This window comes from Thalassospira sp. ABD4_177 (assembly GCF_056160125.1).
Window position 1 is genome coordinate 1 of record NZ_JBSWWO010000005.1, and the last position, 82,050, is coordinate 82,050.

Sequence of the window (82,050 nt, forward strand, 5' to 3'; positions counted from 1 at the left end):
TTATTGGAATGGTGTTATCGGCAGCACCGGAAAAGTTCTGGCCATCCGATCTGTGGGCTAGGCTTTCTTCCTTGCGGGGGCGGGTTTTTTGGCCTTGGGTTCGGCGACCTTTTCATAGGCGACCATTTCGGTGCGCGGATGAAGCAGGGCATAAAGCGCAGCCCTCCAGCCATGCAGCTTGACCTTGTGTTCGCGGGTCTTGCCGGCCCAATTGTCGCGGAAGCGTTCCATGTCTTCGCGGCGATTGAAATAGATCACCATATCAACAATGGGGGCGGCCGCGCCGCGCGGGATTTCGATATTGCGAATGCCCATCGTCCAGTTCTTGCTCATGACATTGACGTCGAGCCAGTCCAGCACCCCTTGTGCGGAATGCTTTTCATGTATGACGACGCGATATGGAAAATTCCGAAGATCTTTCGTCATCCGTTGTGTTCCTGACGGTTCCCGTTTCGGTTGATGATACATGAAATCGTTACAAAGATGATTAATTCCTAGCGTCGCCGAAAAAATCAGACAAATGCATAGGGGCGGGCACCCCTTTTGGAGTGTCTTGCGTTCAAGTTGGCCGGAGACAGAGATTTGCTTCCAATAGGAGCGGATCGTTGCATTTGCGCGAAGGGCTTTGCGCATTGGTTTTGCGGATGCAAATGCAGGCAGGCGCGACGTGTCAATTTTATAAAGCAAGGGTTGAATAGTTGTGGGCGGGATAATATTCCATCCAATAATAATTCCAGTTTCGGCTATTAGCTATTGAGAAAGAGGCGTATAAAAAGCTAATGTTTTCTCTTCTAACTAGAATTTTTACATGATAATTGAGTAATTCAGCCTGCCTGCAGATCTGAATTTCTAGCGTGTCTATAAGAACAAGAAACGGGGTCTTGAGGTGAGTGCAAAGCCTTCTGACATTCAGCCTTCAGGGCGGGAACGTCATTTCAAACCGGAAGAACTGATCGTCAGCAAGACCGATCTCAAGGGCCATATTACTTACGCCAATGAGGTGTTTTTGCGCCTTTCCGACTACGCGGAAGGTGAAGTTCTTGGTCAGCCGCATGCGATGATCCGTCATCCGGATATGCCGCGCTGCATTTTCAAGCTTTTGTGGGACCGGATTTCTTCAGGCCACGAAATCTTTGCCTATGTCGTGAATATGGCGAGCAATGGTGACCATTACTGGGTCTATGCCCATGTGACGCCGACTTTTGATGCCAATCACAATGTGGTTGGATACCATTCCAACCGCCGGGTGCCGGACCCGAAAGTTCTGAGCGAAACGATCATTCCTCTGTATGCGGAGCTTCGCAAAATCGAGGAAAGCGTGCCCAATCGGAAGGACGGCATGCATGCGGCGTCCAAGGCATTGATGCAAAAGCTGTCTGATATGGGTATGTCGTACGACAAGTTTATACAAAGTCTCTAGAAATTGGGTGTCTCCCCACCCCCGAAATCGAAGGTTCGAGGTTCTAATGTCGCTATTTGGTGGTTCAAAATCAGGTATCAAAAAAGCACTGGATGTGGTCTTGGCCGCAGCCGATGGTGATTACGAAGCCCGCATCACCAATGTCGACAGTCATGCCGACATGCGCGAACTGTTCATTGCGATCAACCGCCTGATCGACCGCAATGACGCGTTCCTGCGCGAAAGCGCCGCATCGATGGGGGCTGTTTCGGAAAACCGTTATTACCGCCGCATCGTCGAGACCGGGTTGGTTGGGGAATATCTGTCTTCGGCCAAGCGCATCAATGCCGCGAGTGCCTCGATCGAGCAGAAGCTTTCAGGCTTTGCAGATATTCTCGATGAATTCAAAAGCGGCTCCTTTGCCGCGGTTGATGATATTGCCAGCGCGGCAATCGCCCTTGCCGAGGCATCAGGTGATGCGAATTCCATCGCCCATGAGACCAGCTCGCGATCAACCAATGTTGCCGCCGCTGCCCGCCAGACGGCAAGCAATGTCAGCGAGCTTTCAAGCGCATCCGAAGAACTTAATGAATCGATCCGCAATGTGTCCGATCAGGCCCGTGAGTCGGTCGAGATTGCGCACCGTGCCAATGGCCTGGCGCAGGAAACCGATGGTCGTATCGGGCAGCTAGAAGCCGCAGCGGGCGAGATCGTTGAAGTGGTCAGCTTTATCCGTGACATTGCCGCCCAGACCAACCTTCTGGCGCTGAATGCGACCATTGAGGCCGCCCGTGCCGGTGAAGCCGGCAAAGGCTTTGCCGTTGTCGCCAACGAGGTCAAAGGACTTGCCAACCAGACCAGCAAGGCGACCGAAAGCATCGAGGAAAAGGTTCAGGACATCCAGACCGCGATTGAACAATCGGTCGGCTCGATCCGCGAGATCGCAGGCGTAATTGATGATCTGGCGGCACGCTCTGACACCATTTCGGGCAATGTTGAAACCCAGGCCAGCCTTTCAACCAACATTACGCGCAATGTCGAACAGGCATCGGGCGGCGCGCAGGAAGTTACCGACAACATCACTGTTGTTTCGGGTATGGCAGGGCGCACCGGCGAGGCCGCCGACACCACGCGCGACATGGCCGATCGCCTTGCCGATCAGTCGGAAAACCTGCGCAATCAGTTGGGTGTGTTCCTCGATACCATCGAAAAACTGCTTTATACCGCCAAGAAATAGCCGCTTTCTGCGTGCAACAGGTAGCTTCGGGCGTCATGATGGTGCCTGATCGTTTTTAGTCAGGAGAGCGGTGCCATGCGGGTTTTCTTCAATTCGCGTCACGATGCCCATGATGGGGCTGGCGAAATGCATCATGGGCGCATGGTGCCGTGTTTTGAAAACGCGCGACGTATTCCGATCATTCGCGATGCGGTGGCGCACGCGATCAAGGCGCAGCTTTTCGATCCCAAGGATTTCGGCATTGATCCGATCCGGGCGATCCATGATGCGGACTATATCGATTTTCTTGAAACCGCGTGGGATAGCTGGACCAGGGCCGGCAACAAAGGCGATGCGTTTCCCTATGTCTGGCCGACCGGTGGTTTTTCCGGCGGCAAGCCCGAACATATCAGCGCGCGTCTGGGCCAATATGCCATTTCATCGGACACGCCGATTACGCAAGGCACCTGGAAGGCCGCCTATTGGGGCGCACAAACGACCATTTCAGCCGCCGAGGCCGCCTGGAGCGATAATGAGTCCTCCTTTGCGCTGACTCGGCCGCCGGGACATCATGCCCATGCCAACCGTTATGGTGGATATTGTTTCTTGAATAATGCCGCCATCGCCGCCCAGCACATGATTTCCAGGGGGGCGAAAAAGGTTGCGATCCTTGATATCGATTACCATCACGGCAACGGCGCGCAGGATATTTTCTATGAGCGCGGGGATGTTCTGACGATCTCGATCCATGCCAACCCGACCCATCAGTTCCCCTTCTTCATGGGCTATGCCAATGAAACCGGCCGCAATGACGGGCAGGGGGCGAACCTTAATGTGCCGCTGCCGGGCGGCAGTGATTTTGGCGCCTGGGGGGCTGGCTTTGCGAAGGCGATGCAGAAACTTCTGACCTGGCAGGCCGATGCACTGGTGGTGGCGCTTGGCGTTGACGCCCACGAGGCGGAGCCGATCTGTGACTTCAAACTGCAGACCGATGATTTCAATCGCATCGGTCAGATGATCGGACGGCTGGGGCTTAAAACCGTCTTCACCATGGAAGGCGGCTATGCCCATGACGTGATCGGGCACAATGTCGCAGCGGTGCTGAGCGGCTATCTTGAACTCGCCAAAAACTAGGCCAGCCTAATCGAATGCAAAAACGCCCCGACTTCCGTTCGGGGCGTTTTTTGTTTCGCGTTCTGGTCGCTCAGCGTTCCCAGGGCGGCGTGCCGCCAAATTCCGCAACCAGAAAATCGACAAAGGCGCGGACACGGGTCGGCAGATAGCGGTTTTCCGGATAAAGCGTATAGACCGCATGGGATGGTGGTTGATAATCCGGCAGAACGCGTTTGAGGCGCCCGTCGCGCAGATATTCATCGACTTCCCAGTTCGATTTCAGCGCAATGCCATGCCCATCAAGGCACCAGCGGGTCAGGACTTCGCTGCTGTCTGAATCCATCGAACCTGCGACGGCCAATGTCACCGGCGGCTCATCACCGGGGCCTTGTAATGTCCATTGATATTGCTGCGATCCCGGGAAGCGCAGCAGCAGGCAATTGTGATTGAGAAGGTCTGCGGGAACCTTGGGTGTGCCGTTCTTTTCCAGATAGTCCGGACTTGCGACCAGCATACGTTTGTTGGAGGCCAGCTTGCGGACGATCAGCGAGCTTTCCTTGAGCTCGGCAATGCGAATGGCGAGATCGACCTTGTCTTGCAGCAAATCCAGCAACCGGTCCGACAGATGCAGGCGGATCTGCACATCCGGATTCTGTTCGACGAATTTCGGAATGATCGGGGCAACGTATTTGTTGCCGAACGCCACCGGGCAGGTCAGCGTGACCGGTCCGCGGGTGGTGTTTTTCTGATTGGCAATCGCGTTTTCGGCTTCCTGCATTTCGGTCAGAATGCGCAGGCAGTGCCGGTAATAGACATCGCCTTCGGTCGTCAGATTGACCCGGCGTGTGGTACGGTTCAGCAGGCGCACACCCAGACGTTCTTCCAGGCGGGCGATCCGGTTTGACACCACAGCGGCCGAATGGCGCAATTCGCGCCCGGCAGCAGAAAGGTTGCCAAGTTCGGCAACGCGGACAAAAATCTGGATGTCCTCAAAGTCGGACATGGCGCGGGAAGCTCCTGATGTCTGGGGCGGTTTCTTGTTGTTGGTTGGCGCTTTTATGCATTTATCGGCGGAGCCACTCTGCCATTTTAAAGATTATTTTGAAAGTCATTTCGATTATGCTCACCCCCTAAATAATAGAGGCGGTCGGGGGACTGTGATAGGACAGGAAACAGATCGACAAACAGATCGACTGGACGCAACCCGGGCAAAATAGCGCCATCAGAGCCGCATCAAAGGCCCGGGGTATCATCAAGGCAGGGCTGCCAGCGCGCCGGAAACCGCGCATGGGCGAGACGGAGGTTTCAAGCACCGTGGATATTCTGTTTCAGGACTGGATCAATTTGATCCTGCGCTGGGCGCATTTGATTACGGGCATCGCCTGGATCGGGTCTTCGTTCTATTTCGTGTGGCTGGATCTGTCCCTGCGCAAGCGTCCGGGCATGGATGAAGGCGTTTATGGCGAAGCCTGGATGGTGCATGGCGGCGGGTTTTACCATGTGAACAAATGGATGGTCGCCCCCAGTTCCATGCCGCCCGAACTGCACTGGTTCAAATACGAGGCCTACTTCACCTGGATTACCGGTTTTGCGCTTCTGGTGACGATGTATTACTGGAGTGCGGAAAGCTATCTGATTGACCCAAGCGTTCTGGCGCTGACCAAGATGGATGCGATCCTGATTGGTCTTGGCAGCCTGTTTGCCGGTTGGGTGATCTATGACATCATCTGCAAAAGCCCAATTGGCAAAAGCACCGGCAAGCTTGCGGTCGCGCTGTTTATCCTGATCATGGCTGCGAGCTATCTGTTTACCCATGTGTTTAGCGGGCGCGGCGCGTTTATCCATGTCGGTGCGATGATTGGCACGATCATGGCCGCCAACGTGTTTCGCATCATTATCCCCAATCAGAAAAAGGTCGTCGCCAGTCTGATGGCCGGTGAAAAGCCTGACCCGGCATTGGGGCTGCAGGCCAAGCAACGTTCGACCCATAACAACTATCTGACCCTGCCGGTCTTGCTGATGATGATCAGCAATCACTATTCGATGCTGTTTTCCCATGATCAGTCGTGGCTGATTGTCGGGCTGATCCTGATCATTGGCGGGTTGGTGCGTCATTTCTTTAACACGCGCAATGCCGGCGGCACCGGCAAGGCGATTGCCTGGCAGCTTCCGGCTGCAGCCATCGGCATGGCGGTGCTGGCAATGTTTGCCAGTTATGATCCCAATGCGGTCAAGCTGGCCGAGGAAGACGTCATTACCGCCGATCACGCGCAGGCGATCGTCCAGACGCGTTGCACCACATGCCATTCGGCCAATCCAACGGATGAAGGGTTCGACGAGGCGCCGGCCGGTGTGATGTTTGATGATCTCGCCCAGATCGAAGCCAACGCCCAGCGCGTGCTGGCCCAGGCCGTGATCGGACGCGCCATGCCACTGGGCAACCTGACGGAAATGACCGAGGAAGAGCGTGCCAAGCTTGGTCAATGGATCCGCGCGGGCATGCCGGAATAAAGTGTTCCGGAACTAGGTATACTGCAAAGGGCGGCTGCAAAATGGGGCCGCCCTTTTTGTTGGCGCAAAACCGGAAAATTGGCGGGCAGGATCACGCGTAAAATAAAACGCCCCGCCGGTCTCCCGACGGGGCGGGAAGCAGGCCGGCACAGGGCGGATTGTGGTGCAATAAGCTCAGCACAGGCGAAACTTCCGCACCCCACATAAGTCCTGAAAACGGCGCCGTCAATCTGATCAAAAAATAATCAAATTGTCATCAATGACCGAAAAATAATCAGAGATAGAATAGGGTGCGCAAATATTTTCCCCAAACAAGTTGTAAAATAGTTGCTTATTGCGTGGGAATCCCCCGATTCGCGATTTTATTCAATTTGGTCCCTGAGTCTGGCACGGTTTTAGCAGGTGCAACGGCGGTGCAATAAAAACTCAGTGGAGGCTATAAATGAATAAGAAGCTTCAGGCGCTTATCGGCGCCGGGGCCATGGCAGTGTCTGCGATGGCAATGTCAGCCGCACAGGCAGCAGAGACCATCAAGGTTGGCGTGCTGCACTCTCTTTCCGGGACAATGGCGATTTCCGAAACCACGCTGAAGGACACCGTCCTGATGCTGGTCGATGACCTGAACAAGAACGGTGGTTTGCTTGGCAAGGAAGTCGAAGCAGTGGTCGTTGATCCGGCCTCCGACTGGCCGCTTTTTGCTGAAAAAGCCCGCGAGCTGATCGAACAGGAACAGGTTGATGTTGTGTTCGGTTGCTGGACGTCGGTTTCGCGTAAATCGGTTCTGCCGGTCTTCGAGGAACTCAACAGCATGCTGTTCTATCCGGTTCAGTACGAAGGTGAGGAAAGCTCGCGCAACGTGTTCTACACCGGTGCAGCTCCGAACCAGCAGGCGATCCCGGCTGTTGATTATCTTCTGAGCGAAGATGGTGGCGGGGCAGAGCGTATCGTTCTTCTGGGTACCGACTATGTTTACCCGCGTACGACCAACAAAATCCTGCGTTCCTATCTGAACGGCAAGGGTATCTCTGATGAAGACATCATGGAGAACTACACCCCGTTCGGTCATTCCGACTGGCAGTCGATTGTTGCTGACGTGAAAGCATTTGCATCGGCTGGCAAAAACACCGCCGTTGTATCGACCATTAACGGTGACGCGAACGTTCCGTTCTACAAGGAACTGGCAAACCAGGGCATCAAGGCCGAAGACATTCCGGTTGTTGCCTTCTCGGTTGGTGAAGAAGAGCTGGCCGGTATCGACACCGCGCCGCTGGTTGGTCACCTTGCTGCCTGGAACTACTTCCAGTCGGTTGAGTCTGACGCAAACTCTGCCTTCATCGAAAAATGGCATGCCTTCATCGGTGATGAGTCGCGTGTGACCAACGACCCGATGGAAGCAACCTATATCGGCTTTAACATGTGGAAACAGGCTGTCGAGCAGGCTGGCACCACCGATGTTGATGCCGTTCGCCAGGCAATGTATGGCCAGGAAGTTGCAAACCTGACCGGCGGTACCGCTGTCATGAACACCAACCACCACCTGTCCAAGCCGGTTCTGATCGGCGAAGTTCAGGATGATGGTCAGTTCGACATCGTTTGGGAAACCGATGGCACCGTCGTTGGCGATGCATGGTCGGACTTCCTGCCGGAAAGCGCAAAGCTGACCGCCGACTGGACCTATCCGTGGGTCTGCGGCAACTGTGAAAAACCGATGTACTAATTGGTTTCGGATGGGCCGGTCGCGTGTATGCGGCCGGCCCGTTCACTTTGAGGTGGCCTTTCTGTGGGGCCATGCCCGAGATTTCTTTATTTCCTTTTCCGTTATGTATTCAAAGGTTTGGTGATCATGCGCAATGACATGCTTTCGATGCTGCGCCGTTCCCCGTTCTGCCTTCCACAGGTCCGCAAAGCCATCCAGGGTTTCGCGATGGTTCTGGCTTGTCTTTTGATTGTCGCCACAGCCCTGCCCAAGGGGGCGCTGGCCTATAGCGACGAAGAACTTCGCAATGTGACCGAGCGGCTTAATGTCAAAAGCTCGACCAAGAAGATCGGCGTGATCGAGGAAATGGCCGCAGACGGGGATCCCCGTGTTGCGCCGATCCTGCGTGCGATGCTTGAAGGCGACCTTTATGTCCGCGACAGTGACGAACACGTTGTGATCACCCGCAAACAGGGCAAGGTCTATACCCATATCGACATTGTCAGCGGCGAAGAGATCGGCGAAAGCGGCTCCAAGGAAATTTCCAAGATCAAGGTCAATAACCGTCTGCGCGGGGTTTTGCGCGATGCGTTGGCGACATTGAACTTGTTCAGCCCGGATTTGACGGTGCGCAGTGGTGCGGTCGAACAGATCATGGATGCCCGCGATCCGGCGATGATGCCGCTTTTGCTGCGTGCGATTGACCGCGAAGAAGACGAAACGCTTCTGGCCCGTATGGAGCTTGCGCGTGCGACCATGGCGCTGGCGGCCGGTGAAACCACCGAAGAACGCCTGGCTGCGATTGAGGTTCTTTCTAGCGAAACCACCCCGCAAATCCGTGCGGTGCTTTATCAGTTCGTAGCCAGTGCCGAGGCCGAAGGCTTTGAGCCCGAAGTCATTGCCGCGGCCAATGACGCGCTTGAATCCGTCGAAGGGCGTCTGTCGACCTGGCAGACGGTGGGCGATGTCTATCGCGGGATCAGCCTGGGCTCGGTGCTGTTGCTGGCCGCGGTTGGTCTTGCCATTACCTTTGGGGTGATGGGGGTGATCAACATGGCCCATGGCGAGATGATCATGATCGGCGCCTATACCACCTTTATGGTGCAGCAGGCGCTGGGATCGTTCCTGCCATCCGGGTCGGCCTGGTCATTGGTGATTTCCGTGCCCGCGGCCTTTTTGGTTGCCGGTGCAGTCGGGGTTGTGATCGAACGATCCGTGATCCGCTTCCTGTATGGTCGGCCGCTTGAAACCCTGCTTGCGACCTGGGGGGTGAGCCTTGTTTTGCAGCAAGCCATCCGTACGATCTTTGGCGCGACCAACCAGCAGGTCACGGCACCTGATTTCATGAGTGGCGCGATTGAATTTTCGACCGGTCTGGTTCTGACCTATAACCGGCTGTGGATCATTCTGTTTAGTGTGATTGTTGTTGCCGGAATTGCGGCCGTGTTGCGCTATACCGCGTTTGGTTTGCAGATGCGCGCGGTGACGCAAAACCGCCGCATGGCTGGGTCGGTTGGTATTCGCACCGGTTATGTTGATGCGCTGACCTTTGGCTTGGGGTCGGGGATTGCCGGCATCGCCGGTGTGGCGCTCAGTCAGATTTCCAATGTCAGCCCGAACCTTGGTCAGACTTACATTATCGACAGTTTCATGGTGGTTGTGTTTGGCGGGGTCGGGAACCTTTGGGGGACGGTGCTGGGGGCGTTTAGCCTTGGCATTGTGAACAAGTTCCTTGAGCCGATGGCAGGTGCGGTTCTGGCCAAGATCTTTGTCCTGATTGCGCTGATCCTGTTTATCCAGAAACGACCCAAGGGGCTGTTTGCCCTTAAAGGTCGCGCGGTGGAGGCCTGATCCATGACCGATTACCGTCAAAAATATCAAATGACGCCGGTGATTGGCTGGCTGCTGAATGACCGCGGCGGGATGATCCTTCTGGGTATTCTGATTGCGGCTGCCATTCTGGTGCCGATGAGCAACCTGTTGCTGCCGGAAAGCTCGGCCTTTCATGTCCCGACCTGGATGGTCAGTTTGCTGGGCAAGTATCTGTGCTACGCACTTCTCGCCTTGAGTGTTGATCTGATCTGGGGGTTCTGCGGGATTTTGTCGCTGGGCCACGGGGCGTTCTTTGCGCTCGGCGGTTATGCCATGGGCATGTATCTGATGCGTCAGATCGGTGATCGCGGCGTTTATGGTGACCCGGTCCTGCCGGACTTCATGGTCTTCCTGAACTGGCAGGAATTGCCATGGTACTGGTATGGCTTTGACATGTTCTGGTTTGCCATCGTCATGGCGATGTTCGTGCCGGGGCTTCTGGCCTTTGTGTTTGGCTTCCTTGCCTTCCGCTCGCGGGTGACGGGCGTTTACCTGTCGATCATTACGCAGGCCATGACCTATGCGCTGTTGCTGGCGTTCTTCCGCAACGATATGGGCTTTGGCGGCAATAACGGCCTGACCGATTTCAAGGATCTGCTGGGCTATTCATTGCAATCGGATGGCACGCGTGCCGGGTTGTTTGTTGCATCCTGTGTGTTCCTTGGCATTTGCTATGTGCTGGCGCGCGGTATTACCCAGTCGCGGTTGGGCAAGGTTCTGATTGCGATCCGTGATGCGGAAAGCCGGGTGCGGTTCACGGGCTATCGCGTTGAATATTACAAGCTTTTCGTCTTTACCGTTTCAGCCGTGATGGCCGGTATTGCCGGTGCGCTGTATGTGCCGCAGGTCGGCATCATCAATCCGGGCGAATTTGCCCCGGCCCTTTCGATTGAAATCGTCATCTGGGTCGCGGTTGGCGGGCGTGGCACGCTTTATGGGGCGGTGCTGGGGGCGTTTATCGTCAACTACGCCAAGACCTTCTTTACCGGGGCGATGCCGGACTTCTGGTTGTTCTTCCTGGGCGGGTTGTTCATTGCTGTCACCCTGTTCCTGCCAAAAGGCGTGATCGGTGCCATTCCGGCCTTCGGGTCGCCCGACAGGCAATCCGTCATCACAGCCTGGCGCAAGCGCCGCGCAAATGAAGGAGGCAAGGCATGAGCGAAGCAGCCATTCAAATGAATGCCTCGATTGATCCGCAGGTCAAATCCGCCAAGTCGGAAACCATCCTGTATGTCGACGGCGTATCGGTGATCTTTGACGGGTTCCGCGCGCTTAATAACCTGTCCTTTTATGTCGAGCCGGGCGAACTGCGCGCCATCATTGGCCCGAACGGGGCGGGCAAGACAACAATGATGGATATCATCACCGGCAAAACCCGTCCTGATACCGGCGACGTGCTTTTTAAAAGCGAGATCGATCTGACCAAGATGGACGAGGCCGAGATCGCCAATCTGGGCATCGGGCGCAAATTCCAGAAACCGACCGTGTTTGAAAGCCATACGGTTTTTGACAATCTGCTTCTGGCATGTTCGGGCGGGCGTGGGGTGTTTCAGGCGCTGTTCCATCGCCTTTCTGACGCGGAAAAGATCAAGATCGAAAAGACGCTCGTTACCATCATGCTCGAAGACAAGCGTGATGAAATGGCGGCCAATCTTTCGCACGGACAGAAGCAGTGGCTGGAAATCGGCATGCTGTTGATGCAGGAACCCGAACTTCTTCTGGTTGATGAGCCAGTTGCCGGGATGACCGATTCCGAGACCGAGGAAACGGCGAAGCTTTTACGATCCATCGCCAAGGAATACTCGGTCGTCGTGGTCGAGCATGACATGGAGTTCGTCCGTGACCTTGATTGCAAGGTGACCGTTTTGCACGAAGGATCGGTTCTGGCCGAAGGCCGCCTGGATCATGTGCAGAAAGACCCGCGGGTCATTGAAGTTTATCTGGGGCGTTAGGGTCAAAATTCATTCACATGACCGACCCGGCAACCGATATGAGAGAAAAATCTAGGAAAAACCCGCAGAGCGGGGTGATCCCCGGTCAAGGGATTTGACGAAGCTGCTTTCTCTCATATCGGTTGTCCTTCGGATCACCCGGATTTGCACGGGCTATTTTGTCGCAAAATCTTGAAAGATATAGATCTTCCTGTGATTTCGCTCCGCATATCCGCACAAATCCGGGCGACCGGGACGATTATGTGAATGAGTTTGGACCCTAAGGGGAATTAATCATGCTTGATGTCAGCAATATTGATCTGTTTTACGGCGCGTCCCATGCGTTGCGCAAGGTGTCGTTGAATGCCGAAACCGGCAAGGTTACCGCGGTTCTGGGGCGCAACGGGGTTGGCAAAACATCCCTGATGCGGGCCGTGGTGGGCCAGCACCCGATTGCCGATGGTAATATCAAATGGGAAGGTAAGGATATCTCACGCGATCCGTCTTATCGGCGCTCGGCCAATGGCATTGCGATTGTCCCGCAGGGGCGCGAGATTTTCCCGCTTCTGACCGTGAAGGAGAACCTTGAAACCGGCTTTGCCGCACTCCCGCGTGCGATGCGCCATATCCCTGATGAGATTTTCGAGCTGTTCCCGGTGCTGCGTGACATGCTGGGCCGTCGTGGCGGGGACCTTTCAGGCGGGCAGCAACAGCAGTTGGCCATCGGGCGTGCGCTTGTCACCCGTCCGCGATTGTTGGTGCTTGATGAACCGACCGAAGGTATTCAGCCATCAATCATCAAGGACATTCAGCGCGTCATCAAACAGCTGGCTGATCGCGGTGATATGGCGATCCTGCTGGTTGAGCAGTACTTTGAATTCGCTCACGAACTGGCCGACGAGATTGTCGTGCTGGAGCGTGGCGAGGTCGTTTTGTCGGGTGCCAAGGAAACCCTCGACCGTGAAAAAGTCCGCGCCTATCTGACTGTTTGATCAGCATTTGCCAAAAATTTGCGCAGATACTGCGCCACCCATCGGGCCAAACACCACCAAATCCCCTGTATCAGCAGGGTGTTGACGGTTGGCCCGCATCTTGCTGTGAAGCCCCTTGGTATTAAGGTCCCGTAAGTGGTCCGCTTTAGTCAGGTGTCTTTGTGCAGCTTCGCAAACTTGAACCGACAACATCCGCAAATCCGAATGCGGAGATGGAAACGCCAGCAACGCCTGCCCGCATCATTACCGATGGCCGGGCCGAGGTGACGTTTCGTCAGGGCACAGGTGCGGCGCATCAAGGCGGGCATGCAGCCCTTGATCATCTTTATTACCGTGACCCGATGAAAATCCTGTTCCCGCGCCCAACCGCGGGGGATCTGACGACAGCTGTTCTGGTCACGACATCGGGCGGCATGGTCGGTGGTGATAGGCTTGCCTTTGCCGGCAAGGTCGAAGCAGGCGCATCGGCGCTGTTTACTGCCCAGGCGGCAGAAAAGATTTACCGGTCGGTCGGACCGGATTGCGAAATGTCGGTTGATCTGGATGTGGCGGATGGTGGCTGGCTTGAATGGTTGCCCCACGAAAGCATCCTGTTTGATCAGGCCCGGCTCAAACGCAAAACGACCGTGAACGCATCGGGTACGGGCATGGTCATGGCCGGTGAGATGATGGTGTTTGGTCGCCTTGCGCGCGGCGAGGTTTTCACGACCGGGCTTGCGCGCGATGCGTGGGATGTCTCGATTGACGGGCGCCCGATCTGGCGCGATGCGCTGCATCTCGAAGGGGATGTGTTGCGCATGCTTGATCACGAGGCGGCCTTTGATGGCGCACGGGCCAATGCGACTGCCATTCTGGTCGGGCAGGGTGCTGAAGATAAGCTTGAAGCCGCGCGCGACTGTTTGGCGCAGGCGACTGACGGGCTTGAGGCGCGCGATGTGTTGTGTGCCGCGACCGCAATGAAGGGGATTGTGATTGCACGCTTCATGGCGCGCGATCCGATGAAATTGCGCCGGGTTTACGGTGTGTGGTGGAAATCATTCCGCCATCAAACACGGGGGCTTCCCGCACGCTTGCCGCGTTTGTGGGAGATTTAATCGATGAAGCCAAGGAGTAGGCAGGCATGAATCTGACGCCACGCGAAAAGGACAAACTGCTGGTTTCGGTTGCCGCCATGGTTGCGCGCAATCGCCTTGAGAGAGGGGTGAAGCTGAACCATCCCGAAGCGATCGCGATCATCACCGACTATGTCGTTGAAGGCGCGCGTGATGGCAAATCTGTTGCCGATCTGATGCGCGACGGGGCGACCGTGATCACGCGCGATCAGGTTATGGATGGCATTGCCGAAATGATCCACGAAATTCAGGTCGAAGCGACCTTCCCGGACGGGACGAAGCTTGTGACCGTTCATGAACCGATCCGTTAAGGAAAGAGGAGCGCGTTATGATTCCAGGTGAAATCATTACCAAGGAAGGCAGCCTCATCCTGAACGAGGGGCGTGAAACCAAAACCATCACCGTTGCCAATACCGGGGATCGTCCGGTGCAGGTGGGGTCGCACTATCATTTCTATGAAACCAATCCGGGCCTTGATTTTGACCGTGAAGCCGCACGCGGCTTCCGCCTTGATATCCCGGCCGGTACCGCAGTTCGTTTCGAGCCGGGCCAGTCGCGCGACGTCAATCTGGTGAAATATGCCGGGACCGGCACGGTCTATGGCTTTAACGCCAAAATCAACGGCAAGCTTTAAGCGGGGGGATGGAATAAATGGCTTACGAAATTGATCGTCCGTCCTATGCGGCCATGTTTGGCCCGACCGTCGGCGACAAGGTCCGCCTGGCGGACACCGATCTGATCATCGAGGTCGAAAAAGACTTCACCACCCTTGGCGAGGAAGTCAAATTCGGTGGCGGCAAGGTGATCCGTGATGGCATGGGCCAATCACAGGCAACGCGTGCCAATGGTGCGGTTGATACCGTGATCACCAATGCCCTGATCCTTGATTACACCGGCATCATCAAGGCCGATATCGGTATTCGTGATGGCCGCATTGCCGGGATCGGCAAGGCGGGCAACCCCGATGTGCAGCCCGGTGTGGATATCATCATCGGTCCGGGCACCGAAGTCATCGCCGGCGAAGGCAACATCATCACCGCAGGTGGTATCGATGCCCACATTCACTGGATCTGCCCGCAGCAGGTTGAAGACGCGCTTTATTCCGGCGTGACCAGCATGCTGGGCGGGGGTACTGGCCCGGCGGCGGGCACGAACGCCACCACCTGTACGCCAGGCCCCTGGCATATTGCCCGCATGCTGCAGGCAGCAGACGGCATTCCGATGAATATCGGCTTCTTTGGGAAGGGCAATGCGACTCTGCCCGGATCGCTTGAAGAGCAGGTCAAGGCAGGTGCTTGTGGTCTGAAGCTTCATGAAGACTGGGGCACGACCCCGGCGGCGATTGATACCTGCCTGTCCGTCGCCGATGATCTTGATGTGCAGGTCATGATCCATACCGATACATTGAATGAAAGCGGCTTTGTCGAACACACCCGTGCATCGTTCAAGAACCGCACCATTCATACCTTCCACACCGAGGGCGCAGGTGGTGGGCACGCACCGGACATCATCAAGCTGTGCGGCGAAGCCAACGTCCTGCCAAGCTCGACCAATCCGACCCGTCCGTTCACGGTCAATACGATTGACGAGCATCTCGACATGCTGATGGTTTGCCATCACCTTGATCCGAAGATCCCCGAAGACGTCGCTTTTGCCGAAAGCCGCATCCGCCGTGAAACCATCGCGGCCGAGGATATCCTGCATGATCTTGGCGCGTTTTCGATCATCTCGTCAGACAGTCAGGCCATGGGCCGCGTGGGTGAGGTCATCACGCGTACCTGGCAGACCGCCGACAAGATGAAAAAGCAGCGCGGTGCGTTGCCCGAGGATTCTGGCAGCGGCAACGATAACTTCCGTGCCAAGCGCTATGTCGCGAAATACACCATCAACCCGGCGATTGCGCAGGGTATTGGTGCGCATGTCGGCTCCATCGAAGTGGGCAAGATCGCCGACCTTGTTGTCTGGAAACCGATGTTCTTTGGTACCAAGCCTGACATGGTGATCAAGGCCGGCATGATTGCTGCGGCCGCCATGGGCGATCCGAACGCATCGATCCCGACCCCGCAGCCGGTCCATTACCGTCCGATGTTTGGTTCGTACGGCAATGCACTTGCGAAATCGAGCTTCTCGTTCGTATCCCAGGCGGGCATTGATGCGGGTATTGCCGCCGAGTTTGGTCTGTCGAAGGAACTTCTCGCCGTGTCGAACACGCGTAATATTGGCAAGAAGGACATGAAGCTGAATGATGCGCTTCCGGCGATGGAAGTGGATCCGGAAACCTATCAGGTGACAGCAGATGGTGAACTTCTGACCTGTCAGCCGGTGGATGTTGTGCCGATGGCACAGCGTTACTTCCTGTTCTGATCTGTGACAGACAAGACCATGCGTCATGCCATTGAACATATCCCGGTTGATCGTGCCGACACGGCCGAGGTGCGCGGCACGGTGACCTTGGCCTTTTCCGACCGGCATCGCCGCCGCATTCGCCTGCATGATGATAGGGGGGAGCCGTTCCTGCTCGATCTGCCGCATGCGGTGCGATTGGCAGATGGGGATCGGTTGCGGCTTGTTGATGGCGGGGTGATTGTCGTGCGCGCGGCGGACGAACCGGTTCTGACCATCACGGCGGCGGGGCCGATTGCAACCGCCAAGCTGGCTTGGCATATCGGCAACCGCCACACCCCGGTTCAGGTTCTGGATGACGGGCGTTTGCGCATCATCGATGACCATGTCATGCGTGACATGATCACCGGTCTTGGCGGTGTGGTGGAAAACGAAATTGCACCGTTTGATCCGCTGAATGGTGCCTATCACGGGCTGAGTGGGGCGCATGGCCACAGCCATGGCCATGATCATTTCGACCATGATGATCAGGGCCATTCATCGCATTCCGACCACTCTCACGATCATCACCACGGGCATTCCCATGACCACGGATGACCTGACCCTTAACCCGGCTGGCCTGATGCGGCTGATGACGTGGCTGAGCCCGTCATTCCCGGTCGGTGCCTATACCTATTCGCATGGCGTTGAATATGCCGTCGAAGACGGGCGGGTGACATCGGCCGATAGCCTGATCAACTGGGTTGAAGGCGTTCTGGAATTCGGGGCCGGGCGGATTGATGCCGTACTGTTTTGTGCCGCATGGCGGGCTGCGCGTGCGGGTGATGAGACTGCGCTATTTGACATCGGGGTCGAGGCCGATTGTTGGCGCGGCACATCCGAGATGGCGTTGGAAGCAACCGCACAGGGACGTGCCTTTGTCTCGACGATGCAAAAGGTCTGGGGTGATGGAATGATCACCCGTTGGGCCAATGCCATGCGCGAAGATGATCGTTTGCCATCCTATCCGGTGGCGGTGGGCATTGCCGCGGCCCAGTCCGATGTACCGTTGCGTGATGCGCTGACGGCGTATTTGCATGCGATGGCGGCAAACCTTGTGTCCAGTGCGGTGCGTCTGGTGCCGCTGGGCCAGACCGATGGCGTGCGATCGCTGACATCGCTTGATGGCGCGGTCACCATTGCGGTCGATCATGCCATGCAAACTGAACTTGCTGATCTTGGTGCGGCGGCACCGATGGTCGACTGGACATCGATGAAACACGAAACCCAATATACGAGGCTATTTAGATCATGAGCTCTCCCCTTCGTATCGGAATTGGTGGCCCGGTCGGGTCCGGTAAAACCGCCCTTTTGGAACGCCTGTGCAAGGCGATGCGCGATGATTTCAACATCGCTGCAATCACCAATGACATCTATACCCGCGAAGACGCCGAATTCATGACCCGTTCGGGCGCACTGGCGGCAGATCGCATTGCCGGCGTTGAAACCGGCGGCTGCCCGCATACGGCCATTCGCGAAGATGCCTCGATCAATCTGGCTGCGGTCGAAGACATGGCTGCCAAGCATGCTGGTCTTGAGGCGATCTTTATTGAATCGGGTGGCGATAACCTGTCGGCCACCTTCTCACCAGAACTCGCCGACATCACGATTTACGTCATCGACGTTTCGGCCGGTGACAAAATCCCGCGCAAGGGCGGCCCGGGTATCACCCGTTCGGACCTTTTGGTGATCAACAAGACCGATCTGGCGCCGCTTGTCGGGGCGGATCTGGGTGTGATGGATCGCGATGCCAAGAAGATGCGCGGCGATCGTCCGTTCCTGTTCACCAATCTCAAGGCGATGGATGGCCTTGAGGACGTGAAAAACTTCATCATCGAGACAGGGGGGCTCCGCCAATCCGCAGCATCCTGATATGGGGATATAAGGATAGCTGCACGGGCTTTGCCGGTTACATGAACGCGGCATTGACCCAAGGATGACGGGAGCAAAGAGCGGGCCTGCAAAGCAGGCCCGCTCTAAAATTATCATACTCGTAGGTTTGATCGTTTTATATCAGGCTTGTTACCAAATATTAGCATTCCAGGCTGGTAATGGTACTCGGGAGTAAGGAAAACGTCCTCATACTCATCGTTTTCATAGTAAACACGTTCACCAGTTATACCGCGACCTTGGTAGCTGCCTTTTACCATCCCACATCTGTGTGTTAACCACTTGTAAGTGTTTGATTTTTTTCTGAAGTATTCTGAAATTCTTTGGACGTTTCTCCGGTTCTTTGCATCAAACCGAGACTTGGTGATCTTTTCTGAAAGGCTGTAGAAGACGCAGCAGAAATATATCGTCTCGTAACGAAAAGCCCCGCTAATATCGTACGCTTCAACAATTTTAAATAATTTGTCTATGTCTGATTTTATTAACGAAACATTCGAAAGTGATTTCTTTGCTTCTATTATCAGAATCTTGTCTTTTGAAGTGCGGTCAGTGATCGATACGTCAAATCGTTGAGAATCTCTTGGGCCAAATTTAATTTTGTTGATGGAAGGTGCTGCCGTTTTTCTTCTTCTTGGAAGGGATTCTTTTTTAGTCCTCCTGTTGTGTATGTCACAAAGAGCATAGATTCGTGGTGTTTTTTTGAAATCTCTTGCTAAAGGTTCTAGTTCAACGATCCGTTCTGCACTGTTAGAATTTTTTGAAAATTCGTGAGCAAGATTTACTGAGATTAAGTACTCAGGTTTTATCGTGGGGTTGTCTTCGATAGAATTTGCGAGTCCTTGAAACTTAATGCTGTCACTAAGTGATTTGTCCACAGCAACTCTGATCGTATTAATAATTTCGTGTATGTGCATCTCGATTTGCCTCGTGGCTGAGTTACGCAACTACTGCCGGTAGAATGCGTTAAACGATCTCTTTTTGGTAGAATTTATTAGGCAGCTTTTTGGTTGCATAATGAAATCTCTTCTGGCAGTTTAAGTGCAACCAGGAGGTTGCGTTATGTCAAATACCATTGAGAAGTCGATTGAAATCAAGGCATCCCGGTCGCGCGTGTGGCGGGCCCTGACAGACCATCAGGAGTTCGGCACATGGTTCGGGATTGATATCAAGGCGCCGTTTGTCGTGGGCGAGGTGTCCAGGGGCATGATGACCATCGAAGGATTCACCCATGTGCCGTGGAACTCGACGATCAAGGCGATGGAGGAACCGGCCTATTTTGCCTATACATGGCATCCCTATGCGGTTGATCCCGATATCGATTACAGTGGCGAACCTGAAACCCTTGTTGAATTCTGGCTGGAAGAAACAGCGGGTATTACATCGGTGAAGGTGCGCGAAACCGGATTTGATAAGCTGCCACCCCATCGCATTGCTGATGCGCTGCGGGCCAATACAAATGGCTGGGGGTTCCAGTTGGAAAATATCAAGAAACATGCAGAACGCTGAAAAAAATACAGATAATGGCAAACATGGTAGTGATTTTTCCGTCCTGTTTGCTGCTTTGGGCGATCCGACACGGTTGGCGATCTTTGATCGTTTGGCCGATGGCAGGCCGCGCTCGATCTCGGCCCTGTCTGATGATGCCGACATGACCCGTCAGGCGGTGACAAAGCATCTGCGTGTGTTGGAGGCGGCCGGCCTTGTGCAAAACCATCGGGTCGGGCGTGAAAGCCAGTATGCCTTTTGCCCCGATCAACTGGCCGACGCACGCGCCTATCTTGATCAGGTCGCGGGACGTTGGGAATCTGCCCTGATGCGGCTTAAAACCTTTGTCGAAGATGGCGAGGCCTAAGGTTTTGAAATCCATCGCATATTAGCAGTGCGCGGGTCTCAAGGTGGCCAATCATGCGTCATTTTGCTTGGCGATGATGATATTTGCGGTTATCCCATAGCGCGTTGAGCCGGTCGGGCGGACCGGTTAACGAGAGGTTTTCCTGCTCAAGGGGTTGATTGCGGGAAAATCTTTAACGGGAATGGGAAACCGTTACATGAAGACCAAAGATATCGTCTATGTCGCCCTGTTCGCGGCCCTGACCGCCGTTCTTGGGCTGTTTCCGCCAATTACCCTTCCGGTGACCGGTGTTCCGGTGACTGCACAATCGCTTGGTCCGATGCTGGCCGGGGCCATTCTGGGTGCCCGTCGTGGCGGGCTTTCGATTGTTTTGTTCCTTGTTCTGGTTGCTGTTGGCTTGCCGCTCTTGTCCGGTGGGCGCGGTGGCTTTGGCGTGATGATCGGGGTGACCGGCGGGTTCATGTTTGGCTGGGCCATATCGGCCTTTGTCATTGGACTTCTGATCGAGAAGTTCTGGAGCCGCCTGAATGTGGTCAATGCCGGCCTGTCCATCGCCTTTGGCGGGATTGTCGTTCTCTATGCCATTGGCAATGCCTGGGTCGCGGTCGTGGCCGAGATCAGCTATTGGCAGGCAACCGTGGGGGCGGCACCGTTCCTGATCGGGGATGCCATCAAGGTAGTGATTGCAACCGCTGCATGCCTTGCAGTGCGGCGCGCCTATCCCTTGATTTCCAAGGCGGGCTAACGTCTTATGGGCGCAAGTGATGTACTTGCGCCCGTTTTGAACCTGTTTTGAGCCCGTACCAATTTCCCTGACAACTCCGGACAGACCCCATGATCCGAATTGAAAATGTCTCTGTGCAGTTTGAACAGCGACGTGCGCTTGCTGATGTTGACCTGACGCTAACGGAAAAGCGGATCGGGATTGTTGGCGCGAACGGGTCGGGAAAAAGCACCTTTGTCAGGTTGCTCAATGGCTTGCAAACCGCAAGCACGGGGCGGGTCATTGTTGATGATCTGGACGCGGCAAAGGATGGTCGCAAGCTCAGACGTCATGTCGGTTTTGTCTTTCAAAACCCTGACAATCAGATCGTCTATCCGGTGGTCGAGGAAGACATTGCCTTTGGCTTGAAACCGCTCAAGCTTTCCAAGGACGAGGTCAATCGCCGCGTTGATGACGTGCTGGCCCGTTATGACCTTCAGGATTTCAAAACCCATCCCAGTCACCTGCTCAGTGGTGGGCAAAAGCAGCTCCTTGCCATCTCCGGCGTGCTGGTGATGGATCCGCGCTATATCGTGTTTGATGAGCCGACCACGCTTTTGGACCTGCGCAATCGCAACCGGGTGCAGCGCGCCATTGCCGAACTCGATCAGACGGTGATTACGGTGTCGCATGATTTGGACCTGATTGCTGATTACGGCCGGGTGCTGGCGTTTGAGGGTGGTCGTGTGGTGCTTGATGGTGCGCCATCCGAAGTTCTTCCGAAATATCGGGAGATGATGGCGTGATCGCGGGCCTTTATATCGACGGGAACTCTGCCCTGCACCGGGCCACGGCGGGGGCCAAGATTCTTGCCATGATTGCCCTTGGTACGGGCGTGTTCCTGATCCCCGATTGGCCGGTGGTGGCGGTTGTTCTGGCGACCATCTTGCTGCTCTATCCCGTCTCCGGCTTCGGCCTGCGCGTTCTGTGGGCGCAGATCAAACCGGTCCTGTGGCTGCTTCTGGTCTTTTTTGCCGCTCAGCTTTGGCTGGCTGACTGGCAGGCGGGGTTGCTGGTCGTCACCCGGATCGCTGCGATTGTGCTGTTTGCATCGCTTGTGACCCTGACCACCAAAACATCTGATCTTCTGGCGTCGCTTGAACGCGCCATGCAGTCCTTGCGCCCGATTGGCGTCAATCCGGAAAAGGTCAGTCTGGCGATTTCGATGGTGCTGCGCTTCATCCCGGTGATCGCACAGGTGGCAGGCGAAATTCGCGATGCCCAGCGTGCCCGCGGGCTTGATCGGTCCATCGTTGCAATGGTCGTACCGCTGATCATCCGCACGCTTAAAATGGCCGATGATGTCGCCGATGCGATTGATGCGCGGAGTTTTGATTAAGGAAAAAAGATACAAAGGATTTCATGTGCCTGTTCGACATATGCGCATTCTTTGAAGTAATGAGGAAAGTATGGCATCGCCAAAAACGCTGAATATCAAAAACCTGAAAGCTTTGGGTGTCGAAAGGCTGGCTGAACTGCTGATGGATGTGACGGCAGATGATGCTGATGCACGCAGATATCTGCGCATGGAACTGAGTGCTGCGCAAAATCCCCAGTCGCTTGAAAAAGAAATCAGAAAGCGTCTTTCCACAATTGCAAAATCGGGCTCGTTTCTCGATTACGGCAAAATCAAAAAACTTTCCAAGGATCTGGAAAATCTGCGTCGGATGATTACCGAAAGGGTTGCGGTCAATAGTCGGGAAAATGCGCTTGGCCTGTTATGGCAACTTATGGATCTTGCGGATGATACGCTCGAGAGGTGTTCAGAAAATCCCGAATTGCTGATGCGGGTATTTCAAAATGTTTGTCAAGATGCAGCAATCGTAGCTCAAAAAACGGAACAAAAGCCCGAATATCTGGCAGAATGCATTGGCAATTATATTTTGCACAATGGTTATGGCCAGTTCGATGATCTGCTTTTCCTGATGAAGGATGCGCTGGGGCAGACCGGGATTTTGTTTCTCAAGAAAAAGTTTGAAAGAATGTTAGGGGAGAAGGAAAAAAAGCCGTCCCCTAAAGAAAGAAAAATTGTCGGATATGGTTTGTCAGGGCCTTTGTATGAGGAGGAGTTCAGGGGGCAGCATAGGAAACATGTCCTTGAATACACGCTCAAGGATATCGCTGACCTTATGGGCGATGTGGATGGATATATCGGTCAATATACCGAAGATCAAAAAACATTTCCGGTCATCGCAACAGGGATCGCTGGGCGTTTGCTTGAGGCCGGACGTAACGAAGAAGCATTGACGTTTCTTGATAACGCAAAACACAGGGCCGGTGGCTATGAGCCTTATCTGGACAGGTTTGCGTGGGCGAATGTGCGTATCAGGGCGCTTGAAGTGACCGGTCAGGAAGAAAAGGCGCAGGAATTCCGTTGGTGGTGTTTCGATCAGTTCATGTCGGTGGAGCATTTGAGAGGATATCTCGGCAAGCTCCCTGATTTCGAAGATATCGAGGTTGAAGAGCGGGCGCTTGACCGGGTTATGGGTGACCCTGACCCTCATCGGGCATTGGACTTTTTCCTGCTATGGCCGGATCTGGAGCGCGCCGCGCGCCTGATTTTTTCGAAAACTACATTGCTGGATGGAAATGAGTACGAACTTTTGACTGCTGTGGCGCAAATGCTTGATGAAAACTATCCGTTGGCAGCCACACTCGTTCTGCGCAGCATGATTGATCACATTCTGGTCAAGGCAAAGTCAAAGCGATACTACTATGCTGCGAAGCATCTTGGCGAATGTGAGAGTCTTGCAAAACGTATAGACGATTATTGCGGCCATATGCCGCATCAGGATTATGTGCGGCATTTGCAAAAAACACATCCGAGGAAGACGGCTTTCTGGGAGAAGATCATATAAAATGAACGTACCGGCCATTCACACCGTTGAGCGACCGGTATCTGTTCAGTTAAAGCCCGAGATGCTTGGCGTGGAAGCGGATATGATCTTCGATAAAGGTCGAGATGAAATAGTAGCTGTGGTCATAACCATCCTGAATGCGGATGGAGACGGGATAGCCTGATGTCTTGGCCGCGGCTTCAAGCACTTCTGGTTTAAGCTGCTCGGCCAGGAAGCCATCGGCACCGCCTTGATCGACAAGGGCCGGGGTCTGCACATCGGGCGCACTTGCCGCCTTCATCAATTCCGAGCTGTCCCAGTCTTTCCAGGCCGATTTGTCATCACCGAGATAATTGCCAAGCGCCTTCTGGCCCCACGGGCAATTGATCGGGTTGGAAATCGGTGCAAAGGCGGTGACGGACTTGAAAGTGCCCGGATTGCGCAGCGCAATCATCAGTGCGCCGTGACCGCCCATGGAATGACCGGAAATGGCCGCATCATCATTGACCGGGAAGTGGTCCTTGATGAGTGCGGGCAGTTCCTTGGTCACGTAATCATACATGCGATAATTGCGCGCCCACGGCTCCTGGGTGGCGTTGACGTAAAAGCCTGCGCCCTTGCCAAAGTCATACGCCTCGTTCTCATCGTCGGGGACATGATCGCCGCGCGGGCTGGTGTCCGGGGCGACGATGGCGATGCCCAGTTCGCTCGCAATGCGGAATGCACCGGCCTTCTGCATGAAGTTTTCATCCGTGCAGGTCAGGCCCGACAGCCAGTACATGACCGGGACCTTGGTGCCGTTGCTGGCCTGCGGCGGCAGAAAGATCGCAAAGCGCATGTCGCAGCCAAGCGTGTTTGACGGGTGGGTATATTGCTTTTGCCAGCCGCCAAAGACCTTGTTGCTTGAAGAATTCTCGATACCCATTTGGGCCTCCTTCTGATCGGCCACTGCCGGAAAATTTCCGACAGTGGCGCAATTATTCAAACGTTTATATATCGATCAGTAATGGATAACCGAACGGATGCTTTCGCCTTCATGCATCAGGTCGAACGCTTCGTTGATTTCTTCGAGCTTCATGGTGTGGGTGATGAAGTCCGACAGCTTGAACTCGCCATTGAGGTAACGTTCAACGTATTCCGGCAGCTGCGAGCGGCCTTTGACGCCACCAAACGCCGTGCCGCGCCAGACGCGACCAGTGACCAGCTGGAACGGACGGGTGGAGATTTCCTGACCGGCACCGGCAACACCGATGATGACCGATTCACCCCAACCCTTGTGGCAGCACTCAAGTGCGGACCGCATGACATTGACATTGCCGATGCACTCGAACGACCAGTCAACACCACCGTCGGTCAGATCGACAATGACTTCCTGGATCGGCTTGTCATAGTCTTTCGGGTTGATGCAATCAGTCGCGCCCAGTTTCTTGGCGAGATCGAATTTCTTTTCGTTCAGATCAATGGCAACGATGCGACCGGCACCGGCCATCTGCGCGCCGATGATGGCCGAAAGACCGATACCGCCCAAGCCAAAGACGGCCACGGAGTCACCCTTCTGTACCTTGGCCGCGTTGACCGTGGCCCCCATGCCGGTGGTGACCCCGCAACCAAGCAGGCAAACTTCTTCAAGCGGGGCTTCCTTGTTGATCTTCGCAAGCGAGATTTCCGGAAGCACGGTGTATTCCGAGAAGGTCGAGCAGCCCATGTAATGATAGATCGGCTTGCCATTCTGCGAGAAGCGCGAGGTGCCGTCCGGCATCAAGCCCTTGCCCTGGGTCGCGCGGATTTTGCCACACAGGTTGGTTTTGCCCGACTTGCAGAATTTGCACTCGCCGCATTCCGGGGTGTAAAGCGGGATCACGTGATCGCCAACCGAAACGCTGGTGACACCTTCGCCGATGGACTCAACAACACCGCCGCCTTCATGGCCGAGGATGGCCGGGAAGATGCCCTCGGGATCTTCGCCCGACAGGGTGAATGCATCGGTGTGGCAAACGCCGGTCGCGACGATCTTGACGCGCACTTCGCCGGCTTTCGGCGGGGCGACCTGAACTTCTTCGATCGACAGCGGTTTGCCTGCTTCCCAGGCGATGGCGGCTTTACAGGTAATGGGCTCAAGGCTCATGACGCTACTCCGATGTTTGGATGTGTAATGCTAACAGTCTATTTGTTTCCATCGATGTGATAATCCGCTATTTTGGTAATTCACTTTTACGCATGTGTAATAATCTGGATGAGGTCGGGCGATGAATGCCTGGGACGGGATCAGCGAGTTTATCGCCGTGGCCGAGCGACAGAACTTTACGGCCGCCGCCAAACAGCTCGGCATTTCGGTCGCCCAGGTCAGCCGACAGGTCACCGCACTCGAGGAAAAGCTGGGCGTGCAGCTTTTTTACCGCACAACGCGCAAGGTCAGCGTGACCGAGGCCGGGCAGATTTATTATCAGCATTGCCGACAATTGCTCGATGGGTTGGACGAGGCAGAACGTGCGATTGGCAACCTGACGGAACTGCCGCGCGGCAAGCTCAAACTCACCGCGCCGACCACCTATGGCGAAACGGTGATTGCCCCGCTGGTCAATGATTTCGTCACCCGCTATCCGGATCTTGAAGTGCAATGCCGCTTTACCAACCAGAAGCTTGATCTGGTGCTTGAAGGCTATGATATGGCGATCCGTCTGGGTCGGTTGGAGGGCACAACCGGAAGTCTGATGACCCAGCAGCTTTCAACACGCCGTCTTTATGCCTGTGCCGCACCCAGCTATATCGCCAAACGTGGCGAACCCTATTCGCTATCGGAGCTGCACCATCATAATTGTCTGGTCGGCACACTCGATTACTGGCGCTTTGAAGAAGATGGCCGCGAACGCACGGTCCGCATTCATGGCTCCATCCACGCCAACAGCGGCCAGGCGCTTCTCGATGCGGCGCGCAAGGGCATCGGCATCGTGCAGTTGCCCGACTATTACGTCGATCCGTGGATTGCGAGTGGCGACCTCGTCCCGGTCCTCACCAAATACCAACCTTCCGATGAAGGCATCTGGGCGATCTACCCAACCAACCGGCACCTCAGCCCGAAGATCAGGATGCTGGTGGAGCATCTTGGGCGGTATTTGGGGTGAATTTCTTATCCGTTCTAGTTCGTGGTAGATTTGCCTAATATTTAACGGTAGGGGGTTCATTAGAAATGAAGGCAAAAATTCGCTCTCTAGCAGGCGATTTACTTGATTGGGCAGGTGAAAAGCCCTTCTGGTTTGTAGGGCTAATTATGGTGCTAGGGGTGTGTTTTTCTGTCGTTGTTTATTTGATGTTTCCGCGATTTAGCGAGGGCTATTTCGAGGGTGTCTTTGTTGAGTTTTCGGGGATGCTCTTTGATATTGCTGTTTTTGGTCTTTTGATCGCGTTTGTTGCGAGGAGGCAGATCGACAGAGATGAAATTAAACGACAGCAGGAGATAATTGATGACTTCAAATCTTGGGGTAGTGATGAAGCGCAATATCGTATCGCTGGAGCTATAAGGAGAATTGCTAAGCTCGGCAGCACACGAATTGACTTCCGTGGCATTAAGCTCAAGGACTTTGCCTTTTCAAATCATGGTATAAACGACCTAAGTGGATCAAAGTTTGCCGATGGATACTACCTCGACGAATTGCATCGAGTTGGTGCAGATCTGGAGAACGTGAGCTTCATGTTTCTAAATGCGCGTGATTGCGTTTTCTCAAAGACGGACAGCACTGTTTTTCCCGGGAACTTGAGAGGCAAGAATCTCACGTTTTCGCACTCTGATTTGGAAGGCGCGAGCTTCAAGGGTGCAATTCTGAAATGGGACAAAATTGTTCATGACGAGAACGATTGGCACGAGGAAGTCGGAGAGGATGAAGACGGAACGCCATATTTTTATCAAGTCTATCATCCACCATTTGAGCACGCGAACCTAAGAAATGTAAGTTTCCGTGGTGCCCGGTTGGAGAATGCTGACTTTCGTGGAGCGAAGAATGTAGCAGAAGCGGACTTCGTCGATGTAAAAGGCCTAGATAGTTGCCGTTTTGATGAGGAAGCTCTCGAGCAGGTTCAGAAACAGTTGAAGCGCGTGATTAAAGATCGACATCCGCCTCCACTTTTCTAAAACACAAAATACTGTCATTGCCCTGCACGGGAAGGTGGCGTTCACTTAGATAACGGTTTTGAGATCGTTATCTTGGGAAGTCGCTAATCTAACGATCACAGAGACGATGCTGAGGCGTCAGGGACCCGTATAGTTTTTCGCAGATATACGGAGAAGGCAAATGTCGAATTGTAAAGATTCTCTTGGCGATCTTTGGGAGGTCTACGAGGCAAAGGATGGTTGGCGTTGGCGACGTACGGCGAGTAATGGCGAGATTGTTGGTGCTTCCACGCAGGGCTACTCGAAAAAGTCCGATTGTATCGCCAATGCCAAGCGCCCAGCATGTGATTGCGATCTGAGCTAGGTGCCGTGTAATCGGTGCAAAGAAAAAGCCCCGCAGCATGTGCTGGCGGGGCTTTGGTGTTTTGGGATGTTTCTGCGTTACTGCGCGGTCCAGCCACCATCAACCGACAGGTGCGTGCCGGTCATTTGCGATGCGGCGTCCGAGCAGAGGTAGAGTGCGGTCTGGCCGATCTGTTCCGGGGAAACGAACTGTTTGGACGGGTGTTTGTCCGAGACAAGACGGGTTGCGGATTCTTCAACCGAGATATTGTTTTCCTTGGCGCGCGCTTCGATCTGGCGTTCGACCAGTTCGGTGCGCACCCAGCCCGGGCAGATGGCGTTTGCCGTGATGCCGGTTTCGGCGGTTTCAAGCGCTGTCACCTTGGTGAGGCCAATCACGCCATGCTTGGCGGCGACATAGGCGGCCTTCTGGACGGAGGCGACCAAACCGTGGGCGGATGCGGTGTTGATGATGCGGCCCCAGTTTTTTTGGCGCATATAGGGCACGGCAAGGCGGGTGGTGTGGAAGACAGATGACAGGTTGATCGCAATCACCGCGTCCCACTTTTCGGGCGGGAAATCTTCGACATTGGCGGTGTATTGGATGCCGGCATTATTGATCAGGATGTCGACGCCGCCAAATTTGGCCTCGGCGTCCTTCATCATCGCTTCGATCTCGTCCGGTTTGGACAGGTCGGCGCCATTATAATGCGCGGTGACGCCATAATCGGTTTCAAGGCCCTTGCGGGTTGCCTCGATCTCATCTGCATCGCCAAAGCCATTGAGCATTACATCCGCACCAGCGCCTGCAAGTGCCTTGGCCATGGCAAGGCCGATCCCGCTGGTGGAGCCGGTGACGAGTGCGCGTTTACCTGTCAGCATTTTGTCTTCTCCCTGTATGTGAGGAGTTTGATCCTCTTGTTAAGTTAGGTGGATCATGCCGCAGTGCAATGTAAGTGGCAAGAAATGCTGTTGTGGGGCAGATGGGTTTTTAGATGCCAATGCCATATTTGCGCAGTTTGTTAGCGATCGAGGTATGTGAAACGCCAAGCCGATCAGCCAGCTTGCGTGAACTTGGGTAGTCCGGATAGAGCCGCACCAGCATTTCGCGTTCAAGCAAATCCATGCCGCTGTTGAAATCGCTTTGCGCCAAGGCGGTGGCGATAAGGTCTGTTTGTGGCGTCGGGCTGTCGGGCGTGTCCTGGTCTGTTTCGGCCGGAATGTGGGTTTGGGGTGCGGGCGCGCTCGCTGTGCCGCTCGCAGCATCGGCGAGGTCGCGGGCGCCAAGCGTGTTGCCGTCCAGAAGGGCGACGGCGCGAAACAGGGTGTTTTCAAGCTCGCGCACATTGCCCGGCCAGTCATGGGCGCAGAGCCAATCAAGCCCGTCACGGGCCAGACGTGGTGTGCTGCGTTCGGTTTGCTGCGCGGTGCGGTCGATGAAGAAGGTCGCAAGATCGGCAATGTCTTCGACCCGCTCACGCAGCGGCGGCAGGGTAATGCCCAGAACGTTGAGGCGGAAATAGAGATCCTCGCGAAAGGTGCCGTCATGGGACATGGCTTCAAGGTCGCGGTTGGTGGCACTGATGATGCGGACATCAACGGTGATTTCATCCGTGCCGCCCACACGCCGGAAGCTGCCATCCTGCAGCACGCGCAAAAGCTTGGCCTGAAGGTACGGGGTCAGCTCCCCGATTTCATCGAGGAACAGCGTGCCGCCATCGGCCAGCTCGAGAAGCCCCGGCTTGCCGCCGCGCCGTGCGCTGGTAAAGGCGCCGGCGGCATAACCAAACAGTTCGCTTTCAGCCAGACCTTCGGGCATGGCGGCACAGTTAAGGGCCAGAAACGGTTGATCCGAGCGCGAGCTTGCGCGGTGACAGGCGCTGGCAAACAGCTCCTTGCCGGTGCCGGTTTCGCCCAGGATCAGGATCGGCGCATCAATGGCCGCCAGGCGCTCGGCTTGTGATTTGACGCGCAGCATGGAGCGGCTGGTGCCGATAATGTCGTCAAAACCGGTATGGTTGCGATCCTGAAGGGCGGTGATCACGCGGCCCAACCGGGCCGGGCGGTGAAAGACCATTACTCCGCCCCAGGGGGCGTCGTCAGCACTGTCTGATCCGTCATCGACATGACCAATCGGTTCGACCTGCAAAAGATAGGTTTGACCGCCCAGTGTGACCTCACGTTCTGGTAGGCGAAAACCACTTTGGCGCAAATCTTCAATGGATGGTTCATTCAGGATAATGGCAATATCCTGATCACGAAGAGGTTTGTCAGGGGATGCTGAAATCGCCTGTGCGGCCGGGTTGGCCTGTGCGATTTGACCGTTGGCATCAACGGCAATCACCGGATCGCCAAGGGCGGCTAGCGTCGCATGCAGTTGTGCACGCCTGCGTTCGGTCGGCAGGCGGTCGATTTCGGTAATATCGAAAATGCCGGGAATTTGTTTGAGCGCGTGGGACAGAAGCAGAAAGCGTTCCGGGCGCACGGCGGGGATGTCGGCATAGATATGATGGGTGGTGACTTCAAATGCCCGGATATCCAGACCGTGATCGGTAAGGACATTAATCACGTCGCGCGTAATGCCGAGCCTGTTTTCACCGCGAATTTCGAACCGCATAACTGTACCGATAAATTTACACTGTAATGAAAAATGTACATCTCTAAGGGTCTGAAATCCAGTATATTTGTGCTTTCCGGTGCCAGTCTGTGCTGGTGTGTAAATAAATATTTACGCATGCAGAGGATGCGAATTCGGTAACCCTTTGAAAACAAGTGATTTTCAAATCTGGCACGGTGCTTGCGGTGATGCGGGCAGAATAACTGCATTTCAAGGAGCCTTCCGATGTCTGCCCATGACAACCACACTCGCGCTAAAACCGGCTTTGCCACCCGTGCGATCCATCACGGTTACGATCCGCAAAGCCACAATGGTGCGCTGAATCCGCCGGTTTACATGTCTTCGACCTTTGCGTTCGAAACAGCCGAGCAGGGCGGGCGTTTCTTTGCCGGCGACGAGCAGGGCTTTATCTATTCACGCATTGCCAACCCGACGCTTGATCTTCTCGAAAAGCGCCTGGCTGTACTTGAAGGCGGTGAGGCCGCAGTTGCGACTGCATCAGGCATGGGCGCGATTACATCCGTCTTCTGGTCGTTTATCGAACCGGGGGATGAGATCATTGTCGATCGCACGTTGTATGGCTGCACATTTGCCTATTTCCGTCATGGCCTGGAAAAGTTCGGCATCAAGCACACCCATGTTGATCTGACCGACCCGGCAGAGCTGGAAAAGGCGATCTCCGATCAGACCAAGATTGTCTATTTCGAAACACCGGCCAACCCGAACATGCGTCTGGTTGATATCGAAGCCATTTCCGCCATCGCGCACAAGCACGGTGCCAAGGTGGTTGTCGATAATACCTATTGCACGCCCTATCTGCAGCGCCCGATTGAGCTGGGTGCGGATATCGTTGTGCATTCCGCAACCAAATATCTCGGTGGCCATGGCGATCTGATGGCGGGTGCGGTGATCGGGAGCCTTGAGGACATGACGCAGGTGCGTCTGGTCGGTCTTAAGGACATGACCGGTGCGGTGCTGTCCGCTCAGGACGCCAACCTTGTGATGCGTGGTCTTAAAACGCTTGAGCTTCGCATGGAACGCCATTGCGACAATGCCGAAAAGATCGCCGATTTTCTCGCCAAGCATCCGAAGGTCGAGAAGGTCTTTTATCCGGGCCTTGAAAGCGATCCGAACCACAAACTGGCCAAAAAACAGATGGACCGGTTCGGCGGCATGATCGCGTTCGAGCTTAAGGGCGGGATCGAGGAAGGCCGCAAACTGATGAACGGGCTTAACATGATCACCCGTGCGGTCAGCCTGGGGGATGCCGAAACCCTGATCCAGCATCCGGCGTCCATGACCCATTCAACCTATACTGCCGAAGAACGCGTGGAATATCAGATCACCGATGGCCTGATCCGGCTTTCGGCTGGGCTTGAAAGCATCGATGATATTCTGGCTGATCTTTCGAGCGCACTCGATGGCGATAAAATGGTGATTGCCGCTGAATAGGGGTTATCGCGGTTCAGTCAAGCAGGCCGTAATCCCGCAATGCCGCGTGGGATCTGTCAGACAGAAGGCTGTTTGGTACCCGCAAAATCCGAAGGTCAGGTAGGGAAATCTGCTTAAAGGACGGTGCCGTTTCGAAATGGTATTTGATCAGATCAAACATCATTCCGTTTGAATAGGCCCGTCTGAGGCCGGTTTCCAAAATGTCATGCAGTTCGGGATATTTCGGGCTGACAAAGAAATAGATCGGTTGCGGGTAATAAAGGGCAATGCCGGGGTGAATTGTGATCCCCGGGGCCTGTTCACGCATCCAGGTCCATTCCCAGACAATCTGCCAGTAGGCCCGTGGATAAAGGTCAAAACGCTCGGCTGAGAGCATGCGATGCAGCGTCTTGTACCGGCCCAAAATCACGTTAAAGCCATTGTTGATCAGAACTTCGGTGTCTGGCCAGCCAAGGCCCTGACCCATGGAAAACTTGCGGAGGTCCTCAAGCGTTTCAACCTTGCTGAATTCATCATGGATCCCGGGGCGCAGCATGAAAAGCCGCAAGCCGGTGGTGCCGAGATAGATCGGGATATAGACGGGCAACAGCTTCTCTTCGCGGACGTCATCGGTGCCAAAAAAGACTGTGTTGATTTCACTGCCGGACTGAAGCATCGAGATGCGCCGTGCTTCGGTCGGGTAGTCCATGCAAACCGGGGTGATCTTGGCATCCGTGCTGCTCAGCCTTATTGCAAGGCGCAATAGTTCGACATGATATTCCGAGTGTTCCGCCCAGCTTGCGATCCCGCGGCAGAAGTCAGAGCCGGTGTCCATCGGAATGCGAATATCGGGCGGGGCGCTGGAGGTGACTTCGGTTTTCAGGTTCTGGCGCAACCGACTGTCCGGCCAGATTTTTGACTCTGAATCTGACTGGGCGTGCGCCGTGATGCTGGTCAGAAGGTAGGTGATAACAAGCGGGACAAGCAGTCGCATGCGGCCGGTCCGCTCGGCAAACGAGCAACCCGCTGCATGAAATGCGGCTGAAAGTGTTGCGACTGCGCCTGTCATCGGGGCAGGGCAACTTTCGCACAGATCGCGGGATGGGAAGCAACGGAGTTTGACAATTTCGGAGTCACCAGAAACGGACTTTAGGATGGGAACGACTATATCTCAGTATAAGCTATTGGCAAATAAAGAATTTAACGCACGGTTGGGTTGCGGGAAAATGCACTTTTCTGCGGAGATGACTTTTCTGGCGCAGTCGAGCGGTTTTGATCGAATCGCATAAATGCCGGGATATCGCCGCGATTTGCCGGATTTTTCAGCGGACCGGAAATTCGAGGGTTTTGTGCTGATCGTCGCAGCAGATTCCAACAATTCGGGCAGTTGATCGAATCTTGTGTGAATTGCAGCGCCGTCATCTTGATTTCCGCGCAGTACCCTTAAAAATCGGCATCATAATACCGGTTTGTCGTCCTGCCGGGGCGACGCCCCACAAACCCCGTCACAACGGATAAAAAAGAAGGCCATCAGGAAATGTCAGCACAAGAAACCGCACCGGAAATCGGTGAAATCATCGAAGCAAGCAGCACAGCCAACATCAATGCCAAGGATCTTGAGATGCTTGGTCTGCTTGAAAAGAAAGTACGCTGGCTTTCAAGCTGGACCATCCATAACGCCAACCATCTGCGCGCCAAACGCGATGGCATCAAGGTTGGTGGCCATCAGGCCAGCTGTGCATCGATGACGACCCTGATGACAGCGCTTTATTTCAATGTTCTGCGCCCGCAGGACCGGGTGGCGGTCAAGCCGCATGCAAGCCCGGTCTTTCATGCGATCAATTACCTGTTTGGCCGCCAGACCAAGGAAAAGCTTGAAGCGTTTCGATCCTTCGGTGGCGCGCAATCCTATCCGTCCCGGACCAAGGATGGCGATCAGGTGGATTTCTCAACCGGCTCCGTGGGGCTTGGCGCGGCAGTCACGAACTTTGCCGCCCTGACGCAGGATTACCTGCGCTACAAGGACATGCTGCCAAAGGGCGAAACACCCGGTCGTATGGTGGCACTGGTGGGGGATGCCGAACTTGATGAAGGCAACATCTATGAGGCGTTGCTCGACACCTGGAAACATGACATTCGCAATGTCTGGTGGGTGATTGATTATAACCGCCAAAGCCTTGATGGCATGATTGATGCCCATCTATTCCGCGTCATTGGCCGGTTCTTCCGGGCGGTTGGCTGGAACGTGATTACCATCAAATATGGCCGCAAGCTGCATGACGCCTTTGCCAAGCCGGGCGGCAAGTCGCTGAAAAAGTGGCTGAATGACGTGCCCAATGACATCTATTCCGCGCTCACCTTCCAGGGCGGGGCGGCATGGCGCAAACAGATCACATCCGACATGCCGGGCGATAACGCACTGGCCGATCTTCTGGGGCAGTATGGCGATGACGCGTTGCATGATCTGATGACCAATCTCGGCGGGCATTGCATGGAAGCGGTTCTAAGCGCCTTTGAATCCGTACCCAATGACAAGCCGACCGTCTTTATCGCCTATACCGTCAAGGGCTATGGCACGCCGCTTCAGGGGCACAAGGACAACCATGCGGGCCTGATGAATGTGCCGCAAATGGATGCCTTCAAACTGCAAAACAAGGTTGCCGACGGGCAGGAATGGGATATCGCGGCGGGCCTTGATATCAGTGCCGAGCGCTTGCGTGATTATATCGCCAAGGCGCCGTTTAACGATGATGCCCCGCGCAACAAGTCAGCCAAGCACATCACGATTCCCGAAATGCCCTATGCGCGGACGGAAACATCAAGCACGCAGGAAGTCTTTGGCAAGGTCTTGAACGAACTGGCCAAGATGAAGAACAGCGACCTTTCTGATCGCATTGTCACCACCTCGCCCGATGTGACGGTTTCGACCAACCTTGGCGGCTTTGTGAACCAGCGTGGACTGTTTGGCCGCGAAGAACTGGCTGATGAGTTCAAGGAACGTAAGGTCCCCTCGGCGCAGAAATGGATCAGATCGCCAAATGGTCAGCATGTCGAGCTGGGCATTGCCGAAAACAACCTGTTCCTCAATCTTGCTGCTCTTGGTCTGTCGCACAGCCTGTTTGGCGAACGTCTGTTCCCGATCGGCACGCTTTATGATCCGTTCATCGCGCGCGGTCTCGATGCGCTGAATTACGCGTGTTATCAGGATGCGCGTTTCATGGTTGTGGCGACACCCAGCGGCATTACGCTGGCCCCGGAAGGCGGCGCGCACCAGTCGATATCAACGCCAATGATCGGCATGGGCCAGCCCGGCCTGACCAGTTTTGAACCAAGTTTTGGGGATGAACTGGCCGTCATCATGGGTTGGTCGTTTGAACATATGCAGGACCCGGACGGTGGTTCGATATACCTGCGTTTGTCGACTAAACCGCTGTCACAGCCGGAACGTGACCTGTCAGATGCCCAAAAATCCGAAATTATTTCGGGTGGCTACTGGCTGCGCCAGCCGGGCAAGGATTGCGACATGGCAATTGCCTATTGCGGTGCCATGGCCCCCGAAGCGATTGCCGCCTGGGAAAAGCTTTCCGAAACCCATCCGGGCTTGGGCTTGCTGGCTGTCACTTCGACCGACCGCCTGTACAACGAATGGCAGGATCTTGAGCGTGCGCGCCTTGAAGGCAAGGCCGATGGCAAGATGGCCCATGTGGAAAACCTGCTCAAACCGCTGGCATCCGATGCCCGCCTTGTCACCGTGATTGATGGTCATCCGGCCGCCCTTGCATGGCTCGGTGGTGTGCGTGGGCATGCGGTGGCCCCACTGGGCGTCAACGCCTTTGGCCAGTGCGGCGATAGCATTGCCCTTTACGATCACTACCAGATCGGCACCGACGCCATCCTGCGTGCGGCGAAGCGCTGGGACTAAATCGATACATTTCAGGGCAGTTGTTTTCAGCTGCCCTGAATTTTCAGACTGGAAAGCAGATTTGCGACTTTCTCGTCAAGGCTTGTGAGGTCAGTTTGGATGGTGTTCCATACAATCGCCAAGTCGACTTTGAAATAGCCGTGAGATAGGGCGTTTCGCATATCATATGCGAAGGCAAACGGGATATCAGGGTTTTCGTTTGCGACGTCAGGGAAGTGACGTGTGATGTTGCGCGATGCTTCGCCAATGATTTCCAGATTCCGAACGACCGCATCCTGCACAAGTTGATTGGCGAGAAACTCTGCCTCATCGAGATCGCTTGTATAAGCTTCGATGCGCGCGATGGCTTCACGTATGTGTAGCAGATAGTCGAAAAGACGCGACCGGTCATGCGTCATACCGGAGTAGCTTCCCTTAAGACTCTTTCTCGAAAGCTCTCTGGTAGTGCGTTCGGGGTCAGGACATCGACCTCAACGCCCAGAATTGCGCGGAGTTGATGCCGAATGGCGCCAATGTCGAACATGGTCGTGGCAGGCGTCGGATCGATCAGGATATCAAGATCGCTGTCATCGCCATCGCGTCCACGCAAAACAGAACCGAAAACGCGCGCATTCAGGGCACGGTGTTGTGCGACAATCTCTCTAATTGCTTCCCGATGATGTTCAAGCGCGATTGACGGTTTCATGCTGCAACCTTTGATGACGTCAGGCTCTGAAGCTTGATCATACTCTTTTTTGTGTCTTGCTTCCAGATCGTTGAGGACCGTCGTAGATTTCAGAAAAACGCCTGTTTGATGCCATCGATGATGAACTGGACCGCAAGGGCGGCCAGGATCATGCCGAGCAGGCGCGATACCACGGTGGCGACGGTCGGGCTGAGGCGTTTGGCGACCACGTTTGCCAGCAGGAAGAAGACAAAGGCGATTACCATCACGACGGCGACAACGCCAATGACGCTGGCCTGCATGGCGATATTGTCCTCGAATTTTCCCATCAGAAGCATCACGGATGCAATCGCACCGGGGCCTGACAGGAACGGGATCGACATCGGGAAGATCGAGACATCGTCGGCCTCGTCATCGGGAATGGTCGGGCCGTCTGCGGTTTTGGTCGCGGGTTTCTTGGCTTTGGCCTTGGCGGTCTTTGCGGCCTTTTCCGCCTCGTGGTCGTCTTCGAGTTCCTGATGAACCTGTTCGGCGCGTTCATTGCGTTTCTGGCTGCGCTTTTCAAACAGCATTTCAAGCGCGATCAAAAACAGCAACGTGCCCCCGGCAATCCGGAAGGCGGGCATATGAATGCCAAAGACGCCCAGCAACCCTTCGCCGATCAGGGCAAAGGCCGCCAGGATAAAGAAACTGGTCAAACACGCCCGGATTGCCATGCGCCGACGATGGGCGGCACTTGTGCCCTGTGTCAGGACGATAAAGACCGGCACCAGACCCAGCGGGTCAATGATCACGAACAGGGTGACAAAGACCGGGATCAGTTCATTGAGCATATCAAGCGTTTCCTGCTGTCGGCGGTTTCGCGTTTGACGCGTATATTGCGCCTATCTTGGCAGGTAAATGGTTAAATTGGCAGTTCTTTCCCGGCGGCGCCAATGCAGCACCTTATCGGCGCCTGCCGCGATTGCGGCCATACCGCCCGGCACTTTCTGGCCAGTCGACGTAATTATCGGGTTTCTTGCGCACCCATTTAACAAACTTGATGATGTCAGGATGGGTGAGAAGCTTGGCGGGGCTGTCATAGTCCCGCGCCAAGGTGGCTTCATCAAACAGGCGGTGGATCATGCGATGGCAAACGCGATGCAGCCATTCGGTTTCCGTCCCGCCCTGTGATTTTGGCCGCCAGTGATGGCGATCAACACTGGGGCCTGCGATCATCGTGCGCCCACAGATCGCGCAAGTGCCGAGATCGGGACTGTTCGTGTTTTCCTTTACAGTCATGGCCGATTATTGTGGCGGCATGCGCCGGTTTTCAAAGAATTTCTGCCATGTGCCGGGTTTGAGCGCGCGGAGCGCCTTGATGCGGGCGCCGACCGACGGATGAGTATCCAGCAGGCTGGGCGGCTGGGTGCTGCGATAGGGCACAAGGCCAAGCCGCTTGCGATTGATCTGATCGATATGAAGCAGGGCATCAATCATGTCTTCGGGGCCATTCAGCAAATCGCTGGCGCCATGATCGGCGGCAAATTCGCGGTCGCGGATGACGGCACGCTGAAACAGGAAACTGATGGTCGGTACCGCGCCAAACAGGACAATCATCCAGGCCGGTGGATTGAAATCGCCAAAGATAAAGATCGCCAGACCAAACAGCGCAATCGTCCATGTTGCGCGATACAGCACATCGGTAATCAGCAAAATCCGCGTATCGCCATGCCATGCATGCGCCACCTCATGGGCCAGAATGGCGCGCATTTGGCGTGGTGACAGGCCATGCACCGCATCGCTTGAAATCGCTATGGTGGTGTCGTCATTTGTGCCGGTCGTGATGGCATTGACACCTTTGCCGGGCAGCAAAAAGAGTTTCGGTTTGTGACCCAGTTCGGCGCGTTCGGACAACAGGCGGCTCATTTCATGGATGGCGGGATAGTCTTCACCCGATAGCGGACTGGCGCGCAGCATTTTCATCAAGACGTCTGGCGAGATCATCGGCGACAGCGCCAGCATCAAGGCAACTGCAATGCCAGCCGAGATGATCATCGAAATCCCGCCCAGCATCCAGGCGCAGGCCGCAAGCACCCCGATCATGCAGGCCATCAGCCCGCCCGCGTGAGACACTCCGCCGGGTTGGATGGCGAGAAACCGTTGAATGAAGCCCGGAAGTTGCGGCGTGTTGTCAGCCATGAAGGGGGTGCCTGTCGGGTTTGGTGTTGGTGCGATACCTCAAAGATAGGGCGCGAAGGGGCAGTTGCGCAAATGGCGGATCGCACGGTAGTGAAAAAAGCCTATATCAGGCAGGGTGTTAACGGCTTTGATCCAGCACAGATTTTGGCCGATCACGGGGGTGCGGGATTCGGTGCCGGAAATTCGCCAGAATTGCCTGATCAATTTGCGCGGTAAGGCAATGAAATAAAGGGCTTTGCGGCAAAATTTTAACACATCCTTATATATTCGACTAGAATAGTGGGAGTATGCCATTGGCTAGGTTGCCCGTCATAGCTTCGCTGCGCGGGTGGTTTGCCATGCGTGATTAGCAAATGGCCAAAGGCAACAGATATAAGGATTTCGCCCCTGTTTTAAGGGCGGAAAGAGCGGAAGGAACGAATGGGCCTGTTGGATAGAATCCGGCCAACCCGCAAGACGGATGCGGGACGCGAGGGGGATCGAACCCCGCTGGAACGATTGTTCTGGCGGTCGATTGCGCTTGTCGGCGGATTCTCGATGGTGATCAACCTGCTCAACATGGTGATCCCGATCTATTCCATGCAGGTATTTGACCGCGTTCTTTCCAGTCGATCGGTTGATACGCTGGCCTTGCTCACACTTGGTATTGGCCTTGTTCTGGTCTTCATCGCATCGATGGAACAGCTCCGATCGCGGGTTCTGATCCGGGTCGGGACCGCGCTTGATCTGCGCCTCGGTGGGGAACTGTTTGCCCACGTCGTGCAGCAATCAGCCCGTGGCAGCCAGATGCGCCAGCGTCCGTTGCGTGATTTGTATGGTTTGCGCGGTTTTCTGACCGGCAGCGGGCCCTTTGCCCTGATCGATTTCATGTGGGCGCCGGTCTATATCGGGGTCGTGTTCATTTTCGACACCCGTCTTGGCATGGTGGCGTGCGGTGGTGCGTTGCTGTTGATCGTGATTGCGATTGCCAACGAGGCGGCCTCCAAAATTTCTGTCGACCGGTCGGAAGAAAGCCAGAATCGCGGGATTGCGCAGGAAGAAACCTATGTCCGCAATGCCGAGGCGATGGAAGCCATGGGCATGACCCAGTCGGCCCGCCAGCGCTGGCAGGCGGACCAGTCGGATTCGCTTTACTGGGAAGGGCAAGCCAGCCGGCGCGTTGGCACATCCACCACGCTTTCGCATTTTGTCCGCCTTGCCATGCAGGTTTGCTTTATCGGTGTCGGGGCCTATCTGGTTCTGTCCGAAAGCATCACGATCGGCATCATGGTGGCGTCCATGATCCTCGGGATGCGGGGCTTGGCGCCCTTTGACGGGGCCGTTACCGCATGGCGCAGCTGGAATGCGGCGCGCAGTTCGTTTGAACGTCTTAACAACATCCTGCTTGAAAAACGTCAGACCGTCCCCGCACCCATGCCGCGCGGGCGTGGCATGGCGGTCAGTGTGGACCGGCTTGTCTTTGCGCCGCCCAACAGCCGCAACGTTTTGTTCAAGGGATTCTCGTTCAAGGCCGGGCCGGGGCAGATCATTGCGATTGCTGGATTTAACGGAGTTGGCAAGACCGCCCTTTTGAAGCTGATCATGGGCATCTGGTTGCCCGGTTCCGGGTCGGTGAAGCTTGATGATGTGGAAGCATCCCGGGTGGATCGCACCGAAATGGGCGCGCAGATCGGGTATCTGGCGCAAAACCCTTTCCTGTTCCCGGGTACGATTGCCGAAAACATTGCCCGTCTGGGCAATGCGGAAATGCGCGACATCATTCAGGCGGCTGAGCTGGCCGGTGCGCATCAGTTCATCCTTGATCTGCCCGATGGTTATGACACGCGCGTGGATCGCGGCGGACGTAACCTTTCGGGTGGGCAGCGGCAATTGATTGCCTTGGCCGCGGCCCTGTTTTCGCGTCCGCGCATGCTGCTGCTTGATGAGCCGACAACCGCCCTTGATGACAGTGGTGTCGCGCATATCAGCGAGCTGATCGAAGTGCTTAGGCGCAATGGCATCACGACCTTTATCGTCAGTCACGAGCGTGAAATTCTGTCGCATGCCGATGCCATTCTGGCGCTGGCCGATGGTCAAATCCAGGTGGTGCCGGTCAAGGGCGGCAATAAACCGGCGGCACCACAAGCAGCCCCCGAAAATGAAGAAATTTCGCGTGGTTTGCCACCGGGTGTTCGCCCGGATGAACCTGCGGCCGATGCCCCGCCTGCTGATGGGCAGATGCGCATCACGCCCAAACGGATCGAGGTACCCAATCCCGATGCGCCGCGCCCGATCGTTGAAAAGAACAGCGCCCCAAACAGCCATCCGGCGACTGCTGTGAGCGTGCCAGAAGCTGTGCCGGAGCCAGAAATTGAAGAGATGCCGGAAATCGCTGATTTCGGTTCGACGGGTGAAACCGGATCGGGCCGGGCACAGGCAGCCAAGCAGGCCGCCGGCATCGCCAAAACGGAAATGAAACCGCAGCCGACCCCGGGCGGCACGATGATGACCATGCGCCCGGTCCGCAAAAAAGCCGAAGCAACTAGGGATAGCGCTCGCAAGGATCCGCCAGCCCCGGCATCGCGTGAAGCGCGCCCGGCCAGTGCGGCAGATCTGGCGCCAAAACGCCCGGCGGCGAAACCAAAAGCACAGCCTGCCCGGAAGCCTGCAGCACAACGCAAAATGAGCGAAGCCGAGGCGATCGCCAAGGCCCGCGAAGAAGCGGCAATGCGCATGCGCAAGGTGCGCGAGGACGCCGAACGGGCCGCCGCCGCCCGCACACCGCGCCGCAGACCAGCGGACGCGGAAGATCGCCCGGCAGGGCGCGAACAGGTACGCGCCCAAACCGCCCGGCGTGGTCGCCCGCAATTGCGTGTGGTCGAAGGATCGGCTGAACGTCGACAGGGTGGTGCCTGATGTCTGGTGGAGTGCAACTTCCAACCGCGCGTGAGCTTAGCACCGACGTCAAACCGTTGGTGCGGATCGGGTTTTTAATCCTGTTTCTGGGGTTTGGCTCCGTCCTGCTGTGGGCGGGCACGGCCGAAGTCAATTCGGCCGCCACGGCCAGTGGTGTGGTCGCGCCGTTTTCCGGCCGTCAGAGTGTTCAGCATCTTGAAGGCGGGATCATTCGCGAAATTCTGGTGCGTAACGGGGCACGGGTTCAGGCCGGTGACGTTCTGGTCCGCCTTGATGATACCCGCTCACGTGCCAGTTATGATTTGCTTAATAACCGTTATCTCAATGCGCTGGCGACCCAGACGCGTCTGATTGCCGAACGCGCGCAGGAAGACTACCTGACCTTCCCGCCGCCACTTGAAGACCCGCGCTATTTTTCGATCACGGATGCCCAGCGCACCCTGTTTGAAAGCCGCCGTAGCGCCTTTCAGGGCGAGGTTCAGCTCTATGACGAGCGCATCAAGGAGCTCAGACGCGAAATTGTCGGTACGCGTGAGCAAAAGGTCGCCGCCGAGCAGCAGGTCGGGATCGTCAAGGAAGAGCTTGCCATGGTCAAACCGATGGTGGAGCTCGGCTATGCGCGTCGGACCCGGTTGCTGCAGCTCGAAAGCCGTCTGGTCGAAACCCTCGGTAATATTGGCCGGTTTTCCGCCGATATTGCCCGGATCGAACAGCAAATCCAGCAGGTCAAAGCCAGCCAATCGCAGCTGATGCGCGACCATTTGCAATCAATCAACACCGAGCTGCGCGATGTGCAAAGCGAGATTTCCGATCTTAATGAACGGCTGCGCTCGGCTGAGGATATCCTGGTGCGCTCCGACATCAAGGCACCGCGCAATGGCACGGTGACCAACATGCAGTTCACCACGGTCGGAGGGGTGATCCCGCCCGGGGCGCAGGTGCTTGAAATCGTGCCAGCCGATGATCGCCTTGTGATTGAGGCCCGCGTTTCCCCCAACGACATCGACGTCGTTTCGACCGGGCTTCCGGTCAATATCCGGGTGACCTCGTTTAGCCAGCGCTGGTTTGCACCGGTCAAGGGTACGGTGACCGATGTGTCGCCAGACCGCCTGACGGACTCAGAAGGCCGATCCTATTTCCAGGCCATGGTCGAGATTGATGCCGAAAGTCTTGGCGAGCATGAAGGCATGATTCTCTCGCCCGGGATGCCGGCGCAATTGGAGATCGTGACAGGTGCCAGAACGATTCTCGCGTACCTGTTTTCACCGATCACCACCAGCTTTGATCGCGCATTCCGTGAACAGTGATCAGGTAAAGAACATATAGGTCATAGGCGTGAAATCTATACAACCTGACAGATTCTGACAGGCCGGGCTTTCCCCTTCCAAAATACCGGAAAATATGAGAAAAAGCGCATTATTCGCCCCGGAGCGAGTCATTTGCTCTTGCTTAATCGCAAAAATCTAATTTATACTAGGGTATAAATGGATTCTGGGGCGTGTGTTCGCCGCAGAATTGGTAAAAACAATTCCCATGTAGGGAGTATGTGCTTTGGTCTCGCCCGCCAACCAAGACGACGGTGTTGGAGTAACCGACACCGACATTGATCAGGTACTTGATGACCGCTCAGAAGGGGATTCTGACGCGGTCAAAAATGATTCTGGCGACGGAAACCCCCAATCTGCAGCAACCCAGGTTTTTACCAACATTCAGAACGTCATCGGCAGTGCCTATGACGATGTTCTGGTGGGCGATGATGGTGACAACACCCTAGTTGGCGGCGAAGGCGACGACATTCTCGAATCGGGCGAGGGTGAGGATGTTGTTACCGGTGGCGAGGGCCGCGATACCTTTGTGCTCGAAAGCGGTTTCGAGCAGACCACAATTACCGATTTCAACGTCGAAGAAGATGAACTGGCGCTAAGCGACCTTGGCGTTGACAGTGTCAGCGACCTGATGGCGCTTGTCAGCGAAGATGCGGCGGGCAATGCCTTCATCGTCTTTTCGACCGGCGACAAGGTTGTTTTCGAGGGCGTCTCGAAGGCAGACCTTGCCAATGTGACGTTGGTTGACGTTCCCCAGATTAACGAAGTTTCAGTCACGTCCGAGGGCGGTGATGCCGCCACGGCCGAGGATGAGGCCAATGTGATCGAGGGCGGCGAAGGGGATGACACCATCGTCGGTTCTGATGGTGATGACGTCATTTCATCGGGCGGCGGCGCAGACAATATTGATGGCGGTGCCGGTGAAGATACCCTGTCGCTTGATGGGGCAGCGGACGGCGTGCGCGCCGACCTGTCGCAAGGTAGCTCGACAGACGCGACCGGGGCCAATCGCGTTACCTTTGACAATATTGAAAATCTGCGCGGGACGTCTGGTGATGATGTTCTGACCGGCGATTCCGGCGATAACAGCCTGTCTGGCGGCGCGGGGGATGACACCTTTGGCGCAAGCGATGGCTCGGACGTTATTGACGGTGGTGCGGGTGAAAACACCCTTGATTACAGCCAGTCTGACCAGGGTGTGGACGTAAATCTCGATTCCGGTGCCGGTCGTACCAATGATGCCGAAGAGTCTGCGTCACAGGATGACAGCGGATCGACGACGGATGAGTCCACGGGCGATGACGCGACAGGTGAAACCGGCGCGGGTGAAACCGATAGCAGCGATACCCAAACAGATTCCGGCAGCACGGATGAAACGGGTTCGACGGGGTCTGATGAGACCTCCGGCGAGGCTTCCGGTGATGACACCACCGGTGCATCAGGCAGCGACGAAACCGGTCAGACCGATGGCGGCACTGACAGTGGTGCAAGCGACAGCGGCGCAAGTGATTCCAGTGAAACCGCCTCTGGCGAGACCGGAACGGAAACCGGTTCGACCGATGATTCCGAAGCGCAGGAAGATACCACCTCGGGCGAGGCTACTTCCGGCGGTTCAGACAGCACGGGCGAAACCGGCAGTACCGGCGATACGGGCTCTGAAACCCAAACCGATGGCGATCCTTCTGATACATCCGGTTCCGAAGGAACGGGTGAGGATACCGGTGCGTCTTCTGGTGAAACGTCGGGCGCCACAGACGGTGAGAGCACCAGTGGCGAAACCGCATCTGGCGCGACCGATAGCACGGATGAGAGCGGTTCTGGCGAGACGGCCGGTGATGCGACTGGCGGCGAAGAAGCATCAGGCTCCGACACCGAAGCTGGTTCTGAAACCGGCACTGGTGCGGACAGCGAGACATCCGGCGAAGAGGCAACCGGCGGGGAAACCACTGGCGACAGCGGTTCCGACAGCGCGGCGGGCAGCAGCGGTGATGACACCCTTGGGTCCGGCGATACGGGTTCACAAGAGTCTGGCGACGGTGCCGAAGGCGGCACCGCTGATAGCGGCAGCACTGACTCTGGTGAGACGGCCGGCGAAGGTTCTGAAGAACCGGTAGGCGACGCAACCGGTGATGAGACGTCCGGTGGTGACGCGGCTGGTGAAGAAACCGCTGGCGCAGAAACCGGCGGAACAGATGGCTCGGATGGCGAAGCCACCTCCGGCGAAGAGGCCACTGGTGCCGAAACCGGTGTCGACAGCGATCAGACCACTGAAGACAACACCAACACCGGTGCCCAGGCTGGGGCCGAAGCTGGTACGGAAACCGGCGGTGAGACGACCGATCCGCAATCCGGTTCCGACACTTCGGGCGAGGGCAGCGAAGAAACATCGGCAGAAGGCTCTGGCGAGACCGGTTCGGATGAAGCTGTAACGGCCGGTGATGAGACCTCCGGTACGGATGCCTCTTCCGGCGAGACCACCGGCGATGAAAGCACCGCCGAAGAACCGGCATCTGGCGATAGTGAAGCCGGTGCCGGCGAAGAGGGTGCTGCCTCTGAAGGTGATGCTGAAAGCGGTACCACGGGTGATGAGACCTCTGGCGAGGATGCAACCGGTGGCGAAGCATCCGGTGATGCCGAGGGTGACGGTGATGGCGGTGTGGTTGATGCCGATGATCGCGACGCCAATGCCTATGACAACACCCCGACCAGTGGGGCTGATCTGGTCCAGGGCGGCGATGAGACCGATGTTTTCGGCGGCGGTTCTGGCAACGACACGCTTCAGGGCAATGACGGCGATGATACGCTTGAAGGCGGCTTTGGCGACGACCTTCTGCAAGGTGGTGGTGGCAGCGACGTTCTACGCGGCGAAAGCGGCAATGACATCCTGCAGGGTGGTGATGGCAGCGACAGCCTGTTTGGCGGCGATAATGACGACATGCTGCAGGGCGGTGCTGATGATGACCTTCTGGTTGGTGGTTCCGGCAATGACGTTCTGGCGGGTGGTTCAGGCAATGACTTCCTGCGCGGTGGCGAAGGCGATGACCAAATCCAGGGCGGCAGTGGTGTTGACACTGTCAGCTACAGCGATGCCGAAAGTGCGGTTACGGTAAATCTTGCGGATGAAACTGCGACCGGTGGGGCGGGCAATGACGTCGTCCAGATGGTCGAAAATGTCGTTGGTTCGGACTATGACGATCACATCACCGGTGATGATGGCGATAACGTTCTTGAAGGTGGTGAGGGCGTCGATACGCTGACCGGTGGTGCAGGTGATGACACCTTGACCGGTGGTGCTGGTGACGACGATTTCGAACTGACCGAGAATTTCGGCAACGATACGATCACCGACTTTACCGGTTCGGAAGATATTGTTGATCTCTCCAAACTCGGCATTCAGGACTTCGCAACCCTGCAAACCATGATGTCCGATGATGGTAACGGCAATACCGTTATCGATTTCGGCGATCAGGGTACGCTGACACTTGAAGGTGTCAGCAGAGACAGTCTGACTGCGGATGATTTCCGTGGTTTCGGTCGCATCTTTGAAACCGAAGACAATGACGTTGGCACCGGCACGGATGGCAACGACGCGCTTTATGGTTATGGCGGCGACGATACGCTGAGCGGTGGTGACGGCGATGACGTCGTCTCGGGCGGCTATGGTGATGACACGGTTTCGGGCGGTGCAGGCAACGATACCCTGCGCGGTCAGGAAGGTGTCGATACCGTCGATTATTCCGGCGCAAATGGTGGCGTGCAGGTTGACCTTGCCGATGGCACCGCGTCTGGTGCCGATGGCGACGATGTCCTTGATCGTATCGAGAACGCGACCGGCTCAAGCCATGACGACGAACTTTATGGCGATGATGGTGTTAACGTCCTTCAGGGCGGTGCGGGTAATGACACGCTCGTCGGTCGTGGTGGCAATGACACCCTTGATGGCGGCGATGGCGACGACCTGTTTGTTGGCGAAGATGGCGTCGATACCATCTTCGGTGGTGAAGGTAGCGACACCCTTGATCTGAGCGCCCGTGAAAGCAGCCAGGATGTCAATCTTGCCAGCGGTACGGCACGCGACAGTGCCTCAGGTGAAATTGATACCCTGAACAGCATCGAAAACGTCACGACCGGTGCGGGTGACGATAAGGTTGTGGCTTCTGCCGATGACAACGTCATTTCGACCGGTGCTGGCGACGATGTTGTGCGTGGCGTCGGTGGCAACGATACCGTCGACGGCGGTGAGGGTACTGATACAGTCGGCTTTGGCAACGACACTGGCCTGAATGTCGATCTTGCAAACGGTACGGCGACGACGGATTCCGGTACTGCGCGGATTTCCAACTTTGAAAATGTCGATGGTTCAACGAATAACGATGTGATTGCCGGCGATGACAATGCCAACACGCTCTCGGGTATGGCGGGCGATGACACCATTTCCGGCGGCGGTGGTGATGACGTGCTGTTGGGCGGCGATGGTAATGACACCATTTCCGGCGGCAGCGGTGACGATGAACTGTCGGGTGGCGGCGGAATCGATACGGTCGACTACACCGATGTTGAAGGCGGTGTCACCGTGGATCTTGCCGGTGGCACGGCGACCGGTGATGGCAATGACACCCTTTCAGGGTTTGAAAACGTTGTTTCCGGCTCCGGCGATGATGTCGTCTATGGCAATACCCAAGGCAACATCATTGATACAGGGGCTGGTAACGATACGGTCTTCGGGAGTGAAGGTAACGACACCCTTATCGGTGGCGATGGCAACGATACGCTAAGCTACAGCTCAGGTGTTGGCGGCCTTAGTGCAGGTGTTACAGTCGATCTTGAAGAAGGAACGGTCACCGGCAACACCTTCACGGATCAGATTTCCGGTTTCGAAGAGATTGAAGGCAGTGCCGCCGCCGATACCATGCTGGGCAGCAGTGGCAATGACAGCTTTGATGGTGGTGCAGGCGACGATACCTTTGATGGTCGTGGCGGGGACGATACGCTCACCGGTGGTTCAGGCGCAGATACGTTTGTCGTAACCGCTGATAGCGGAAATGATCTGGTTACCGATTTCGACCCGGCCAATGATGTCATTGATATCCAGGGGATTGAAGGTCTTGAGCTGTTTTCTGACATCGCCGATTTCATCGGTGAAGACGCAGCAGGCAATGCCACGATCACGGTTGGTGACGCTGTCATTACGCTTGAAGGCGTTGATCCCGATAGCCTGACCTTTGCCAACTTCAAGGGCATCCGCTCACTCGAAGGTACCGAAAACAAGGACATCCTTGTCGGTACGGACCGCAGCGATGTGATCACCGCCAAAGAAGGCGACGATACGGTTTCGGGCGGGGCTGGCAATGACACGATCGACGGCGGTGAAGGCAACGATGTCATTACCGGCGGAACCGGCACAGATACCATTACTGGTGGTGCTGGTGACGACGTGATCAATGGCGGTGCCGAAAGCGATGATCTTGATGGTGGAGAAGGCAACGATACGCTGAGCTATCTGGGAACTGCGGGTGGTGTCGAAGTCGATCTTGAAACCGGTCAGGCAACATCAGGTGCAGACTCAGATACGATTGCCAATTTTGAAAATGTTACGGGTTCCGCATCCGGCGATACTCTTGCAGGCGACGACAATGCCAATATCCTGAATGGTGGGAGTGGCAACGACGTTCTATCTGGTCGTGGTGGTGATGATGTGCTCAATGGTGGTGTCGGCAATGACACCATGGCGGGTGGCGCAGGTGACGACACGCTTGTCGGCGGTTCCGGTTCGGATACCGCCATATATGCGGACGCCTCAGGGGCAGTGAATGTCAACCTTGGCTCCTCTACCGCGACTGGCGCCGACGGAGATGACTCGCTTGTTTCGATTGAAAACGTGGTCGGCTCTGACTTTAGCGACACTCTGACAGGGTCGTCGGCTGATAATATCATCGAAGGTGGTGCCGGCGATGATGTTATCAATTCGGGCGGTGGTAACGACGTACTATCCGGTGGTGAAGGCGCAGATACCTTTGTCTTCACAACGCAGACCGATGCGAACGTGATCACTGATTTTGATCCGGCGGAAGACAAGATTGATCTCGCGGGCTTCGATATCCCCAATTTTGAAGCCCTGAAGAAACTGCTCAGTACCGATGCCAATGGTAACGCGGTAATCACGATCAATGATAACACCATGACCCTAAATGGTGTTTCACCGGAAGATCTCACGGCGGACAACTTTATCGATATCGGCTCCCTTGGTGCGACTGAGGGTGATGATATCTTGCAGGGTTCGTCCTCGGCCGAGATTATCGATGCCTTGGCGGGCAACGACACGATCAACGGTGGGGCTGGCAACGACACCATCTTCGGTAATAGCGGCGACGACACGATCGATGGTGGTGCTGGTCAGGACGTCATTGATGGTGGTGACGGCGAAGATACGGTCGATTACTCGGCCGGTGGTGGTGTTTCCGTCAATCTGGAAACCGGTGTAAGTGGGAGTGTTGGTAATCAGGACACGCTCAGCGACATCGAAAACGTTATTGGCTCGGATCAGAACGATACCCTTATTGGGGATGGAGGGGCGAATACGCTCTCCGGCGGTGCGGGTAGCGACGTTATTTCCGGTGGTGAAGGCGACGATGCTTTGCTTGGTGGTGCAGGCAACGACACGCTTTCGGGTGGTGCAGGAAACGACGCCCTGGTGGGTGGTGATGGATTTGACACCGCTGACTACAGTGATGCGGACGGTTCGGTCACGGTTGATCTGTCGACAGGAACTGCAAGCGGTGCAGCTGGCAACGATACGCTCGAAAGCATTGAAAGCATTCGCGGCTCTGATCACGACGATACTCTGATCGGGGATGACGCCAACAACACCCTGTCGGGTGGTACCGGAAGTGACTCCATCGAAGGTGGCGCAGGCAATGACACCCTTCTTGGTGGCGAAGGGGATGACATCCTTGATGGTGGTGCAGGCGATGACCTTCTGGTTGGTGGTGCGGGAAGTAACACCATCGAAGGCGGTGCAGGCAATGACACCGTCACCTACGAAGGTGGCAGTGCGGTCAATATCGACCTGTCGGAAGGCACGGCAACCGATGCCGATGGCACCGATAGCATCAGTGGTGTCGAAAACGTTATTGGCTCCAGCCAGGACGACGTCATTACCGGTGATGCTGGCGATAACATCATCACAGCAGGTGCCGGTGCAGATACCATTACTGGTGGCGGTGGTGACGATACCCTGAGTGGTGGTTCAGGTGAGGACGTCTATGTTGTCGGGCCGGATGATGGCACCGATACCATCACCGACTTCGCAGTTGGCGAAGACCAGATCGATATTCGTGCGCTGGGTATTGATACCTACGGCGAGCTCTACGAGAACATGTCCGAAAACGAAAACGGTGACCTTGTCATTGATTTCGGTGAAGGCACGTCGATGGTGCTTGAGGGTGTCAGCAAGGATGACATTACCGCAGACAACTTTATCGGTGTGCGTGACATCGTCGGGACATCTGGTGATGACACCTTGTCGGGTACCGATGGTGAGGACACCCTGTCCGGCCTTGATGGCAACGACACCATTTACGGCCTTAAAGAGGACGACAGCATCTTCGGTGGTGCTGGAGACGACACCCTGAACGGTGGTTCAGGCCGTGACATCCTTGATGGTGGCGACGGCATTGATACCGTTGACTATTCCGATGAGGCCGGTGACATCGCGGTCAACCTTCAGGCGGGAACAACATTCGCAGAAAGTGGCAACGATACGATCCGCAATGTTGAAAACATTGTGGCCGGGGCAGGTAACGATACGCTGATCGGTTCTGATGCCGACAACATCCTGATTGGCGGCGACGGCGACGATATCCTTGAAGGTCTTGGCGGTGACGACACCCTGTCGGGTAGCGAAGGCAGCGATACCGCGAGTTACGCCAATGCCACGGATGCGGTGACTGTTGACCTTGCTGCGCAAACTGCAACGGGTGCGGCTGGCGAAGATACCCTTGAAAGCATAGAGAACGTTACAGGTTCGGCCTTTAACGACACGCTGATTGGCGATGGCGGCGACAACACAATCGAATCCGGCGTGGGCAATGACACCCTGATCGCAAGCGGTGGCGATGACGTTCTGAACGGTGGTGCCGGCATTGATACCGTTGACTATGGCAACGCGACCAACGGTATTACGGCAGATCTGGCAGAAGGCACTGTTTCCGGGCTTGGTAACGATCAGATCGAAGGCATCGAGAACCTGGGCGGTTCTGATTATGACGACACCATCACCGGCAACCAGGGGAATAACGTCCTGTCCGGTGAAGATGGTGACGACATCCTTTCGGGTGGCGGCGGCAATGACACCCTGCTTGGCGGTGCCGGTGATGACACCCTGAGCGGCGGTGCTGGCAACGACCTGATTGATGGTGGCGACGGTATTGATACCGTTGATTACTCTGACGCCGAAGAAGGCGTTACCCTTGATCTGGCGACCGGCGCAACGGACGCGACGACGGGTGATACGGTTCTCAATGTCGAAAATGCCATCGGTTCGGGGCAGGATGATACGATTACCGGGTCGGATGCCGATAACACCATTCTGAGCGGTGCGGGCAACGACACCATCAACGGCAGTGCTGGCGATGACGTGATCGACGGCGGTGCTGGTCAGGACGTTATTGATTACAGCAGCAGCGAAACCGGTGTCGATGTGGATCTTGAAGCCGGATCGGCGGCCAAGGCTGACGGTACCGATCTGCTGAGCAACATCGAAGACGTGATTGGCTCGGATGCCAATGACAGCATCGGTGGTTCGGACGCAGCCAACACTCTTTCGGGCGGCGCTGGCGATGACACGATTGAAGGCCGTGCTGGCGATGACCTGATTTCGGGTGGTGCAGGTGATGACACCCTTTCGGGTGGTGAAGGGACCGACACCCTTGATTATTCCGATGCAACGGGTGCGCAGAATGTTGATCTGTCTGCAGGAACCGCGACCGGTGCGGATGGCAATGACACGGTTTCCGGTTTCGAAAATGTCACTGGCACGGAATATGACGACACCATTACCGGCAACGAAGCCGACAACGTAATCAATGGTGGCGCCGGAAACGACATGCTGACCGGCGGTGCCGGGAATGATGTTCTGGACGGCGGCGAAGGTGATGACAGCTTTGTCGGTGAACTGGGTGATGACACCTATATTGGTGGCGCCGGTGCCGATACGATTGATTACTCGGATGCAGCATCTGGTCTCGACATCAATCTGGCAACCAATACGGCAACCGGCGAGGATACCGGGACCGATACCTTCAGCGGTATCGAACAGATCATTGCATCCGATCATGATGACGTGATCACCGGTGGCAGCGACAACGATACTGTTCTGGCGGGTGACGGCGACGACATCGTAACCGGCGGTGCCGGAGATGACGTGATCGAAGGCGGTGCTGGAAACGATACAATTTCCGGCGGTACGGGCACCGATACACTTGATGGTGGCGAGGGTGAAGATACCCTGTCATTCACAGATGAGTCCGGTGTCTCGGTTGATTTGCAAACTGGCGAGACCAGCAGCGGCGACACCATTTCGAACTTCGAGAACGTTTCCGGTTCGGCCAGCGCAGATACCCTGCGCGGTGATAGCGGCCGCAACACGCTTTCGGGTGAAGCGGGTGACGACGTTCTTGATGGTCGCGCTGGTGATGACGTGCTGCTGGGCGGGGCGGGCAATGACACCCTGCGCGGTGGTGAAGGTAGCGACACCATCGATGGTGGCGCGGGTAACGATACCCTTGATCTAAGCGATATCTCAGGCGATCAGACCGTTGATTTCACCAACGGTGCTGCCACCGATGGCACGGATACCGATACCTTTACTAATATTGAAAACGTCACGACTGGTGACGATGATGACCTGATCATCGGTGATGACAGTGGCAACGCTATCAATGCTGGTAACGGCGACAACACCGTCAATGCCGGCGAAGGCAACGATGTCATCACGACGGGCGAAGGTGCCGATATTGTTGATGGCGCTGCTGGTGATGACATCATCAATACCGGTGATGGTGCGGATACTGTCACGGGCGGTGACGGTAACGACGTCATTTCGTCGGGCAGCGGCGACGACCTGGTCGAAGGTGGTGCAGGCAATGACACCATTTCTGGCGGTGCAGGTTCTGATACCCTTGATGGTGGCGAGGGCAACGACACCCTTCTGGGCGGTGCAGGCGATGACCGCCTGATCGGTGGCGAAGGCTTTGATACCGCAAGTTATGTCGACGCTGAATCTGCCGTTACGGTCGATACCAGCAACCATACTGTTTCGGGCACCGCAACCGGCACCGATACCCTTGAAGGCATCGATGCGATCCGCGGTTCGGAGTTCAGCGATACCTTTATTGGTGGCGGACAGAGCGACACCTTTATCGGTGGCGCGGGGGATGACACCTTTGATGCCGGTGCCGGGAATGACACGCTGACGCTCGGCGAAGGTGCCGATCAGGTGATCTTCAATCCGGGTGACGGCAGCGACACCATTACCGATTTCAATCCGGCGGTTGATACCATTGACCTGACCAGCTTTAACATTGCCGGTTATGGTGCCCTGGAAAACATGTTTGGCACGGATGCCAATGGTGATCTGACCATCACGTTTGACAGTGGCGACACCATCACGCTGCAGGGTGTAACCCCGTCGCAGATGACGGCCGATAACTTCATCGGTGTCGAGGTCCAGCTTGGTTCCGAGAACGCCGATGAGATGATCGGCGGCAGTGGCGATGACATCATCAACGCGCTTGAAGGTGATGACAGCATTGATGGTGGTGCAGGCAATGACCGCCTGATTGGCGGCGAAGGCGATGACACCGTTGATGGTGGCACCGGCGACGACACGCTGGTCGGTAATGCCGGATCGGATGTGCTGCGCGGTGGTGACGGCAATGACACCGCCGACTACGCGACCGAAGGGGCCGGTATCAATGCCGATCTCGCGGCAGGCACAGTTACCGGCGGTGACGGCGATGATGTCCTTGAAGGCATTGAAAACGTCACCGGGACCCTGTTTGACGATACCCTTTCAGGTAACGCAGAAAACAACACCCTGACCGGCCTTGCCGGTGACGACACCTTTGTTGGCGGCGCGGGTGATGATGTCCTTGACGGGGGCGAAGGCGCCGATACTGCCGATTACAGCAGCGCCGATCAGGGCATGGATGTTGATCTGGCGGCGGGCACCGCAACCGGTCAGGGCAATGATACGCTAGTCGATATCGAAGATGTCGTCGGTTCCGACTTCAACGACAAGATTGCCGGTGACGAGGAAGCCAACACCATTTCCGGTGGCGCCGGTGGCGATGCGATCGATGGCGGTGCCGGTAATGATGTGATTGATGGCGGCGAAGGCATCGACGAAATCAGCGGTGGTGCAGGTGATGACATCATCGATGGTGGTGCCGGTGGCGACATCCTTCTGGGTGAAGCCGGCGATGATACCATCAGCGGCGGCGAAGGCGACGACATTGTCGAAGCTGGCGCAGGCGATGACTGGGTCTATGGCGATGCCGGCGATGACATCCTTGATGGGGGTGACGGCGAGCTGGATACCGTCGACTACTCCAATGTCGATTCCGGTGTCACCGTCGATCTGGTCAAGGAATATGCGACCGGTGGCGGCGGGGATGATGTTGTTCGCAACTTCGAACGCGTCATCGGGACCGATTACACCGATACACTGGTCGGCAGCGACGGGGTCAACACCCTTGATGGTGGTTCTGGCGACGATACCCTTGTCGGCGGAGCTGGCGATGACGTCCTGATTACCGGCGAAGGCGAAGACCAGATCGTGCTTGGGCCGGGCGGCGGACATGACACCGCAACCGACTTTGACGTCGAAAAAGACATCATCGATCTGTCTTCCTATGGCATCGAGGATTATGCCGCCCTGCGTGACCAGATGGCCGATGATGAAAACGGCAATGCGGTCATCACCCTTGGCGATGGCGACAGCATCACGCTTGAAGGCGTCTCGGTTGACGACCTTGGTCAGAAAAACTTCTTTGGCTATGACGCCATCTTTGGCACCGAGTTCGAAGATGACATCACCGGCAGCCAGATCAGTGATGAAATCCACGCTCTTGAAAGCGATGACATCATCGATGGTCAGGCTGGCGACGATGATATTTATGGCGACGAAGGCAATGACACCCTGATTGGTGGCGCAGGCGACGATACCCTGCGCGGCGGCGAAGGATCCGACACCGCCGATTATTTCGATACCTCAGATGGCGTCACCGTTGATCTGGGTGCTGGCACCGCGATGGGTGAGGCGGGGAACGATACCCTTGAAAGCATCGAAAACGTCACCGGTGGTGATGGCGATGATGTCCTGATCGGTGATGAAAACGCCAACATCCTGGATGGCGGCGAAGGCAATGACACGGTCTTTGGCAATGGCGGCGATGACACGCTGATCGGTGGAGAAGGCGAAGACGTCCTGTCTTACGAAGATGCCGAAAGTGGCGTGAATGCCGATCTGGATGCCGGTACGGCAACCGGTGGTGCGGGCAACGATACCCTTGATGGTTTCGAGACGCTGATCGGCTCCGACCATGCCGACACACTGGCAGGCAACGAGTTCGACAACGTCATTGATGGCGGTGCGGGCAACGATACGCTTTCGGGCGGTGCCGGTGATGACACCCTGATCGGTGGCGCGGGCGACGATATTGTCGATTATTCCGACCAGACCGATGGTGTGGTTGTTGATCTGGAAAACGGCACGGGGACTGCGACCGATGGCACCGATACCCTGGACGGTATCGAAGGTGCGACCGGTGGTGCAGGTGATGACACCCTGACCGGTTCGACCGGGGACAACGTCCTTAATGGTGGTGCCGGTGACGACACCCTCGATGGCGGTGCGGGCAACGATACCCTTGCCGGCGGCGAAGGTGCCGACCTGCTTGATGGTGGTGCCGGTTATGACGTTCTGTCGTTTGAAGGTGACAGCGTTGCTGCAGACGGCGACACCACAGATCATGTCGGCAGCCCGACCACCGATGGGACCGGCGAGGTTGCCGATATCTCGGGCAAGAACCTGTCCGATGACAGCTTCGTGGGCGGCGAAGGCAATGACACTCTTGTTGCCGGTTCCGGTGACGATGCAATCATTCTCGATCGCGATCATGAAAACGGTGCAGCCAACCCGTCCATCGTTGATATCGAAAATATTGATGCCGGTGACGGGAACGACGTTGTCGATCTGACCAGCAACACCCATTCCTATGGCGATGTCACGGTTGATGGTGGTGCGGGCGACGACACCATCTGGTCAAACGATGGTGATGACGTCCTTCTGGGCGGCGAAGGGGCTGACAACATCAATGGCGGTGCGGGCAACGACACCCTTGATGGTGGCGCGGGTGATGACGTCCTGAATGGCGGCGAAGGTTCTGACACCATCGATGGTGGTGCCGGCAATGACACCATCGCAGCAGGTGCCGGCGACGATATCCTGATCGGTGGTGATGGCGACGATACGCTTGACATTTCCGCTGCCGATGGCGCGACCATCGATCTTGGCGCAGGCACAGCAAGCAGCGGTGAAACCGGCAGCGACAGCATCTCCGGCTTTGAAAATGTCATCGCGACCGATGGCGATGACACCATCGCCGGATCGTCTGGCGACAATACGATTGAAGCCGGTGCGGGCAATGACACCATTACCCTTGATGGCGGCAATGACGACATCGATGGCGGCGACGGTATCGATACCCTTGATCTGTCGGGTACCACCGGTGGTGTGACGGTTGATCTGGCGGCGGGCACGGCAAGTGGTGCCAACACCGGATCGGATACCATTGCCAACATCGAAAATGTTACCGGCTCGGATGACGCGGATGTCATTACCGGTTCGGATGATGCCAACGTGATTGACGGCGGTGCAGGCAACGACACGCTTGATGGCGGTGCCGGTGACGACATTCTGTCTGGTGGTGCGGGTGATGACACCATCGCAGCCGGTGCGGGCAACGATACGCTTTCGGGCGGTGATGGTGCTGATACCTTCGTCTTCGAAGACGGAACCGATACCGACCTTGTCACTGATTTCGATCTGAATGCGGACGCAATTTCGCTGCCGGATCTGGGCATCTCTGCCTGGACCGATCTGCAGCCCCTGCTGTCTGATGGCCCTGACGGTGCGGTCATTATCTTGCCATCTGGTGGCACGGTGACCCTGTCGGGTGTGGCCGTCGGCGACCTGACGCCGGATCACTTCACCGGTATCGACAATGTCGGTACGCCGGGTGAAGACACCCTTGGCGGTGGCGAAGGCGATGACTCGGTCGATGGTGGTGCCGGTGATGACAGCGTTGATGGCGGCGATGGCAACGATACCGTTGATGGCGGTGACGGCGATGATTCGGTTGACGGTGGCAGCGGCAATGATTCTGTCGGCGGCGGCACGGGCAATGACTCCGTTGGAGGCGGCACGGGTAATGACTCTGTCGGCGGCGGCGGCGGTGATGACACGGTCGATGGCGGTGACGGCGACGATACCGTTGACGGTGGCGAGGGCAATGATTCCGTTGGCGGTGGTTCGGGTAACGACTCTGTCGGTGGTGGCACTGGTAACGACACGGTCGATGGTGGCGACGGAAACGACACCGTAGACGGCGGCGATGGTGACGACACTGTCGGCGGCGGTTCTGGTGATGACACCGTTATCGGCGGTGGCGGCAACGACACCCTGAGCGGTGGCGAAGGGTCCGACACCCTTGATGGTGGCGATGGTAACGACGTTCTTCAATTCGAAGCCGATCGCACCGGTCAGGCCGGCGATGAAACCGACCATGCCGGTAGCCCGGGCGTTGATGGCACGGGTGATGTTGCCGATCTCGAAGGCCTTGGTCTCAGCGATGATCAGTTCGATGGTGGTGAGGGTGTTGATACCCTTGTCGGTACCTCGGCCGGTGATGCGATCATTCTTGATAACGATCATGCAGACGGATCGAATGCACCGTCGATTTCCGGTGTCGAAGTGATCGATACGGGCGATGGCGATGATGTTGTCGATCTGACCAGCCAGACTGAATCTTATGGCGGTGTTTCGGTGGATGCCGGAACGGGTGATGACACCGTCTGGACCAACGAAGGCAATGACAGCATCAGTGCTGGTGACGGCAACGACCACATCAATGCCGGTGCAGGCAATGACATCGTTGATGCCGGTGCTGGTGATGACACGGTCGTTGGCGATGCTGGCAACGATACGCTTTCGGGTGGTGCTGGCTTTGATACGCTGGATATGTCCGATGTTGACGCTGATGTTGCGGTCAATCTGCAGGACGGCACAGCCAACAGCAACGAAACCGGCGAAGACGTCATTTCCGGCTTTGAAAATGTCACCACGGGTGCCGGTGATGATACCGTTACCGGCAGCAGTGCGGATGACACCATTTCGACCGGTGACGGTGCAGACATCATTGATGGTGGCGATGGCATCGATCTGATCGATGGTGGTGCTGGCAACGACATCATTTCCGATGGCGCAGGCAGCGACCTTGTTCTGGCAGGTGACGGTGACGATACGGTCATCGCCGGTGCCGGCAATGACAGCCTCGATGGTGGCGACGGATCCGATACCCTTGATCTGTCGAACGCATCGGGCGATGCGGTTGTCGATCTTGGTGCAGGTACGGCAAGCTCTGCCGAGACCGGTGATGATGAGTTCTCGAACTTCGAAAATGTCACGAGCGGTGCTGGCGATGACCAGATTACCGGGTCGAACGGCGACAACGTGATCGACGGTGGTGCGGGCGATGACACCATCGACGGTGGTGCTGGTGATGACACGGTCGCCGGTGGCGATGGTGCGGATACCTTCGTCTTTGCTGATGGTACCGATGATGATGTCGTCAGCGACTTCACCCGTGGCGAAGACAAAATCTCGATTGATGATCTTGGCCTCGAAAGCTGGGGCGACCTTGTTCCATTGCTCAGCGAAAACAGCGCTGGCAATGCTGTCCTGAACCTGCCGGCGGGTGGCACGGTGACCTTTGTTGGTGTTGGCCTTGGTGAACTGAGCGCTGATGACTTCAACAACATCACCGATGGCGCAACGCCCAATGATGACACGCTTGAAGGCACCGATGACGATGACACCATCGATGCCCTTGCCGGTGACGATACGGTTTCCGGCGGTGCGGGTGATGACACTCTGCTGGGCAATGACGGTGCTGACACCCTTTACGGTGGTACCGGCAATGACAGCCTGGATGGCGGTGCTGGCAACGATACCTTGGCAGGTGGCGAAGGCGATGACGCGCTTTCCGGTGGTGCCGACAATGACGAACTTAGCGGCGGTGCCGGTGACGATACCCTTGATGGCGGTGCGGGCGACGACGTTCTGAACTTCGAAGCCGACGATACAGCCGACAGCGGCGATACCACCGAAAACACCGGTAGCCCGGGTGTTGATGGAACCGGCGATGTTGCCGATATCAGCGGCAAGAACATCTCTGACGATACCTTCATCGGCGGCGAGGGTGACGACACCCTTGATATGTCCGATGGCGGTGACGCGCTGGTGCTTGATGGTTCGAAACTTGGTGATGGTCAAACCACCACGCCGACGACCGAAACCCGCACGCTTGGCCTGACCGATTCAGCAAGTTCTGCAGATGTGCAGGCGGCTTGGTCGGATGCGGACCTGTATGCCTTTGACTTCGGTACGTCCTATGTTGATGGTGATGGCAAACTGAACCTTGCCGCAGCGGATGACACCGTCAACTTCGATGGCAATGGCATCGGCAATGACGGTGGCAGTGCTGCCGGTGGCCAGATCAACCACGATCCGCAGTCCGGCGAAAGCGAAGCGGTTGTTGTTGACCTTGGTGCAGATGCCTCTACCGCGACGGTCCAGGTTTCCAACCTGATGGCTGGCGAAGGCGGTGGCGAGGTCGGCTCCTGGCAGGCCTTTGATGCCGATGGCAATCTTGTGGCATCCGGTACGCTCGATGACAGCACGATCGATTACACCAGCAATGGTGTCGGTACGACGACCATCAATGCCACCGATGGCAGCGGCAACCCGGTTGAATTCCGCTATATCGCGTTTGAAAGCGAACCGTACGCCAATGGCTCTAGCGGTTCTGACAGCAGTGACTTCTTCGTCCGCTCGATCAGCTTCGATACTGCGGTTGAAGAAACCACGACCGATGGCGCACGCCTTGACGGGGTCGAGGTCATCAATGCCGGTGCCGGCGATGACGTGGTCGATCTGACCAGCGACACGATTTCCTACGGCGATGTAACCATCAATGGCGGTTCGGGTGCCGATACCCTGTGGGGCAATGCCGGCGACGACACCATCAATGGCGAACTTGGCCATGACAATCTGGATGGTGGTGCCGGTAATGATTACCTTGATGGCAGCTATGGCGACGACATCATTGATGGTGGTGTTGGCGATGACACGCTGGTCGGCGGCACCGGTGAAGACACGCTTAGCGGTGGCGAAGGCAATGACATCATTGTCGGTGGTGCCGAACAAGACACCGTCACCTATGACGATGCGACTGCTGGTGTGAATGTCGATCTGGCGAACTACACCGCAACCGGTGGCGCCGGGAATGACGCGATCTATCAGGTCGAAAACGTCACCGGTTCGGATCATGACGACACGATTTCCGGCGATGCGAAAAACAACATCCTCAATGGTGGTGCTGGTGATGACACGCTGTCGGGTGGTGCGGGCAATGACGGGCTGATTGGCGGCGAAGGCAATGATACCGCCGATTACAGCGATGCAAGCAGTGCGGTAAATGCCGACCTTGCAACAGGTACGGCACAGGTTGGTGCAAGCGAGACCGATCAGCTTTCCAGCATCGAAAACCTGACGGGTTCGGATGGCAACGATACGCTTTCCGGTTCGGACGACAACAACACCCTGACCGGTGGTCTGGGCAACGATATCCTTTCGGGTCGCGCCGGCGATGACGTGCTTGAAGGCGGTGCCGGTGACGACACCCTTGATGGTGGCGAAGGCAATGACACCATCAATGGCGGCGAAGGCAGCGACGTGATCGATGCCGGTGCAGGTGCAGACATCGTCGATGGCGGTGCGGGCAATGACACCGTCATGGCAGGTGCGGGCGATGATACCCTTGCCGGCGGCGAAGGTGACGATACGCTTGATCTAACTGATGCCACCAGCGGTGCCACGGTTGACCTTGCGGCCGGTACGGCAAGCAGTTCCGAAACCGGCAATGACAGCATTTCCGGCTTCGAAAATGTCATCGGCAGTGCGGCGGCAGACACCATCACCGGTGACGGCGCAAACAACACGATTGCTGCGGGCGACGGTGCAGACGTCATTGATGATGGTGCAGGTGACGACGTTGTTGATGCCGGTGCCGGTAACGATACGCTGACGGCTTCTGCGGGCGACGACACCCTTGATGGTGGCGACGGCGAAGATACGCTTGATATGACTGCCGCAGACGGTGCGACGGTTGATCTGTCTGCCGGAACCGCGACGTCGGATGAAACCGGATCGGATACGATCAGTAATATCGAAAACGTCATCGGATCGGATGGCGACGATGTCCTGACCGGATCGGATGGTGACAACACGCTTCTGGGCGGTGCCGGTGATGACACCATCGAAGGTGGCGCTGGTGGTGACTATCTTGATGGCGGTGATGGTCGTGACACCATCAGCTACGAAGGATCCGATGAAGGTGTCGAAATCTTCCTTGGTGACACCGATGCTCATACCCACAACCCGGGCGAAGGCGGACGTGCCTTTGGCGGTGATGCGGTTGGCGATATCCTGGCCAACTTCGAAAAGGTCATCGCATCTGCCCATGACGACTATGTCTATGGCAACAGCCAGGACAACGAAGTCGATCTGGGGGCTGGCGACGACCAGTTTGACAATGTCGAAGCCGATATCAGCGAAGACACTGTTGATGGCGGCGAAGGCAACGACCTGATCTGGACCGGCGATGGCGCCGATACCCTGATCGGTGGCGAAGGCAATGACACGCTGCACGGCGAACGTGGCGACGACTATCTTGATGGTGGTACCGGCGATGACAAACTGTATGGCGGTCATGGCAACGACACCCTTGATGGTGGCGAAGGCGACGATGAAATCCACACCGGTTCCGGTGCCGACGTTGTTCAGGTCACCAGCCTGATCGGTGACAAGGTCGTTACGGACTTCAATACCAGCGTTGATCAGATCTCGCTCGACGCGCTTGATATCAGCACCTGGTCGGAACTCGCCCCGCTTCTGTCCGAAGTGAATGGCAACACGGTCATTGATCTCGGTGATCAGGGCTCCGTCACGCTGCGTGGTGTGCGCCTGAACGATGTATCGTCTGATATGTTCATCGGCATCGAGAATGACGGTGGTCCGACCCAGTTTGACGATGTCCTGTTTGGCACCAGCGAAGATGACTATATCGATGCGCTGGCTGGTGACGACACCGTCGATGGCGGTGCCGGTGATGACACGCTCAATGGTATGGAAGGCGATGATACGCTTTCTGGCGGTGAAGGCGATGACACCATCACGGGCGGCAGCGGCGACGATGTCATTTCCGGTGGTTCGGGCAATGACAGCCTCGAAGGCAATGAAGGCAATGACGTCATCGAGGGTAATGCCGGTGACGATAGCCTGATCGGCCATGCCGGGAACGACGTCATGGATGGCGGCGGCGGCGATGATTATATCGACGGCATGGAAGGCGACGACACCATCACCGGTGGCGAGGATACCGACACCATTTATGGTTCTGCTGGTGATGACTCGCTTGATGGCGAAGGTGGCGACGACGTCCTTTACGGCGGCGATGACAATGACAGCATCGCTGGTGGCGCGGGCAACGACCTTCTGTCGGGTGACGCTGGCAATGACACCCTTGATGGTGGCATCGGCAATGACACGCTGCTCGGCGGTGATGGTGACGATACGCTAAGCGGTGGCGACGGCGATGATGTCTTGTCAGGTGGCAATGGCAACGACCTGATGGATGGCGGTGCCGGCAATGACACCCTGACCGGAACCGATGGTGCCGATACCCTGTTGGGTGGATCTGGCAACGACACGCTTGATGGCGGTGCGGGTGATGACACCTACACCGGTGGTTCGGGCGCGGATCAGATCATTGTTTCCAGCAATTCCGGCGACAAGGTCGTGACCGACTTCAATGTCAACGAAGACACGATCAATCTGGCCTCGCTCGACATTGATGACTGGGATGATCTGCAAGACCAGATGACCCAGGTCGGCAACGATACCGTGATCAACCTGAATGGTCAGGGCACACTGACCCTTGTCGGTGTCTCGCTGAGCCAGCTTGATGCAGACATGTTTGTCGGTGTCGAACAGTCCACATCTGGCCCGACGCCGCAGGATGATCTGCTTTACGGTACCAGCAACAATGACACGATTGCTGCCCTTTCGGGCGATGACACGGTCTATGGCCTCAATGGTCAGGACACCATCACCGGTATGGATGGCAATGACAGCCTGTATGGTGGTGACGGTGACGACACGCTTTCGGGTGATGCCGGCAATGACCTGATCGAAGGCGGCAGTGGTCAGGACAGCGTTACGGGTGGTACCGGCAACGATACCCTTGATGGCGGCTCGGGTGATGACCGTGTCTGGGGTGGTGAAGGTGCGGATACCATCACCGGTGGTCAGGGTCAGGACAAGCTGTATGGCGAAGCTGGCAATGACACCATCAATGGCGGCACCGGCGATGACAGCATCCTGGGTGGTGACGGCAATGACGTTATTGATGGCGGTGAAAACAACGACCGTCTCTATGGCGGCGCGGGCGATGACACCATCGAAGGCGGTAATGGCGACGACAAGCTGTATGGCGATGCCGGCAATGACACCCTGATGGGTGGTGCCGGTCATGACAGCCTGGTCGGTGGTGCCGGCCGTGATACCGCAAGCTATGCCAACTCGACCACGGCAGTTGCCGCAAGTCTTGAAAGCGGCACGGCAAGCAGCAGCAACGGCAATGACAAGCTGAGCTCGATCGAAGATCTGATTGGTTCGGACTTCAACGATTACCTGTTTGGCGATGATGGCGCGAACCTGCTCTCTGGCCTTGATGGCAATGACATCCTTGGCGGTGACGACGGGGATGACACCATCTGGGGCGGCGATGGCAATGACAGCATCAATGGCGGCAAGGGTTCGGATGTGATCGATGCCGGTGCTGGCGACGATTATATCGAATACCAGAAAGATGCGAGCTGGACCGGCAGCTATGCCGCGAAGAACGTTGGCGATCCGGGCATGGATGGCACCAACGAGCAGATCAATCTGTCTGGCTATAACCGTTCCGAAGACATCATTGATGGTGGCGATGGCACCGATACGCTGGCCATGACCAGTGGCAACGATGCCCTGTTCCTTGATGATACACAGACCGATCCGGGCACCAGCCCGCGTATTTCCAACATCGAAGTCATTGATGCCGGCAACGGGGATGACATCGTCGATCTGACCAGTGACACCCTGTCTTACGGTGATGTGACTGTTCTGGGCGGCACCGGCGATGACATCGTCTGGAGCAACGCCGGCGATGACGTCATTGACGGTGGTGATGGTAACGACACTCTGTGGGGTGGCTCGGGCAGCGACACGATCACCGGCGGTGTGGGTGAAGACGTGCTCAATGGCGGTGCCGGCGATGACGTCCTGCAATACAACGCGGACGGCGTCTGGGATAACAATTGGTATGCGCTCAATGACGGCTCACCGAGCGAGGATGGCCACAGCCACGATAACGGTTGGGGACATCACAACCACAACGGCAATGGCTGGGGCCATGACGATGGTGGTGACGACGGTACCGGCGAATATGTCAATCTCGGCGGTTACAACCAGTCGAACGATGTCTTTATCGGTGGCGAGGGTATCGACACCCTGCAGATGACCGATGGCAACGACGCCCTGTTCATCCGCGACAGTGTCAGCGATGCAAACGACAATGTCCGTATCAGCGGCATTGAAGTGATCGAAGCCGGCGACGGTGATGACATCATTGACCTGACCAGCGACATCGAAAGCTATGGCGACGTCACGATTGATGGTGGCTCGGGCAACGATACGCTGTGGGGCAATGCCGGTGATGACTTGCTGCTTGGCGGTTCGGGCAATGACCATCTTTATGGCAGTGCCGGGGATGACACCCTGACCGGTGGGACGGGTTGGGATACCTTCCAGATCGGTAAAACCGATGGTCACGACATCATTACCGACTTCAAACAGGGCGAAGACATCATCGATCTGTCTGAGTGGAGCTACAACAACTTCAACCAAGTTGTGAATGACATGCATCTTGATACCGATGGCAATGTCGTCATCGAACTTGGCAATGATGCCTCTGTCACGCTGATGGGCGTTGGCGATCCGGACGATGATGATTATGGTCTGAACGCTGATGACTTTGGCTTCGGCACCTGATCTCGGCCGGACATAGCGATCGAATAAAAACGGGCGGTCCTCAGGGCCGCCCGTTTTACTTTTGAGTTTTCTTGCGATCTGACCGGCTATTCCGCAGCGATCTGGTCATGCGTCCGTTGATTTTCCGGTAATGACATGTCAAAGCGCAGCTTGGCGCATAGCTCGTCAATCGCGCGGATGCGTTTGATCTCGTCAAAGCAGGTTTCGCCTTGCGGGTGGCTTTTGCGGATCAGGGCCATCCATTGTTTGATACGCCCGGCCTGATGATTTTCCGATGCCCCGTCTGATGCCATCAGATCACAATAGGCCAGCAGCATCGCCAAAACATCGGACCAGCTTTCACGCGGCACCGGCGTGCCATTTTCAAATGCCTTGATGCGGCTTGCCAGATCGGGTGCGGCGATCGCCCCACGGCCCAGCATGAAGCTGTCACAGCCTGAAATGTCGCGGCATTTCTCATAATCCGCGACATCCCAGATTTCGCCATTGCCGGTCATGCCGATCGAAATGGCTTCGCGGATGCGTGCCAGATATTCCCAATGCGCTGGCGGTTTATAGCCTTCCATTTTGGTGCGCGCATGCACTGTCAGATGCTGGGCGCCACCGGCTTCTACCGCACGGGCGATATCAAGGAACATCTCCTTGTCGGAATAGCCAAGCCGGACCTTCGCACTGACCGGGATGTGATCCGGCACTGCACGGCGCACGACTGATACGATTTCATACAGATTTTCCGGGCATTTCAAAAGCGACGCACCGGCTTCGCGCTTGTTCACGGTCTTGGACGGGCAGCCGAAATTGATATCAATGCCCGGTGCGCCAAGCTCGACCGCGACAACGGCGTTTTCGCCCATCAGTTCCGGATCATGGCCCATCAATTGGACGAGAACCGGCACCCCTGAAAGCGTCTTGCCGCCATTCAGAAGTTCCGGGCAATAGCGATGAAACACGTGGGCTGGAAACAGGTTTTGCGACACCCGGATAAACTCGGTCACGCACAGGTCGAACCCGCCGGTCGCACTCAGCAATTGCCGAACGCGCCAGTCAACAAGTCCTTCCATTGGTGCCAGCACCAGATGCGTCATCGCGGTTTTGATCCAGTCTCAGAAAATCAGTTGGCGGGTTTTACCATAAACCGCCCAAACCTGCCGGTGAAAAATCACAGATCAGCCTTGCCGTCCTGCGCGTACGCTTTGCCAAATACGGCAGAAATAGCGCATTGCTGACACGGTTTCAGCGAATTTGGGCGGTAGCTTTAAATCATCAAAAACAACAATGAAAGGGCACAGACATGCTCTATATCTTTGAAAGCGCGCTTGACGAAGTTGAAGCCGTTTCACGCGAAACCCGCGAAAAACTCTCCGGCCTTGATCAGATTTTGCAAACCACATCCCAAAGCCTGCAGGTTCTAAAAGAACGTCTTGAACAGACGGCTCACTGATACTTTGGGATCATTCTTGATCCACGTCTTTGAATTTACACATCGGTTGGTTCATGCTTGGTGTTATGCTAATCAGCGTGAACGTTCGCGGTGCACAAGCGCCAAGGTGACGTCGCCGACATCAAAATAAGGAGGATCGTGGGATGCTGTATATCGTAGAGAAAGCCCTGGATGAACTTGAATCCGTACCGAGCGAAAAGCGCGAAGGTCTCAAGCATCTTGATCAGGAAATCAACGATGCGGTCGAGAAGCTGAAAGTTCTGAAAGAAAAGCTCAAGGCTGCTGAAACCAAGTAAGCCAGCTTTAGGGTATTGTTTCACGAGGCCGCGCATTTGTGCGGCCTTTTGTTTTGCCTATTTCGCAGCCGTCTTGATCAGACCCAGCAATTCCTCGACCGCTGCGGTCGGGTTGGTGGTGCCAGAAAGCACATCCGCCTCAAGCGCCTGAAGACGGCTTGCTACGTCATCACGCGCGGTAAAGGTTTCAAGCAACCGGTCGCGCAACATCGTCCACATCCAGTCATGTTGCTGGCGGGCACGTTTGGCGGTGAATTCGCCTTCCTTTTCCATCACCGTGCGATGCTGGTTGATCAGATCCCAGATGTTATCAAGCCCGTCATTGATGAGCGCCGAGACCATCACCGATTGCGGGCGCCAATGTTTGCTGCTGGGCTGCATGATCCGCAAGGCCGATGAATATTCACGTTTGGCTTCACGCGCCTTGGCCGGATCGGCATCGGCCTTGTTCACCGCGATCAGATCGGCAATTTCAAGAACGCCCTTCTTGATACCCTGAAGCTCATCGCCCGCGCCGGGCAGCATCAGAACAAGGAAGAAGTCGGTCATCTGGGCAACCATGGTTTCGCTTTGTCCCGCACCCACGGTTTCGACCAGAACCACATCAAAACCGGCCGCCTCGCACAGCAGGATCGTCTCGCGCGTCATGCGATTGACCCCACCCAGATAGCCACTGCTGGGCGATGGGCGGATATAGGCATTGGGATCAATCGAAAGCTCGTTCATCCGGGTCTTGTCCCCGAGGATGGAGCCACCTGATCGTGCACTGGTCGGATCAACCGCAAGGACGGCGACCTTTTTGCCAGCCTTGGTCAGGTTCTTGCCAAATGCCTCGATAAAGGTCGATTTGCCAACACCGGGCACCCCGGTAATGCCAATGCGCTGCGACCCGCCGGTATCTGGCATCAATTGGGCGAGAACCGCCTGCGCCTGCTCGAAATGTTTGGGATTGCGGCTTTCGACCAGTGTGATCGCCCGTGACAGAATGGTGCGGTCGCCTGCCAGAACACCTTCGACGATTTCATCGGTTGAAAGCACACGTCTGCGCACGGCCTTGCGCGGGCTGACCGTGCCGCCCGAGCCTGCAGGTATGGTGCGCAGCGTTTCTTTCACCAGGCGTTCCTTGACTGTGGCGCGTCTTGTGCCAGCAAAGCGGGATGTCGCGGTGGGAGACAGCCGTCAGGCCGCTTCCTCACCAGACTGATTAAGCTTTTCTAGCAGGTCGCCCGCAGCTTCGGCAATGACCGTTCCGGGAGGGAAGATCGCTTCGGCCCCGGCTTCGAACAGTTTGTCGAAGTCCTGCGGCGGGATCACGCCCCCGGCAACAATCATGATGTCTTCACGACCAAGCTTGTCCAGCTCCGCACGCAGCTGCGGCACAAGGGTCAGGTGACCCGCCGCAAGCGAGCTTGCCCCAACGATATGAACATCGTTTTCGACCGCCTGTTTGGCGGCTTCTTCCGGGGTCTGGAACAGCGGGCCGATATCGACATCAAAGCCCAGATCGGCAAAGGCGGTGGCGATGACCTTTTGACCACGGTCATGGCCATCCTGCCCCATCTTGGCGATCAGGATACGTGGACGGCGACCTTCATTGGTTTCGAACTCGGTGATCAGGCGATCAACCTTGGCAAGCGCTTCGTTATCGGCCCCGACCTCGGTCTTGTAAACGCCCGAGATGGACCGGATCACCGCCTGATGACGGCCATAGACCTTTTCAAGCGCATCGGAAATCTCGCCAACCGTACATTTCGCACGAGCCGCCTCGACGGCAAGCTCCAGCAGGTTGCCATTGCCTCTATCTGCGGCATTGGTCAGCGCCGTCAGCGCGCTTTCAACAGCGCCGTTGTCACGCTCTGCGCGCAGACGTTCGAGTTTGGCGATCTGCTGGCGACGGACTTCGGCGTTATCGACCTGAAGAACATCGACCGGACGATCATCGGTCACACGGTATTTGTTCACCCCGACAAGGCTCTGGCGGCCGCTATCGATGCGGGCCTGGGTGCGGGCCGCGGCTTCTTCGATGCGCATTTTCGGAATGCCGGCCTCAATCGCCTTGGCCATGCCGCCCTGTTCTTCGACCTCGGCGATATGGGCCCATGCCTTTTCTGCCAGATCGCGCGTCAGGCGTTCGACATAATATGAACCACCCCACGGATCAATGACATTGGTGGTGCCGCTTTCCTGTTGCAGGAACAGCTGGGTGTTACGCGCAATCCGGGCCGAGAAATCGGTTGGCAGGGCCAATGCCTCATCCAGCGCATTGGTATGCAGCGACTGGGTGTGGCCTTGTGTGGATGCCATCGCCTCAACACAGGTGCGGATGACGTTGTTAAACACGTCCTGGGCGGTTAGCGACCAGCCAGATGTCTGGCTGTGGGTACGCAGCGACAGCGATTTCGGGTTTTGCGGATCGAACTGTTTGATCAGCTTGGCCCAGATCATGCGGGCGGCACGCATCTTGGCGATTTCCATGAAGAAGTTCATGCCAATCGCCCAGAAGAACGACAGACGCGGCGCGAATTTATCAATCGGAAGACCCGCCGCCTGACCGGCACGGGCATATTCAATGCCATCGGCCAGCGTATAGGCCAGCTCAAGGTCGGCCGTCGCACCGGCTTCCTGCATGTGATAGCCGGAAATCGAGATCGAGTTGAATTTCGGCATGTTTTGCGAGGTAAAGGCAAAGATGTCCGAAATGATGCGCATCGAGGGTTTCGGCGGATAGATATAGGTATTGCGCACCATGAATTCTTTCAGAATGTCATTCTGAATGGTGCCCGAAAGCTGTTCGTGCTTCACACCCTGTTCTTCGGCCGCCGCAATATAAAGCGCCATCACCGGCAGAACCGCACCATTCATGGTCATGGAAACCGACATCTGATCAAGCGGGATGCCATCAAAAAGGGTGCGCATGTCATAGATGCTGTCAATCGCCACACCGGCCATGCCGACATCACCGGCGACGCGCGGATGATCGCTGTCATAGCCACGGTGGGTGGCCAGGTCGAAGGCAATCGAAAGGCCCTTTTGCCCGGCGGCAAGGTTACGGCGATAGAACGCGTTGGATTCTTCGGCGGTCGAGAACCCGGCATACTGGCGGATCGTCCAGGGACGCTGCACATACATGGTCGGATAAGGACCGCGCAAGAACGGCGGCATGCCCGGCATGGTGTTTAAATGATCAATCCCGTCCAGATCCTTGGGACCATAGGATGATTTGACATCAATGCCTTCTGGCGTGGTCCAGGGCGTGCTTTCAAACGGGTCCTTGGCACCCGCGGATGCGCCGTCAAACAGCGGAAGGTCGGAGAAATCAGGAATGCGGGTCATGGTTATTTCTCCCCCTGTTTGCCAAGAAGATGATCAAGTGCGGCATCACAAATGCCAAGAACATCGGCCCCGACAAAGACAAACTCATCAATACCGGCTGCTTCGTAAGTGGACCTCGCATCGCCGGGATGTCCGGCAAGGTAAACGAGGCTGGCCCCCTTGGCCTTGAGCGCCTTGGCAACGTCTGCTGCCATGTCGGCATACTGTGGGTCCGATCCGCAAATCACGGCAATCTTGGCCCCGCTATCGGCAAAGGCGGATGCAAGCACATCGGCCGTTTCAAAGCCGTTATTGGTGATGGCTTCAATCCCGCCGGCTTCAAAGAAGTTGCGTGCAAAGGTCGCGCGTGCTGTGTGCTGGGCGACCTTGCCAAGATTGGCGAGGAAGACCTGCGGGAAGGCGCCGGTCTTTGCCTTATGGCTATCTGCCCGCTTGCGAAGCGCCTCATAACTTTCCGAAAGGCGATGGGCGGGCAGTGCGCCAATACGGGTCGCAGCACTGGTGCCATAAAGATCGGTAAACATGTGCCCGATGGTGGCCCCGGCACGCACCGCCTCGATCATGTCCGAAAGGCTTTTGCCGACGGTGCCGTCAAACTTGGTCTGGCGGGCCTTGGCATCGGCAATGATTGCCTCAAGATCGGGGGCTTCGCACGCGACCTTGGCTTCCGCGATATTGGGGAATTCCGAAACACCGGTCAGCGGATCGCGTCGGGTGGCAAGGCGTTTTTCGCGTGCGTGCCAGACGGTCTCGATCTCGGTCTTCAGGCTGCCATTGGCAAGTGCACTCAGGATCCCGCCAGATGACTCGAGTGCCTGGAATTTCGACCAGGCGGTCTTGGCCAGTTCCTTGGTCAGGTTTTCGATGAACCACGAACCCCCTGCCGGATCGATCACCCGGTGCACGTTGCTTTCTTCCTGCAAGATCAGCTGGGTGTTGCGTGCAATGCGCCGCGCAAAGCCATCGGGCAGGCCAATCAGATGGTCATAGGGCAGGCAGGTCACACTATCCGCACCGCCAAGACCGGCAGCAAAGCTTGTGACTGTGGTGCGCAGCATATTGACCCACGGATCAACCTTGGTCAGCGCCATTTCGGCCGAAACCGCATTGATCGTGATCGTTGCATCCTCGGCACCCGATGCCGAAAGAACCCGGCTCCACATCATACGAAGGGCTCGCAGCTTGGCGATTCCGGCAAAGAAGTCGGTGCCGATTGCGACGTTAAACACCATCGCACCTGCGGCCTGATCAACCGCCATCCCGGCATCGGTCAGGGCACGCAAATAGGTCACCCCGCTTGCCAGCAAACAGGCCAGTTCCTGACCATCGGTGGCACCGGCATTATAATAAGGGGCGCCATTGACCGAAATCGCGGTCGCCAGCGGGAACAGATCAATCAGCTCAATCGCAACACTTGCCGCGTGATCAACCGCTTCCTTTGCGCCACAGGGAAGGGTACCCGTCGTGGCCAGGGTGCCGATCGGATCTATGTTAAAGGCCGGGGCTGCTTCGTCCGCACCATCGGTATTGGCAATGTGCGCGGCCAATAGGGCCGCGACCGGAACACCCGCCGCCCCGCCATCAAGGCCGATGGTGGCAAGGTTGGTGTAAACATCATCAAGGGCGGCATCGAGATCGGCCAGACAATGAATGGCAACCCCGTCCACTCCCACTTCGGCAGAACTGATTTCGCGCCCGGCGCGGGCAGCGGCATCCAGTTTCAGCGTGATCGATGTGGCACCGTTTTCAAGATCTTCGAGGATGGCGGCGTTGGTGGCCTTGAGATCGGGGTGGGTATGAAGCTGGCGGATGTCCCAGCCGGTGACGGTTTCACGTGGCTCGACCGTGGCATTAAGAACTTCATGGATCAGCCGGGTCGTGTCATCCTGATCATCGGCGGTATAGATCGGCTGAACGGAAAAACCATCAAGCGAGTTGGTGACAAGCTTCTTTTCGAACGGCGCGCCTTTAAGGGCCTCTTCGGCAAGCTTGCGCCAACTGGCGTAATCAGCAGATGGAAATTCGGATGCGAGCTTTAGCGGGTCGGACATGGTTTCTCCCGGCTTGGTTCATCCCGGCCTTGATGCGACTCCATATGGGGTTTCCATACGGCGTTGGGCACGGAACGTTGCCAAATTCTATTCTACTACGGATTCCCAGTACCCGGTACACCCCGCCCGGCCGATTCATGCCAAGAAAACACCATCGGTATTCTGACTCGCGCAAATGCCTGCAAAAAGGGCCTTTGCGCTTACAGTTGCGGGGGCAGTTCCGGGTTTAGCCACACTGCTTTAACGCAGGGCCGCACCGGATTCCCGACCATGTTTTCCGGTCACATTCGCGACATGGCGGTTTATAGCACCTGCTCCTAATTCCGTAAATAGGCATGGAAATACCTATTTAGGCGGATATGCCACCCGACAAATCAGGTTTCCGTAACGTTATGTCGCCGGAAACATTGGGGTTTTATCGGATCGGTCGTGGTTTCGGCCCTGGCGGGTGTGGTTCATAACGGCCTTATACTTTCGCGGAACAGGTGCAGGATCGGGATGAAGGCAGAACATTGCGTGGCAAAAATTTGGCGTGTTTAACCAATTTGACATTTTCATCTGCCAGTTTGGACTTGTCCCAATTCTCGGAGTATCGCCATCCATGAACGCGCTCAGCGCCATGCCGTCGCAATTTTGTCCTGATGGACTTGTTGCGTTCGCCGACGACAGTCCCAGCGCCAAGGCAGCCCTTGAAACCGTGCTGCGCCGGGCCGGATATGACGTGGCCGGTTTTGATTGTGCCGATGATCTGATTGATCAGCTTGACGGCATGTGCCCGAATGCCATCATTCTGGATATCGAAATGCCGGGCATGAGCGGTTTTGAAGCCTTCTGCGAAATCCGCCGCCGTTATCCCAACAGCGACAATGTGCCGGTCTTCTTCTTCTCGGCCCACTATGATGCCGATACCCGCGCACAGGCCGACGCGCTGGGGGCTGCTGATTTCATCAGCAAGGATGCCAGCCCGAAAGTCGTTCTCGAACAGCTCAACCGGGTTCTGGGCAATTCCATGAGCGCCTGCTAAGCGCTTAAATCATGATATTGCAATGATCAACGCTCTGCCTTGGCAGGGCGTTTTTTTATATCTGCCAGGCTGGTCTTGCTTGCCTTCATTCCCATATTTCGGGCATAGCATGATCGGGGTTTATACCCCGCTACCACGTCCATCCAGTCCCGGAGCGCCCCGCAATGCCCCATTCTCCAACGCCGCCTGTTGCCAATCCGATTCTCGTTGAAGCCACCCGCGGTGCCATGGTCGAAAGTTTTCACCGTGGCCGGTATGTGGTGATGAAAGCAGATGGCACGGTGATTGATGAGGGCGGCGATATTGATGCGCTGATGTATCCGCGCTCCGCCATCAAGCCGCTTTTGGCGATTCCGCTGATTGAAAGTGGTGCGGCCGATGCCTTTGGTCTTGAGGACAAACACATCGCACTGGCGTGCTCCTCCCATAATGGTGAGGAAGAACATGCCAATACGGTTGCCGCTTGGTTGGAACATGTCGGGCTGTCAGTCGATGCGCTGGAATGCGCAGCCCATTATTCGCTGAGCCTCAATGCCGCAATCAAGCAGGCATCCGATCATGTCAAACTGACCAAGGCGCATAATAACTGCTCGGGCAAGCATGCCGGGTTCCTGTCGACTGCGCAGCATCTTGGCGAAGACCCCGCAGGCTATATTGAAGAGCAGCACCCGGTGCAGCAGCGCCTGATCAAGGTTCTTGAAGACATGGGCGATTGCGATTTGTCATCCAGCCCGCGTGGTATTGATGGCTGCGGCATTCCGGTGATCGGCATGCGCCTGCGCGATCTGGGGCTTGCCATGGCGCGCATGGCCGATCCATCGGAACTTTCCGAAACGCGCATTAATGCCATCAAACGCATTCGCAAGGGCTGCGCCAAAGCGCCGTTTATGGTGGCGGGGACTGGCCGGTTCTGTAGCGCCATCATGGAAGAATGCGGCGAGGACGCCTTGGTCAAGGTCGGGGCAGAGGGCGTTTATTGTGCGGCCTTCCCCAAACAGGGGCTTGGTGTCGCGCTTAAGATTGATGATGGCACCCAGCGCGGGGCAGAGGTTGCGATGGGCGCGATCTTGCGCAAACATGGCGTGATCGACGATGCCCGGGCCGAGGTGCTTAAAAATCATCTGACCCCGGTTCTGACCAACTGGGCGGGCAAATATGCCGGGGACTTGCGCCCGGCCTTCTGATGGCCAATCACCAAACGGGGAACGAATGCAAAGCATTGCGGCCTATATCTTTGCGGCCATTGCCGAAATTGCCGGATGTTTTGCCTTCTGGGCCTGGCTGCGATCGGGGAAATCGATCCTCTGGGTTGTGCCCGGTGTTCTCTCGCTTATTATCTTTGCCTGGCTTCTGACCCGAGTTGAGGCCGATTTTGCCGGGCGGGCCTATGCCGCCTATGGCGGGGTTTATATCACCGCCTCGATCTTCTGGATGTGGGTGGTCGAACGCAGCATGCCAGATCGCTGGGATATCATCGGCTTGCTGGTGTGTCTTCTGGGGGCGGGCATCATCCTGTTTGCCCCGCGCTAGTGTGATCAGGCTTTCTCGGCTTTTTCGTCGGGCTTGTTGCCGGTGCGATCTTCGGCGGGCAGCAGCACATGGAACGTAGTGCCCTTGCCGACCTCTGTTTCAAGCCAGATGCGCCCACCATGACGCACGGTGACGATGTCATGGGTGATCGACAATCCCTGTCCTGTGCCCTTGCCGACTTCCTTGGTGGTAAAGAACGGGTTGAAGACCTTGGACCGGTCTTCCTTGGCAATGCCGGTGCCATTATCGGAAATCGAAATCAAGATGCTGTCATCAAGCGATGTCGTCTTGACCGTGATATGGCCTTCGTCGGGTTTGCGCCCGGCAGCCTGAATGGCCTGGGCGGCATTGACGATCAGGTTGAGGAAGACCTGATTGACCTCGTTGATGTGGCACGGAATATGCGGGATTTCCGGGTCGAACTTTTCGATGATGTCGGCATTGTGTTTCCATTCATTGCGCGAAATCACGATCACGTTTGACAGAACCCGGTTGATGTCGGTGGTGGTTTTCTCTTCCCCGCCAGGATGGGAAAACTCCTTCATCGACAGCACAATGCGCGCCACCTGATTGATACCATCGAGCGACTGCTGGGTGGCATGCGGGATTTCCTCAAGCAGGAATTCCAGATCGGAATCGCGCATTTGTCGGGCGAAATCCTCAAACGTGTTGGGTGGCAGGTGCGCGCGGTTTTTCCAAAGTGTCTGCAATGCCAGCCCCAGCATGCGCGACAGTGACCCATAGCTGTCATTGAGGAACTTCAGATTGTCGCGGATATATTGGCTGGGCGTATTGATCTCATGGGCAATGCCACCTGCCAGATGGCCGATTGCTTCGAGCTTGAGCGCTTCGCGCAGGTCTTCTTCAAGCTTTTTCTGAGCTTCTTCGGCGGTCTTGCGTCGCGTGATGTCCCGGAAAATATACAGATAACTCATTTCCGAGCTGAAATTTGCCGGGCTTACGATGATTTCCATCGGAAAACTGTCGCCATCAAGGCGCTGGGACATGGTTTCCGTATAGTCATACTTCAGAACGCCACTGCTGATATTGATGCAGCGGTTCAGAAGCTTGTGGCGCACGGTCGCCTTGCGATCAATGAACATGACATCGACCGACGTCCCCAATAATTCATCGCCCGTGGCGCGCAGGATTTCAGCAGCCGATTTGTTGAAATCCTGGATCATGCCGGTCGCATCCACGATCAGGATGCCTTCAACAACGCTATCAAGAATGGTCTTGAGCCGCTGTGTGGTTTCCTGTTTGCGACGCTTCTGTTCGGCAAGCAGCGCCATGAAACGCGCACGCACGTCTTCGGGCGCGTCAATTTCCTTGGCGGCGTCGAGCAAATCCGAACCCGATGCGACCTCGGCCGAGCCACTCAGGATTTTGGGTGCTTCGGTATCGTCCTGATCGTGGGTCATTATTTCTCCCCGGGGATCATTTCATTACCCTGCCCACCACGGCGAACACGAATGGGTTCATGGAACTGATGGAGCTCCTGAAACACGCGCAACCGCTGCAGCTGAATTTCCGAAACATAGTTGCCGTGGGTCAAAAGCACATGCCCGTCACGGGTTTCGATATCGGTCAGCAGGAAGTCACCCATGCGCAGGTTCTTAAGGTAAATGTCATGCTGGGTCCCTTTGGGGTAGGCGACCTTGTCATAGGACGGGTCTTCCTTGGCCAGCAGGGCTTCGATCTTATCAAGCAGGTCCGGGTCATAGCGCTTTGCCTGATGGCGCAGCTCGTCAAAATGCTGTTTCACCACAAGATCGCTCTCCACGATCTTGCCAAGGTCATTGAAAACCCGAAGCACACGCGCACCCAACGGAATATCCGTCCCCACCGGGCCCTCGGCCGGGAAGCCCGATCCGTCAAAGTTCCGGTTTTGCAGATAGACAATGCCGGCAACCTGTTCCAGACGCGGAATATTGGAAATCAGTTTTTGCGCCACTTCGGGCGTACGACGGACCACGTCGCGTTCAAGCGGCTGCAGCGGCTTTTCCTCGCCAAGCCGCGCAAGGATTTCCGGCGGCAGGGAAACATACCCGATGGGTGCCAGAAGCGCCGCCAGACCCAGTTCCCACGGGTGGGGATAGCCGATCGATTTTGCAATGGTATCGCACCAGATTTTGGCGCGCATGGCCTTGCCAAAGATCGCCGGATTAAGCTGTGCGAGAACCTCTGTCAGGACCTTAACACTGCCCGCCAAGGTCTGCTCGATCAGGGCCTTTTCGGCGGTGATCAACTGATACTGGCGCAAGCCGGCCTTCACACCGGCAATCAGGTCTTCGTCTTCGCAGGGCTTGTTGAAAAACCGGAATATGTGCCCGTGATTGATCGCCTCGACCGCGGTATGCTGATCGGCATTACCGGTCAGCATCATATTGACGGTATCGGGGTTGAGTTTGGCGACCTCGGCCAGGAGCTGTACGCCATCCATTTCGGGCATGCGCATATCGGCGACACAGACGGCATATTTCTGGCCACCCTTGATTTTTTCAAGGGCCTGCACCGGGCCAACAGCAGTGTCGAATTCGAACTTGCCACGCAATTTGCGCTTAAGCCCCATCAGCAGGTTTTCATCGTCATCAACAAAGAGCACGGGGGGATTCTGTGTCATCATCTCTCTCCCTTACTTGTCCAACTCGCGGTATTTCTGTTCCACCAGCCGGGCGGTTTCACGCCAGACGGGCAGGCGGTCGCGTTTGCCCAACCGGTCAAGATATTCCAGATCAATCCGGCTTTCGGGCGCTGTACCGGTGCGCTGTTCAATCGCGACTTCACGGGCGAGATGCTGCGCAACATAAATCGCACTCAGCGCGTTCATTTCGCTATGTGGGGTGTCTTGTGGCCGATGGTGATAGGCAACCGTTTGCACCATCGCACTGGGAAAACCCCAAAGCCCCAAAAGATACGCCCCGATTTCCGGATGGGCCGCACCAAACTGGTCGCGCTCGGCAACATAGATCGGGATGTCTTCGGTCTCGACCCGTTTGACGACCTCGGCCATTTCATTGGCGCGAAATGCATACAGGATCAGGCTTCCGGTGTGGCTCAGCATACCGATGGCGGGCATCACACTGATGACTTCCTTGGGCAGCTTTTCTTGCTCGGCGATCAAGGTCGCAACCACGCCAAGCTGCTGGCTGCGCTGGCAAAGCTGCATCATCCGGTCGACTGCGGGCTTGGGGCCATCAAAACTGCGAAACAGGCCGTTAAACAGCGCCAGCGCCTTGAGCGTATCAACGCCAATCATGCGAATGGCCTGCGAGATCGAGGTGATTTTCTGACTGATGGCGAAATAGGCCGAGTTGGTCAGTTTCAAAATCTCGGCAGTCAGCGCGATATCGGATGCAACAATGCTGGTCAGCTGCTCGTTGCTGACCAGCGGGTTTTCCAGCGCTTTGACAAGATTGGTATAGGTATCAGGCGGGGAAGCAAGCGCATCAATCCCGCCAACCAGTGCACGCAGTTCCGGCTTGGTCAGCAGGTTGCGCAGATCAAGCGCGTTTTCGATGGTTTCAATCAGCATCTGATCATCGCACGGTTTGGCCAGATACTGATGCGCCGGGCCAACTGTGCGCAAAATCGCCTCTTCCTCGGCAAAGCCTGACAGGATAATGCGTGCGGTATGCGGGTGTTTTTCCTGCATGATGGTCAAAAGGCCCGCACCATCCGTTCCGGGCATGCGCATATCGGAAATGACAACATCCGGGTCGATCTCGTCTGCCTTGGTCAGCGCACTTTCCGCATCATGGGCAAAATGCACCTGCCATCCGGGGCGGGTTGATCGCACCCGGCGGCGCAAACCATCCAGAATGTTTTTGTCATCATCGACAAAAAGGATGACGCTCATTTTCACCTCATGCGTGTGTTCCATGCTTCATACATGGGGCCTGCAGAGGGTCTTTGATAGTCCGCATATGTGGAGGGTAATGACCTTTTTGCCGCTTTTCTCTAGTTGCGGGGCAAAAGGATGCGTGAGCTTAGCTGTTGGTCAGCTCCCGGTACTTGTCCGATACAACTGCTGCGATGTTGGCCCATTCTTCCAGATGGCTTTCCTTGCCAATGCGCGCGAGATAGTCCGTATCAATGCTGCTTTGAACCACCTGTCCCGCATCGCGGACGGCAATTTCGCGGGTCAGATGCTGCGCAACATAGATCGCCGTCAGGGCGGTCATTTCCTGATGCGGAAGATCCATTGGCCGGTGGTGATAGGCAACCGCCTGAATAACCGGGGCCGGGAAGCCCCACAAGCCCAGCAAATAGGCACCGATTTCGGCATGGCCGGCGCCGAATTGTTCGGTTTCGGCCTGGTCTATTGAAATGCCTTCCTTTTCGACCCGGGTGACAACCGCCTGCATCTCATCGGCCCGGTTGGTGTAAAGGATCAATGAGCCAATGTGGCTTAGCATCCCGATCGACGGAACGGCGTGGCAAATCTCGCGCGGCAGGCGTTCATATTCGGCAATCAGGGCGGCCGTTACCCCGATCTGCTGGGAACGATGACACAGGCGCTTAAGGTTCGCGGCCTGACTGGCCGGGCCTTCAAAGCCACGATAAAGCCCGACAAACAGGGCAAGCGCCTTGAGCGTTTCCATGCCCAGCATGCGCACGGCATGCGCCACCGATGAAACATTTTGCGTGACGGCAAAATAGGATGAATTGGTCAGCTTGAGCACCTCGGTCGTGAGCGCAATGTCGGATTCGACAATTTTGCTGATCGTCTCAAGCGAGTAATTGGGATCAGAAAAGGCTGTTTCGAGGCGCATGTACGTGTCTGGCGGGGAAGCGAGACTTTTGGAATCCGCGACAAGCGTGCGCAGCTCGGGACTGCGCAACAACTGCCGCAGGCCAAGGGCGTTCTCGATGCTTTCAATCAGGGTGTCGTTGTCGCACGGCTTGCTCAGAAACTGGTGCGCCGGGCCGATGGTGCGCAAATAGGATGCGTTGTCCGCATGACCGGTCAGAATGATCCGCACCGCATCGGGATGGGATTTTTGCAATGTTTCAAGAAGGGTCACCCCGTCCATGCCGGGCATCTGGATGTCCGAAACGATGACATCGAAATCATGGTTTTCGGCAAGCTCAAGGGCCTCGACCCCGCTATTGGCAAAATGCATGTTCCATTGCGGTCGTGCACTGCACAGGCGTCGGCGAAAGCCGTTCAGGATGTTGGCATCATCATCGACAAATAAAATATGGTGCATTGGACCGGTTTCTTTTCAAACACATTTTGCAGATGGGACCCCTTGGCTTCCAGAACAAGACCATCGGACAAAGGCCATAATAACAAACGACTCGACATAAGGGTGGACCACATTTTGACAGATTTTCTGGTCCGGATCGGTGTCTGTGATCATTATGTGCAAATAACCTGTGTAAAAACCATACAACGGTATAAGTCGTGAGGCTTCATATACTTAACTGTTCGTGATTTTTGGGCCGATTGTCATATTTTGTCAGAATGTAGCGTGCAAAACCTCGGTACAATTTTAACGATTTCAAGAATGACGCGCATACAAGCCGTTCAAGATCGACCGGGGATACGATCATCTAAATGACAACGCGCACGGAACTGGTCGATGCCATCAAGAAGCATCAGCTCTATGTGATGAAGCAGCCTGGCGGGAAGCGATTGCATTTGCGCAATGGCAACCTGTCGCGCATCAAGATGAGCAATATCAGTCTCGAAGATGCGGTGCTTCCAGGTGCCAACTTCATTCAGGCTGCAATCCGCGACGTCAAATTCGATTTCTGTGATCTGTTTGGAACCAACTTTGTCGAGGCCGACCTTGAAGGGTCGAGCTTCATGCGGGCCGATTTGCGCGGGGCCAATATGGCGCGCGCGAAACTTCGCAATGCCAACCTCAAGGGGGCTGATCTTCGCTCCGGCGTGATGGTGATTGTTGATTCCGGACGCGAAAAAAAGGTCAAGCGCAACACGGATCTGACCAATGCCGACCTGCAAGGGTCGATGATGTCAGGCGCCAATCTGGCAGAAAGCAATATGTCCGGCGCCCGGCTTGCCGATGCCGATCTCAGTGACGCCAACATGTTTGCCGTCAACCTTGCGGGGGCGGATCTTTCGGGCTGTAACCTTTCGGGGGCAAAGCTTAAAAACGCCAACCTCAAGGGGGCCAGGCTCAAGGATACCCTGTTGCTGGGAACCGATCTTTCGGGTGCCAATCTGCGCAATGTCGATCTGTCCAATGTCGATCTGTCACAGGCCAATACATCCAATTCGATTGGCAGCAAGTCGGCGACACCCATGCCCGAAGACATCCGTATTCTTCTGAACGCTCATACCGAATGGCTGACCAGTGGCGGGGCGGCCGGGGGGCGGCTGGATGTCACGGGGCGTGATCTGACCGAGCTTGATTTTACCGGCTTTGACCTCTCGGCGGCCTGCTTTGATGATTGCATTCTGCGCGGTGTGCTTCTGGTCGATACCATTCTGGTGATGGCATCAATGCGGAACGCGGATCTGACCCGTGCCCGGCTGAGCGGATCGATCATGAACGGTGTCAGAATGTCATTCGCCAATTGCTCCAAGGCTGTGCTGCAGGGGGTCAAGTTTGGCGGTGTCGAACAACGGGATGTCAAAGGCCAGAAAACCGGTGAAGTCTGGCGGGCCGATCTGCAATCGACCGACTTTTCCAATGCTGATCTTCGCAATTCTGTTTTCGACGAACCCCGGATGAAAGAAGCCAAACTGTGCAAGGCCAACATCGCCGGCGCTGCCTTCGGGGATACCGATCTTTCGGAAGTCGATCTTGTAGGCGCCAATACCGGGTCGATTCTGACCGGGACTATCCCCGAAAAGGTC

The 82,050-nt window shown here is 56.2% G+C and carries 59 protein-coding genes and 1 riboswitch; of the genes, 37 read left to right on the forward strand and 22 right to left on the reverse strand.

Annotated elements, in window-relative coordinates:
• Positions 1–57: 57 nt before the first annotated feature.
• Entirely contained in the window at positions 58–426 is a 369-nt protein-coding gene (locus ACXAF0_RS18505; protein WP_475347304.1) for a hypothetical protein, read from the reverse strand.
• A 460-nt stretch (positions 427–886) separates the two neighbouring features.
• On the opposite strand from ACXAF0_RS18505, the gene ACXAF0_RS18510 reads away from it, so the two are divergent.
• The 3 genes from ACXAF0_RS18510 (at position 887) to ACXAF0_RS18520 (ending at position 3,749) form a co-directional block, all read left to right on the forward strand.
• Positions 887–1,420, forward strand: coding sequence for a PAS domain-containing protein (locus tag ACXAF0_RS18510; protein WP_475347305.1), 534 nt, complete (start codon positions 887–889; stop codon positions 1,418–1,420).
• 46 nt (positions 1,421–1,466) lie between these two features.
• Positions 1,467–2,636, forward strand: a complete 1,170-nt coding sequence (locus tag ACXAF0_RS18515) for a methyl-accepting chemotaxis protein (protein ID WP_475347306.1) — start codon at positions 1,467–1,469, stop codon at positions 2,634–2,636.
• Between the two features lie 75 nt (positions 2,637–2,711).
• The gene (locus ACXAF0_RS18520) at positions 2,712–3,749 is read left to right on the forward strand and encodes a histone deacetylase family protein (RefSeq protein ID WP_475347307.1); all 1,038 of its coding nucleotides are present in this window, start codon (positions 2,712–2,714) and stop codon (positions 3,747–3,749) included.
• A gap of 70 nt (positions 3,750–3,819) precedes the next feature.
• Here ACXAF0_RS18520 and ACXAF0_RS18525 read toward each other — a convergent pair whose 3' ends face one another.
• Complete coding sequence (locus ACXAF0_RS18525; RefSeq protein WP_475347308.1) at positions 3,820–4,731, reverse strand: LysR family transcriptional regulator; 912 nt, start codon at positions 4,729–4,731, stop codon at positions 3,820–3,822.
• A 284-nt stretch (positions 4,732–5,015) separates the two neighbouring features.
• On the opposite strand from ACXAF0_RS18525, the gene ACXAF0_RS18530 reads away from it, so the two are divergent.
• The 13 genes from ACXAF0_RS18530 (at position 5,016) to ureG (ending at position 18,096) form a co-directional block, all read left to right on the forward strand.
• Entirely contained in the window at positions 5,016–6,239 is a 1,224-nt protein-coding gene (locus tag ACXAF0_RS18530; RefSeq protein ID WP_475347309.1) for a urate hydroxylase PuuD, read from the forward strand.
• Between the two features lie 442 nt (positions 6,240–6,681).
• A complete protein-coding gene (gene urtA / locus ACXAF0_RS18535; RefSeq protein WP_475347310.1) occupies positions 6,682–7,956 on the forward strand; it encodes an urea ABC transporter substrate-binding protein in 1,275 nt (424 codons plus the stop codon).
• 126 nt (positions 7,957–8,082) lie between these two features.
• Positions 8,083–9,786 (forward strand): urea ABC transporter permease subunit UrtB, encoded by a 1,704-nt coding sequence (gene urtB / locus ACXAF0_RS18540; RefSeq protein ID WP_475347311.1) that lies wholly within the window; start codon positions 8,083–8,085, stop codon positions 9,784–9,786.
• 3 nt (positions 9,787–9,789) lie between these two features.
• Positions 9,790–10,965 (forward strand): urea ABC transporter permease subunit UrtC, encoded by a 1,176-nt coding sequence (gene urtC, locus ACXAF0_RS18545; protein ID WP_475347312.1) that lies wholly within the window; start codon positions 9,790–9,792, stop codon positions 10,963–10,965.
• Entirely contained in the window at positions 10,962–11,759 is a 798-nt protein-coding gene (urtD, locus tag ACXAF0_RS18550) for an urea ABC transporter ATP-binding protein UrtD (protein WP_475347313.1), read from the forward strand. The genes urtC and urtD overlap by 4 nt, the downstream gene beginning before the upstream one ends.
• Before the next feature lie 275 nt (positions 11,760–12,034).
• Positions 12,035–12,730, forward strand: coding sequence for an urea ABC transporter ATP-binding subunit UrtE (urtE, locus tag ACXAF0_RS18555; protein ID WP_475347314.1), 696 nt, complete (start codon positions 12,035–12,037; stop codon positions 12,728–12,730).
• A gap of 161 nt (positions 12,731–12,891) precedes the next feature.
• Positions 12,892–13,824: an urease accessory protein UreD gene (locus ACXAF0_RS18560; RefSeq protein ID WP_475347315.1), complete on the forward strand. Its 933-nt coding sequence runs from the start codon at positions 12,892–12,894 to the stop codon at positions 13,822–13,824.
• A gap of 26 nt (positions 13,825–13,850) precedes the next feature.
• Positions 13,851–14,153, forward strand: a complete 303-nt coding sequence (locus ACXAF0_RS18565; protein ID WP_417828335.1) for an urease subunit gamma — start codon at positions 13,851–13,853, stop codon at positions 14,151–14,153.
• A gap of 17 nt (positions 14,154–14,170) precedes the next feature.
• Positions 14,171–14,476, forward strand: coding sequence for an urease subunit beta (locus tag ACXAF0_RS18570; RefSeq protein WP_062956783.1), 306 nt, complete (start codon positions 14,171–14,173; stop codon positions 14,474–14,476).
• A gap of 17 nt (positions 14,477–14,493) precedes the next feature.
• Positions 14,494–16,206 (forward strand): urease subunit alpha, encoded by a 1,713-nt coding sequence (gene ureC, locus ACXAF0_RS18575; RefSeq protein ID WP_475347316.1) that lies wholly within the window; start codon positions 14,494–14,496, stop codon positions 16,204–16,206.
• Positions 16,207–16,224: 18 nt separating this feature from the next.
• The gene (locus tag ACXAF0_RS18580; protein WP_475347317.1) at positions 16,225–16,782 is read left to right on the forward strand and encodes an urease accessory protein UreE; all 558 of its coding nucleotides are present in this window, start codon (positions 16,225–16,227) and stop codon (positions 16,780–16,782) included.
• Positions 16,769–17,479: an urease accessory protein UreF gene (locus ACXAF0_RS18585; RefSeq protein ID WP_475347358.1), complete on the forward strand. Its 711-nt coding sequence runs from the start codon at positions 16,769–16,771 to the stop codon at positions 17,477–17,479. The genes ACXAF0_RS18580 and ACXAF0_RS18585 overlap by 14 nt, the downstream gene beginning before the upstream one ends.
• Entirely contained in the window at positions 17,476–18,096 is a 621-nt protein-coding gene (gene ureG, locus ACXAF0_RS18590; protein WP_044829628.1) for an urease accessory protein UreG, read from the forward strand. The genes ACXAF0_RS18585 and ureG overlap by 4 nt, the downstream gene beginning before the upstream one ends.
• 113 nt (positions 18,097–18,209) lie before the next feature.
• On the opposite strand, the gene ACXAF0_RS18595 is transcribed toward ureG, so the two are convergent.
• Entirely contained in the window at positions 18,210–19,028 is an 819-nt protein-coding gene (locus tag ACXAF0_RS18595) for a hypothetical protein (protein ID WP_475347318.1), read from the reverse strand.
• Between the two features lie 145 nt (positions 19,029–19,173).
• Between ACXAF0_RS18595 and ACXAF0_RS18600 the strand changes: the two genes are divergently transcribed.
• The 6 genes from ACXAF0_RS18600 (at position 19,174) to ACXAF0_RS18625 (ending at position 23,587) form a co-directional block, all read left to right on the forward strand.
• The gene (locus ACXAF0_RS18600; RefSeq protein WP_475347319.1) at positions 19,174–19,620 is read left to right on the forward strand and encodes an SRPBCC family protein; all 447 of its coding nucleotides are present in this window, start codon (positions 19,174–19,176) and stop codon (positions 19,618–19,620) included.
• Complete coding sequence (locus tag ACXAF0_RS18605; RefSeq protein WP_475347320.1) at positions 19,607–19,966, forward strand: ArsR/SmtB family transcription factor; 360 nt, start codon at positions 19,607–19,609, stop codon at positions 19,964–19,966. Before ACXAF0_RS18600 ends, ACXAF0_RS18605 begins: the two co-directional genes overlap by 14 nt.
• A gap of 196 nt (positions 19,967–20,162) precedes the next feature.
• The gene (locus ACXAF0_RS18610; protein WP_475347321.1) at positions 20,163–20,711 is read left to right on the forward strand and encodes a biotin transporter BioY; all 549 of its coding nucleotides are present in this window, start codon (positions 20,163–20,165) and stop codon (positions 20,709–20,711) included.
• Positions 20,712–20,800: 89 nt separating this feature from the next.
• Positions 20,801–21,475 (forward strand): energy-coupling factor ABC transporter ATP-binding protein, encoded by a 675-nt coding sequence (locus ACXAF0_RS18615; RefSeq protein ID WP_475347322.1) that lies wholly within the window; start codon positions 20,801–20,803, stop codon positions 21,473–21,475.
• The gene (locus ACXAF0_RS18620; RefSeq protein WP_475347323.1) at positions 21,472–22,068 is read left to right on the forward strand and encodes an energy-coupling factor transporter transmembrane component T family protein; all 597 of its coding nucleotides are present in this window, start codon (positions 21,472–21,474) and stop codon (positions 22,066–22,068) included. The genes ACXAF0_RS18615 and ACXAF0_RS18620 overlap by 4 nt, the downstream gene beginning before the upstream one ends.
• A gap of 70 nt (positions 22,069–22,138) precedes the next feature.
• A complete protein-coding gene (locus tag ACXAF0_RS18625) occupies positions 22,139–23,587 on the forward strand; it encodes a DUF6880 family protein (protein ID WP_475347324.1) in 1,449 nt (482 codons plus the stop codon).
• Positions 23,588–23,636: 49 nt separating this feature from the next.
• Here the strand turns inward: ACXAF0_RS18625 and fghA are convergent, their stop codons facing one another.
• On the reverse strand, positions 23,637–24,491 hold the full coding sequence (gene fghA, locus ACXAF0_RS18630; protein WP_475347325.1) for an S-formylglutathione hydrolase: 855 nt from the start codon (positions 24,489–24,491) through the stop codon (positions 23,637–23,639).
• A 75-nt stretch (positions 24,492–24,566) separates the two neighbouring features.
• Entirely contained in the window at positions 24,567–25,691 is a 1,125-nt protein-coding gene (locus tag ACXAF0_RS18635) for an S-(hydroxymethyl)glutathione dehydrogenase/class III alcohol dehydrogenase (RefSeq protein ID WP_475347326.1), read from the reverse strand.
• Positions 25,692–25,812: 121 nt separating this feature from the next.
• Here ACXAF0_RS18635 and ACXAF0_RS18640 point away from each other — a divergent pair, with 121 nt between their 5' ends.
• From ACXAF0_RS18640 to ACXAF0_RS18650, 3 genes are all read left to right on the forward strand, one after another.
• Positions 25,813–26,688 (forward strand): LysR substrate-binding domain-containing protein, encoded by an 876-nt coding sequence (locus tag ACXAF0_RS18640; protein ID WP_044829620.1) that lies wholly within the window; start codon positions 25,813–25,815, stop codon positions 26,686–26,688.
• A 65-nt stretch (positions 26,689–26,753) separates the two neighbouring features.
• Positions 26,754–27,692, forward strand: a complete 939-nt coding sequence (locus tag ACXAF0_RS18645) for a pentapeptide repeat-containing protein (RefSeq protein ID WP_475347327.1) — start codon at positions 26,754–26,756, stop codon at positions 27,690–27,692.
• 160 nt (positions 27,693–27,852) lie between these two features.
• Positions 27,853–28,035 carry a YegP family protein gene (locus tag ACXAF0_RS18650; RefSeq protein WP_475347328.1) on the forward strand — a complete coding sequence of 61 codons (183 nt, stop codon included), beginning with the start codon at positions 27,853–27,855 and terminating at the stop codon, positions 28,033–28,035.
• A 77-nt stretch (positions 28,036–28,112) separates the two neighbouring features.
• On the opposite strand, the gene ACXAF0_RS18655 is transcribed toward ACXAF0_RS18650, so the two are convergent.
• Complete coding sequence (locus ACXAF0_RS18655; RefSeq protein WP_475347329.1) at positions 28,113–28,895, reverse strand: 3-hydroxybutyrate dehydrogenase; 783 nt, start codon at positions 28,893–28,895, stop codon at positions 28,113–28,115.
• Between the two features lie 109 nt (positions 28,896–29,004).
• Positions 29,005–30,630: a sigma 54-interacting transcriptional regulator gene (locus tag ACXAF0_RS18660; RefSeq protein WP_475347330.1), complete on the reverse strand. Its 1,626-nt coding sequence runs from the start codon at positions 30,628–30,630 to the stop codon at positions 29,005–29,007.
• Between the two features lie 225 nt (positions 30,631–30,855).
• Here ACXAF0_RS18660 and ACXAF0_RS18665 point away from each other — a divergent pair, with 225 nt between their 5' ends.
• Positions 30,856–32,082, forward strand: coding sequence for a methionine gamma-lyase (locus ACXAF0_RS18665; protein WP_475347331.1), 1,227 nt, complete (start codon positions 30,856–30,858; stop codon positions 32,080–32,082).
• Between the two features lie 13 nt (positions 32,083–32,095).
• On the opposite strand, the gene ACXAF0_RS18670 is transcribed toward ACXAF0_RS18665, so the two are convergent.
• Together ACXAF0_RS18670 and ACXAF0_RS18675 are read right to left on the reverse strand one after the other, a co-directional pair.
• A complete protein-coding gene (locus ACXAF0_RS18670) occupies positions 32,096–33,055 on the reverse strand; it encodes a hypothetical protein (protein ID WP_475347332.1) in 960 nt (319 codons plus the stop codon).
• A gap of 206 nt (positions 33,056–33,261) precedes the next feature.
• Positions 33,262–33,483: a hypothetical protein gene (locus ACXAF0_RS18675; protein WP_475347333.1), complete on the reverse strand. Its 222-nt coding sequence runs from the start codon at positions 33,481–33,483 to the stop codon at positions 33,262–33,264.
• Positions 33,484–33,598: 115 nt separating this feature from the next.
• On the opposite strand from ACXAF0_RS18675, the gene ACXAF0_RS18680 reads away from it, so the two are divergent.
• Complete coding sequence (locus ACXAF0_RS18680; protein ID WP_475347334.1) at positions 33,599–35,983, forward strand: transketolase; 2,385 nt, start codon at positions 33,599–33,601, stop codon at positions 35,981–35,983.
• A gap of 26 nt (positions 35,984–36,009) precedes the next feature.
• Here the strand turns inward: ACXAF0_RS18680 and ACXAF0_RS18685 are convergent, their stop codons facing one another.
• From ACXAF0_RS18685 to ACXAF0_RS18705, 5 genes are all read right to left on the reverse strand, one after another.
• Positions 36,010–36,381 (reverse strand): HepT-like ribonuclease domain-containing protein, encoded by a 372-nt coding sequence (locus tag ACXAF0_RS18685; RefSeq protein WP_475347335.1) that lies wholly within the window; start codon positions 36,379–36,381, stop codon positions 36,010–36,012.
• A complete protein-coding gene (locus ACXAF0_RS18690) occupies positions 36,378–36,668 on the reverse strand; it encodes a nucleotidyltransferase family protein (RefSeq protein ID WP_475347336.1) in 291 nt (96 codons plus the stop codon). The genes ACXAF0_RS18685 and ACXAF0_RS18690 overlap by 4 nt, the downstream gene beginning before the upstream one ends.
• 89 nt (positions 36,669–36,757) lie before the next feature.
• Positions 36,758–37,480, reverse strand: a complete 723-nt coding sequence (locus tag ACXAF0_RS18695; RefSeq protein ID WP_475347337.1) for a MarC family protein — start codon at positions 37,478–37,480, stop codon at positions 36,758–36,760.
• A gap of 112 nt (positions 37,481–37,592) precedes the next feature.
• Entirely contained in the window at positions 37,593–37,928 is a 336-nt protein-coding gene (locus ACXAF0_RS18700; RefSeq protein WP_475347338.1) for an HNH endonuclease, read from the reverse strand.
• A 6-nt stretch (positions 37,929–37,934) separates the two neighbouring features.
• Positions 37,935–38,828 carry a M48 family metalloprotease gene (locus ACXAF0_RS18705; protein ID WP_475347339.1) on the reverse strand — a complete coding sequence of 298 codons (894 nt, stop codon included), beginning with the start codon at positions 38,826–38,828 and terminating at the stop codon, positions 37,935–37,937.
• Between the two features lie 72 nt (positions 38,829–38,900).
• On the opposite strand from ACXAF0_RS18705, the gene ACXAF0_RS18710 reads away from it, so the two are divergent.
• The 4 genes from ACXAF0_RS18710 (at position 38,901) to ACXAF0_RS18725 (ending at position 65,543) form a co-directional block, all read left to right on the forward strand.
• Entirely contained in the window at positions 38,901–39,044 is a 144-nt protein-coding gene (locus ACXAF0_RS18710; protein ID WP_475347340.1) for a hypothetical protein, read from the forward strand.
• Between the two features lie 204 nt (positions 39,045–39,248).
• Positions 39,249–41,723 carry a type I secretion system permease/ATPase gene (locus ACXAF0_RS18715; protein ID WP_475347341.1) on the forward strand — a complete coding sequence of 825 codons (2,475 nt, stop codon included), beginning with the start codon at positions 39,249–39,251 and terminating at the stop codon, positions 41,721–41,723.
• Complete coding sequence (locus ACXAF0_RS18720) at positions 41,723–43,030, forward strand: HlyD family type I secretion periplasmic adaptor subunit (protein ID WP_475347342.1); 1,308 nt, start codon at positions 41,723–41,725, stop codon at positions 43,028–43,030. Before ACXAF0_RS18715 ends, ACXAF0_RS18720 begins: the two co-directional genes overlap by 1 nt.
• 244 nt (positions 43,031–43,274) lie before the next feature.
• Positions 43,275–65,543, forward strand: coding sequence for a hypothetical protein (locus ACXAF0_RS18725; protein ID WP_475347343.1), 22,269 nt, complete (start codon positions 43,275–43,277; stop codon positions 65,541–65,543).
• 86 nt (positions 65,544–65,629) lie between these two features.
• Here ACXAF0_RS18725 and ACXAF0_RS18730 read toward each other — a convergent pair whose 3' ends face one another.
• A complete protein-coding gene (locus tag ACXAF0_RS18730; RefSeq protein WP_475347344.1) occupies positions 65,630–66,628 on the reverse strand; it encodes a tRNA dihydrouridine synthase in 999 nt (332 codons plus the stop codon).
• A gap of 206 nt (positions 66,629–66,834) precedes the next feature.
• On the opposite strand from ACXAF0_RS18730, the gene ACXAF0_RS18735 reads away from it, so the two are divergent.
• Both ACXAF0_RS18735 and ACXAF0_RS18740 read left to right on the forward strand, forming a co-directional pair.
• Positions 66,835–66,984 carry a hypothetical protein gene (locus ACXAF0_RS18735; RefSeq protein ID WP_475347345.1) on the forward strand — a complete coding sequence of 50 codons (150 nt, stop codon included), beginning with the start codon at positions 66,835–66,837 and terminating at the stop codon, positions 66,982–66,984.
• Between the two features lie 143 nt (positions 66,985–67,127).
• Positions 67,128–67,280 (forward strand): hypothetical protein, encoded by a 153-nt coding sequence (locus ACXAF0_RS18740; RefSeq protein ID WP_475347346.1) that lies wholly within the window; start codon positions 67,128–67,130, stop codon positions 67,278–67,280.
• Positions 67,281–67,337: 57 nt separating this feature from the next.
• Here ACXAF0_RS18740 and meaB read toward each other — a convergent pair whose 3' ends face one another.
• The 3 genes from meaB to ACXAF0_RS18755 form a co-directional block, all read right to left on the reverse strand.
• Entirely contained in the window at positions 67,338–68,393 is a 1,056-nt protein-coding gene (gene meaB, locus ACXAF0_RS18745; protein ID WP_475347347.1) for a methylmalonyl Co-A mutase-associated GTPase MeaB, read from the reverse strand.
• A gap of 66 nt (positions 68,394–68,459) precedes the next feature.
• On the reverse strand, positions 68,460–70,613 hold the full coding sequence (gene scpA, locus ACXAF0_RS18750) for a methylmalonyl-CoA mutase (RefSeq protein ID WP_475347348.1): 2,154 nt from the start codon (positions 70,611–70,613) through the stop codon (positions 68,460–68,462).
• Positions 70,614–70,615: 2 nt separating this feature from the next.
• Entirely contained in the window at positions 70,616–72,664 is a 2,049-nt protein-coding gene (locus ACXAF0_RS18755) for a methylmalonyl-CoA mutase family protein (protein WP_475347349.1), read from the reverse strand.
• Positions 72,665–72,799: 135 nt separating this feature from the next.
• Positions 72,800–72,979: riboswitch (cobalamin riboswitch) on the reverse strand.
• A 286-nt stretch (positions 72,980–73,265) separates the two neighbouring features.
• On the opposite strand from ACXAF0_RS18755, the gene ACXAF0_RS18760 reads away from it, so the two are divergent.
• From ACXAF0_RS18760 to ACXAF0_RS18770, 3 genes are all read left to right on the forward strand, one after another.
• On the forward strand, positions 73,266–73,688 hold the full coding sequence (locus ACXAF0_RS18760; RefSeq protein ID WP_475347350.1) for a response regulator: 423 nt from the start codon (positions 73,266–73,268) through the stop codon (positions 73,686–73,688).
• A 164-nt stretch (positions 73,689–73,852) separates the two neighbouring features.
• Positions 73,853–74,872, forward strand: a complete 1,020-nt coding sequence (locus tag ACXAF0_RS18765) for an asparaginase (protein WP_475347351.1) — start codon at positions 73,853–73,855, stop codon at positions 74,870–74,872.
• 25 nt (positions 74,873–74,897) lie between these two features.
• Positions 74,898–75,218: a YnfA family protein gene (locus ACXAF0_RS18770; protein ID WP_475347352.1), complete on the forward strand. Its 321-nt coding sequence runs from the start codon at positions 74,898–74,900 to the stop codon at positions 75,216–75,218.
• 5 nt (positions 75,219–75,223) lie between these two features.
• Here the strand turns inward: ACXAF0_RS18770 and ACXAF0_RS18775 are convergent, their stop codons facing one another.
• From ACXAF0_RS18775 to ACXAF0_RS18790, 4 genes are all read right to left on the reverse strand, one after another.
• A complete protein-coding gene (locus tag ACXAF0_RS18775) occupies positions 75,224–76,639 on the reverse strand; it encodes a two-component system sensor histidine kinase NtrB (protein WP_475347353.1) in 1,416 nt (471 codons plus the stop codon).
• On the reverse strand, positions 76,639–77,841 hold the full coding sequence (locus ACXAF0_RS18780; RefSeq protein WP_475347354.1) for an HD domain-containing phosphohydrolase: 1,203 nt from the start codon (positions 77,839–77,841) through the stop codon (positions 76,639–76,641). Before ACXAF0_RS18780 ends, ACXAF0_RS18775 begins: the two co-directional genes overlap by 1 nt.
• 12 nt (positions 77,842–77,853) lie before the next feature.
• A complete protein-coding gene (locus ACXAF0_RS18785; protein ID WP_475347355.1) occupies positions 77,854–79,077 on the reverse strand; it encodes a response regulator in 1,224 nt (407 codons plus the stop codon).
• Between the two features lie 130 nt (positions 79,078–79,207).
• Positions 79,208–80,431 carry a response regulator gene (locus tag ACXAF0_RS18790; protein ID WP_475347356.1) on the reverse strand — a complete coding sequence of 408 codons (1,224 nt, stop codon included), beginning with the start codon at positions 80,429–80,431 and terminating at the stop codon, positions 79,208–79,210.
• A 350-nt stretch (positions 80,432–80,781) separates the two neighbouring features.
• On the opposite strand from ACXAF0_RS18790, the gene ACXAF0_RS18795 reads away from it, so the two are divergent.
• Positions 80,782–82,050, forward strand: a 1,269-nt coding sequence (locus ACXAF0_RS18795; RefSeq protein ID WP_475347357.1) for a pentapeptide repeat-containing protein, incomplete at its 3' end; no start/stop codon positions are given.

What these genes read in the sequence shown, in the direction of transcription:
- ACXAF0_RS18505 (WP_475347304.1), bottom strand. Translation starts at nt 426, where the DNA reads ATGACGAAAGATCTTCGGAATTTTCCATATCGCGTCGTCATACATGAA.
- ACXAF0_RS18515 (WP_475347306.1), top strand. Translation starts at nt 1,467, where the DNA reads ATGTCGCTATTTGGTGGTTCAAAATCAGGTATCAAAAAAGCACTGGAT.
- ACXAF0_RS18520 (WP_475347307.1), top strand. Translation starts at nt 2,712, where the DNA reads ATGCGGGTTTTCTTCAATTCGCGTCACGATGCCCATGATGGGGCTGGC.
- ACXAF0_RS18525 (WP_475347308.1), bottom strand. Translation starts at nt 4,731, where the DNA reads ATGTCCGACTTTGAGGACATCCAGATTTTTGTCCGCGTTGCCGAACTT.
- ACXAF0_RS18530 (WP_475347309.1), top strand. Translation starts at nt 5,016, where the DNA reads ATGGGCGAGACGGAGGTTTCAAGCACCGTGGATATTCTGTTTCAGGAC.
- urtA (WP_475347310.1), top strand. Translation starts at nt 6,682, where the DNA reads ATGAATAAGAAGCTTCAGGCGCTTATCGGCGCCGGGGCCATGGCAGTG.
- urtB (WP_475347311.1), top strand. Translation starts at nt 8,083, where the DNA reads ATGCGCAATGACATGCTTTCGATGCTGCGCCGTTCCCCGTTCTGCCTT.
- urtC (WP_475347312.1), top strand. Translation starts at nt 9,790, where the DNA reads ATGACCGATTACCGTCAAAAATATCAAATGACGCCGGTGATTGGCTGG.
- urtD (WP_475347313.1), top strand. Translation starts at nt 10,962, where the DNA reads ATGAGCGAAGCAGCCATTCAAATGAATGCCTCGATTGATCCGCAGGTC.
- urtE (WP_475347314.1), top strand. Translation starts at nt 12,035, where the DNA reads ATGCTTGATGTCAGCAATATTGATCTGTTTTACGGCGCGTCCCATGCG.
- ACXAF0_RS18565 (WP_417828335.1), top strand. Translation starts at nt 13,851, where the DNA reads ATGAATCTGACGCCACGCGAAAAGGACAAACTGCTGGTTTCGGTTGCC.
- ACXAF0_RS18570 (WP_062956783.1), top strand. Translation starts at nt 14,171, where the DNA reads ATGATTCCAGGTGAAATCATTACCAAGGAAGGCAGCCTCATCCTGAAC.
- ureC (WP_475347316.1), top strand. Translation starts at nt 14,494, where the DNA reads ATGGCTTACGAAATTGATCGTCCGTCCTATGCGGCCATGTTTGGCCCG.
- ACXAF0_RS18580 (WP_475347317.1), top strand. Translation starts at nt 16,225, where the DNA reads ATGCGTCATGCCATTGAACATATCCCGGTTGATCGTGCCGACACGGCC.
- ACXAF0_RS18585 (WP_475347358.1), top strand. Translation starts at nt 16,769, where the DNA reads ATGACCACGGATGACCTGACCCTTAACCCGGCTGGCCTGATGCGGCTG.
- ureG (WP_044829628.1), top strand. Translation starts at nt 17,476, where the DNA reads ATGAGCTCTCCCCTTCGTATCGGAATTGGTGGCCCGGTCGGGTCCGGT.
- ACXAF0_RS18595 (WP_475347318.1), bottom strand. Translation starts at nt 19,028, where the DNA reads ATGCACATACACGAAATTATTAATACGATCAGAGTTGCTGTGGACAAA.
- ACXAF0_RS18600 (WP_475347319.1), top strand. Translation starts at nt 19,174, where the DNA reads ATGTCAAATACCATTGAGAAGTCGATTGAAATCAAGGCATCCCGGTCG.
- ACXAF0_RS18605 (WP_475347320.1), top strand. Translation starts at nt 19,607, where the DNA reads ATGCAGAACGCTGAAAAAAATACAGATAATGGCAAACATGGTAGTGAT.
- ACXAF0_RS18610 (WP_475347321.1), top strand. Translation starts at nt 20,163, where the DNA reads ATGAAGACCAAAGATATCGTCTATGTCGCCCTGTTCGCGGCCCTGACC.
- ACXAF0_RS18615 (WP_475347322.1), top strand. Translation starts at nt 20,801, where the DNA reads ATGATCCGAATTGAAAATGTCTCTGTGCAGTTTGAACAGCGACGTGCG.
- ACXAF0_RS18625 (WP_475347324.1), top strand. Translation starts at nt 22,139, where the DNA reads ATGGCATCGCCAAAAACGCTGAATATCAAAAACCTGAAAGCTTTGGGT.
- fghA (WP_475347325.1), bottom strand. Translation starts at nt 24,491, where the DNA reads ATGGGTATCGAGAATTCTTCAAGCAACAAGGTCTTTGGCGGCTGGCAA.
- ACXAF0_RS18635 (WP_475347326.1), bottom strand. Translation starts at nt 25,691, where the DNA reads ATGAGCCTTGAGCCCATTACCTGTAAAGCCGCCATCGCCTGGGAAGCA.
- ACXAF0_RS18640 (WP_044829620.1), top strand. Translation starts at nt 25,813, where the DNA reads ATGAATGCCTGGGACGGGATCAGCGAGTTTATCGCCGTGGCCGAGCGA.
- ACXAF0_RS18645 (WP_475347327.1), top strand. Translation starts at nt 26,754, where the DNA reads ATGAAGGCAAAAATTCGCTCTCTAGCAGGCGATTTACTTGATTGGGCA.
- ACXAF0_RS18650 (WP_475347328.1), top strand. Translation starts at nt 27,853, where the DNA reads ATGTCGAATTGTAAAGATTCTCTTGGCGATCTTTGGGAGGTCTACGAG.
- ACXAF0_RS18655 (WP_475347329.1), bottom strand. Translation starts at nt 28,895, where the DNA reads ATGCTGACAGGTAAACGCGCACTCGTCACCGGCTCCACCAGCGGGATC.
- ACXAF0_RS18660 (WP_475347330.1), bottom strand. Translation starts at nt 30,630, where the DNA reads ATGCGGTTCGAAATTCGCGGTGAAAACAGGCTCGGCATTACGCGCGAC.
- ACXAF0_RS18665 (WP_475347331.1), top strand. Translation starts at nt 30,856, where the DNA reads ATGTCTGCCCATGACAACCACACTCGCGCTAAAACCGGCTTTGCCACC.
- ACXAF0_RS18670 (WP_475347332.1), bottom strand. Translation starts at nt 33,055, where the DNA reads ATGCGACTGCTTGTCCCGCTTGTTATCACCTACCTTCTGACCAGCATC.
- ACXAF0_RS18675 (WP_475347333.1), bottom strand. Translation starts at nt 33,483, where the DNA reads ATGACGGCGCTGCAATTCACACAAGATTCGATCAACTGCCCGAATTGT.
- ACXAF0_RS18680 (WP_475347334.1), top strand. Translation starts at nt 33,599, where the DNA reads ATGTCAGCACAAGAAACCGCACCGGAAATCGGTGAAATCATCGAAGCA.
- ACXAF0_RS18685 (WP_475347335.1), bottom strand. Translation starts at nt 36,381, where the DNA reads ATGACGCATGACCGGTCGCGTCTTTTCGACTATCTGCTACACATACGT.
- ACXAF0_RS18690 (WP_475347336.1), bottom strand. Translation starts at nt 36,668, where the DNA reads ATGAAACCGTCAATCGCGCTTGAACATCATCGGGAAGCAATTAGAGAG.
- ACXAF0_RS18695 (WP_475347337.1), bottom strand. Translation starts at nt 37,480, where the DNA reads ATGCTCAATGAACTGATCCCGGTCTTTGTCACCCTGTTCGTGATCATT.
- ACXAF0_RS18700 (WP_475347338.1), bottom strand. Translation starts at nt 37,928, where the DNA reads ATGACTGTAAAGGAAAACACGAACAGTCCCGATCTCGGCACTTGCGCG.
- ACXAF0_RS18705 (WP_475347339.1), bottom strand. Translation starts at nt 38,828, where the DNA reads ATGGCTGACAACACGCCGCAACTTCCGGGCTTCATTCAACGGTTTCTC.
- ACXAF0_RS18710 (WP_475347340.1), top strand. Translation starts at nt 38,901, where the DNA reads ATGGCGGATCGCACGGTAGTGAAAAAAGCCTATATCAGGCAGGGTGTT.
- ACXAF0_RS18715 (WP_475347341.1), top strand. Translation starts at nt 39,249, where the DNA reads ATGGGCCTGTTGGATAGAATCCGGCCAACCCGCAAGACGGATGCGGGA.
- ACXAF0_RS18720 (WP_475347342.1), top strand. Translation starts at nt 41,723, where the DNA reads ATGTCTGGTGGAGTGCAACTTCCAACCGCGCGTGAGCTTAGCACCGAC.
- ACXAF0_RS18730 (WP_475347344.1), bottom strand. Translation starts at nt 66,628, where the DNA reads ATGACGCATCTGGTGCTGGCACCAATGGAAGGACTTGTTGACTGGCGC.
- ACXAF0_RS18735 (WP_475347345.1), top strand. Translation starts at nt 66,835, where the DNA reads ATGCTCTATATCTTTGAAAGCGCGCTTGACGAAGTTGAAGCCGTTTCA.
- ACXAF0_RS18740 (WP_475347346.1), top strand. Translation starts at nt 67,128, where the DNA reads ATGCTGTATATCGTAGAGAAAGCCCTGGATGAACTTGAATCCGTACCG.
- scpA (WP_475347348.1), bottom strand. Translation starts at nt 70,613, where the DNA reads ATGACCCGCATTCCTGATTTCTCCGACCTTCCGCTGTTTGACGGCGCA.
- ACXAF0_RS18755 (WP_475347349.1), bottom strand. Translation starts at nt 72,664, where the DNA reads ATGTCCGACCCGCTAAAGCTCGCATCCGAATTTCCATCTGCTGATTAC.
- ACXAF0_RS18760 (WP_475347350.1), top strand. Translation starts at nt 73,266, where the DNA reads ATGAACGCGCTCAGCGCCATGCCGTCGCAATTTTGTCCTGATGGACTT.
- ACXAF0_RS18765 (WP_475347351.1), top strand. Translation starts at nt 73,853, where the DNA reads ATGCCCCATTCTCCAACGCCGCCTGTTGCCAATCCGATTCTCGTTGAA.
- ACXAF0_RS18770 (WP_475347352.1), top strand. Translation starts at nt 74,898, where the DNA reads ATGCAAAGCATTGCGGCCTATATCTTTGCGGCCATTGCCGAAATTGCC.
- ACXAF0_RS18775 (WP_475347353.1), bottom strand. Translation starts at nt 76,639, where the DNA reads ATGACCCACGATCAGGACGATACCGAAGCACCCAAAATCCTGAGTGGC.
- ACXAF0_RS18780 (WP_475347354.1), bottom strand. Translation starts at nt 77,841, where the DNA reads ATGACACAGAATCCCCCCGTGCTCTTTGTTGATGACGATGAAAACCTG.
- ACXAF0_RS18785 (WP_475347355.1), bottom strand. Translation starts at nt 79,077, where the DNA reads ATGAGCGTCATCCTTTTTGTCGATGATGACAAAAACATTCTGGATGGT.
- ACXAF0_RS18790 (WP_475347356.1), bottom strand. Translation starts at nt 80,431, where the DNA reads ATGCACCATATTTTATTTGTCGATGATGATGCCAACATCCTGAACGGC.